Below are 113011 nucleotides of genomic sequence, written 5' to 3'. Positions count from 1 at the left end.
GTGCGTCCGCGGACGCACCGCCCGCCGCGCTACGGCTGGGCGACCCCCGCCGGGGGGGAGAGCGGGGGTCGCCGGTGCGGTCCGGCTCCGGGGGGGTAGAGCCGGACCGCTTTCCAGGAAAGTCTTCAGTGGAGTTCAGGCTGAGCCGTGCGCGAGTTCGCCCTATGCGTGCGGCAAACTCACTGACTCCAGTCTAGGCAGATACAACATATGCTGCCCGATCGTCGAGAGTTTCGTCGAGGCGCGAACTCGCCCGGCCGATCACGATTTCTCGCATCCGGCCGGAAGGACGTGCTCGTCGCGGCGCCGCAAGGCGCCGTGCCCTCCACGGCAGGGCCTCCCGTTCCCGTGCACGGTTCGCACATCGGGACGAAAGTGGGAGCGTACAGCAGAACTAGAGATCTTTCCGGCCGCATGCGCGATCGGCCGCCAAAAAGAAACGATCACAGTGAGTGATCAGCTTTGTGACCCAGATGCGAGTTACGGATAGCCCGGAATATCCGTCCCCGGTCTCAGCCGGCACCGGCGTCCCGTTCGGCGTCATCCGCGACAGTGGTCCGCGCTTTCCGAACAAGGGCTTGTCAACTGGGCGGATGAGGCGTAGACAGGTCTTACGGACCACGTGTCCGAGCACGGCAGCCGGGCACCCACGCGCGATCAGCCGCGGGAGGCGCGTCGAGACGGGCTTGACCCGATCCGACGAATATGAGTTGCACGCTTGGTAACCTGGTGTGACGTGACTGGCGACGGCGTCCCCGAGCGGGGCGCCGTTCGCTTCGCCGCCCGAAGCCTCACGAACCTCACGAAGCCCCGCGCCCCACCCGAAGCTAGTCGCGGACGTCCAGCCCCAGAGCCGTCGCCAGGACGACCGCCTGGTACGGGTCGACCACCGCGCGCTTGAGCCCGGTGGCGAGCGGGTCCACCGCCGAGATGTCGCTGCCGCGCAGATCACACCCGGAGAAGTCCGCCTGGTGGAGGTACGCGCCCGAAAGGTCGACTCTGCGGATCTCCGCCCCCGCGCACCGCGCGCCCGTGAGGTCGGCCTCGCGCATGCGCACGTCCGCGAAGGACGCGCGGCGCAGGTCGGCGCCCGGCAGGCCCGTGAACGACCAGTCGCCGCCCTTCACCTTCAGCAGGTCGTACGTACAGGCGTCGAACATGCTGCCCACGAGCTTGCATCCGGTGAAGGTGGCGTCGAAGAAACCGCACCGGACGAACGTGCAGTTCAGGAACGCGGCGTCGGTGTGGGTGGACGCGTTGAAGCGCACCCCGCGGAACGTGCAGTCGGTGAACACGGCACCGGCCCCGGTGGCCTCGGTCATGTCCACGTCCACGAACAGGACGCTTTCGTGGTTCTCGCCGGTCAGGTCACGCGAGTCCCAGTTCGCTGCCGAGACCGTCGTCCCGGTGGGCGGCGCGGGGCGTCCGTGCATGCGTTCGGCCATGCGCTCAGCATGGCCGCAGCCACCGACAAACCCAGGTGGGACCCCCTCAGAAGGGGTCAGCCCCGCATGAACGCTTCGCAGATCGCCTGCGAGTCCCGTGCGGCGGCGGCCACGGCGGAGGAGCAGTGGACGATCCACCGCGCGACACCCTCGGACGTGCCGGACGAGTAGTCCCGCAAGGCCGAGCCGTAGTCGGCCTCCAGTTCAAGGTGCCCGACCTCGGGTGCGACCAGCGACTTGGGGTCGAGCCCACGGGACACGAGGGTGAGACGCTCGGCGGCGCGGGCGATCAGCCCGTCCCCCCACCCGAACGGACGCAGAGTCAGCAACTCGCCGTGCACGACGGCCGCGACCACGAGCGCGGGCGCCTTCGTCGGGGAGGTCAGCAGCGTGCTGAGCGCGTCCAGGCGCGCCGCCGCCTCGGACGGCGACGGAGGCTCGCCGAGGCCGAGAACGTCCTTCACACCGGCGTCGGATGAGCGCGGACGTCCCAGGTCGGCGCTGTCCACCGCGTCCGCCGCGGCGAGGACGTGGAGCCGGGCCAGCGCCTGCCTGGGCGCGTTCCGCCAGGTCTCCGCCAGCGTCCCCAGCTCGGCCGACACGCGCAGCGAGCCCTGCACGACGGGGTCGGACGGGTGCTCGGTGGTGCGGAGCTCGTCCAGCGTGACCGACGCACCGTCCAGGACGGCCGAGGCCCGCGCGCCGCGCAGCGCGGACTCCGTGGACACTTCGGCGCTGCGCCGCCGCAGGATGCGATGGCCTAGCAGCCGGTCGACGGCCTTACGCGCGTCGTCGACGGCGCCGGCCACGCCGGGCAGTTTCGCAACATCAGCAAGGGCATCGCTCACGGCCCGACCCTATTCGGTCCCCGGCGGGCACCCGTCGGACACCCCGGGCGCTCCGCATGGGCGCTCGCGAAACGCCGCGCGGAGGCGTAGAACGGAGACGGTTCCCGGATAGCTGACCTGGGAAGGCCAGTCGTGTCGGGGATCACGACCATCCGGATTCGTGGGAGCCGGTCCCGCTGGTCTTCCACACCAGGGACTCCGGCCTTGTGAAGACCGGGACCTACCTGGTGGAGTGGGGATACCGGGCGACCCCGCATCACCTAGCAAGGAGTTTCGCGTTGAGCCAGAGCCAAGAGACACTGTCGAACCTTCTGCAGGAGACGCGCCGCTTCGCCCCGCCCGCCGATCTCGCCGCCGCCGCCAACGTCAAGGCCGACGCCTACGAGCAGGCGTCCGAAGACACCCTGGGCTTCTGGGCGGAGCAGGCGGACAGGCTCACCTGGACCAAGCGGTGGGACGACGTGCTCGACTGGAGCAATCCGCCGTTCGCCAAGTGGTACGTGGGAGGCGAACTCAACGTCGCCTACAACTGCGTGGACCGGCATGTGGAAGCCGGGCTTGGAGCCAAGGTCGCCTATCACTGGGAGGGTGAGCCGGGCGATACCCGCACCCTCACCTATGCCGACCTCCAGCGCGAGGTGAACAAGGCCGCGAACGCCCTGCTCGAACTGGGCGTCCGCAAGGGCGACCGGGTCGCGATCTACCTGCCGATGATTCCGGAGCTGCCGATCTCGATGCTCGCGTGCGCGCGCATCGGCGCGACCCATTCGGTCGTGTTCGGGGGCTTCTCGTCCGAGGCCCTCCGTACCCGGATCGACGACGCGCAGGCGAAGCTCGTCATCACCGCGGACGGCGGGTTCCGGCGCGGCAAGCCGTCCGACCTCAAGGGCATCGTGGACGAGGCCGTCGCGCAGACGCCGTCGATCGAGCACGTCCTCGTGGTGCGCCGCACCGGCGAGGAGGTCACCGAGCACGACCGCGACCTCTGGTGGGACGACGTCGTCGCCCGGCAGAGCGAGGAGAACAAGCCCGAGCCCATGGACGCGGAGCACCCGCTCTACATCCTGTACACGTCCGGGACGACGGGTAAGCCGAAGGGCATCCTGCACACCACCGGCGGCTACCTGACCCAGTGCGCCTACACCCACTGGGCCGTGTTCGACCTCAAGCCCGAAAAGGACGTCTACTGGTGCTCGGCCGACATCGGCTGGGTGACCGGGCACTCCTACATCGTGTACGGGCCGCTCGCCAACGGCTCGACCAGCGTCATCTACGAGGGCACCCCGGACACGCCCGACAAGGGACGCTGGTGGGACATCATCCAGAAGTACAAGGTGTCCATCTTCTACACCGCCCCCACGGCGATCCGCACGTTCATGAAGTGGGGCGACGACATCCCGGCGCAGTACGACCTGTCGTCCCTGCGCGTCCTCGGGTCGGTCGGTGAGCCGATCAACCCCGAGGCCTACATCTGGTACCGCAAGCACATCGGCGCCGACCGGACGCCGGTGGTCGACACGTGGTGGCAGACGGAGACCGGCGCCATCATGATCAGCCCGCTGCCGGGCGTCACGGCGGCCAAGCCCGGTGCGGCGATGCGCCCGCTGCCCGGCATCGCCGCGGACGTCGTGGACGACCAGGGCCGGTCGGTGCCGAACGGCGGCGGCGGGTTCATGGTGGTCAGGGAGCCGTGGCCGGGCATGCTCCGGACGATCTGGGGCGACGACGAGCGGTACGTCAAGACGTACTGGTCGCGCTTCGAGGGCCTGTACTTCGCCGGCGACGGCGCCAAGAAGGACGAGGACGGCGACATGTGGCTGCTCGGCCGCGTGGACGACGTCATGCTCGTGTCCGGCCACAACATCTCCACGACGGAGGTGGAGTCGGCGCTCGTGTCGCACCCGAAGGTCGCCGAGGCGGCGGTCGTCGGCGCGACCGACCCGCTGACCGGGCAGGCGATCGTCGCGTTCGTCATCCCGCGCGGCAGCGCCGGCGAGGAGGTCGAGGGCGCGGACTTCGCCAAGGAGCTGCGCGACCACGTCTCCAAGGCGCTCGGCCCGATCGCCAAGCCGCGGCAGATCATGATGGTGCCGGAGCTGCCGAAGACCCGCTCCGGCAAGATCATGCGCCGGCTGCTGCGGGACGTCGCCGAGAACCGCAGCATCGGTGACGTCACGACGCTGGCCGACAGCACGGTCATGGACCTGATCTCGGAGAAGCTCCCCTCGGCCAAGTCCGACGACTGATCCCCGCCCGCGACGGCGGTTTCCGAGCGGCCCGCGCCCCCCGGTGCGGGCCGCTTTCCCGTCTCCCCAGGTACTGCGGGTAAAATAGTCCGCGGTGTGCCGGGAAGTCTGGTCGGCAGGGACGTCCCGCAGTGGTGTGCGGGCCGGGCCTTTCAAACGTCCGCCACCTTCCCGGGGGTTTCCGCATGGCCCGCCCGCCTGTGAAGCGCCGCGTCGCCGCGACGTGGCCGTTCCGTCCCACCGTCCGCTACAGCCAGCAGGTCGCCAGTGCGCTGCGCATGGAGACGATCGGCGGCGTGGTGATGCTGCTGGCGGCGGTGGCCGCCGTCGTGTGGGCGAACACGCCGTGGGCGGGCGCCTACGAGAGCCTCCGGACGTTCGAGATCAGCCCGCACTGGCTGCACCTCGGGCACATGGACGTGCAGCACTGGGCGTCGAGCGGTCTGCTGGCGGTGTTCTTCTTCATCGCCGGCCTGGAGTTGCGCGAGGAGCTGACGCACGGCGAGCTGCGCAATCCGCGGGACGCGGCGCTGCCCGTGATCGCGGCGGCGGCCGGCGTGGCGATGCCGGCGATCGTCTTCCTCATCGTGAGCGCCGGGGAGCCGGGCGCGGCGCGCGGCTGGGCGGTGCCCACGGCGACGGACATCGCGTTCGCGCTGGCGGTCCTCGCCGTGACGTTCACCTCGTGCCCGGCGCCGCTGCGCGCGTTCCTGCTGACGCTGGCCGTGGTGGACGACCTGATAGCCATCGCCATCATCGCGCTCTTCTACACCGACACCCTGCGGTGGGCGTTCCTGGGGCTCGCAGTGGTTCTCATCGCCGCGTACGGGGTGCTGCAACACAAGAACGTCCGCTCGCCGTGGGTGTACGTGCCCATCGCCGTCCTCGCCTGGTACTTCCTGCAGCGAAGTGGGATCCACGCAACGGTCGCCGCCGTCGCGCTGGGTATGCTCACCAGCCCGAGGTGGACCCCGGACGGACGGCCCACGAACGCCGAACGCGCCGACCACGTACTCCGGCCGTTCTCGGCGGGCGTGTGCGTGCCCCTCTTCGCGTTCCTGTCGGCGGGTGTCGGGCTCGGCGCGTCCCAGCTGGGCGCCGTGTTCACCGACCGGGTGGCCCTCGGGGTGATCGCCGGACTGGTGCTCGGTAAGTTCGTGGGGGTCTTCGGCGGCGCCTGGGCGGCGGTACGGCTCGGCCTGGCGACGCTCGGGGAGGACCTGCACTGGCATGAGATCGCGGGAGTCGCGCTCCTCGCCGGGGTGGGTTTCACCGTTTCGCTGCTGATCGGCGGTTTGGCCTATACCGACCCGTCACAATTCGAGAGAGTGACGACTGCGGTCCTGATCGCGAGCGTTCTCGCCTCGGCGGCCGCGGCCGTCGTCTTCCGGAGAAGGGTGCGTGTGCGCGCGCGCCCGGACTAAGGAGTAAAGCGATATGTCCGAGGCACTACCGGGCGAGCGCATGGAGGACAAGTCCGTCGGCGAGTTGGTCGCGCTGGCGTCCGGCAACATCTCCGACCTTGTCAGGGCCGAGATGACCCTGGCCAAGATGGAGCTGAAGGCCGACGCCAAGAAGGCGGCGCTCAGCAGCGTGATGCTGACCATCGCCGCGGTGATGGGCGGTCTCATCGTCATCCTGCTGTCCGTCTCCTTCGCGCTGGGGCTCGCGGAGCTGGGGCTGTGGCTCTGGCTCTCGTTCCTCATCGTCGCGGTCGTCTACGGGTTGCTCGCCTTGGTCCTGATGTGGCTCGCCAAGCGGATCGTCAAGCGGATCGAAGGCGCGAAGCGGACCCGCAAGACGCTGAAGGACGACTTCACCGCGCTGCGGCGCCGCGGCGACTCCGACAAGCGCGACGCGGACCGGCTCGGCTCCGCCAAGGACGATTCCGGCAAGTCCGAGCTGACGGCCTGATCGGCGCCATGTCCGGGCACGACGCGTCGCTGATCGAGGTCGAGGGGCCGTGGACCCACCGGCAGATCAGCGCCGGGGGGACGCGGTTCCATGTCGCCGAGGCCGGCGAGGGGCCGCTCGTCCTGCTGCTGCACGGATTTCCCGAGTTCTGGTGGTCCTGGCACAACCAGCTGGTGTCGCTGCCCGCGGCCGGCTACCGGGCGGCGGCCGTCGACCTGCGCGGATACGGCGGCAGCGACAAGCCGCCGCGCGGATACGACCTGGTCACGCTGGCGCGGGACGCCGCCGGCCTGGTCCGCGCGCTGGGCGAGGCGAACGCGATCGTCGTCGGGCACGACTGGGGCGGGCTGCTCGCCTGGACGACGGCCGTCTACCACCCCAAGATCGTCCAGCGGCTGGCGGTGGTGAGCGCCCCGCATCCGCTGCGGCTGCGGCAGGCCATCACCGGCGACCCGCGCGGCCAGGGGTGGGCGGCACGGCACACGTTCGGCTTCCAGGTGCCGCACTGGCCCGAACGGCGCCTCACCCGCGACAACGCCGCGATGGTGGGGAAGCTCCTGCACGCCTGGTCCGGCCCGGACTGGCCGGACCCGCGCACGGAGCAGCTCGTGCGGAAGGCAGTGCAGATCCCGGGGGCGGCCCACAGTGCGCTGGAGTACCACAGGTGGTTGATCCGGTCGCAGGCCCGTCCGGACGGCATCCGCTACGCGCACCGCATGCGCGCCCCCATCCAGGCGCCCACGCTCCAGCTCCACGGCGCGCTCGACACGTGCACGCTCCCGGCCAGCGCCCAGGGTTCCGGGCGCTACGTGTCGGCCCCCTACCGCTGGAAGCTCATCGAGGGCACCGGCCACTTCCCCCACCAGGAACGTCCTCGCGCGTTCGACGCGCAGCTCCTCGGCTGGCTGGCCGACCCGGAGCCGGAGCACTGAACCCCGGGCGTACGGTGGAGCCATGCGCGATCGGGACGAATCTGGACGCCCACGCAACGCACGCCCACGGGACGCTTTCGGGCGTCCGCTGCCCCATGGCGCAACCGGCATCCCCACCATGCCCGACGACCTCGACATGCCGCCGGCGGACGCGCTGACCGAGGCGCAGCACCTCCTGGACGCCGACCGCCCGTTCCATGCCCACGAGGTACTGGAGGCGGCCTGGAAAACCGCGCCGGAGCCCGAACGGGAGTTGTGGCGGGGTCTCGCGCAGATCGCCGTAGGGATCACTCATCTGCGCCGGGGAAACACGCGCGGCGCTGAGGCGCTCCTCAGCCGCGCCGCCGAACGCCTCGTCCCGTACGAAACCGACGCTCCGCACAGCATCGACGTACGGGGAGTCGTCCAGCGGGCACGAGACCTGGCCGCGAGCCCCGAGACGGGCCCCGTGAAGCTCCGCCTCACGATCTAGCCAGACCGGCCAGTACAGCCCTGCCGTCAGAACAGCCCTGCCGTCAGACCCAACCCTGCCGTCAGAACAGCTTGTCTAGTCGGAGCAGCTCTGGGTGGACACTGGGTTCGTGGCCTTCCCGGCCGCACGCGCGTCAGGCGAGACCTCCTGCGCGGTGAGCGCGTAACCGGTGGACGGCGTGTCGAGCGCCGCCGCGAAGATGACGCCGTAGACGCGCCCGTCCGTGGACAGCAGCGGCCCTCCCGAGTTGCCCGGCTCGACCTTGCCGCGGATGGCGTAGATCTCGCGGGTGACCTGCCCGGAGTGGTAGATGTCCGGGCCGCGCGCCGTCTGCCGGGCGCGGATCCGGGCGGCGCCCGCCGTGAACGGCTGGTTCTTCGGGAACCCGGCGATGATGGCGTCGTCGCGGACGCGCGCCTCCTGGGCGAACTCCAGCACCGGCGCCCGCAGGCCCGGCACGTACAGCACGGCGACGTCGCGCTTGGGGTCGTACAGGACGACCCGTCCGCGGTTGCTGTCACCGTTCATCGTCGTCACCTTGGACGCGCCGCGCGCACCGGCGACGACGTGCGCGTTGGTCATGATGTGCTGCGGCGCGAACACGAACCCGGTGCCCTCGATGCGGCGCTCGCACTGCGGCGCCGTGCTGACCACCTTCACGATGCCGTTCTTGGCCGCCTTCAGGCCGCGGGTGTTCAGCACGGACTCGTCCGGCGGCGGCACCTGCACCACCGACTCGCCGCCGAGGCCGTTGAAGACCTGCGGGAACTCGCTGCTCTTCACGAAGCCCTGGAACGAGGTGAACCAGGTCTGCGCCTGCTGGGGCATCATGCCGTTGATGCCGTTGATGATCGAGGAGCCCTTGACCTGCGTCCGGACGGGCTTGAACTCGGAGTTGGCGACCAGGCTCCCGAAGAACCAGGCGACGATCAGCAGCGACATCGCGCTGACGAACGTGCCGCCGACCGCGTCCGCGGTGCGGGCGTTCATGCCGGTCACCCGGTTGCGCAGCACGGCGCCGACGGACGAGGCGATCAGCTGCCCGAGGGTGGCCGCGAGGAACGCGATCACGATGGCGAGCAGCGCCTGCTGGGCGGCCCCGTCCACCGCCGCCTCGGCGATCGGCGGCGCGATCAGCACGCCGACCACGCCACCGCCGACGAAGCCGGCGAAGCTCAGCAGGCTGACGATGAAGCCCTGCCGGTAGCCGGAGACTCCGAACAGCACGACGAGCACGAGCAGGATGACGTCGAGAACGTGGTCGTGCAGCACCGCTTCACCGTATAGGGCCGGGCCGCCGCTTCACGTCCCCTCGATGTACCAGATTCGGGTGCGGCCGGTAGCCGTCAGGTGTGACACGCGGCCGTGACCATGGCCATACCCGGAGTGAACGAGGCGCTGACCTGCGGAACATCCCGGCGCCGCCGAAAATGCCGAGCCGACCGCAACGGAGGAGGTTCTCAACCGCGGGCGGCGAGGTCCAGGACCTCGGGCGGCAGGTCCTCGACATGAGACATGTCCCACGGCCGGTTCCAGCCGCCCGCGTCCAGGACCTGGGTGAGCAGCGCCGCCGTGAACCCCCACACCAGCATGTCGTGGACGCGGAACGCCGGCCCGAACCTGACCCCGGACGGATGCCGTACCATCAGCCGGTTCGCCGGGTCCACCAGCTCGCCGAGCGGGACGCGCGCGACCGTCGCGACCTCCCCGGGATGGCCGGGCGCGATCTCCGACGGCTCCCGCCACCAGCCGGCGACGGGCGTGACGCGGTGCTCGCTGTGCGGCAGGTACAACTCGGGAAGCGTGCACAGGACGTCCACGCCGGCCGGTTCGACGCCGGCCTCCTCCCACGCCTCGCGCAGCGCCGCCGCGACCGGTCCGTCGTCCTCGGGGTCGATGCGGCCGCCGGGGAACGCGGGCTGCCCGGCGTGCTTGTTCAGCGTGGCGGCGCGTTCGGTGAGCAGGACGTCGGGACCGTGCGGGCCTTCGCCGAAGAGGATCAGGACGGCGGCCGCGCGGGCGTCCGGCGCGGGCCGGAACGTCGGCGGCACCGGGATCCTCGGGCCCTCCGCGCTGAAGCGGGCGAGCCAGGCGGGCTGGGGGCGGGCGGTCTCGGTCACCTACGTCCCAACTCCCGGACGCCGCCGTTCCTTCCCGTCATGAGAACGGCCCCGGCTTGACGAGCTTGCGCGCGGTCTCCTCGTCGGTCGGCCCCTCGCCGAAGGACGGGCACAGCCGTGCGAGCGGGCACGCGCCGCACGCCGGACGGCGCGCATGGCAGATCCGGCGGCCGTGCCAGATGAGCCTGTGCGACAGCATCGTCCAGTCTTTGCGCGGGATGAGCGCGCCGATCTCCTGTTCGACTTTGACGGGGTCGTCTTCGGCCGTCCAGCGGAACCGCCGTGCGAGGCGGCCGAAGTGGGTGTCGACGGTGATTCCGGGGACGTCGAACGCGTTCCCCAGGACGACGTTGGCCGTCTTGCGCCCGACGCCGGGCAGCTTGACGAGGTCTTCCAGCCGGCCCGGGACCTCGCCGCCGAACTGGTCGCGCAGCGCCGCCGACAGCCCCATCACGGACTTGGTCTTCGCGCGGAAGAACCCGGTGGGCTTCAGGATGGCCTCGACGTCCTCGGGGTCGGCGGCGGCCAGGTCTTCGGGGGTGGGGTACTTGGCGAACAGCCCCGGCGTCGTCAGGTTCACCCGCACGTCGGTGGTCTGCGCCGACAGGACGGTCGCGACGAGGAGCTGGAAAGGGGTCCCGAAGTTCAGCTCGCAGTGCGCGTCCGGGTAGGTCTCGGCCAGGATCCGGTCCATCCGCCGCGCCCGCCGCACGAGGGACAGCCGGGATTCGTCCTTCCACTTCCGAGCCCGCGCCTTCGGGGACGCCTCCGTCGCCATACCGGCCAGCCTAAAGCCTCACCGGCCCGGACCGGCCGAGCGCGAAAGTTCGGCCGAGGCGCGTAATGGAGCCCGGGGTGCGCCGTCTCTCCGGCACGCCGTTCGCCGAAGGAGATCTCATGTCCGACCTCAGCCAGGTTGTCCGCCTTCCGGTGCGCCGGATCGAGCTCGACCTGTCGTTCGAGGGCGCCGCCCGGGTCGCCGAGGATCTCCGTGGGCACGTACCCGGCATCGCCGCGGAGGCGGTGCGCCGGATCGAGACGCGGCTGCCCGAGTTCGTGCGGCCGCACGACCCCCGGTACGCCAAGGCGGTGCTGCTGGGCGTCGAGTGCGCCATCGACCACTTCCTGGAGCTGATGGCCGACCCCGGCGCGTCCTCGGCGCAGGTCGTGGAGTTCTGGCGGCAGATCGGGTTCGGGGAGGCCAGCGAGGGCCGGACGCTCGACTCCTGGCAGGACGCGACGCGGATCGGGACGGGCCTCGCGGTGGAGCGGCTCGCCGAGCGCGCCGAGCAGCTCGGCCACCGGCCGAGCCCGGCCACGGTCGCGGCCATCGCCAACGCGGCCCTCGACTACGTGAACCAGGTGGCCGCGATCGTCTCCGAGGGCCACGCGGACGCCGCCGCCCGCGCCGCGGGGGCACGCCAGGACCACCGCCGCCACCTGCTGGAACTGCTGCTGAACGACCCGTCCCCGAAGGAGCTGCGCGGCCGGGCGCGGGAGGCGGACTGGCCGCTGCCCCGCACCGTCGCGGCCGTCGCGCTCCGCGAACTCGGGCCCGACGCACGGCACCCGGCGCTGCCCCCGGACGTCCTGCTGGGCCTGCACCTGCCCGAGCCGTGCCTGATCGTCCCCGACCCGGAGGGGCCCGGCCGGGTCCGGATGCTGGAGCGGCAGCTGCACGGCTGGACGGCCGCGATCGGCCCGGCGGTCGGGCCCGCCGACGCGGGCGCCTCGCTGCGGCTGGCGCGCGAGGCCCTGGACCTGGCCCGGCGCGGGCTGATCACCGCCGCGTCGCCGGTCGCCGCCGAGCGGCACATGCCGATCATCGTGATGATGCGGGAGCGGATGCTGGTCGAGAAGGTGATCGCCCGGCGGCTCGCACCGCTGCTGGCGGCCCGTCCGGCACAGCGCTACCGGCTCGCCGAGACGCTGCTGACCTGCCTGGAGTGCGGGTTCAACGCGACGGAGGTGTCCGGCCGCCTGCACCTGCACCCGCAGACCGTCCGGTACCGGCTGCGGCAGTTGGAGGACCTGTTCGGCGACGCGATCCACACGACGTCGGACCGGCTGGAGCTGCACATGGCCCTGCACGCCTGGCTCGCCCTCAACGCCGGCCCCGCCGCCGCGCGCGGACCCGCCGCCGCGCGGGACGACGACCTCAGCTACGGCTGAGCGCGGATGCGGTCAGCCCCTGGCCTCGATGGCCCAGCCCTGGGCCGCCATCCCCGCGAACGAGAACGGTTTCAGCGTCACCGCCTTCAGGCCGGACCAGCTCGCCTGAAGGTAGTAGCCGCCGCCGTTGACGAGCCGGTAGACCGCGGGGGCGGTGCGCGCCATCGTCCAGACCTGGTTCGCGCCGCCGCACGGCGCCATGACCACCGCGTACTCGCTGCCGCCTTCCCAGGGGACGCCCGCGGAGAGCTGCCCGCGGCCCATGCACTTCCCGCTGGAGGTGCTCTTCAGCGTGAAGCCGCCCGCGGTGTCCGTGCGTTTCCACCCGGTCGCGGAGTTGGAGCAGGACCGCTGCACGACCGCCGTTCCGCTGGGCGCCAGGCACGATTGCAGCGTCGTGTTGCGGACGCGGTAGGGGCCCGCGCCGGAGGCGGCGCCGCCGTCCTCGCCGGCGGGGGACGTGCCGCCCGCACCGGGGAGCGCGGTGCCGACGGTGTGGTCGGACCGTGCGACGTCCTCCGGCGGCGGAGTCGGCGGGAGGGACGGCTGCCGGGCGGTCGTCGCGGGCGGCGGGACGACCCCCGGAAGCGCTTCCTGGCCGCCGCCGCCCATGCCGAACAGGAGGATCGCGATCCCGGCGGCGACGCCGCCCGCCACGGCGGCCGGCAGGGCCCAGCCCGCCCCGGACGCCGCCGGCGCGAGCAGGTCGAACGGCGCCGACGGCGCGGCCAGCAGGACGGCCCCGATGGGCAGGGCGCGCCGCAGCCGCCCGTTGAGGTCGGTCATCTCCGCGGACGCGCGCCGGCAATCGGCGCAGGTCTCCAGGTGGCGGCGCAGCGCGCGGCTGCGGCGCCGGCCGGGGCGGCGCACGTTCGCGGCGAGCTGGGCGGTGAACTCGGCGCATTCGGGGCGTCCCCCGGCGCTGGCGGCGAGGAACGCCTGCCGGAGCCCCTCGCGGGCGCGGAACGACAGCTGGGAGACCGCGCCCTTCTCCATGCCGAGCAGTTCCGCGACCTGCCCGACGGGCTCGTCCTCGATGACCGTGTACCAGAGGACGGTCTGCCACCGTTCGGGCAGGGAGCGGAAGGCGCGCACGAGCGCGTCCAGCTCGTCGACGTCGGGCGGCGGGTCGTCCTCGGGCGCGGCGGCCCACTCGGCGACCTGGTCGGTCACGACGGTGCGGCGGGCGCCGCGCGCCCAGTCGGTGGCCGCGTTCCGGACGACCGTGTAGAGGTACGGCCGGCAGGCGTCGCGCGGGCCGTTGCCCTGCCGCATCGCCGCGAACGTGCGGGTGAACGCCTCGCTGGTCAGGTCCTCCGCGAGGTGCTGGTCGCGGACGAGGCCGCGCGCGTAGCGCAGGACGGCCGTGTGGTGCCGCCGGAACAGCTCGTCCGACGCCTGTTCGTCGCCCTCTCCGGCGGCCGCCAGAAGGTCGGCGTCCGGCCGCGTCTCCACGCCCGCTACCACCACACCATCCAATACAAGCCGCACATGTCACCACAACCCTCATAGGTCGCCTGTCACCGCAGGAATAGACGCCGAATCCGCCGCGGCATTACGGGGTTTCGTGACCTACCTCAAAAAGACGGGTGTGTTCTTTAATGTTAGAGTCGGCGCATGATCCTTGACTCCTCCCGGTGGACGGCGACCCTCGCCGGACGGCGCGTGCTGATCACGGGCGCCGCGCGGGGCATCGGCGCGGCCCTCGCCGCCCGGCTGCACGAGCGCGGCGCCCGCGTCGCGCTCGCCGGCCTGGAACCCGACCTGCTCGCCGCCGTCGCCGACGGCTGCGGATCCGCGCCCTGGTGGACGTGCGACGTGACCGACCGCGCCAGGGTCGAAGAGGTCGTGGACGGCGCCGTCCGAGAACTGGGCGGCCTGGACGTCGTCGTGGCCAATGCGGGTGTCGCCGCGCAGATGCCCATCATCGGGGGCGACCCGTCCGTCCTGGAGCAGAGCCTCCGGGTGAACGTGCTGGGCGTCTACAACACGCTTCAAGCGGCCGGACCCCACATCAGCCACGAACGCGGTTACGCGCTGGCCGTCGCGTCCCTCGCCGCGGCCGTCCACGCGCCTTTGCTGGGCGCGTACAGCGCGTCCAAGGCCGCGGTGGAGGCGCTGGGCAACACACTCAGGGCCGAACTCAAGCCGTGGGGCGCGAAGGCCGGGGTCGCCTACTTCGCCGAACTCGATACCGATATGACGCGTCGCGGCTTCAGCACCGAGGCGGCGGCCGCCATGACGAACTCGGGACGCGCGAGCAGCCTCATCTCGGCGGTCACGCCATTGAAGGTCGGGATCGACGCCCTCGAACGCGGGATCGCCCGCCGTTCCAAGCGCGTCGTCGCCCCCTGGTGGGTCGGCGGCGTCCTGCCCGTCCGGATGCTCGCGCAACCCGTCGTCGACCGCGCAGTCCAGAGCGGGCTGCGCCACATCCTCGAAGTCGCGCGGGAAGAGCACGTCGAGCTGACCACGCCGCAACCGGACTCCGCCCGGTGACCGCACCCCGCGCCACGCCCGGCGGCGTCCGCGACGTCGGGGTGGCGAACTGGCTCGCCTGCCAGGTCGCGGGGCGGGTCGCCGGGACGGGGCCGCCCAACCTCTTCCTGACGCTCGCGCGCCGGCGCGGGCTCTTCCGCGGCTGGCTGTGGTTCGCGGGACGGCTCATGCCCGGCGGCACCCTGCCGCGCCGCGAGACCGAACTGGTGATCCTCCGCATCGCGCACCTGCGCGACTGCCGCTACGAGTTCGACCACCACGTGCGCCTCGCACGCCGGACGGGCGTCCGGGCGCGGGACGTCGAGCGCGTCGAGGCCGGGCCGTCCGCCGAGGGCTGGACGCCGCGCGAGCAGGCGATCCTCGCCGCGGCCGACCGGCTGCACGACGAGCGGGACCTCGACGACGACACCTGGACACGGCTCCGCACCCACCTCACCGAGGGCGAGTGCGTCGAGCTGACCGTGCTGGTCGGCCACTACGAGATGCTCGCCACCGTGATCACCGCCCTCCGCGTCCAGCCCGACCGTCCCCGCCGCCCCGGAGGCCGCTGACCGCACCGCCCAGGAGGTCCCCGCCATGCGCCCGACACGCGTCCCCACCGGCCGTCCTCAAGAACCCGTCCCGCCGCGCAGGGCCGTGCGCGCACCTCGTGCCGCCGTGGTCGCCCTGGCGCTCGCGACGGCGTCCGCGGGGCTCGCCGGACCGGCCCGCGCCGACGAGCGAGGCGCGCGGTTCGAGGACGCGGGCGGCATCCACGTCGTGAAGGTGCGGCGCATCGACGACAGGCAGTACTCGGTCCGCGTGAGCACGGCCGCCCTGGGGCGGGCGGTGGACGTCCGCATCCTGCTGCCGACCGGTTACGAGCGGCGGGCGAGCGCGCACTACCCCGTCCTGTACCTGTTCCACGGGACGTCCGGACGGGCGTCCGACTGGGTCGAGGCGGGCGACGCCGAGAAGACGACCGCCGGACGGCCGCTGATCACCGTCATGCCGGACGGGGGCTTCGACGGCAACGGCGGCGGCTGGTACACCGACTGGGCCGATCCGGGCACCGGGCTGGGCCCGTCGAAATGGGAGACCTTCCACGTCGGCCAGCTGATCCCGTGGATCGACCGCAACCTGCGCACCGTCTCCCGCCGCGAGGGCAGGGCGGTCGCGGGGCTGTCCCAGGGCGGGTTCGGCGCGATGAGCTACGCGTCCCGGCATCCCGAACTGTTCGTCTCGGCGGCGTCGTTCTCCGGCGCGCCCGACATCTCCTCCAACCCGGTCACGTCGCTCGGCGCGACCGGCGTCGTCTCCTATATCGCGGTCGCCCTGGACGGCGTGCGCCCCGACGCGATCTTCGGCTCCCGGCTCACCGACGAGATCAACTGGCGCGGCCACGACCCGGCCGGCCTCGCATCCAACCTGCGCGGCATGCGGCTCGCGCTCTACACCGCCACCGGCGTGCCGGGGCCGCTCGACCCGCCGGCGCCGGACCCCGCCGCCATCGGCATCGAGGCCCTCACGCACGTCTCGACGGTCAGCTTCCACCGGCGGCTGGACGAGCTGAACATCCCGAGCCGGTACACCGACTACGTGTTCGGCACCCACATCTTCCCGTACTGGGCCCGCGACCTGCGGCAGCACATCGGCCCGCTGATGGCGGTGTTCGCCGACCCGCCCCGTCCGCCGGCGGAGACCTCCTACCGGTCGATCGACCGGAACTGGTCGCAATGGGGCTGGACGGTCTCGCTCAAGCGCCCGGCGGCCCGGCAGTTCAGCGCGCTGTCGAAGGCGTCCGGGACGGGCTTCACGCTGCGGGCCGCCGGGACCGCCACGGTCACGACACCCGCGTCCTACCGTCCGGGAACACGTGTCGTCATCCGCGTAACGCAGGGGAGGACGCACCGGGTGCTGAAGGCGACCGCCGACCCGCGCGGACGGCTCACTGTCACGCTCCCCCGCACACACGGCACGGCCACCACGCGGGTGAACATCACCACAGCTCAGACGGCACGTTAGGCGACTCGGCCGCCTCAGTCGCCGGACAAGGCGCCCGATCGGAGAAGCAGGCGGACATGCTCGACCATCGGGGGTCCTACCGCCCGCAACGCGTCCATGTCGCCCGCCGCGACGGCCGGCGTCACCATCGTGCTCACCGCCGAGACGATGACCTGGCACGCGAACTCGCCCGCCCGGCCGGTCACCCCCATGAGGCCCGCCAGGGCCGCGGCCAGGTCGCGCTGGATCTCGGTCCGCCGCCGGATGGCCTCGGGACCGGCCGCGTACACCTCGACCAGGAACAACCGTGCGTAACCCGGTTCGGACGCCAGCGCCTCCAGGTAGGCGGTGACGACCATCTCGAACCTGTCCGCCGCGTCGCCTCCGCCTGCTGGGCCGCCTCCGCCCGCCGCGTCGCCTATGCCCGCTGGGTCGCCTCCACTCTCCGTGGAGCCCGCCAGCCGCAGCATGAGCAGTTCGCTGGCCTTGTCGAACGCGGCCATGAAACAGTCGAGCTTCGACGAGAACAGCACATAGAAGCTCTGCCTGGACACTCTGGCCCGCTTGAGGACGTCCTCGACCGATGTACCGACGTATCCTTTCTCCCTCATCGCCGCCGCCATGGCCGCGCAGAGGCGGTCACGATGCACCCGCTCGACCTCCGCGCGGGACAGCGCGTGCCGGCCCCGCGGAAGCCGGCGCGGTGAGGGGCGGGGACCGGAGGTCTGCATCCGCTCAGGCTAAGGCACCCGCTGGTCATCGCCCGGGTCGTCCGTTAACAGGCGATGAGACCGGTGTGATGGCATTCACCCAACGGTCCGTACACTGGGCGAACGGGACCGCGGCCGCCGCGGGCAGGGCAATCCCCGGTCCCGCGTTTCGGCGCGCCGTGACCCTGCCTTCACGTACGCGGTGGGACGTACGTCACACTAGGCATGTAGGTGTTCGAGGAGGAGAAGCGTGACCGATCGCGACGTGGACGTTCTGAGCAGAGCCCCGCTCTTCGAGGCCCTCGACGAGCAGGGCGCCAAGGCGCTGCGCGCCAACGTGACCGAGGCGCGTCTCGCGCGCGGTCAGACGCTGTTCAACGAGGGTGAGACCGGGGACCGGCTGTACGTCGTCCTGGAAGGCAAGATCAAGCTGACCCGGACGGCGCCGGACGGCCGGGAGAACCTGCTGAGCGTGCTCGGCCCGAGCGAGATGTTCGGCGAGCTGTCGCTGTTCGACCCGCGTCCGCGCACCGCGTCCGCCATCGCGGTCACCGAGTGCCGCCTCGCCGGGCTCGGCCACGACGACCTGCGGCCCTGGCTCACCGGGCACCCGGAGGTCGCCGTCCAGCTGCTCCGCGCGCTGGCGCAGCGGCTCCGCAAGACCAACGACGTGATGGCCGACCTCGTCTTCACCGACGTCCCCGGACGCGTCGCCAAGGCGCTGCTCGACCTCGCCGAGCGGTTCGGCCAGCCGTCCGAGGCGGGCCTGCACGTCCACCACGACCTCACGCAGGAGGAACTGGCGCAGCTCGTCGGCGCCTCCCGGGAGACCGTCAACAAGGCGCTCGCCGACTTCGCCCAGCGCAACTGGCTGCGCATCGAGGCGCGCGCCGTCGTCATCCTCGACATCGAACGCCTCCGCAAGCGCTCCAAGTGACCCGCCGGCCGCGGCGCGGCGGCGGGTCCCGCGGTCAGCGGCCGTCGAGGTAGTCGAGCTGCGACTGCACCGACCACTCGGCCGCGGGCCAGAGGGCCTTGTCGACGTCGGCGTAGACGCGTTCGACGACCTCGCGCGCGGTGCGCGCGCCCGCGGCCACGGCAGCCTCGACCTGCGCGAGGCGTTCGCGGCGGTGGTCGATGTAGTGGTCGAGGACGGCGATCGGATCGTCCAGCTTGGGGCCGTGACCGGGGAGGATCGTCGCGGCCTCGTTGTCCGCGGAGAACTTGCGCAGCCGGTCCAGCGAACCGAGGTAGTCGCCCAGCGCGCCCTCCAGCACGGTCGTCCCGTACCCGAGGATGGTGTCGCCGGTCAGGACGGCGCCGTCGGCCGGCAGCCAGAACGTCAGCGAGTCGTCGCTGTGGCCCGGCGTCTCCATGATCCGCAGCTCCAGGCCGCCCGTGGTGACGACGTCCCCCTCCGCGAGCCCCTCGTCGCCCAGCCGGTGCCTGGGATCGAGCGCCCGCACCTTGACCGAGCCGCCCGCGAGCTTCGCGAACTTCCCGGCGCCGGCGGAATGGTCGGGATGCCCGTGCGTGAGCAGGACGAGCCCCACCCGGCGCCCCTGGCCCTCCACGACGTCCAGGACGTGCTTCAGGTGCTTGCCGTCCTTCGGGCCGGGATCGACGACGACGGCCTCCGCGGACCCCGGCTCGGCGATGATCCAGGTGTTCGTGCCGTCCAGGGTCATGGCGGACGGGTTCGGAGCGAGCACGCAAGTCGCCCGTTCAGTACCCATCCCGTCGATCTCCGTCATGTCTCCCATCCTGCCCGAGGCCCGATCCGGGTGACGGACCGGGTTCCAGCCGAGCCGATCGAGATGCCGCAGCGCCGACGTGCCCGCCAGCCGCCACATGAGGGCCTGCGCCCGCGGAGCCCGGCTCACGGCTGCGAGTAGTGCCGCTCGGTGCCCTCCGGCAGGACGAGGTACGCCTCACCGTCGATGATCTCCGCGACGGGCTCCTGGACGGTGATCTCGCGCGGCGCCGCCAGCACGTCCGCCACCGTGTCGAACTCGGCCAGCTCCGCCAGCGTCGCGATCGTCGGCGGCAGCATCATCCACTCGCCCTTCGCCGCGCGCTCGGCCGCCTCCGCCGGGCGCACCCAGGCGACCTGGTCGGCCTCGGTGCTGACGTCCCGCGCCCGCTGCCCCTCCGGCATCCCGGCGACGAAGAAGCGGGTGTCGTAGCGCTTCGGCTCGACCGCCGGGGTGATCCAGTGCGCCCACGGGCGCAGCAGGTCGGCGCGCAGGACGAGGCCGCGCCGGTCGAGGAACCCGCCGAACGACTGGGAACGGTCCAGCAGCGCCTGCCGGTCGGCCTCCCACTCGTCCCCGCGCGTGTCGTCCACGACCGTCTCGCCCGTCGGCCCCGCCAGCAGGACCAGCGTCTCCTCGAACGTCTCCCGGACCGCCGCGCACACCAACTCGCTGGCCAGCGTCTCGTCCGCCCTGAACGCCGCGCCCCACTCCGCGGGCGGCGGCCCGGACCACGCCGGCGCCGCCTCGCCGTCGCGCGGATCGACCGACCCGCCGGGGAAGACATAGGCGCCCGGCGCGAACGCCATCGACCGGACCCGGCGCAGCATGAACGCCTGCAAGCCGTGCCTGTCATGATCACGGAGCACGACGACCGTCGACGCGTGCCGGGCGGGAACGGGCTCGGCCCGTCCCGCCCGGATGTCCTCGATCCGGTCCCGGAAACTCGCCGGCAGCTTCAGCCCGTGCACAATGCTCATGGCCGCCCATTCGGACATACCGAATGGCGTTCCGTCAAGGCGCGAGTCCTACTGGACCTCAGCGATCAACTCGACCTCGACGGGCACGTCGTGCGGCAGAACGGCGACGCCCACCGCGCTCCGCGCGTGCTTGCCCGCATCCCCGAACACCTCGGCCAGCAGATCGCTCGCCCCGTTGACCACCTGCGGCTGGCCGTAGAAGTCCGGCGCGCTCGCGACGAACCCCACCACCTTCACGATCCGGACGACCCGCGACAGGTCGCCGACCTCGGCCTTCAGCGCCGCGATCGCGTTCAACGCGCAGATCCCCGCCTGCCTCGCGGCCTCCTCGGGACTGATCTCGGCGCCGACCTTCCCGGTGGCGCCCAGCTTCCCCTTCACCATCGGCACCTGGCCCGCCGTGTAGACGAGCGAACCCGTCCGCGCCGTCGGGACGTACGACGCGACCGGCGGGACGAGATCCGGCAGCTCGATCCCCATCTCGCGCATCCGCTCTTCAGGCGTGCTCATGCCCGCTCCTCCTCGTTGAGGCGTCTCCACCGGTCGATCGGCTTCGGGTTACGACTGGACTTCGCGCTTGAAGTAGGCCACCAGGTTCTCCGGGTTCGGCCCAGGCAGGACGGTGACGAGCTCCCACCCGTCCTGGCCCCAGTTGTCAAGAATCTGCTTGGTCGCGTGCACCAGCAGCGGAACGGTCGCGTACTCCCACTTCTTCATGCCGCTCACCCTAGCGGGGGGTGTTTCAATGCGGTGTTCAATGCACTGCCCTCGGCAGTCGGGCGCTGGAGCGCCCTCCCTTCAACGGGCACTGCGGCGATCGCTGTGTTCATTGCAGCGCCCTCGGCGTCAGGCGCCTGAGCGCCTTCCTTCAACGGGCACTGCGGCGATCGCTGCATCGCTCCGGCTCGCCTAGCGGCTCGCTGCGCGATCAGGTTCTCGCTTCGCTCGAACCTGGCTTCGCACGCGATCGCAACGTTGCGGTTGCTGCGGGCCAGGCTTACGGACGTGTGCCCTCAGGTTGTGGGTGGTCCCCGCAAGCAGGTCCTACGCGCGCGGCCTCCAGGGTGCGGGTGGGTCCCGCACGCTGGGCTCATCGCCCTACCTGACCGGCAGGCCGGTGATGGTGCGGCCGATGACGTGGCGCTGGATCTCCGAGGTGCCCTCGAAGATCGTGAAGATCTTGGAGTCGCTGTGCATGCGCTCCATGGACCTCCGGTGATGGCTGGTTGCCGCAAGCAGGGCCTACGGGCGTGCGCAGTCAAGCTGCGGGTGGTCCCGCACGCTGGGTTTATCGCATGGGCCTCCAGGTTGCGGGTGGTGGTTGTCGCAAGCAGGGCCCGCGGGCGTTGGGCTTCACGTTGCGGGTGGTTGCCGCAGGTTGGAGCTTGCGGGCGTGGTCAGGTTGTGGGTGGTTCTGGGTGCTGTTCGTTCGGCGGGCGGTCGGACGCCGGGTCGCCGGTGGTTATGCCGCGCTGGTCGAGCGGCGCGGATTCGCGCTTCGGCTCGTCCAGGCCGATTACCGGCGGGACGTCCTCGGCCGACCCGAGGGTGGACGGCTGCTCCGCCGCCTTGGCGAGTTCCTCCTCGGCCTTGCGGAGGCGCTCGCCGAGATCGAGCTTGGCCTGGCTCTCGCCCTCCTCGGAGCGTCCCGGGCCGCCCGCGGCGCGCTCGAAGAACCGCAGGATCTCGACCGGCAGCGGCATGACCAGCGTGCTGTTCTTCTCGGCGGAGACCTCGACGACCGTCTGCAGCAGGCGGAGCTGGAGGGCCGCCGGGTCCTGCGACATGATCTCCGCCGCGGCGGCGAGGCGCTTGGACGCCTGGAACTCGCCGTCCGCGGTGATGATGCGGGCGCGGCGCTCCCGTTCCGCCTCGGCCTGCCGGGCCATCGACCGCTTCATGCCCTCGGGGAGCGAGACGTCCTTGATCTCGACCCGCTCGATCAGGATGCCCCACGGCCCCTCGGTGATCTCGTCGATGATCGCCCGCAGCCGCATGTTGATCTTCTCGCGCTCGCCGAGCAGCTCCTGCATGTCGGCCTGGCCGATCACCGACCGCAGCGACGTCTGCGCGACCTGGGAGACCGCGTAGCCGTAGTTGTGGACGTTCACGATCGCCTTCACCGGGTCGATCACCCGGAAGTAGACGACCGCGTCGACGCGGACGCTGACGTTGTCCTGGGTGATGCCGTCCTGTCCGGGCACCCCCATGGTGATCGTCTGCCGGCTGACCTTCTGCATGCGCTCGACGACCGGCACGATGGCCGTCAGGCCCGGGGCGCGCACCGCGCCGGGGCGCAGGTCCCCGCCCCGCTGGACCTGGCCGAACCGGAACACGATCCCGTGCTCGTACTGCTGCACCACCCGGACCGACGAGGCCAAGGTGATCAGTCCGCCGATGACGACGACCAGCAGGACGATGAGTAGCACTGCTTCCATCACGGGCACCTTTCTCGCGTGGACGGCCGGGCCCGGGATCGCCCCGGGCACCGGCAGAACTCTGAACCCGTGAAGATTCAGACGGAACCGTCCGGGGACGGCTCACGTTTCCCAGCTAACCCCGCGGGCAGGCCCGTTTACAACGTCCGCGCAGATGATCTTGCGAGGCACCGTGTCAGGGATCACTTGCATACGGGCGGACGCCCTCTGAAGTGTTTGCCGAGTGAACGATATGGTCGATCGGGTGAGCGCGAGAGACACCGACTGGGACGGCGTACGCCTCCATGTGGTCACCGGAAAGGGCGGCACGGGGAAGACGACCGTCGCGGCCGCCCTCGCCCTTGCCCTGGCCGCCGGAGGCCGCAAGGTCCTGCTCGTCGAGGTCGAGGGACGCCAGGGCATCGCCCAGCTCTTCGACTGCCCGCCCCTCCCGTACGAGGAGCGCCGCGTCGCGGTCGCCCCGGACGGCGGGGACGTGTACGCGCTCGCCGTCGACACCGAAGAGGCGCTCATCGAGTACCTCGAGATGTTCTACAACCTGAAGCGCGCCGGAAAGGCGATGACCAAGCTCGGCATCGTCGACTTCGTCACCACCATCGCGCCCGGCCTGCGCGACGTCATCCTGACCGGCAAGACCTCCGAGTCGGTGCGCCGCAAGAAGAAGGACGGCTCCTTCATCTACGACGCCATCGTCATGGACGCTCCGCCCACCGGCCGCATCACGAAGTTCCTGAACGTGAATGAAGAGGTGTCCGATCTCGCCAAGGCCGGACCGGTCCGCAAGCACGCCGACACCGTGATGAAGGTCGTGCGCAGCCCCGAGACCGCCGTCCACTTCGTCACCCTCCTTGAAGAGATGCCCGTCCAGGAGACGATGGACGGCATCCGCGACCTCACCGCGGCCGGGCTCCCCGTCGGCGGCGTCATCGTCAACATGGAGCACGAGCCCGTCCTCGCCGAGGACGACCTCGCCGCGGCCGCCGCCGGCGCCCTCGACACCGACGAGATCGTCCGGGGCGTGAAGGCCGCCGGCCTGGAACACGACGCCGAGCAGATCGCCGCCGTCCTCGCCGCCGGGGCCACCGACCACGCCCGCCGCACGGCCCTCCAGCGCCGCGAGAAGGAACGCCTCGACTCGATCGACCGCCCCCGCTACACCCTCCCGATGCTGTCGGACGGCATGGACCTCGCCGGCCTTTACGACCTGGCGGCCGCCCTTCGGGCTCAGGGCGCCGCATGACCGAGCGAAGCGAGGCCACGCGGCAGTCCTTCCCGGGGGCTGTAGACGGTCGCCCCCCACAGACGACCTACACGACCGGGCGAAGCGAAGGCATGCGGCGCTCCTTCCCGGGGGCTGTGGACGGTCGCCCCCCACAGGCAACCCGCATGACCGAGCGGAGCCAGGGCGAGCGGGCGCGGGGTGTGTCCTGGGTTGCCTTGGGGAGCGGCGTGGCGTGGTCCGGCGCTGGGAGCGAACGGCAGAGGTGAATCGATGAGCCCGATCAGCAAGACCCCTCCCGTCCTGGACGTCGACGCGCTGCTCGACGACCCGCGCACGAAGATCATCGTGTGCTGCGGTTCCGGCGGCGTGGGGAAGACGACCACGGCCGCCGCGCTCGGGGTCCGCGCCGCCGAGCGGGGGCGGGACGTCGTCGTCCTCACCGTGGACCCGGCGCGCCGCCTCGCCCAGTCCATGGGACTGTCGGAGCTCGACAACAACCCGCGCAAGATCGAGATCGACGGCGACGGCGAGCTGCACGCCATGATGCTCGACATGAAGCGCACCTTCGACGAGATCGTCGAGGCGCACGCCGACCCGGACCGGGCGAAGCAGATCCTCGCCAACCCCTTCTACCAGTCGCTCTCCTCGTCGCTGTCGGGCACGCAGGAGTACATGGCCATGGAGAAGCTCGGGCAGCTGCACCGCTCCGGCGCCTGGGACCTGATCATCGTGGACACGCCCCCGTCCCGGAACGCCCTGGACTTCCTGGACGCCCCCGAGCGCATGGGCCGCTTCCTCGACGGCCGCTTCATGAAGATCCTCGCCGCGCCGGCCAAGACCGGCGGCCGCTTCGGCGTCAAGGTGATCAGCGCCGGGTTCGGCATGTTCACCGGCGCCATCAACAAGGTCCTCGGCGTCCAGCTGCTGCGCGACGTGCAGACGTTCGTCACCGCGTTCGACACGATGTTCGGCGGGTTCCGGGAGCGGGCCGAGCGGACCTTCAAGCTCCTGCAGACCCCGGGGACCGCGTTCCTCGTCGTCGCCGCGCCCGAGCCGGACGCGCTCCGCGAGGCGTCCTACTTCGTGGAGCGCCTCGCCGAGGAGCGCATGCCGCTCGCCGGGCTCGTGGTGAACCGCGTCCACGAGTCCGCCGGCGAAGCGCTGTCCGCGGCGCGCAGCCAGGCCGCCGCCGAGACGCTGGAGGAGCGCGGCGAGCACGCGCTGACCGCGGCGCTGCTCCGCCTGCACACGGGACGCATGCAGCTGGCCGCCCGCGAGGAACGCCTCCGCGACCACTTCGCGTCCGCGCACCCGACCGTCCCCGCGACGGCGGTCCCCGCGCAGGCCGAGGACGTCCACGACCTGGAGGGCCTTCGCCAGGTAGGCGAGGACCTGGCCGCCCCCACGTCCGCCCCGACTGCCGCAGCCTGACTCGGTCCAAGGCCGCCTCCCTCCGCGTTCCACCGCGAGCCTCGCCAGAGCGGAGACCGCCTGGCCGTCTGCTCTACAGTGGTCCGCCCTCGCAGCCCGCACAACGAGAACGCCGACCTGTGGACAACTCCTGCGGGCAGGTCGACTACCTGGTGTCCTTGGGGACGTACAGGCGGATGTCGTCGACGTCCGCCGAGCCCTCGTAGTAGTTCAGGTGCGGGTCGCCGATGATGAAGGAGTCGGGGTAGGCCGAGCCCTCGGGCCAGGTGTGCTCGGTGGTGTACGTGCCCGCGGGCCCCTTGTGGAGCAGCTTGCGGTCGAAGCGGCCGTCGTACTCGCCGGGCGTCTGGTTGTAGTGCCAGATCGGACGGCCGTCCTCCACGAAGTCGTGGTGGACGCGCAGCGTCGCCTGCCCGATGTGGCGGAACGGGCCGCTCATTTCGAGCGTGTACCCCGTGGAGTCGCGTTCCACGGCGAACCGGTAGGCGGCCTTGGGCAGCAGCTCCGGCTGCAGTTCGGCGCTGGCGAGGTGCTCCTTGAACCGGCCGCCCGGCCCGTACGGCTTGTCCATGGAGACGTTCCCGCAGGCGGTCTTGATGTAGTACTCGTTACTGATGTTGTTGTTGGCGGCCTCGCGGAACTTGTCGCCGCGGACGAACAGCGCGTTGATGCCGTTGAAGCTGCCGTCGAAGGTCCGGTAGATCTGCTTCGTCTTGGGGTTGCAGGTCCCGGCGTTCTTCCAGCGCTCGTCGTCGCTGTAGTAGCCGTCCATGATGACCTTGCGCCGGTAGTGGATGCCGGGGTTGCCGTGCGGCGCGGGCGTCGCGTAGTCGAGGATCGTCAGGTAGTAGAACCCGTTCTCCTTCGTCACGTCCGGGTACTGGCAGCGCGTCTTGCCGGGCAGCGCGCCCTGGAACGTCCACGGGTAGCGGGTCTTGCACGGTTCGCGGGTGTAGCCGTTGTGCCTGCCGTCGTAGTCCCAGGTGCCGTGCCGCTTTCCGCCGAAGCCGATGCCGCGCAGCGTCATCTCGACGCGGTAGCGCGGCGGCAGCGGCCGGGTGGGGCGGATCAGCACCCCGGCGTCCCAGCTCGGCTCGGAGATCCGCGCGACCTTCTGACCGCCCGGGAGGGACGCGCCGGACACCCCCGGGCGCGAGTCGGGACGGCCGTCGCGGTCCTTGTCGACGGCGGCGACCTCGGCGGTCAGCCAGCCGTCCCGGCCGAACGCGACGCGCTTGCGGAACACGTCGAGGGTGGCGAGCTGCTTCTTGAAGAGCGGCCCGCTGATCTTCGTCCATGCCTCGCCGTCGTCGTCGAACGCGTCGACGTGCCACGGGCTGCGCCGCCCCTGCGGGTCGAGCCGCCACGGCGCGCCGTCGACGTGCAGCGGCCGGTCGAAGCCCTCCTCGGCCAGCAGGACCCACGGCCCGGTCCGGCCGGCCCCCGTGCGGCCGGGCGCGGTTCCGGCGGCGGCCGGCCATACCGCGGCCACCACGGCGGTCGTTCCGGCGGCCGCGACGGTGATCGTCCAGCGTCCCTTCAAGACGTGCCCCCTCGGTCCGGTGAAGGAAGGCGCACCGCGTCTCCCCGACCGGCGCGCTGGCACCGGACCATACGGCGATCAAGGCTGCGAGCAGCGGAAATGCGGCGCCCGACGGCGCTTTTTGGCCATCACTTGGCGAACTCCGGGCGGACGCGACTCAGCTCGGAAGCAGCCTGGAAGCAGCCCGCCAATTCCGGTGCGGACGATCACCAGAATGGGGTGCCCGCACGCGAACGCGGGGGGAGAAAATGACGTGGCCGCGGGCCCGCACCGCGTAAACGGTGCGGGCCCGCGGCCACGCTTCATTGGACCGTGCCGGTCCTCGAACTTCTGCCGGACGCCCGGACGGGCCGTTCGCTGCCCGCTCGAAGCCCGCCGAGATCAGCTCGCGACGAGTTCCTGCTCGTCCACCTCGATCTCGTCCTCGACCGACCGCTCGTACTCTTCCTTCGCGGTCTCCAGCAGGTCGCGCCACGACCGTACATCCGGCCGCCTCCGCAGCAATGCCCGGCGCTCACGCTCGGTCATCCCGCCCCAGACACCGAACTCGATCCGGTTGTCGAGGGCGTCAGCGAGACACTCCGTGCGCACTGGGCAGCCGCGGCAGATGAGCTTGGCCCGGTTCTGCGCCGCTCCCTGGACGAACAGAGCGTCCGGATCCGCGTTACGGCAGGCGGCGCGGGCGGTCCAATCCGTGATCCACATCTTGGCCCCACTCCCCTAGGGTCTGTGTCGATTTGCGCTCCTTGGCCGGACGGGCGCGGACGTCAGGCCGCCAAACGAAAGCCGTGGGGAAGAACTTACGGAAGCGAGGGACGTTTCAACAGTCCCCGATGGGCCCATTCTCGATATAGCCCACCGGGGCCATACCGCCGGAACGGACTAGTTACCTGTAGTTGACGCGCCAGACACAGCGCAGGTTGCCATCATGAGGGCATAACGGACGGAACGTCCCGCGCGGCACGGCCGGTACGCGGGGACGCCGGGGGACCTGTCCCTAATGCACTGCTCGTCCCGCGTACCCTAGACCTCGTGCGCGTTGCGATTACCGATCGGGGCAAGGCTGCCTCCACGCTGTTCAAGTTGCTCGGAGCCGGAGTGGTGGCGGGCCTCGTCGTCGCCCTCATCGCCCTGCCCGCCGTCGGCAGCGCCGGGCTGACCGCTCGCGACGCCGCCAACAACTTCGACGACATGGACAGCCAGCTCAAGACCACACCGCCGTCCGAGAAGACGGTGATGTACTCGGCGGACGGCAAGCAGGTCGCCACGTTCTTCGACAAGTACCGCGAGTCCGTCCGGCTCGACCAGGTCACGCCCATCATGCGCAACGCCATGATCGACATCGAGGACTCGCGGTTCTACGAGCACGGCGCGCTCGACCTGAAGGGCACCATCCGCGCACTGGCGTCCAACGTCGAGTCCGAGCAGACGCAGGGCGGGTCCACGCTCACGCAGCAGTACGTCAAGAACCTCCTGGTCGACAGTGCCCGGACGCAGGAGGACTACCGCGAGGCGACCGCGCCCACGGTCGGACGCAAGCTCCGCGAACTCCGGTTCGCGCTCGACATCGAGCAGCGCATGACCAAGGACCAGATCCTTGAGGGCTACCTCAACATCGCCTACTTCGGTGCGGGCGCGTACGGGGTACAAGCAGCGGCGAAGCGCTACTTCAGCGTTCCCGCGTCCAAACTGAGCCTCGGCCAGGCCGCGCTCCTCGCCGGCATCACGCAGAACCCGACCGCGTACGACCCCATCCGCAACCCGAAGGACGCCCGCCACCGGCGTGACATCGTCCTCTACCGGATGGTGCAGCTCAACCACATCACCAAGGCGCAGGCCGACGAAGAGGCCGCCAAGCCGATCCAGCTGAACCGCACCGATCCGGTCGGCGGATGCCAGTCCAGCAAGGCGCCGTACTTCTGCGAGTACGTCAAGTACGACATGCTCAACATCCTGTCGGACGGCAAGTACTGGTCACTTGAGCCGAAGCAGCAGCAGAACATCGTCAACGAGCTGAACCGCGGCGGATACACGATCCGCACCACGCTCGACACGCAGGACCAGCGCGCGGTCGACCAGACCCTCCGCAGCTCCGTCGCCCCCGGCGGCAACCGCGTCGCGGCCCAGGCGATGGTCGAGCCCGGCACGGGCAAGATCAAGGCGATCGGCGTGAGCAAGCGGTTCGGCCCCGGCAAGGGCCGGACGACCATCAACCTCCCCGCCGACTTCCACCACGGCGGCGGCAACGGCGTCTCTGCGGGCTCGACCTTCAAGGTCTTCACGCTGGCCGCCGCCATCGAGCAGGGCATCCCGGTCAGCACGACCATCCACTCGCCGCAGACCGCGACGGTCGGAGGCTTCCAGCCGTGCCGCTACACCGGCACATGGCAGGGCAAGAAGTACGAGAACGACATGGTCGGCGGCGGCGCCCCCTGGACGGTGTCCAACGCCGGCGACAGCGAGCAGGGCAACTTCAACCTCAAGACCGGCACCTGGCACTCGGTCAACACGTTCTACGCCTACCTGGAGAAGCGGGTCGGCGTCTGCAACGCGGTGAAGATGGCCGAGAAGTTCGGGATGAAGATGGGCAACGGCAACGCCCTGCTGCCGACCCCGTCCCAGGTCCTCGGCGTCAACGACGTCGACATGGTGCACCTCGCCGCCGCCTACGCCGGCTTCGCCGCCCGCGGCAAGTACTGCGCGCCCCTCTCGGTGACCGAGGTCGTCGACCCGCAGGGCAAGAAGCTGAAGCTGCCCAAGCAGGACTGCCACCAGGCCCTGGACGAGGACGTCGCCGACAAGGTGAACTCGATCCTGGAGGGCGTCCTCACCAAGGGCACCGCCGCCGGGCTCGGCCTCGGCCGCCCCGCCGCCGGCAAGACCGGAACGTGTGAAGAGTTCACCTGCGCCGTGTTCGCCGGCTTCACCCCGAACCTCGCCTCCGCCGTCGCCTACTGGGACTTCCGCGGCCCCTGGCAGTACAAGGTGTACGGCATCTACGGCGCGACCATCCCCGGCCCCCTCTGGCGGACCTCGATGCAGCGGGCGCTGTCCGGCGAGCCCGCCCCCGGCTTCCGCACCCCGTCCCGCGACTTCGGCGACACCACCCGCGTCCCGGACGTGAAGGGCCAGTCCGTCGCCGCCGCCAAGGCCAAGCTCGCCGGGGCCGACCTCCAGGCCAAGGTCGCGTCCGGTTCCGTCGACTCCGACAAGCCGCGCGGGACGGTCGTGTCCACCTCACCGGACGCGGGCACCGAGGTCCCGCCGGGCACCACGATCATCCTGTACGTGAGCAACGGCAAGAAGCCCGCCCGAGGCCACGGCCGGCCGAGCGGCGACTGGCCCCCCTGGGGCGGCTGACCACGAGGAAGGGCCCGGCGCGATGCCGGGCCCTTCCTCATTCCGCGAGCTGCCGCTTGACCTCCGCGGCGACGCGTCCGCCCTCCGCTCGTCCGGCGACCTTCGGGTTCACGGCCTTCATCACCTGCCCCATCGCGCGCGGCCCGGCCGCACCCGTCCCCGCGATGGCGTCCGCCACCAGCGCGGTCAGCTCCTCGTCGCCCAGCTGCGCGGGAAGGTACTCCTCCAGCACCGCGCCCTCGTCCCGCTCCGCCTGCGCCTGCTCCGCCCGTCCCGCGTCACCGAACGCCGTCGCGGCCTCGCGGCGCTTCTTCGCCTCCCGCGTGAGCACCTTGACGACGTCCTCGTCGGACAACTGACGCGCCTGCTTCCCGGCGACCTCCTCGGTCTTCACCGCCGTGAGCGCCATCCGCAGAGTGCGCGTGCGCACCTCGTCCCGCGCCTTCATCGCGGACGAGAGATCGGTCTCCAGCTTCTCCTTCAGGGTCATGGCAACATCATGCCCGTCCCGCACCTTCTGCCTCATCAGGATTACCGCGCGGTGCCCATGTCTGAAAGCATGGAGTCCTGGGAAGGGAGAGTCGTGCGAAAGATCTACGCCGTGCCCCTGGGCCTTCTGGGCGCGGGGGCCGCGACCTTCGGGTACGCCTCGGTGATCGAGCGGAACTGGTTCCGCCTGCGCCGCCTCGAGGTGCCGGTGCTGCCGCCCGGCCGCCCCTCGGTCAAGATCCTCCACATCTCCGACGCGCACCTCACGCCCGGACGCTCGCGCCTCATCCACTGGGTCCGCTCCCTGGACGCCCTGGAGCCCGACCTCGTCGTCAACACCGGAGACACCCTCTCCCACCGCGACGCGATCGGCCCCTTCCTCGAAGCCCTGGGCCCCCTCCTGGACCGCCCCGGCGTCTTCGTCTACGGCTCCAACGACCTGTACTCCCCGGTCCTGAAGAACCCCCTGCGCTACGTCTGGCGGACGAGCAAGTCCGACTACGAGCGCAACCGCCGCGAACCCGACCTCCCCTACCGCGAGCTCGGGTCGTCCCTCCAGGCCGCCGGCTGGCTCGACCTCAACAACCGCATCGGCCGCCTCAAGGTCGGCGAGCTGGACATCGAGTTCGGCGGGATCGACGACTCCCACATCGACCGCGCCCGCTACGACAAGATCGCCGGCCCGGTCGACCCCCAGGCGGACGTCCACCTCGGCGTCATGCACAGCCCCGAACCGCGCAACCTCGACCGCTTCGCCGCGGACGGCTACGACCTCCTCCTCGCCGGCCACACCCACGGCGGCCAGGTCTGCGTCCCCTTCTACGGCGCCCTCGCCACCAACTGCGGCATCGACCGCCCCCGCGTGAAGGGCCTCCACAAACACCAGAGCTCCTGGCTCCACATCTCCGCCGGCCTGGGCACCTCCCCCAAGGCCCCCATCCGCTTCTGCTGCCCCCCGGAGGCGTCGTTGCTGACCCTCGTCCCCCGCCGGTGAACTGGAAGACCGCCACCGCCCTCTCCACCCTCTACGACGCCGCCGTCCAGAACCGCACGATCTCCCGCATCGGAGCCCGCGCCCTCTGGAACTACGACATAACCAACCTCCACCGGGCCATCGCCTCCCAAGACCCCACGGCCCTGACCCTCGACATCCCCTGCGGCGGCGGCCTGGCCGTCCGCGGCGACCGCCACGTAGCCGCCGACCTCTCCCGCACAATGCTCAACCGAGCCCGCCGCAAGACGAACACCCTCCTCCAAGCAGACGTCTACGCCCTCCCCTTCCACTCCTCGACCTTCGACGCGTGCCTCACCTACAACGGCCTCCACTGCCTGGCCGACCCCGCCGCGGCCCTACGCGAACTGACCCGCGTCCTACGCCCGGGCGGCACCCTGAGCGGCGCCACCCTCACTCGAGGCACAGGCCGCGACCCGCTGATCACGCTCCTCCAACGCCTAGGCGTCTTCGGAGCCCCCGGCACGGCGAACGACCTACGAACCTGGCTGACCGACGCCGGCCTCTCCGACATAGCCCTCACCCCCACCGGCGCCGTGACCGCCTTCACAGCCCGTAAATAGGGACGCAGCACCCCCCGCCATCCGCTACAGTGGTCAAGGCGCCGGGAGCACGTACGACCTCCCGGGCAGCCACCACCGGGGTGTAGCGCAGCTTGGCAGCGCGCTTCGTTCGGGACGAAGAGGTCGTGGGTTCAAATCCCGCCACCCCGACACATAACGCCAGGTCAGAGGCCGGTTCTCCTCCACGGAGACCGGCCTCAAGATCTTTTGACCCCCCATCTGACCCCGGCCTCGACCGTGCCCCCGCGACATCCAGGGTCACACCCCATCACCAGCCAGCCACACCCAACTCCCCTCCGACATCCATCTGAACCGCCCCCAGCCGCCCGCATCACCCCTGGACAACCACCCGGCGAGCCGAGATCTACAGAGATCATCGCGACGAGCGGTGGTGTATCTGAGGGGCACGGCGCCCTCGGACGCAGAACACCTAATGACATGGTGATCAATATCGCGGGTGATGGCAGTGTGACATTGATGGTGTACACACAGGGATAGTCAAGGTTCCCGGGAGGGTTTTGAGGAGCCTCAACCGACGGATCAAGACTGATCCTTCTTTCTCCTGACTCAGCGCGGAGCAGGCGGTAAAATCACCGCTCCGGGGAGTGGTGTGCAACGAGGGGGTTGCGGGTGGCATCCGGTGGTTCGGCGCCCAGGCCCAGGCCACCCGCATCAACGCAGCGGTGGTTTCAGGAGCGGACGTCGGAGTACGCCCATGAGCAGGAGGCTCTTGACTACGTCGAGCGGCTGATGCCCAAGAACGAGCCGTACCGAGCGTGGGCGACCTTCTCCTTCACCGCGCTGTCGGGACGGATCAACGAGTGCGACCTGTTCCTGGTCGCGCCGGGCGGGCTCTTCCTGGTCGAGTTCAAGGCACACCCAGGACGGGTCACCAACAGCGGAGACACCTGGCAGTTCCATGGGCGCGACCGGGTCCGCACGCTGCGCAATCCGCTGCATCTGACGAACCTGAAGTCCAAGGAGCTGAAGAGCGTCCTGGAGCGTGCTGCTCGCGGCGTGCACAGTTTCCAGGTGCCGCGGATCGAGCCTGTCGTCTTCCTCACCGATCCGGGTCTCCGCTCCGAACTGGACGACTTCCAGCGGCCCAAGGTGTACGCGCGGGACGCCGCGAGTGGGCTGCCGTCCTTCGTCGACGACGTGATGTTGGCCGCATCCCGGAATCCGGCGAAGCGGATCGACAAGCAGACGTCCGAGCAGATCATGCGGCTGCTGAAGGTCGCAGGAATTAGGCCGTCCCAGCGGCACCTGCGGTTCGGGGACGACTGGACACTCTCCGCTGACCTGCTGGACGCTGGGCCCACCTGGGAGGACCGACTAGCCCAGCAGACGTCCGGGCCGGTGCCCGAGGAGGGTCGCGTCCGGATCTACCTGGTCGGCCAGGCCGCGACCGACGAGGCCAGGGAGTCCGTCGACCGGGCGGCACGCCGCGAGTACCAGGTGCTTCAAGGGATCGTCCACCGGGGCATCGACCAGGCCATCGCGATCCGCGAGCACATGGGCGGCCCGGCAATCCTGTTCCGACACCGCGCCGACGATCTTCGGCTCGACTCCTACCTCGACGTGCACAACGAGCGCCTGACGCCCGAGACCCGCCTCGATCTGGTGCGGCAGCTCGCGGAGGCCGTCCGGTACGCGCACAACCGGTCGCTATACCACCGAGCGTTGTCTGCACGGTCGGTATATGTGCACTGTCGCAGCGATGGCAGCGCACCGCAGCTGCGGATCATCGACTGGCAGGCCGCAGCTCGCGATTTCGACTCCACTACCGGGCGATCCCTCGGGAACAGCCCCGTCGCCGACGAGCATCTCGAGGACTCGGCGCAGCTCTACCTCGCGCCCGAGTTCGACAGCGACTTCCCCGATCCGATCGAGATGGACGTCTTCGGGCTCGGCGCCGTCTCCTATTTGATCTTGACCGGCCAGCCGCCCGCTCCTGACCGGACGACCCTGATCGGGCGGATCACGCAGGAGAAGGGGCTACACCCGTTCGCCGTCGCCGAGGGACTGTCCACCCCGATCGATGAGCTGATCTTCAACGCGACCAAGGGCGACGTCGCCGAGCGTCTGGAGTCGGCTGACCGGTTCCTTGAGGACCTCGATGCCGCCGCCGTGGCCACTGAAGAGCCCGGCGAGAGCTGGGTCGAGATTGATCCGCTGACAGCCGAGCCCGGCGTCGCGATCGATGGCGACTCAGGCGGGATCTGGACGGTGGAGCGGGTCCTCGGCACCGGCTCGACCGGAAAGGCATTCCTCGTCACCCGGCCGGCTGAGGGTGAGGACGGTGAGCCCTCCTCGGATCGGCGCGTGCTCAAGGTCGCGATCAACGAGGAGCACGCAGCGGCGCAGCTCCGTAAGGAGGCTCAGTATCTGGAGCAGGTCGGCGGCGGAGCAATCGTCCGCCTGCTGGCCGGGCCGCGTGAGCTGGGCGGCCGGACCCTTCTCGACTTGGAGTACGCGGGCGACCAGTCACTGCGGACCTGGCTCGACACCCACGGCAAGCTGACCTACCACGAGCTCGGCCAGTTCGGCGGCGACCTGTTCAAGGCACTCGACCAGCTCGCGGCACGCGGCCTGCGGCACCGGGACGTCAAGCCCGAGAACCTCGGCGTGTTCCGCCGTGCCGACCGGACGCGCGAGCTGCGGCTGTTCGATTTCTCGCACGCCTCGGTCTCCGACCGCGACTCCCGGACGGGCACCCGCGGATACCTCGACCCGTTTATCGGGACGCCCCGCAGACCCGCGTTCGACGACCACGCCGAATGGTACGCCGCCGCTATCACCCTGCATGAGATGGCGTCCAAGGAACGCCCGACATGGGGTGATGGCCAGTCCGACCCGCGTGCCACGTCCGACATCGTCCCCCGGCTGTCGGCTGACCTGTTCGAGCCGGCACTGCGGGACGGGCTGACGGTGTTCTTCCAGCGCGCCCTGCACCGCGAGGTGTCCGAGCGGTTCGACACGCTGCGGATGATGGAGGAGGCATGGCGCGACATCTTCCGCGCCGCCGACTCTGCTGCGCCGATCGGTCGCAGCTCTGACGAGACTTTGGAGGAGCAGCGCGACTCGGCCGCCGAGGCTGCGACGCTGGAGACCAACCTGCGTGCTTCGGGCCTTTCGCCGCGCGCGGTGTCAGTCGCCGAGGGCTTCAACGCCACGACCGTCGGTCAACTACTGGAAGTGGCACCACACAGAATCGCGCGGGCGCGCGGCGCAGGCTCCACGGTCCGCCGTGAGCTTCTACGCCGCCACAAGCAGTGGACGAACGCGCTCCGGTCACCCGCCGAACCAGCCAAGCCCGCGCCGAACACCGCCGCTGTGCTCACTGCACACGATGTCGAGACGCGCCTGCGAATTGACACGCTCGTCCAGTTGCTGACGCCGACGGGCCGGCGAGGTTCGAAGACCCCCCAGGTGATCAAGCTGACGCTCGGCCTGCCGGTCGAGGGTGTGAAGCCCTTCTCCGGCTGGCCGATTGGCCGGGAGATCGCCGAACGACTGGACATGACGCAGGGCGGGGTCGCGGCGCCTCAGAACAGGTTCTACAAACAGTGGTTCGAGGCATCGTGGCTGCGGAGCGTCCGGGAGGATCTCGTCGCGATCCTCGCCGCGAACGGCCGGGTGATGACGGTCGCCGATCTGGCGTCGGCGTTCCGGATCCGGCGCGGCGGCGCGGATGGCGATCCCGAGCAGGCGCTGGTCAGCGCGACGGCGGTCGTCCGGGCGGCGATCCTCGCCGAGACCTGGTCGGGAAAGGGCCGCCCCGAGGACGATGAGCCGCGGCTGGAAGTCTCCCGGCGTGAGGGCAGTGTGTTCGCCGCGCTGGAGTCGCTGCCCGGCACCGACGACCCGAGTCCCCGTGAGCTGGCCGACTATGCGATCGACCTGGGCCACTCCGCCGACCGGCTCGTCGATCGTGATCCGCTGCCGAGCCGCTCGGAGGTCGTCCGGGTGCTACGGGGCTCCCCCGTTCCCAAGGGGATGCCTGCGCTGTCGGAGGCACAACTGCTGGCGCTGGCCGCCGGCGCCTCGACCACCGCGCTGGCGTCGCCGCGCTTCGACTTGTTCCCACGCGATCTTGACCTGGTGCGGGCGCTGCGGGTCTCGCAGGTCGCCGCCGTCGGCCGCCCCGGTGGCGGGATCAAGCGAACGGCCCTGCTGGAGCGGCTCCGCGCCTGGTTCCCCGACCTGGTCGTCCTCGATCCAGAGCCGAGCCCGATGGATCTTGAGGAAGCCCTCCGCCTGGCGGACTACCCCTTCAGCTACGACATTGAGTCCGACGAGTTCGTCCCGCCGCAGACCAGCGGCCGCCAGTGGACATCCACGAACCTGGCATCAGGCACCCACACCCCCGCCGACTCGCCGTATAGTCCGGCGCGCCGTCCGGCGGGAAAGACGGCGGCGAACCTGGCCCGCGCGGTCGAGGAGGGCGGTTTCCTCGCCCTGACGATCAACCAGAAGCGTCTGGTGGGCTCGGCGGAGCTCATCGCGGCCACCCACCCCGTGGTGCCAGTGGACGTAGCCACGGTGTTCCTGAGCAAACTGAGGGCCCTCGCCCAGGAGAACAACCAGCCGTTCGGCGGCCTGCTCCGTGCCGACCAGAAGTTCTACCGGGCGGGCACCCTCCCTGCGGGCCTGGCCTCCTACCTCCGGGCGGCCTGGCAGCGCACAACTGAGACGATCACAGCCCACGCCGACACTCCCAGGAAGATCCTCTTCCTGCATGACGCCGGCCTGTTCGCCCGCTACGCCGACGCCGGCGGCCACGACGCCCTGACCAGCCTCCAGCAGGCGGCCCGCCGCCCGGCGGACCGTCCGTACGGCTTGTGGCTGCTCTGCCCGTCCGAGGCCCCTCGAAAGGCTCCTAACCTGGACGGTTGGACCGTCGAAGCCATCGGCGCCGCCGAATGGTCGATCCTCGACAATGCCTATCTTGATTCTCTGAAGCCCGTCACATCCGTCCGAAAGGCCTGAGCGTGGCCCGCCGCAAGTCAGCCGAACGCACCCTCGTCACGGACCTGCAGCAGCAGGTCACCGCACTGGTCGACGATCTGCGCTCCCAAAGCGATATCGACCCGGCCTTCCACGCCAAGCTCACCACGGAACATCAGCGCGCCCTGACAGCCAAGCGCATCGCGAGCGGCGAAAAGAGTTTCACCACGTGGCGCGAGGATCGTCTCACCCAGATCGCCGTCGCCTGGGTCCTCGGCACCGTCTTCGTGCGCTACTGCGAAGACAACGAGCTGATCGACGACCCGTGGATCTCCGGCCCCGACGACCGCCTCAAGGACGCCGAAGACCGCCATGCCGCCCACTTCCGCATCCACCCCGACCAGAACGACCGCGACTGGCTCCTGGCCTCCTTCACCCACCTGGCTTCCACCCACCCGGCAGTAGCGGGCCTGTTCGACGAGGCCCACAACCCCCTCTGGGAAGCCAACCCCTCCTACGAGGCCGCCACGGCTCTGCTGAACTTTTGGCGCACACCCAACGCCGACGGCACCATCCCATACCTCTTCCAGGGCCAGGGCACCCGCTTCCTGGGCGACCTCTACCAGCATCTCTCCACCCACGCCCAGAAGACCTACGCCCTCCTCCAAACCCCCGACTTTGTCGAGGAATTCATCCTCGACCTCACCCTCACCCCAGCCCTAAAAGAGTTCGGCCTAACGCCCGAGTGGCGCCACACCCCTCCTTCCTGGCAGGGCCCTCGCAACGACTCCCACAAGGCCATCGGCCTCCGCACAATCGACCCAGCCTGCGGCTCTGGCCACTTTCTCCTCGGTCTCTTCCACCGCATCCTTGCCGCCTGGGATGCCGAGGCACCTGGCCTCCCCCGCTGGGACCTCATCCGCCGCACTCTGGACTCCGTCCACGGCTGCGACAAGAACCCCTTCGCCGCTGCGATCGCCCGCTTCCGCCTCCTGGTCGCCGCCCTAACCGCTGCTGACGAACCTCGGCTTGCCTCCGCCCCCGCCTTCCCTATAAACATCGCCGTAGGCGACTCCCTCCTCCACGGCCGAGGTGCACTGGGGGACCAAGGCGACCTCTTCGCCGACGAGCCCTTTTACTTTGCCACCGAGGACAGCGACGAATTCTCGAATACTTGTGATTTGCTGGGCATCGGCAGCTATCATGTCGTAGTCGGCAATCCGCCGTACATCACGGTCAAGGATAAGCAGGAAAGCCGAAACTACCGGAGGTACTACCCGGAGGCATGCGGCGGCGCCTATGCCCTTTCCGCACCCTTCGCCCAGAGAATCTTTGACCTTGCGATCCGCACGGGTGGCACCGAGCGCCAGGCAGGCTTCACTGGCCAAATCACTGCGAACTCGTTCATGAAGCGAGAATTCGGAAAGAAGCTCATCGAAAACTTCTTCCGAACGATTGATCTGACGCATGTCATCGACAGCTCGGGCGCTTACATACCCGGCCACGGGACCCCAACCGTCATTCTCGCCGGACGCAACCGGTTCGCGCACCGCAGAGATCCAATCCGCGCTGTCCTGGGAATCCGTGGCGAGCCCGGTCAACCCGTAAACGCTGCAGAAGGACTCGTCTGGACAGCCATCACAACCCAGACCGCGCGGGCCAATAGTGAGTCCGCTTGGGTCAGCACCGCCGATATCGTCCGCGAATCACTCGACCACCATCCCTGGTCCCTTAGCGGCGGAGGCGCGCTCGATCTCTTTGAACTCCTCGACACACAGAACTCGACCAAACTGCGTGATCTCGTCAAGTCGATCGGCTTCATGGCCGTCACACGGGAAGACGATGCGTATTTCCTCGGTATGGGAACCGCTAAGCGCCGCGGCATTCCCAAGAGCGAGACCGCACCTGCGGCCGGGGGCGCAACCGTCCGCGACTGGACGCTCGAACATGAGACCGAGGCGGTCTTCCCCTACTCGGCCGACGGGACGGTCGCCAAAGCATCGGTACCTTCACTGAAGTGGCTATGGCCGAGCCGCAAGCTTCTCAGTGAGCGCCGCGCCCTCTCCGGCACGCAGGAAGAGCGCGGCCTCACGTGGTTCGAATACTCGGACTTTCACCCTGGACGCTGGAATCCCAACCTCCGATTGACCTTCGCTTTCGTCTCTACGCACAACCACTTCACGCTTGCGGAGCAGGGAACGCTCCTCATCAGAAGCGCACCCGTAATCAACCTCCCCGCAGAAGCCAGCGAGGACGGTCATCTTGGGCTGCTCGGGCTGCTGAACTCGTCGACAGCGTGCTTCTGGTTGAAGCAGGTCAGCCAGGGCAAAGGCGGCAGCGGCCTCGGCCGAGGCCATCAGGATGAGGAGTGGGAAGAGCGGTATGAGTTCACCGGGACCAAGCTGCAGGAGTTTCCGGTTCCGGATGACCTGCCGCTGCCGCTCGGTCGGCTGCTCGATTCCTGGGCACAGCGACTTGCAGAATTGAAGCCGACGGCAATCTGCGGTTCTAGTGTGCCAAGTCGAGCAGAGCTTGACGCAGCCCGGCGTGAGCACGACGAACTCCAAGCGAAGATGATCGCAGCGCAGGAAGAGCTGGATTGGCAGGTATATCTGCTGTACGGGCTGCTCAGTGCGGATGAGGCGAGCCGGGTGACGGTCGTCGAATCCGCCATACCTGCGGTGCAACTCGGGGCGCGGGCATTCGAAATCAGACTGGCCAGGAAGATAGAGAGCGGCGAGGCGGAAACCGCGTGGTTTGACCGGCACGGCTCACAGCCCCTCACAGCTGTTCCCGACTCGTGGAACGAGCAGTACGCAGAGGTCGTCCGGAATCGGATCGAGATGATCGAGAAGCGGAGCGATATCGCGCTACTGGAGCAGCCCGAGAACAAGCGGCGATGGTCCACCGAATCCTGGGAGACTCAGGAGCGCGAGGCGCTGAAGCGGTGGATTCTTGACCGGTGCGAGCTCGAAAACCTGTGGTTCACACGGCGGGACGGGCTGCGTCACCCGAAGGTCATGACCGTAAGCGAACTGGCTGATCGGTTCCGTGAGGACGCCGAGATGAACGAGGTGGCTCGCATCTACGCCATCGATCACCTTGAGAAGCGGGATCTGCCGTTGGCCGAGGTCTTCGAGGAGGTACTTCACGAGGAGCACGTCCCTTACCTCTCCGCGCTGCGGTACAAGGACTCTGGGCTGCGGAAGCGTGCGGAGTGGGAGAAGACCTGGGAGCTGCAGCGACGGGAGGATCGGGAGGGGCGGAAGCTTGATATCCAGGTTCCGCCGAAGTACACCTCGGCCGACTTCCGTAAGTTCAGCTACTGGGGGCCACGCGGGAAGTTGGACGTGCCCAAGGAGAGGTTCACTTCCTATCTCGGGGCGGCACGGCATAAAGATGATCCGCTTCTGCTCGGATGGGCCGGGTGGGATCACAAGGATCAGGCACAGGCGCTCGTCAATCTGGTGAATGATCGGCAGCTTGAGGATGGGTGGGGCCGGGAGCAGTTGCTGCCTGTGCTTGCCGGGCTGCTTGAGGTCATGCCGTGGGTGCGGCAGTGGCACGGTGAGTACGACGCCGAGTGGGGTGGAAATCCCGCTGAGGAGTTCCAGGCGTTTCTGGAAGAGAAGACGGCGGAGTTTCAGATTTCGGAGCGGGAGCTGCGGGAGTGGCGGCCGTCGAAAGAGTTCCTGAAGGGAGCAAGGGGATGAGCAGCCCGGTGGAGCTTCGTCTCAAGGATGTTCTCGACATTCCCGAGTCGGTGCACGCGGGGCAGTTCAAGGTCGAACTGTCGGGCGGGTTCGACGCGACCTTCGACATGGTCGGGAAGTACGTCGTCACCGACCAGCTTGCAGAGGCGTTCCGGAAGTCACTGCGGCTAGTGCGGGACGCGCTTCAAGAGGGCGAGTCAGCTGCGGCCTATCTGCACGGGTCGTTCGGCTCCGGTAAATCGCACTTCATGACCGTGCTGCATGCCGTCCTCGACGGACATTCGAGCGTGCTCAGCGAGGAGAAGCCGCGGTTGCGGGAGGTGTACGCCGATAACGCCTCCTGGCTCGGCGGGAAGAAGTTCATGATGGTGCCCTACCACCTGGTAGGGGCCACCGACCTCGACTCGAAGATCCTCGGCGGGTATGTCAGGGAGGCAGAGCGCCTCGGGCTGCCGACTCCGGCTGTGTTCCGGTCCGACGCGCTGCTGGCGGACGCGCGGCGGCAGCGAAAGTTCTTCAACGACGACACCAAGTTCGCCGAGTGGCTTGGTGGGGCGGCGGCCGTCGAGAGCGATCCCGAAGACGTCGCACCGCTCGGCGGGAGCGTGTCCGGGTGGTCGACCGCCTCGCTCGACGCCGCCTTCTCCGCCGCACCCGGCTCCCCGGAGCGGGAAGCACTCGTCAGCGCGCTGCTCAGCGGGCCGCTGTCGGCCTACGCGGCCGGGCAGCGGGGGGCCGCCGACGCCTACCTGCCGCTGGAGAACGGGCTCGCGGTGATGAGCCGGCACGCCCAACAGCACGGCTTTCACGGGCTCATCCTCTTTATTGATGAGCTGATCCTCTGGCTCCAGGCCCACATGTCCGACCAGGTCAAGGTCAACAACGAGGTCTCCAAGCTCGTCAAGATCATCGAGTCGGAGGACCGCGACCGCGGGGTCCCGATCATCTCGTTCGTGTCGCGGCAGCGCGACCTCTCCAAGCTCGTCGGCGACGACATCGTTGGGGCGGAGGTGAAGAATCTCGAACGGCAGGTCGCCTACCTCGCCGAACGATTCGACGTCGTCTCCCTTGAGGACCGCAACCTGCCCGCGATCGTCAAGGAGCGCGTCCTCAGAAAGCTGCCAGGTGGCCAGGAACGGCTCGACACGGAGTTCGCCAGCGTTGAATCAGGCAGCCAGATCGTCAGGGACGTCCTGCTCGACCACGACGGTCTCACCCAGGCCACCTGGGAGGACTTCAAGACCGTCTACCCGCTGTCCCCCGCCCTGCTGAATGTCCTCGTCGCCCTGTCGGGGGCGCTACAGCGGGAGCGCACCGGCCTGCGGCTGCTGACGGAGATGCTGCGGCAGCGGCGCGAGTACCGAGTCGGGCAGATCATCCCACTGGGTGATCTGTGGGACGTCCTGTCGACCGGACTCGGCGAGGCGATGTCCCACCAGCTCGACGCCGAGGCGGCGGCGGCCGTCCGGTTCCACGCGCGCGTGCGGGCCAACCTCCTGGAGACCTACGGTTCCGAGGACGATGAGCGGTACAAGGCCGACGACCGCCTCGTGAAGACTCTGATCCTCTCGGCACTCGCGCCCGACGTCAGCGCACTGACCCGGCTCACCGGGGCTCGGCTCGCCGCCCTCAACCACGGCTCGGTACGGTCGCGGACCGTTCCGGCCGGAAGCGTCGTCGTACAGCGGCTGCGGCGGCTCATCACCGCCGGATTCGGCGAGATCCGCGCCGACGGCGACGCCGACCCGGTCTTCACGCTCCATCTGACGGACCTCAACATCGAGCCGCTGCTCGATGCCGTCGGCGACCAGGACCACTCCGGGGCCCGCCGCATCTGGGTGAAGGAACGGCTCTGGAGCGGTGACGCCCTCGGGATCAAGGACACCGGGGCGTTCGTCTGCGAGCGCGAGGTCGTGTGGCGGGGCACCCGACGGACCGTCGAGTTCGTCTTCGAGAATGTCCGCGACGACCAGGCGATCCGTGACGACCAGTTCGCACCGTCCCTCGAAGGACGGATCAGGATCATCATCGACTACCCGTTCGACACTTCGAAGTTCCCCAGTGACGACTTCCAGCGCGTCCAGGAGCTCAAGCGCGACGGGCAAGAGCGCGACACCCTGGTGTGGCTACCCGACCACCTGTCGGCGGCACGGCAGAAGCAGCTCGGTCGGCTCCTGAAGATCAACTTCCTGCTGCAGCACAACCGGCTCAGCGACTACGCCGGGCACCTGTCCCCTGATGAGCGGGCCCGCACCGAGTCCTACCTCGCCGCGCAGCAGGCGACCCTTACCAGCGAACTGACCTCCGTCCTCCAGCAGGTCTACGGCATCAACAGCGGCGACTCGGCCAACATCGCCGCCGAGGTGTCCGAGGGCAAGCACGTATTGTCACTGAACCCGGCCTACCCCGATCCGCGGCTGCATGGAGGCGCCGGGTTCTCCTACAACCTCATGGCCATGACGGACGGGCTTTTCGCCGTCCGCTACCCCAAGCATCCCGACTTCGACACCGCCGGCAACCGCAAACCGGTCACACTCGGCGAGCTGAAGACCGCGCTGCAGTGGATCACTCGGGCGTTCGACGACGGTTCCAAGCGAGTCGTCGTCGACCGCGACAAGCTGCCGCTGTTGCGGCGGATCGTTCACCCGCTGGAGTTGGGGCAGGTCCACGACGGGCCGCTGATCGTCACGCCGGACTGGCAGCGCCGCATCGACCAGGCCGCCGCACAACACGGCGTCACTGGTGACCTGCCCGTCGAGGAGATCCGCCGGTGGATCGAGGAGCTCGGCTGGACCGGCATGGACCGGCCCGTCAGCAACCTGATCATTGCGACCTACGCGCTGCTCTCCGACCGGGCCTGGGTTTACGAAGGCGGAGTCTCCCCCGCCCCCGAGCTCGACAAGATCGGGACGAGCTGGGCGCTGCGAGCCCAGGCCCTGCCGTCCGAACAGGAGTACCGGACGGCGCGGCTGCGGCTCGCGAAGATCTTCGGGGAGAAGGTGCCGGAACCGCTGTTCGCCCGAAACGTCGACAAGCTCGGTGCGGCCCTCACCACGGAGGTCACTCGGCTGAGCAAGGACGTCATGACAGTCATGCATCTGCTCGACGAACACAACGTCGAGCTGGGGTTGGCCCCGGGCTCCCGCCGACAGCTCGCGGCCCGCCATGGGGCCGACCTGATCGTCCGGCTGTCGTCGACCACCGACGCGACCACGCTGGTCAAACAGCTCGCGGCCGTCTCCTACGAGACCCCCGACGAGGAACTCGGCTCGGCGATCGTCAGCACACCGGACGTCGCGCGGGCCCTGAACGGTGTCGCCTGGCCCATCCTCGGCTCCCTGCGGGAGCTGACCCAGCGGCAGGACGACATCGGCGACCAGGCGCGACGGCTGACCGGAACGCTCGCGCAGACTGCGAACGAGAACGAGCGGATCAAACCACTCGCACCCGTCCTGGAACAGACCGGTTCGGCGGCGCTCGCGCTCATCACCCAGGTCAGCCGCACGATGACCGCCACCACGGGCACCGCCGACGCTGCCACCACCGCCTCCCAGGGCGGACAGCGCGCCGCGAACGGGGCCGCCGAGGCGGCTGACCAGACCAGCCTTACCTTCGAGGGCACTCCTCCGGTCCCGTCCGATGCGCCGCCCGCCGCCGGACGATACCGGACCAGCCGGTCCGACCAGGCCGTCCGGCTTGCAGCCGTCCGCGACGACATCAGGCGCTTCCTGGACACCCACCCCGACACCGAGGTCGAGATCAGCTGGCGTCCCGTGGAGCGGGACTGATGGCGAGCGCACCGGTCGTCGACCGGAGAATTCTCGAGGCGCTGCTGGAGAGCCAGCTCGTCCAGTCCCCGGCGAAGCGCCTCGTCCTCGTACACGGCAGCTACGATCCCACCTCACCTGACCGGTTCGCCTTGCGGCTCGGCGAGGAGCAGCGCCAGATCGCCGTCACCGACCAGCCGTCGGTGCTCGGCGTCGTCGATGCCTGGGAGCGGCACCGCGGTTCGGGCGACGCCGACGTACTCGTGGTGACGACCACCGCCCCTGCTGACCAAATCGGCTGGGACGTGCGGGCGCACGCGCTCGGCCGCATGGCCCTCACCGTCTCCATGGACGAGATCATCCGCCGCCGGTTCGGCGCAGCCGAGATCGACCCGCGTATCCGGCGATCGGCCTGGCTGGTAGAGGCACTGCTAGCGGCGGAGCCCGCGAACGGCTGGCGGGAGTCGGAGGCGGCCGCAGAGTGGCGGCGCAGCGGCGGCAAGCTGCTCGGCCTCGACGCCGCGATCCGGGCACTCGTCGAGGCCCGGCTCGGACGGGTCCTCGACCTCGACTCGCTGTTGACATGGTCCCGCAACCCGGCCGGCCCCGAACGGTTCACCGCACTGCCCGACGAGGAGCGCGCCGGGATCACTGAGTGGCTGCGCCGCACCGTCGGCGAGGCCGCGGGAATCCTGCTGGCTCTGGCCGTCGCCGGACGGGCCGCTGACGCGATGGCGCTCGGCGTCGTGGCCGCCGTCCTCACCGACGAGCAGCCGCCGCCGGACGCCGTCCTGGCCGTCGGCGGCCTGTTCGGGACGGTCGCGGCCCGGCCCGAGGACATCAAGGCGTTCAGCACCGCCGTCCAGGGCACCCTCACCCGATGGATCGCCGAGGCCGAGACCGACCGATCCGAGCGGCACGACGGTCTCCGCAAGGTCATGGACGTTCTGGACCGGGCCGATGCGCTGGCCACTTCGGCCGGGCTCGGTTCGACGCTCGGCGGCAACCCGTTCCTTCCGTCCGGGCTGACGTTCCGGCTGCACGCCGTCGCTGAGGCCCTTGGGCGTTCGGCGGGCCGCGCCGACCACGCGCTCAGCGAGCTCGCCGCACACAGGCTGTCGGGACTGCGCCCCCAGCGGATCGAGGTGGCGCGAATGGCGGTGCGGGTACGGCGGTGGCTGGACTCCGACCCCGACCTGACCGTCCCGAGCGTATCCGCCGGAGTGCGCCAACAGCTGGCGTCATGGGGATGGCTCGACCGGGCGCTGTCGCTGCTGTGGGCCGGCGACCCCGAAAGCGACCCGGTCACGCGCCACGCCTACCAGGTCCTGTACGCCGAAGCGCGGTCGCGGCGAGCACTGCTGGACGAGCGGTTCGCCGGTCGGGTCGTGGCCTGGGCGGCGCATGCCCAGTCGATCGCGCCGGGCGGATGCCTGCTCATCGAGGACGTGCTGAAGGAGGTGGCCGTCCCCCTGGCGGCCAAGTCCGCGCCGCTGATCGTCGTGCTGGACGGGATGAGCGCCGCCGTCGCCACCGAACTCGGCGCCGAGCTCGCCCAGGGAGGCTGGGTCGAGTGCGCCGGTGGATCCGGCGGACGGCGCGCCGCCGTCGCGATCATCCCGTCGCTGACCATGCTCAGCCGAGCGTCGCTACTGTGCGGCGAGCCGAAGAGCGGCGGCCAGAACGTCGAGTCCGCCGGATTCGCCGCCTTCTGGAAGCGACACCGCAAGGAAGGCCTGATATTCCACAAGGGCGCTATCGCGGGGACAGCCGGGCAGCGGCTCGCCCAGCCGCTGATGGACGCCCTAGCCGGAGACGCCGTCGTCGGAGTCGTTCTCAACACCATCGACGACGCCCTCGACCACGGGCGCGCCGAGGTCGCCTGGCGGATCTCCGACATCGCCCACCTGCCGGAGCTACTCAACGCCGCGCGCGCCCAGGGGCGTCCGGTGATGCTGGTGTCCGACCACGGGCATGTTCTGGACCGTTCCCCCACCGACAACACGCCCACACCCGGCGGCACCGGCTCGGCGCGGTGGCGGACCGGGACGCCCGGTCCAGGCGAGGTGTCCGTGAGCGGACCTCGTGTGCTCGAAGGCGGTGGGACGGTGACCGTCCCCTGGTCAGAGGCGATCCGGTACACGCCGCGTAAGGACGGGTACCACGGTGGCGTGTCGCTCGCCGAACTCGCCGTTCCCGTACTGACCGTCCTGCCATCGCACGGCCTGATGCCAAAGGGCTGGACAGCGCTGTCGCCCGAGTCGGTCAGGCCCGGCTGGTGGAACTCCGGGCCGGCGTCCGCCCCCGTCGTATTCGAAGCCGCCGAGGACGCGCTGTTCGAGGCCAAGCCGGGGATCGGCCCGACCGTCGTCAACTCTCCTCGGTACGCCGAGCAGAAAAAGTACGTGCGGCGTGCTCCCGATGGGGCGCAGGTCGCGGCCGTCCTGGACGCGCTGGCCGCCGCCGACGGCAACCGGCTGTCTCCCGCGCACGTCGTCGCCGCCGCGAGCGGTGCGGGAAGGCCACCGCGCGACGCCGAGCTGTTCGTCACACAGTTGGAGCGACTCCTCAACGTTGAGGGCTATCCGGTGCTCGGTCTCATCGACGCCGGACACACCGTCAAACTCGACGTCGAGTTGCTGCGGGAGCAGTTCGGGTCATGAGCATCGAGAGATCAGGCACCGTCAGCGCGGCCCGGCGCCGCGAAGTGATCGACGCGCTGCGGCGCGGGACCGTGCCGCAGGCCGGGCTCGACCTGTTCGCGGTCGGACTCGACCGGTTCTCCGGGGCGCTGGAAGACCAGATCGCGACCGTCGCGAAGGGCGGAGCGGCGTTCCACGCCATTCGCGGCGAGTACGGGTCAGGCAAGACGTTCGTCGCGCGATGGCTGGGGGAGCGGGCCAAGCGTGCGGGGCTCGCCGTCTCGGAGATCCAGATCTCCGAGACCGAGACGCCGCTGCATCGGCTGGAGACCGTGTACCGGCGGCTCACAGAGCGGCTGGCGACGGCGACTCATCCGCCGAGCGCGCTCCGAGCGGTCGTCGACGGCTGGTTCTACGCGCTCGAAGAGGAAGTCCTGGACTCTGCGGAGTTGGATGGCGCGGAGCTGGATTCGGCGGTCGAGGAGCTGATGGAGCGGCGGCTCGCCGACGTCGCACGCACCACTCCGGCGTTCTCCGCTGCGTTGCGCGGCTACCGGCGGGCCAGAAGGGCGGGAGACGCCGCGACGGCCGAGGCGCTGATCGCGTGGCTCGGCGGGCAGAAGTCCGTCGCCGCCACCGCCAAACGCGCGGCGGGCATCCGCGGGGATCTCGACCATTTCGGTGCGCTGGGATTCCTGCAAGGGCTGCTGACGGTGCTGCGCGACTGTGGGCATCCCGGGCTGCTGCTGGTGCTTGACGAAATCGAGACCCTGCAGCGGGTGCGCGGGGACGTCCGGGAGAAGGGGCTGAACGCGCTGCGGCAGCTCCTCGACGAGATCGACAGCGGGCGGTTCCCTGGACTGTTCCTCGTGATCACCGGTACGCCGGCGTTCTACGAGGGGCAGCAGGGCGCGCAGCGGTTGCCTCCGCTGGCGCAGCGGTTGGCGACCGACTTCACCACCGATCCACGGTTTGACTCGCCTCGCGCCGTCCAACTGCGCCTGGTCGGGTTCGATCTTCCTCGGCTCGGGGAGCTGGGACGGGCCGTCCGCGACCTATACGCGGCCGGGGCACGAGACCCTGAGCGAATCACGACCGTCGTCGACGACGGCTACGTGGCCGAACTGGCGACGGCCGTCACCGGTGGGCTGGGCGGGAAAGTTGGGATCGCCCCGCGCGTCTACCTGCGCAAGCTCGTCGCGGACGTCCTCGATCGGGTCGAGGAGTTCCCGGACTTCGATCCGCGGCAGCACTACGCGCTGACCGTATCCGGTTCGGAGCTGTCGGAGGCCGAGCGGAGCGCGGCGAGCGCCGACGAGATCGATCTCGGGCTGTGATCGAGGAGCTGGCGCCCGCGCTCGCCCACCACATCGTCAACACGCTCGGCTGGCGGACGCTCCGCCCGCTCCAACGCGATGCGATCGCACCGGTCAAGGCTGGGAAGGACGCACTGCTACTCGCGCCGACGGCCGGGGGCAAGACCGAGGCGGCCTGCTTCCCACTGCTGACGGCGATGGAAGATGAGCGCTGGACGGGCCTGTCAGTGATCTACGTGTGCCCGCTGAAGGCACTGCTCAACAACCTGCTCCCCCGGCTGGAGACCTACACCAGCTGGCTGGGGCGGCAAGTGGCACTCTGGCACGGGGATGTCACGGCGGCGCGGCGGCGGGCGCTCCTCCGGAATCCGCCGGACATCCTCCTGACCACGCCCGAGTCGCTTGAAGCAATGCTCGTCAGCGCAAACGTCGACCACCGATTGCTGTTCTCCGGGCTGCGGACTGTCGTCGTCGACGAGGTGCATGCCTTCGCAGGGGATGACCGAGGCTGGCATCTAGTGGCACTGCTCGAGCGGCTCTCCCGCGTCGCCGGACGTCGGATCCAGCGTGTCGGATTGTCGGCGACCGTCGGTAACCCGGACGAGTTGCTGGCCTGGCTGCAAGGGTCCGAGCGGGGTGCCCGGGCTAGCGCGGTCGTGGCTCCCGAGGCCGCACCCGCCGCGCTGCCGCCGCCAGGCGAGATCGAGCTGGACTATGTGGGGTCGGTGGCCAACGCAGCACGAGTGATCGCGGCGTTGCACCGCGGCGAGAAACGCCTTGTGTTCTGTGACTCCCGACAGTTGGTCGAGGAACTCGGGGCCGCACTACGCGCTCGCGACATCACCACTTTCCTGTCGCACGCCTCTCTGTCCCTGGACGAACGTCGCCGGGCTGAGGAGGCGTTCGCATCGGCCCGCGACTGCGTCATCGTCTCCACCAGCACGCTGGAACTGGGCATCGACGTAGGGGACCTCGACCGGGTGATACAGATCAACTCGCCGTCGACCGTCGCAGCCTTCCTACAGCGGCTGGGGCGCACCGGACGCCGGCTGGGATCGGCTCGGAACTGTCTCTTCCTGACGCTCACCCCGGATGCACTGGTCACCGCTGCCGCACTGCTCGTCCTGTGGGGACGCGGATACGTCGAGCCCGTCGTCCCGCCGCCCGAGCCGCGGCATATCGTCGCACAGCAGATCCTCGGGTTGTCGCTGCAGCGCAACAAGCTTGGTGCGAGCCTGTGGCATGAGGAGTGGAACGACCTCCACCCGTTCGACAATAGCGCCGCACCGATCCTCGCCCATCTGCTCGCTGACGGATTCCTGGAGCGGGATGGCGAGTACCTCTTCATAGGGCCGGAAGCCGAAAAGCGCTTCGGCCGCCGCCACTTTATGGACATGACCGCCGTCTTCACCGCCCCGCCGGAGTTCACTGTCCTACACGGCCGGCAGGAGATCGGCCGGACCGACCCGATGCTGCTCACCGAACAAGTCAACGGCCCCCGCGTGCTGCTCCTGGCCGGGCGGAACTGGAAAGTCCTCTGGGTGGACTGGAAACGTCGGCGCTGCTTCGTGGAGCCGTCCGACCTGCGAGGCAAGGCCCGCTGGTTCTCTGCGGCCATCGCGGGCGCGTCTCATGCCCTGTCCCGCGCGTGCCGGGACGTCCTTCTGGGCGCCGATCCTCCCGTACGCCTGACCCGACGTGCTCTCACCCATCTCGCCGAGGCCCGTGAGACGTCACTGCCGACAGTCCGCCCGGGCGGCAGTGTCATCCTGCGCCACGGCTCAGATCTGCGCTGGTGGACCTTCTCGGGCTACCGCGCCAACGCCGTCCTAACCGCGACCCTCTCCGGCGTCACCGACGAGGCACAACGCTTCGACGATGCCTCGATCCGGCTCCGCGCCGACCTCACCCCGGAAAGTTGGCGGGCCGCAGTAAATGACGCCCAGCTGACACTGCCCGACATCGACGTCTCCGCCCTCCGCGGCCTCAAGTTCAACGAAGCGCTCCCCCAACGCCTCGGGCTTGCCACTCTTGCGACCCGCCTGTCCGACCTGCCTGCCGCGTCAGAAGCACTCGCCGAAAACATCCGCTTCATTCAGGACAACGCCTGATTCGACGCTAGTCGTTCGACGTGTGCCCGACCAAGCGCCACAACCCGCCTGCTCAAACCGTGACTGAACCGGGCCCCGACGCCTGGCGCTCTACCGTGACTTTCGGGGCCGTCCCCGCTTCGGCGGCGGAGGCCGCCAGCCGAGCACACCCTCCCGAGTCAGGCCGCGTACGGCCATCACTTCCTCTATGTAGGACTCGATCATCTCCGCAGGACTGCCTCCGTAGCTCGAGTCCGCCTCAGCGTGCCACTGCTCCACCCAGGGCAGCAGATCCAGAAGTCCTGCAAGGAGCGGAACCGCATCATACCCTTCCTCAATCAGGCCGACGAGAATCAAGGCACGCTCGCGATGGTCCCACCCAGCCCATCCGAACCGCCCGGTGCCCGGGTAGGAGATAAATCGTTCGTTCGGAACGTTGGAGCGCCCACGCTGACTCCAATACGTCTGGCGAAGGAAATCCGCTGATGTGTACTTTGGCGGAGGAGGAATCTCCTCATCAGTTCCCTGCGCATCCTGGCACCGCTGAAGAGCCCATGTCTCCTTCCAGCGCTCGTACTTTTGCAGGCTGCGTTCTCTCAGATACAAAACCGGAAGGTAGGGTACTTGGTGTCCGCGAAGGAGCTCCTCAACGACCGTCGATAGTTCCGAGCCGGGCATGTACAGGGCCAGCGCTTCACTCACATCGGCAAATGCGGCAACACGTTCGATCAATTCGTCGGCGGTCTTTGTCGCTGGCCACCGTGCACCTTCGCGCTCCTCGTACCACAACTCGGGGTCTTCAAGACGGTCTAGCAGCCAGTCGCGCAGCGCGCTCCTCTCCATGGCCTCCCAGTCACGGATGACCCATCGGCGCTTGAATTCAGGCTGTTCCAGTGCGGAAAGGTATGGGACCTTCTGAATCAGTTCAATACGTTGCCGCACCCGTTCCCTGTAAGCGGACGGCCAGTTCGCGGGTGGCTCGGTCACGGGAGGCGCGTTGTGGCGCACGAACCAGTCTGTGTTCACCCGACCTTCTTCCATGCGTCGGGCAAGCACGATCTCAAAGGCCCGCTCGCCCACCCCGATCTCCGGTAGCTCCTCGGGAGGCAACGGCGGCAAGGGTTCGGGGACGATGCCGTACCGCTCGTAGATCTCCCAGTCGAGCTCCTCCTGGAGGGCGATCATCTTCCGGCGTGCCCGCGTCCAGCGGTCATGTGCCGCCCGTAGAGCGCGCGCCAGGGCCGTTTCACCGTGGACGGCCTTGGCCGGGAGGGACAGCTCTACTTCGTTGGCTAGGGCATGGAGGGATTCAGCGTGGACCGACCAGCGAGATCCCCAGGGCCGCTCGGGAGGCAGCGGAAGTTCTCCCAGCCGGTGGGCAACAAACTCGTAGAAGATCTCCCACGCCTCGCCTCCGCCCGTCCGACCACCGCCGGGCCGGCCCTTGCTGTGGCTGTTGTGTTTAAGCCAGAAGGCCACCACTGAGCTGTTGAGCACAGCGGTCAGCTGAACTACATCCTGTTCGGAGGCTGAAAGGGGGAGTTTGATCACTGGCGCCGAATTGAGCGGCACCGCCGTAGTCGTGTCCTCGAGTACGGCGAAGCTCGGATAGGTAGCGACCCAGGGAAACACAATTGACCAGGGGTGTTCGCCCTCCTTCAACGTCACCTGATGCCACTCATGCCACGCCCGTCCGGCTTCGGCGTACGTCCCCCCGCCGAAGCTGCGGCGGGACTGTAGCAGGGTCCGATACGGCCAGAGCCGTCTGAGGTGCGCGGGGTGATCGGAGATGGGCACCCATCTGTGCGGACTTCCGCGCGGGGCAAGGGGAAAGAACGCCTGTCGTTCCGGTAGGACGGTCCAGTCCCGCACCTCCGACCCAGTGATGACATCCACGAGTGGAGCCGTCTCCGTCTTCGCGCGCCGCCAGGAGGCTGCGGGGGCGGTGAACAGATCGTCCGCCCCTGTACTCGCGACATAGCCGATGCGTACCACGCGCTTGCCCAGGCGCCTGTCACCGTCCATCAGAGCGAGGAGATCCCGCGCCGTCCCGCCTCCGAGGTTCCATGGGAACCGCTGCAGCACTGACCGGTCGAGCTGGACAACCTCCGTCCACTCATCGGGATCGGTGTACCCGGCGAAGCGCCTCAGGACCGACTGCCATGCCAGCCCGTGCCCTGGTTCTTCGGGTGGGAAGGGCTCGCCCCGTACGCCGAGTACCGCGAGGACCGGTACGGCTGGGTCCGGGACGCGCCGCCGTCCTACGAGCAGGATCGTGGGCGTCCCGTGCCCAGGGATGTACACCCCTGAGGTGTCCACGACGTGCGTCAGTTCGACCTTGGCCAGGTATTCCTCGATGAGCTTCCTGCCGAATTCGCGCTTGGTGAAAGAGTTGGCGGTCAGTATCCCGACGTAGCCTGCCCGCGAACCATTGGGGGCACCGCGCTGGGCGAGTTGGAAGAAGCGTTGGGTGAAGGGGACAGGCAAGGCGAAGGCACCCGTGGAGGCCGGATAGGCATTGCGGTAGTTCTCGGCTTCCGCCCTGTCCTTTGGCGTGATGTAGGGCGGGTTTCCTACCACGACGTGGTAGCTTCCTGCGCCCAGCAAGTCGTCTTCGAGGGGAGGCGGAGAATCCAGCTCTTCCCACAAGTGTGGGTTAGGGGTCGGCGCTGGCGCTCCGCGGCCCTCCAGCAAGGCGTCCGCCGTCTGGACGCTCATCGGCAGGGATGGGACCTCCCGTAGCCGCCGAATTCCGGCCGCTCTCATCGCCTCGATCAGAAGACGGAAGCACGTGATGGTCACGGCCGCCGGATTTTTGTCGGCGCCATGTACAGATCCCAGAGAACGCCGAACAAGATCCAGCCGGTCGGCTGCCGGTTCACTCTGGGTCCAGTGGGCGAAGACGCGGTGAAAGGCCCCTAGGACGAATTGGCCGGATCCGCAGACCGGGTCGAGGAGCCGCAGGCCCTGGAGCCCGAACTCACGGATGGCCGGTTCCAACGTGTAGTCGAGGATGAACTCCTCGACGAACTCGGGGGTCTGAAGCAGAGCGTAGGTCTTCTTTGCATACTCAGACAGATCCTGGTAGAGGTCACCGAAGAACCGGGTGTCCCACCCGGGATCGGTGAAGTCATGGACGACCGCACCGTCCTTGCCACGCCCGCGCCAGAACGCCAGCAGCGCCCTTACCGCATCGTTCGAGATCTCGATCTGCCACATCGGGTTGTGCGCCTGGTCGAACAACCGCGCCGCCACCGGCGACTTCGACAGTTCCGCAAAACCCGCCAGGATCCAGTCCCGGTCAGTGGCGCGCGGATGCTGCTGCACGTACCTCTCCTGCCGACCCTGAGCTAGATCCAGCCTCTCTCCCGGGCCGGCAAGGAACGGCAACTCGATCAGAACGTTGTCCTCACAGAACCGCAGGAAGGCCGTCCCCAGCACCCAAGCCACAGCAGCCTGCGTGACTCGATCTTCCAGCCACATCTCGTACGTCGCCGCGATGCGGCCAGCCTCGCGGGCCTCCAGCCACTCGCTGTTCAACCGCGCATGGATGTCCTGATCGTTCGAGGCGCGCTCACGCAGCTCAGGCTCCAGCGCCTTGACCTGGAGCTTGAGATCGGTAAGCAGAGCTGACCGGTCGATCATCCAGCCCTCCTCCTGGTCACCTTGGCCACCGCCCGCCGCGCGGGTCGGCGCCCGGCCAACACTATTCGGCGAGGAGCACGAGGGTTGGGATCAAAATTCGTGGTACGTGTTAGCCGATCCTGTGGTTATACTAGACACATCACCCGCTACACCAGCTCTTCCGACCAGGTCGGACGAACCCCCACGGACCGCGAGCGCGTGCGCTCGCATCCAACGTCGCTCGATACTCACCGATCGTGTTAGCACTCCCCCCAAGGAGACGCGGATGGACGGCACCGTGTACCGCATCGGCCCGAAGGCGTTCATCAAGTTCCCCTACTCCAAATCCCTCAACATCACGCTGAAGGTGACCTGTGCGGGGCACATCCGCTGGGACTGGACGGCGAAGGCCTGGACGGTCCCCGTGGCCACGCTCGACCAGGACCCCAGGCTGCGCAAGGCGATCAGCCGGTTCATCACCGACAACGACTTCGAGCTCGACGGACAGATGAAACAACTCCTCGGCATCTCGCCGGCCCACACCAAGAAGGGGACGGCCTCCCTGGCCAGCGGGTTCCGGATCGGCCCGGGCCACCTCACCGCCGACCTCCTTCCCGAGTCCACCTGGGGGTCCAACTTGCGTGGCATCCTGAGCAAGGCGGACTGGGACCGCCTGCGCATTCCGGTGTGCGAGCATGCTGGCTGGCGGTGCGAGGTGTGCGCTGCACTGACCCGCATGCCCGATGGGCGCCGCCGCCGTCCCGACTGCCACGAGCTATGGACTTTCACCCATCGCGCTGGAAGGCCGGTTCAGCGGCTCGACGGGCTTATGGCCTTGTGTCCTGGCTGCCACCGGGTCCAGAATGTCGGTCGCGCGGAGGCCAATGGGCAGCGCAGCCTGGCCGTGAGGCAGCTTCGCCGGATCAACTCCTGGACCGAGGCTCAGGCCGAGGAGGAGATCGCACGCGCCAAGCGCGTTTACGAGCAGCGGCGGCTCGTCGAGTGGGACCTGGACCTCTCGGTTCTTTCCGAGTTCATCGCCATCAAGGGTTATCCCACGCTCTACATCCCGGCGTCCGAGCGGAGGCGGCTGGGCAACTCCTATCACGGCTGAGAAAGCACTCACGCGGTATTGCGACCGGCGCTTCCGTCCCCGGTGCGGGGCGCCGGTCGCGTCCGCGGGCCTCTCAGGACGGACCTCCCATTTCATCGCCAGTAGACCTCTTCACGGAGTCATCAGTGCACCTCAGCAAAGCGCGAGTCCAGGGCTTCCGATCGGCCGCGAACAGCGTGCTGGAGTGCCGGTTCCCAGGACCGTTCAGCGTCCTGATCGGCGGCAACAATGCCGGGAAGACCACGCTCAGCGATGCCCTCTATCTGGGGCATCGCGAGGTGTTCCCCAACCTGCCGCGGCCACCGGCCTCCACGCTCGGGCCGGCCCCGCGCACGATCGCCATCGAGTACGACTACGCGCCTGACGAGTCCAGCACCGGCCCGCTCGACCATCTGCTGCACAGTCAGACTGGTACGCGCAACTATGGGACGACAGCAGCGGCCTGGACCCGAACCCTGGTGCGCTCGCTAGGCAAGGTGCGGGCGGAGCACACGACACCCTCCCCGCTGGAGGACCGCATCCGATTCATCTATCTGCCTGCGCACCGCAACCCAGTCGACGAACTGGCGCGTCGCGAAGCCCGCGTGTTGGTGGAACTGTTGCGCGCCCAACAGCAACGGCTGACCGGTTCCAAGAACCTGGTCAATCTGCGCGCCCGCGCCTCCGCGCTGCTGGAATCGCTCGCAGGCAACGGGCTCATTCAAGCCGTCGAGGAACGCATCGACACCCACATGGCCGCCCTGTCCGCAGGGGTCAGCCGCCAGTATCCCTTCGTGCGCGGACAGGTCATCGACGACACCTACCTCGCGCGCGTGCTCGAACTCCTGATCGCGTCCATCGATGAACGGGTGTCAGCCAAGCGGCTAGAGGTGTCCGGGCTCGGCTACGTCAACCTGCTTCACATCGCAGTGACCCTTGCGGCCATCCCGGATACAGCGCAGCTCCCAGCCTCGGTGCCCGTGCTGGAGCTTATGGAAACGGGACTGGACGAGGCCGCGGACGAACCGAGCCCTGAGGACCTGCTCGTCCAGGCTGAGGTGGAGCGAGAGGCGGAGGAGGATTCCTTCTTTCCCTCATCCGCTTTCCACGCCACGATCGTCATCGAGGAGCCAGAGGCGCACCTGCATCCGCAGCTTCAGCACGGCCTGGCTCGATATCTCCGCGCGGTCGTCCAGCAGCGCCCCGAACTCCAGGTGATCCTCAGCAGCCACTCCTCGGACATCGTGACGGCCTGCCTTCCCGAAGAACTCGTCGTGCTGCGGCGCGACCAGGCCAGCGGAACCGTCGCCCGGTCCATCGCATCCATCCCGTTCAAGAGCGGGGAAGAGGTACTGCGTATGGCACGGCTGCACCTCGATACGACCCGGAGCGCCGCCCTGTTTGCCGAGCGTCTCGTCCTCGTCGAGGGCGTCACCGACGCAGCTCTACTGCGCCAGTTCGGCCGTGCCTGGGCCGGGAGAGATCCGGCCAGATCTGCGTTCGTCGAAGCACTCACCATCGTCGTGATCGGGACGAAGGTCGGGTCTTGGGCCGTACGTCTGCTTGCCACACGTGGCCACGAGTGCGCGGCCAAAGTTGCGATCTTGCGCGACAGCGACCAACCGGTCCACGAGATGCCGCGAGAGCCCGGTTGGCTGGCCGACCACGACCGGGACGTGGTCGGCTTCTTCGCCAGCCATCCCACGCTGGAGCCCGCAATCACGTTGAAGAACGAGACCGCCATCGGCGACGTTCTCACCAAGCTGGGCAAGCCGCTAAACAGCCCGATCACACCCGCCTCCGTCCATGCGCACTTCCGCGGCGCGGTCAAGGCATCCGATTCCGATGTCGTGCGGCCCGCCGGGCCAGCGGCCAAGCTGAAGGGCGAGTTCGCCATGCTGTTCGCGGACGAGCTGCGGCGGCGGCTGGACGAAGACGAACCCGTTCACGTTCCTGACCATATGATCGACTTGCTCGAGTTCCTTTACACCGAATCCCCTGGAGCCGACATGCCATTCCCCCAGGAGAGCGAAACGGATTCGGAGGATGCATTCACGGACGGTCTCTGGGAAGACGACGATGAGTGGACCTGACGGGGGGGCTGACGGACGAGCAGCTGACGGCAGTATGTGCCCGGGCACGGTGCACCTACATCGAGGCGGCGCCGGGTTCGGGCAAGACCACAGTCGCGGCAATGCGCTTCGGCCTGTACCGGTTCGCAGGTATGGCGGAAGACACCGTCGTCGGACTGAGCTTCACCCGGTCGGCGACGAACGAACTTCAGCAGCGTATCCGGCTTCGATGGGGCGCTAGGGCGCTGACCTGGCCGCATCGCGTCATGACATTCGACGCTCTGTTGGAACGCCTCCTCGGCCATGTCTTGGAGACGGGGCTGATCAAGTGGCCCGGCGGACTGACCTCGATCACGGTGAACGACACCTGGAAGGGCCGGGCGGAGCACAAGTGGGGTACCCGCCGCCCGACCCTCCTCCTGAACGGTCGTGACATCGCCGTGGGCACGCGACGGGCGCGGCAGGAGAACCATGTTGAGTACACCGATTTCGTCGCGCGGGTGACCGACGGCGAGTGCACTCACGACGAAGTCCGCGCCGTGCTGGACGCGGCGCTCGATCTGGAAGACGTCAGAGACGCGATCGCACGATTGCTCATCGATTCCATCGGCACGCTCATCGTCGACGAAATCTACGACGCGAATCAGCTCGACCTGCGACTGGTAGAACTCGCTTGTCTGTGGGGCCTCCGAGTCACGATCATCGGCGACCCCTGGCAGGCTCTCTACGGATTTCGCGGTGCGAGCCCGGACCTGGTTCCCAAGCTAGTGGCTGCCCAGGACTTCGTATGCGTACCTCTGACCAGGTCATTCCGCTTCAGCACGGACGAAGCCAGAACCCTGTCCGCAGAGCTACGCCAAGGCCATGCAGTCGCCCTCCCTGCAAAGGTGCCGGTGCAGTCGGATATCGTCCTGGCTGGTACCTGGAAGCTGTTGTGGGAGTGCCCGCACTCCGTTTTGCCCCTGTCGTTCGGCACACCCGAGACAACGAACGCCGCCGCGATCCTCATGCTGCTCAACCGGCTGACGACCACGGCACTCGGTCAGCGCGCCGTCTTCCTCCCAGACGCCCTGGCCGGTCTCGGCATCGATGAAGAGGCACTGAACCGGCTCGCGGATCCGCTGAGCGAAATCCTGGAATCAATGCGCGGATCGAGCGACATCGACTCCTCCTACGAAGCACTCATCCGGGTGATCGGCGGAGAGAGCACGCGGACCTTCAAACGAAAGCATCGAACACATACTCGCAAAATGGAGGCGATTCGGACCCGCCTACTGGCGAACGGGTCAGGCTTCGTCGCAGGGCTAACGGTGCATCAGGCCAAGGGCCGTGAGTGGAACAACGTTGGCGTGCGCCTGACAGAGAATGAGTCTGCCCTCCTCAGCACCGGGCTACGTTCCGGCCAGGAGAGTCACCGAAGGCTTTATGTGGCCCTGACCAGAGCCCGCCAGGCGACAACGGCCATCTGATAAGACTGGCTCGCCGACAGATTTCTTTGCCTGCGCCGACCTTCGGCGGACGACGTCAGCGCGGGCAGCGCCGCGGCCGAATCACCGGCAAGGCCATCGGCAGCGACTTGAAGGCCTGGCAGATGCTTCCACACCCGCCAGGTATTCAGTCGTGGTCAGCACAGCCAAAAGGCGGGGACGGCGTCGGGCGCCTCCGGGCCGGGCGCGCCGGGTCCGCCCCGGCGCGCGCCGCGCGCGGACTGCGCGCCAGGCCGCCAACGGCCAGGGCCGCGGCGCGTGGCCAGCGAGCTTGCCAGCGGGGTGCAGACGCCGGCTGATTCGGTCGGCGGCAACCGGCCCGACGCGGCCCCGGCCGGGCGCGTCACCGCCGGGCGCTCCCCGGCACCGAGACCAGCTGGGCCCGGTTCCGGCACCTCTCCATATCAAGCGGCGGCGAGTAGAGAAGTATCCATTATGTGGACACGCCCACAAGGCGTTGGAGGTCGGCGGTGACTACTCGATAGGTGGCGCCTATGCGGATGACCTTGCAGGGAAAGCAGTCTTCGCGGGCCAGCTGGTAGGCGCGGGTTCGGCCAAGGCCGAGGGCTCGGGCGGCTGTCTCGATGGTGGTTGTGGTGGGGAGGGCGGCGAGCTCCTCGTGGGTCATCGGCTCCATGCTCAGGCCTCCGGGGTGTTCGCGCGGCGAGTGCGGATGAAGCGGTTTCGTTCGCCGGCGGGAGGTGGTGCGAGGAGAATCGGATCGGTTATCGGTCTGGGGAAGTCGTTGGCCGCCGCTGCTACGCCTGCGTCGGCCACATGCGCTTCGCCCCCAATGGTTGGGGGTGCTTCGCGTACGCGGGAAGCGCGGGAGTGGATGGCGTTGATGGCCGATTGGGCTTCGCTGAGGGCCGCGCAGAGAGCTCGGGCGTGCTGCCTGGCTTCGGCTAGAGCTTGGCCGTGACGGCCCAGGACGTCAGCGAGGTCTTCGGCCTGGTCGTGGCCGAGACGGTCGGCTTGCAGCTCTCGGAGGAAAAAGCGGTTGATCTGGTCGAGCACCTGATCGAGGCCATAGGTGGCTGCGCTGAGGTTGCCGAGGATGGTGTACACGGTGCCGGGGAGGGTGAGACTCGGAGGGCCAGCCATGGCGTAGTTGAGCTGGCGGACGTGTTCGTAGAGGTTGCTCGCGAGGTCCGCCGTTTGGTCGTCGTTACGAGCGGCAGCGGGAGCCCGCCTGTAGTCGGTCATGTGAATGTGTCCTTGTAGATACGAGGTCCGCTTGGGGGCTGTGGTCGGTCATGGCTTCGCCTCTCTTGCGTGTTGGTCGGGAGGTGGTGCAGCACTACCTGCGTGGACGCTGCACCGATGCACTGCTTGCGCAGCGTTGACGCTGTTTACGCTCCGTTAGTATGCAGAGGCGCTGATCTTTGCGCCACGACCATGACGGCGTGGCGCCGGGGTTTGCGTGATCGGGTTACCGCGATGGGCCACTGCGGCGGTAAGGGTCAGGGGGCGTTGGTGTGGGAGCGCTGATTCGGTACGGGCTGTCTGCGAGCTGGTGGCTGAGAGGTATTGGAAAGCCCGTCGCAGCGAGGCGCGCCGCGTTCTGCTCCGCCGTGTAGTTCGATGGTGTTCGTGGCAGCGTTGGAGAAGGTGGCCGCGGAGTTGGTCGGCTGAGTCTGCTGAGCTGAGCGGCGGCCTTGCGGGCAGCAGCTGCCTGGGCAGCGCGTTGCTGCAACTGCCGGTGCTCCGCGATCGCCTCAATCAGGGCGGCGAGCTGCACAACCAGGTGGGATAGGACGCCGGCGAGGCTGGGACGGTTGCCGCGTTGTCCTCGGATACCGGATAGAGCCAGTGCTCGGGCCGCCGTGCGGAGGTTCGTGCCGTAGGGAGTCAGGGGTGGTTGGCGTCCGTAGGGTTCGCGAGCTGCACGGTCGTAGAAGTCGGCGGCACGGGCAAGTTCCCGGTTGCCTGTGAGGGCCGCAGTCACGTGCAGGACATCGGAGGTCGCGGCAGCCACGTCGGCGCGGACGGCCGGGTCCTGGATATGGCGCATCTGCCATGTAGCAGTCGCGGTGGCTCGGGCGGCCTGCTGGTAGGCAGCGGATCGCTCCTCGTGGGTCAGCTCCACCCCGCCGAAGGGCTGGCGGTCGAAGCGGTTGCCTTCCTGTGGCGCCAACCAGCGCTTGCGGAGTTTGGGGAGCGTTAGGTTGGCGGCGAGCTTTCCGCCGGAGAACCAGACTGGCTGGTTCTGTTTGTTGTTGTGATGCGGGAGCGCAACGGCGTAACCGGTGATCTCCCCGGGTGTTCGGGCACTATGGCGAACCTTCACCAGCACTCCGGCATGCTCGAGTGCGGCGAAGAAGTCGCCCTCGTTTTCGGCTCCGGCGGCTGCGGTGGCTACGTGCCGGCGGAGGGTGGCGCGAGGCGGCTCTGGCCAGTTCTGGCGGTCGGCGAGTTCTGTCTCGGCTCGGGTCGGTCGGGGTGCTGCTGTGCGGTCGGCGGGCGCGGTTCGGGTGAGGCCGTACCGTTCCTCGGCGAGGTGACAGGCGTCGGCGACCTTGTAGTAGTCGCGGTGGACGTTGGGGTTGCGTCCGTCCTCGCGCGCCAGGACGGCGACGAGATGGATGTGGTCGTCGGCATGCCGCACTGCGATCCAGCGACATGCTTCGTCATCGCCCCGCGGCGCGAACCCGGTCTGGTGCATCACCTCCTCGGCGATGTCGGCCCATTCGTCGTCCGACAGGGTTCGGTCTGTGGGGGCCGCTCTGATCGAGCACTGCCAGATCGGCAACGCCAGGGGCGTGTGTCGGAGAGTGTCGAGTGGGGAGGTCAGGACACCGACCAGGTGGCGGAACTCCCAGTCGCCTCTGGCGTCGGTGCCGGGTTCCAGTGCCATGGGGAGTCGGAAACCCGCGACAATGTGGGGATCGATGTGCTCGTTGCGGCGGCCGGCGCCGTAGAGGTAGGACAGCAGCCTTGCGACGCCCTGGCCGCGGGTCACCTTGCCGATCAACGCAGGAGCCGACCGATCTCGACAGATGAGGCGTCCACTCTGCGGAGGACGTTCTCCAGATACAACAATGCAGCAGTCAGTTCACGAGGCGTCTGCCCTGTCGCATTCGCGATGCGCGTCAGCTGATTGAGGTTCACTCCGATTCGGTTCAACTGTCGTGCGATGCCGCGTAGTTCTTCGCACAATTCTTCAGTCGGCTGCCGTCCCAATCTGTTCTGCCGGGTTGCTGCCTGTACGGTGTGGACGATGAAAGTTCCGTAGGCGGTTCCTGCTCGTTGGGCCGCTGCGCGTATTTCTGTGTACTCCTGGTCGCTGACTCGAAACCTCATCTCCCGGTCCCGCCGGCGCCCTCCGCCAAGCTGAGAACGTCGCTGCAGCTTGCGTGGCTGGTTGAGCTTCTCGTCGCTCGTCGCTCCACCTCCGATCGACTCGTTCAAGACCGCGCTCGGTCCCGCACCACAGAGTGTGCGCGGTGGATTTCCATTAATCCACAACGTGTCGCGACACGGCCCTACCTTGCAGCCTCTAATCACTGCAGCGATCAAATGTGCCAGCGCGTGACTCTCGATCCCTTATGCTGTTGCGGCGAGCCGGGGCGTGCCGCAGAGTTATGAATAATCCAGGTCTCCGAGATGCCGCTAACAGGCTAGCTCTCCTCGAATACAAAAGCGCCGTTCAACTCGCCGACGTTTCTTCTCTGGTGAACAGCAAGCAGGCATTGCGTCCCCCGGATGCGGTATACCTCATCGCCAGGACGGTCGACGGAGACGGCGAGTAGTACGGATTCTGGTACCCGATGGAGGCCAGCGGAGTTGGAGAGTGTCACCTGCGATGCGCTCAACCTCAAGCCCGAAGGTGATCGAATCACGCAAAGCCTTGTGGAGCCCGGGTTCCTGTTAGCCGCCATGGCCGTTCCTCATGGTCACGGCCCTCTACCGCACCCACCGCGTGTCAGCCGCAGGTCTGGTCACGGCTCCGAGGGGCCGGGAAAGCCGCCGCCCCGTAGCGGCGCTTCAACAGGGGTGAGGCGCCACCTTCGATTGTCCTGTAAGGATGCGATGGCAACTGACCAGGACTCGACGGAGGAGTCTGCTACGCCGACGGCGAAATGCCGGGGCAGTGCGTCGGGGCTGACCTGCTGTGGAAGGCGCCTTCCTTTCCGGCATGGCCCAGGTCCCGTCCGCGGCCCGAGAGGCCGGTCTCTCGCCCTGGACATGGCGGTCTCCGACACTCCAGGTGTTGGAGCGCTCAAGGATCGCATCGAGGCGTCTGGCGAGGTCAAGAGCGGTCTTCGCCTCGACCAGCTGATCAGGCAGCAAGGCCCAAAGGGAGCCGGTGTACTCGCCCCAATAGATGCACAGGTCGGGGTAGCGCCGCCGTAGGAGCTCCACGGCCTGGTCGAGATCGGTTTCTTCCGCCAGTGCGCGGTTCCATGCAGCGACAGGCGCCACAGGGAAGCCGTTGGGACGGAGGGCGTGCTCGCGGAAGGTCATGACGTCACCTCCAGAGCGAACGCGGCAAGCGCGCTCGTCAGGTGATGGATGGCTCATGGGTGTCGTGCGGCCGGTGAATTCCGGGGTGAATCAGCCACCGACCGCACGACGGGCCGGCCGGGGGATGGCCGGCAAAGGACGCGCACCATGGGGGTGCGGTGCGCGTCCCGGTCTCAGCGGTTGATCAGGGCCCACACGGCGTGGCCGTCGGCGCAGTCGTACTGACCGGTCTCGTCGGCGTAGGCGTCCGCCAGGATCAATCCGCGTCCATGCTCAGCGGGGTCGGCTTGCTCATCGGCACGAACCGGGACGGGTCCATCGTCCAAGACCGTGAGGCGCGTCTGCTGGCGGCCGATGCAGAGTTCGACCCTCATCCGACCGCCGGGCATCCCACTGGCCGAGTGCCACAGCGCGTTCGTGCCGTACTCGCTGACGATCAACTCGAACGCCTCGGTCAGTACCGCGTCGTCAACCAGCAGCAGGCGAACCCAACGACGCAGCAAAGACACCGCGTCGGGCACGCCCGGGACGTCAACGTGCCAAACGTGACCGTCCCAGTCGTCCTCGGCGTTTGTTCCGTCAGCAGTGGCCTGGCGCGGGGTTGACGTACTCGAGGCGACCAACGCGCCATCCGTGTCCGGCACGACGGACAGGATGTCGCCACCCGCCGTCCCGAGGGGCAGCGAAGGCCCCTCGGCGTTCTGGAGATAGGGCGCTGCCAGCGCACTCAGAGCTATCCTCATCCATACCTCCCTTTCGAGGGTGAGGACGCGCGGCCGGGCAGGGTCTCCAATCCATGGCCCGGCCGCACGATAACCGCCGACACAACAGCTGCCGCGACCGCGCCCCGACCAGCTCTATCGAACTCGTCGGCCGTGGACTCGGGCCGTCTTGCCGCCGTCTCGCACACTGTGATCTATCGATCGCAGTGCGTTGCCGTGCCATAGTGACTCTGTACAGTTCATGATCACAATGACTTCGACGGTTTTCGCTTGAGAAGTTGCTGCAAGGCCCTGCTCTTGGCACCCCGAGGAAGGCAGACTGCCGCTCATGGTCCAGCCACACAGTCCAACGGTTCGTGGCCGCCGTCTCGCCAGAGAGCTGCGCGAACTACGTGAGCGTGCCGATCTGCGTCCCGAGGACGCCGCCCAGCGGCTGGGCTGGAGCCGCCAGAAGGTCATGCGGATCGAACGGGCCCTCACCAAGGCCAGCAGTAACGACCTCAGTGCGGTGATGGATCTCTACGGCGTCACCAGCCCCCAACGCGACGCCCTGCTGCAACTCGCCAAGGACGCTTGGAAGCGCGGCTGGTGGACGGCCTACCGCGACATCTTCGCCGGCACGTACCTCTCGCTGGAGGACGAGGCATCCCAGATCCGCGAATGGCAGCCCCAGGTCGTACCTGGCCTACTCCAGACCCCCGACTACGCACGGGAGGTCGTGATGGCCTTCACCTCTGAAGCTGCGGACATCGAGCGCCGTGTCGCCGCGCGCATGACAAGACGATCGATCCTGAGCCGCCCCAACGCCCCCGAGCTTCACGTGGTTCTCGACGAGGCGATCCTGCACCGCCGGATGGGCAGCGCCGAGACCATGCGGGCCCAGTTCGACTCCCTACTCACCGACTCCCGCCGTCCGCACGTGGAACTGCGGGTACTTCCGTTCCATCGGGGACGGCATCCCGGCCTCAACGGTGGTTTCGTCGTCCTGAGCTTCGAGGTCGGTATCGACCCCGACATCGCCTATCTGGAGACCCCGGGCGGTGACATCTACCTGGAGTCCGAAGACGACGTCACCCGTCGTAGGGTGGTCTTCGACGAACTATCCGAAATGGCCATGTCTCCGGACGAGTCGGAAGCACGCATCGAGCGTGCTGCAAGGGAGATCACGGATGGGTGAGGACCCCCGCCTCGCGTGGCGTCGCTCCTCCTACAGCACCAGCGGTGAGAACTGCGTGGAAGTCACCATCTTGGCCTCTGAGGTCGCCTTTCAAGGCCGCGGTTATGCGGCCGTGCGGGACTCCAAGGATCCGGAAGGTCCCAAGCTTATCCTCGAAGGTCAAGCCTGGCGGGATCTCAGGCATCAGATCAAGGCTGGCACATTCGACCGGAGGTGAGCTGTCGACGACGTAGCGCGCAGTCGTCTCATAGAAGGCCCTCAAGGGTGAGGAGACTGCCAAACCAGACGGTCTGCAGGCGGCGTTGTCATCGGTGGTCGCGTGTGATCGGGTGTTCCGGTGAGCATCGATCAGTTCTTCGGCTACGGGCCTGAGGCGCCGTTCGCCACCAATGAGGTGTTCACCAACCGGGAAGAGCAGATCGGTCGATGTCATCGCTGGCTGATCGAGCACTCCGCACGTGAGTGGCCTGTCCCGGCGCTGATGAACTTCCAGCGGCCCGCGGTCAACATCCTCGCGGTGGCTGGAGAGGGCGGCATCGGCAAGTCCACGCTGACGCGTCACGTCGCCGACCTCGCGGTTCAGGGAAAGTTGGACGGGCTTCCGAAGAACCGGGCGTGCGCCGTCCTGGACTTCGCAGACCCCGACACCTCCAGCTTCGAGTCTCTGCTGTTGCGCGTCCGGGCCGGGTTGGGGCCTCTGGCGCGTAGCTGGCCGGCGTTCGACGTCGCGTTGGCCCTCTACTGGGAGCGCAAGCATCCAGGTGAGTCGCTCGCCGCCTTCCTCGGCAAGGGATCGGTGGACGGAAGGCGAGCAGCGGATCAGGTGAGCGGGACCGTCGACCAGCTCCTCGGTGGGTTCGGCGCGATCAGCGTCACCTATCAGGTCTTGGACAAGCTCGGACGCACCGTTGCGCAGAAGGCCAAGCTGAAGTCACTGCGTAACGAGCTGCCCGCGCTCGACCCGATCCTTGATGAGCCCGACCCCGACCGGATGCTCGGCTACATGCCCGTTCTGCTGTCGGCCGACCTGGAACGCGCCCGAGCCAAGAGGCCCGTACTCGCGGTGTGCGTTCTCGACACACTGGAGATCGTCCAAGGGCTGCCGTCCGAGCGCAGCGGCCTGGAGGACCTGGTGTCGCGGTTGGTCTACCTGATGCCGAACGTTCTTGGCGGCGAGCCGGTTGCCGCTGGGCTGGCACGACCCGGTCCGTGCCCTTGGACTGACCTACGGCGGCGCGCACCGCTGGCCCGATCTCGCCGGACCGGTCCAGCTCAGGCTGGACGGCTTCGACCCGGTGTCCGCGAACGAGTATCTGACGACCCGGCTGACCGTGGACGACCGCCCCGCGATCAACGAGGCGGTGCGGAACCGAATGATCGCCGGATCCGGCGGGTCACCCTTGTATCTGGACCTGTCAGCGAGCCTGTACGGGCAGTACCTCGCGCGCGGCCAGACGCCGCCCCCGGAGGTGTTCGGACTCGGGTTCCCCACGCTGGTACTGCGGACGATGAGGGACCTGTCGGAGACCGACCGTGACCTCCTGCGTGCCGCCGCGCTGCTCGAAGCGTTCGATGCCGACCTGCTGCAGGCGATGCTCCCGGGCATACGCCGCCGACGCATCGAGGCCTTCACCTCCCGCCCATTCGTCCGGCGCGAGGAGTCGGTGTGGCCTGCCTATCGGCTGCACGACAACCTGCGCCGCAGTGTCCTGGACTGCGACGCCCACACCCCCGATGGATGGACACTCGGCGAGCGCCGCGAACACCTGCAGCGCGCCATCAGCCACCTCGCGAAGGTCGCGCTGTCGATCTGGGACGAGGAAGAGTCGGCCTCGCTGGCTGAGCGGAGCCGCCGGACCGTCGCCGCGTTCTTACTGCTGTTGCGCGCCGCGATCGAGCACGAAGTACTGGCGCCAGTGCTGGCCGACCTCGCCTACAGCCTGAGCGTCGCCGGCCACTGGCAGGTCCTGGCGTCCCTCCCCGCACCGGACGCAGTACCCGAGCTAACGCGGCTGTCCGCCGTCGCCCGGCTGACCACCCGCGGCGACCTCAACGCTGAGGACCGCTACCAGGCGATGCTTAGGCTGGTCGGTGAGTGCGCAATCCCCGAGTCCAGCGACCCATTCGCCGACTACTACCGCTGGGAGCTGGGCACCCGCGCCCACGTCGCGGGACACCTGGACGAAGCGATCGGTCACCTGTCGGCGATCACACCCGACGGCTCGCTGATCGGCGCGAGCGCTCTGTTCGGCCTGGCCGACAATGCCCTTCGCCGCGGTGACTACCGGCAGGTCGCCGAACTGATGGACAAGGCCACCGACGAAGGCCTCGACCGCATTCGTGTCGCCGACATGCTCGGCCACACCTACATCCACAACGCCCGCTTCGCCGACGCGGCCCGTCTCTTCGAGACCACGCTGGAAGCCGCCCAGGCCGCGGGAATGCCGTTGTGGGAAGCCCGCGCCCTGCGCCACCTGGCCCTCGCACTGATGTGGTACGACCCCGACCGCACCCTCGCACTCGTCCCCCGCGCCCGCGACCTCAACTCCGCTGTTGGGGAACTGATCGGTGTAGCGCAGTGTGACCTGGCCGCCTCCATGGCCCACGCCCTGCGCGGCCAGCACGCACAGGCCGCAGATCTCTTGAACAGTGCAGCCCGCCAGTACGAAGAGCTCGGCGCCACCGGGGAACTCACTCCCGCGGAAGCCATCCGGGTACTGCAGTACGCCGCCGACGGACGCATCGACCAAGCCACGGCCATCGCCACGCGGCTTGCCGCCTCCGCCCAAGGTCCGCAACCCGAGTGCCTACCCGTTTGGGTCCAAGTGACCAGCTGGTGGGCCAGCATCCCTGCCCCACGGGATGCGGCCTTGCAATGGCTGGACAGCACCGACACCGCCCTCCAGCGTTGGAAGGAGCCCCTAGACCGGCTTCGGCGCCAGCACCATAGTGTGTGCGCACCGCTGGACGTGGCTGACCGAGAGGCATTCATCCCCACCAACCGGCTACCCGGCGATGTCCTCGATCGCACTGTGCGGTCGGCGTCCGCCTCTCCGGCATTCGATGGGCCATCCGTCCAGCAAGCCGACGACGGGATCATCAACGGGGAACGCACCGTCATCAAACTCCAGCGCCGCGCCCACGAGCGCCTGGAGACCGCTCTGCACCTGGAGCAACTCCGCACCGCGACCGGCATCCCGGCCCCGCAGCTCCTCGACTACGGCACCGCCCCTGGCGGCACCTGGTGGGCTGTCCTCGAACGGCTACCCGGAACACACAACGATCACCCGACCTTCGAGCAGCAGCGTGCGCTGGGAAGCATGATGCGCTCGTGGCACTCGCACAGCCCGGCCGCCGGCCTGCGGCTGGACGACCCCGGTGCGCTCGGCGTTTTGCTCGGCTGGACACGTCGCGCCGTCCCCCACGCCTACCCCGCTATCGCCCAACGTCTCAGCGACGCCTGCGAAGCGATGCCAATGACGCCGATCCACGGGGACGTCGCCGTCGGCCATAACGCGCTGTTCGACGGCGACACCCTCACCGGCGTCCTGGACCCCGGCGCCGTCGAACAGGGCCCGCCGATGCTCGACCTGGCCTGGGCGCTTGCCGTAGACCTTCCACACGGCGGGTCGGCCGAACCACTCCTGGAGGGTTACGGCGAAGTCGACCGCGCGGCCCTGCACGCTTTGCTTCCGCTCATGCTGTTGCGCCGTCTCATCGACACCGTCGCCCTGGGACTATCCGACACAGACGGCCAGTGGATAGCCCGTCATCTGCGCGACAACGATCCAGACCTCCTGGCGCTAGTGGCAGAAGAGCTGAGCCTCTAAATCGCCAGGCCCAGCCGCACCGCCCATCGATACGGGATGTAGTTGTCCAGCACGTTGGCCGGCACCGACAACCGGTCACGGAGCTCAGGCTCGTCGTCACGCGCGTAGAACCGGTTCAGTCCGTCGAACAGCGCCAACTCATACCCCGCCGCCAGCACGCCTGGCTCCCACTCGTGATGGCTGGGACGCGAGGTCAAGGGCACCGTCGCCTCGATCACGATCGCCCTGGGGCGCCACACCGCCAGATCCGCCGAGGCCAATACGGACGCCTCAGCCCCCTCGACATCTACCTTCAACAGATCGAACTCGGGCTGCGCATAGTCCGACAGCACCGTCTCCAGCCGCATCACCTCGACGCGCAACTCCTCACACCGCCATCCATCGGCCAAGTGCAACGCCAGCACGTCCCGCTCCAGCGTGCTCAGGCCACCGCCGCCAGTCTTCCCCGGCCCCGGAACGATCCGGAAGAAGCTCGCCAGACCAGGCCGCTCCCCGATCGCCACGTCCAACGTCACATCACCCGGCCGAGCAGCCCGCAACCTCTCGAAGCGTTCGGGCAGCGGCTCAATGTTGACCCCGCGCCATCCAAGCCGATCCACCAAGTTCTTGGTCAGCGACCCCTGAACCGGGTTCCCGGCCCCAACATCCACGAAGAATCCACCGGGCCGGTCGCCGAAAGTACGCACCAACACAACGTCCTCGGCGTTCCCGCCATACGCGACCAGATCACACCCAGGGGGCAAGTTCGGCGCCATGTTGCCAACCCTAATCATGTCGCGCCCCCTCAGCCTCATAACGGATGCCTAGGAGGTGGATCTGAGCGACTCTGCTCACAGCGATGTAGTCAACCGTAGCAATCCACGCTTCCGCGTATACAGATCAGCCCTTCAGCCGCCTTAGCGTCGAGACGATCTGCACAAAGGAAGAATATCCGAAACTTCCTTCATTCAGTCCGAACGCTCCAGGCCTGAGGGCCGTCGTAACGGAATGCGAGCAAAGCACTGACCCTGCGATTTTCGTCGCTTCCTCGGTGCAGACCGGCGCGTTGCGGTACAAAGAATGCCTCAACACCTCGCCCAAAGTCTATTGTACCGGAGGCGGGCCCATTGATCCGGTTGACGCGCCCGGAAATGCGCGCAAGATGGCTTGGTGCAGGCCCTTCCCCTGACCTATCCCAGTCACGCAAATCTGTGTAGTGAACAAGTTTGCCAAGCTCCGTCCCCTCTCCAAGCCACTCGTAATCGAATCTACGGTTGCCAAAGAAGGCTGAACGTTCCCTGGAACGCTCAAGTTTGCGCTGATATTCAGGAATGGCACTGTCCTGCCCTTTAAGCACCCGAAGACAGGTAAGGACATAGTCATAAAAAAGCGCATTGCGATCTTTCTCCGCAGACGCCCATATCTCGACTAGATCGGCCGCACGGTCGACAGAGACTGGAATGAATCGCGCTGCCCAGAGCCACTCCAGGAGACTCGCGAAGTCGCGCGGGTCATCCCTGAGGTTGCTATCAAGAAGCTCCACAGCCTGTCGAATATCTCGCTGGCTCGCATTAAGCCAGCTGCCATGTCGATTTCGGTACGCCCGTGCGAGCCGACGCCTGATTGTCGGCTTATATAGGTCGGGCCGACCCAGTAGGCCGCGCCACCCCTGAAGAAGCGCCTGGTAATCGTCATAAAGCTTGAGGACGCCAAGCTCGGCTTCCTCGGCTGCGAAGGATGCGCGGTCGGCACCGCGAATCTCTCGGGCAGCGTCGATGCTCTCCTCTGCTTCCTCTAGGAGATCACGGTAAACACCCGTCGTTGGCTTGGCCAGGAAGGTCGCGTAAGTCCGCTCGCCCGACAGCTGGTAACCGAACTCGATAACGTCGACGCAAACTCGGGCCAGCGCAATGTGGCCATATTCGCTGGTGTCATCGAGCTCCGATGCCTCGCGGAAGGCGTTACGTGCAGACTCAGCCAAGTAGAGCACCGTGTTTTCTCGTTCAGCCTGACTGACGTCCTGGTCGGGTCGTTGGCGGATCAAGTTGCGCATCTGATTCCGGAAGATCATGCCGCGCATATGATGCAGCAACGCATCCCGTGGGGACAAAGAAATGGCCCTGTCCACGGCAGTGAGGGCACCCGCATAATCGTTATGGTCATAGGAGAGCAACCGTCCCAAATGTCCCCAAAAATGTGGCTCATGAGGGAACGCTTCGGTCAGCTCACGCATTACTTCCAATCGACCTGAACTGGACATGCTTTGCAGAAGTTCCGTGTATGTCCCGTTGCTACGCGGCTCGACTGGGTCGCGGTCATCACGCCGTGTAAAAAGGCGTCCAAGAATTAGGCTTATATCCTCGGGCAGATAACGCCCATAGACGGTACTCGCATGGCTAATTAGTCGCAGGCTCCACGAAGGCAGTCCAGCCCGCCAGTCTTCCCTTGAGGAAAGTCGCTCGGGCATAAGCAACTGTCGAAGGACTTCCTCGGCGATCAAACTGTGCGTCATCCGCCAAGTACCCGGCTCAGTCTCAGATAGCAGATCTAGAAGCTGGGCGCTCACCGACTTAGCCAGCTCGACAGGTGTCGATCTGGACAAATTCAGCAAGGGCGCGAACAGCTCAGCTGGAACCGCGATGCCGCTGAATCGATGCACCAGCGCAGTCAAGATGAGGATCTCACGTTCCTCTTCTCGCAGGCCGTTGAAGAACTGTCTAACGTAGTGGGGGACACCCTCAAAGTCGCTATCAAAAGCTGTCAACGCGTAAAAGAACGGGACATTGGTGGCCAAGCTACCGCCCGTCAGTGCGTACAGGGCGTCTGCTCGCTCCGGCACCATCTCGGCGAATCGTTCCGCCATCAAGACTCGCTCGTTCCGTCGTGTCATGGGGCCAAGCCGCAGGCCTCGCTGACTGGCAGTGCTCCCCCCATGGAACGCCTTCACACCGATTTCTGTGCCAGATTGGCCGTATCCTCGCCCCGTACGCCGGGCACTGATCAGCAGAACAGTTGGGATGCTCCTAGCCCGTAGCATGCCGAAAAGACGATCAAGGACAGATTCAGGAACCAACTCGACAATCAAGAGGACAGGCATACTCGATAGTTGGGCCAGATCGGCCACAGCCTCAGCGAGGACCACGTCATCGGAGACGGTACGCACGACGACAGTTGGATAGGTGTCCTTGATACGCCAAGCGATGCGTCGGGCAACCGTGGTGCCGCCGGCTCCTGGGGCGTGCCCGAGCATAATGCGCAGAGTGTCTCGCTGCTCCAGCGCCTCCGTCACTCGGACCAGCAGGTCGTCAGTGACGCGGCGCGGGACGTCGAGATCGAGGTCAAGCTCGAACCAGGAGATCGGCCTGCCCCGATAGAACGCCCCGATATCTGCATCCGCACTGTCGTCCTTGATGCCCACCTCTGAGTGCAAGAGCTCCGCGGTGTCTCCGAGCCGTGAGACGACTTCATCGGGCACCAGCATCGGGCCGTTTGTCGACGGCAACGTTGGCCGACGCTTAAGATCGCTAGCTACCGAGGTCGAACCAATTGCAGGCAGAAGCGCGCTCGGATCGCAGCGAACCACGTCAGCTGCATAGTCCGCGAGATCCCCGGCATCCGTATCGGAGACAACCACCAACCGTGCCCGGTCATCAAAGACGTCCAAAGCAGTCTCGCCGATGGCAAGTTGTGCACGCCCAGGCGAGCCGAAGCATGTGACGGTCACCGGCTTCGATGTATGCCGGGCAAGTGCTTCGAACGCATCGGTCACGAACCGCAGGTATCTCTTACGCCAAGCCCTGAGGTTCTCGATAGGATTGATGGGATTGGTATCGCTCAGCCCAGCGGCGGCGAGCCATAATGTACTCTTCTTGCCAAGAATCAGGTCCTGACCTGGAAGCCGAAGCCGGTGTGCCCGATTCGTATCTGAACTCGCGTTCGCCCAGCACCCGGCAACGTCCGTCTGGGGATTTATCTCGACGACCAAGTCCCAGCCCAGCCGCACGAACCGGGCGATTGCTTCATCATTGAGGGTACTCGAGTCAACCACTGCAATATTCGCGCTGGTTCCTGACCAGCGCCCGCAGGCCTCAGAAAGTTCCTCGATGGCCTCCACCACATCCACCGTAGCGGCAGGGTTAACACCAAACGTCAGTAGCGGAACATCGCCCGCTGGCGCCTCAATGCCGCGCCCGGCGAGAAACCTCCCGAGGGCGTCACACGCGAGCTGATAGGCCCATGCTCTTATGATCGGGTTAAGTGGGCGAATTGCAAAAAGCAGTGCGTTCCCAGAAAGTGAGAGCAGCTGCGCGTCCTGCCAATCGTCAAGCATGTCGATCTGCCGCGCATATTTTTCACCTGCCTCGGCGATATCGTTTGCTATGTCACATACGCCTGATACTTGCAGTCGCGCAGGGGCATCCATTGTCGGATCGATAAGGAAATCCGCAATAGCTTTTCGCTGCACCTCGGTCATCTCAGCCACTTCTGTGATGACACAGGAGAGCAATAGGTGAACCGGGTCCCGACTAAGTGGAGCCGCCGGAGAATATGCGGATAGATCGATGAGCCGGTACTTGTCAACCTCGGGATGCGGGCCGACTGGTAGGACGATATTGTCTGGGTGCAGGTCGCCGTGCGCCTTGCCGTAAAGTGCGAGGATATGCTGGCCAGCCGAACCGTCCCACGCTCTATCTTTGATCCATGCTGCTGCGTTGGGGGATATGCGTTGGGGTGACGTATGCACCCAGTGGGGGTGATCAGTACCTTCTGATGCAGGAGCGTAGGTAAGTTCTCTAAGGAGGTCGTCGAACGGACCGCCAGCTGTCAGCCGCCCATCGAGGTGCTCAGCCAGGAAATCTGCTGGTGTTTTGTTCACTATGTCGGGAGCGGGATTCCACTCGGCCAGGACGGAGGACGCGACCGAAGCCGCTAGGGTTGGCAGTTGGCGGCCACGCAGGGTCGATAGACCCCGCACATTGCGCATGCTCCCGCCAGCAATCTCCTGGAACATGACCCACCAACCCCCCTTGCTGGTCTTCACCGGGGCGATGGGCTGCTGGACCAGATGGCGCGCCGCAAACGCCTGAGGAGCATCCTCCAGCGCTTGTTGGTGGCGCACCGGTTCTTTGCTGGTCGTCTGGCCCGGCGGACAGACCTTCATAACGACCTTGCGCGTGCCCAGTCGGCCACTCAAAGCGACGGACGCGACCTGGGCGCCGCTTCGTCCAGGGATCAGCCAGCGATCGAAAATGATCTTGGTGTCAAACCTACCCTGCCAGCCGATCAGTGTCTTCGTGACTTCTGGTGGAAGTGCCTGTAGCAACGCCGGGCACAGTTCTGGCTCTTGCTCCCCGGGCGAGTTGGGGGCCGCCGACGGTTCAGACAAGGTTCCCTCCACCAGAGCCACCACCGTGCGGATGTCGGACGCGAGAACAACTTTAGACGGATAGTACGACGCTCGTCCCGGCTATCCAGCGTAGAGGTCCCCTCTCAGCCACAAGGCGTGTGCGGACGGTGAGTCGCGGTCAACACCACTGTCACAGCCTGACGAGGCAGCAGAAGTCGGCAGCCTCGACGCACCGGCATGAAGAGAAGCTACGCCGGCCGCACATGAGCAGACCAGGTCTTATAGGCATGTGCGCTACCGCGTTCCTGACCTGCTCCGGGTCTTGGCTAGGGCTTCAAGAGCTGTTTCGTCGGCGTCTGGGAGGGTGTGTAGGTAGCGCTCGGTGGTGGCGATGGAGGCGTGGCCGAGGCGTTCTTTGACTATCTGGAGGTCGGCGCCGCCGTTGAGGAGCCAGGAGGCGTGGGCGTGGCGTAGGTCGCGCATGGTCGGTCTGAAGTCGAGGCCAGCGGCGGCGATGGCCGGGTACCAAATGTTGCGGCGGAACCAGTCGTTGGGGATGTGGCCGTCCGTCATGCGTGTGCGGAGGGGGCGAGGGTTGTCCTTGCCTTTGGAGCGGCGGCCGGCTCGGTAGAGGGCGAAGGCGCCGCGACAGTAGTCGCAGCGGCATCTGCCGGCGGTGTAGGCGCTGAGGGTGCCGTGGTTGTAGGTACGGCCCTTGTCGTTGGGCTCGGTGCGGCCGAGGGTGGCTGGGTCGGGGATCTCGGTGATGCGGGCGCGGGGCTTGTCTTGGGGCGGCATGTGGAAGAGGAGGTCGTCCTGGGTAAGTCGCGCCGTCCTGATGTGGTCTTCGAGTTTCTCGGCCATCTGGGTGCTGATCTTGAAGCGGCGGTACTCCTTGTCCTTCGGGTAGTCCTTGACCAGGAAATGGCCGCCGTCCGGGTGGAACTTCGGGTTGAGCTCCACGACCGTGCGGCTGACCGTGAGGATGCGGGTTCTGAGGTTGAGGTCCTTGGGACGCAACTCGCTGAGTTCGCCTCAGCGGAGGCCGCTCTCGATCTCGGTTTCGGTGAGGAGACGGAAGGTCCCCTCGGGGAGCGCGTGGTAGATGTCGTCGAACTGCTCGGGCGTGACGATCTTGAGCGGCTTGCGGACGACGGGCGGGGCCTTCACTCCGCGGCAGGGGTGAAGGAACGTGACCTGGTCCTCCAGCGCCGTGGTGAAGATGGCACTGAGGATGATTTTGGTGCAGCGGATGGTCACGGGCGTCATGCCTTGCTTCTTGAGCTTGGCGATCCATGCGCGGACGTGCTCGGGAAGGATATCAACCATCCGCATACGGCCGAACTCCGGCATGATGTGCTTGTAGATGGTGTAGGTGTACCCCGATCGGGTGCTGGCCTCCATTTCGTGGTTCGGGAGCCAGGTGTCCTCGACGTAGTCTTTGAAGCGCTGCCTTCCGCGTGCGGGTTCTCCGGTTCTGCCTTCAGAGACCTTCACTTCGGCGCGTTGCCATGCTTTTTCTGCTTCCTTCTTGCTCGCGTAGGTTCCGGCCGATCTCCGCTGGCCCCGGATGTCGTCGTAGTAGGCCGTGTAGCGAGGCTTGCCGTCCTTGCCCACTCTCTTGCGCGTCTGCCCCATGGGGCTCCCCACCTCCCAGGCTTGATCATCTGACCCTCGTTTGACCCCGGACTATGAATGACAGCGGGATCCTAGCCACCACTCACTGACAACAAGGCAGGCCATCTACCTGGGACTTTACCGCGAAACGTGGTTGATCGCTCGTCCAGGTCTGTGCATGATCATCGGTTCGGGACGAAGAGGTCGTGGGTTCAAATTCCGTCACTTTGACAGTAACGGCCAAGCCAGAGAACTGGTTCCCGTCACCAACGGATCGGCCTTTAATCGTTCGGCTCGTGACCACGCTCACCGGAAGGGGACTAGCCGACTGGAGTTGGTCTCTTGCCGACAGCGAAGATATTCAGACCGGATGACCGTCGGCAGACGGTCCCGTCAGTTGTCACGCTCGGGTGATCGGGCGGCGAAAATCTGGAGATCATGTTCTGATCTGCGGGTCTCGGGATGGGAGTCGCCGAGGACTCCGCGCTGCCAGCGCAGGGTGTCTTGCAGCAGATTTAGCGCTCGTGCCTGGTTGCCGAGAAAGAAGAGGTCCTTAGCGAGGTTGCGAGCTGAGCGCAAGGTGTCGGGGTGTCCGTCACCGAGGATGCTGCGATGGCGCTCCAGTATGTCCTCGTCCAGTTCACGGGCCCGCTGGTAATCGCCCAATCCACGGGTTGCGGCCGCCAAGGCGAAGGCGGCGCCGAGTATCGCACGATGGTCGTCACCGAGCACTCGCCGGTGGGCGAGCGCCTCTTGGCACAGGTCGCGTGCCTGCTGGAATTCACCTAGCTGGGTGAAGGTGAAGGCCAGATTGTTCCCCGTGAAGACAGTGTCGGGATGGCCGGCGCCGAGGACGCGGCGCCGTCGGTCCAGGGTTGTTTGGCCGACTTCGCGGGCCCCCTCCAAGTCGTCCAGCCAGTACAACGCCCTGGCGAGGCCGTGTGCCGCGCGCAAGGTGTCCGGATGCTCAGAGCCACAGGTGCGCGTCCAGCGTTCCATCGCTTGGCCGGCCAGTGTGTGAGCGGCGGAGGCGTGGCCGGATTCGTTCAGGTACTCGATTTGAGTGCCCAGCAGAGTTCGGAAGCCTGTGTCCTCTGCGGCGTGGATCTCGCTCGCGAGGTGCGTGCTGAGGCATTGGACGTGGGGAGTGAGCCCTGCCAAGTCGGGCCACGCCGCCGGGTCTCGGGGATTGCCCTGCTCAACGGTGGCCAGAAGCCGCTGTGCGCCCGTCAAGGTGGTCGGGCGCTCTTCGTCGTCCAGCGTGCTGTGCACGAGTGCCTGCACCAGCCGATGTACGAGCAGAGTGTGGTCTTGGTGTCGCACCAGGCCGAGCCGTGCCGGCATCCGGACCAGCTGCAGCGTTGTGGCAGTATCGCCGAGGCAGACCCCAAATCGGTTCGAGCCGCACGTCAGGGGGAGTGATTCGGGGGCGAGGAAGGCCAGCTTGTCGATCAGCGCCCTGGCGTTCGGATCGATCGCCTGCAGCCGCGCGCGGCCGGTGCCGACCATCGCGGCGAGACCCGGATGGCGTTCCAGTGTGGGGTCGTCGAGACCTGCGGCGACGGGTTGAGAGGACAGGAGGCCGAGGAAGGCGGCGGCGTCCAGACCGGTCTCGGCGAGAAAGCACCCGGCTTGTTCTACCGCGAGCGGGAGATGGCCGAGCGCCTCCGCGACGTGATCCAGGTCTTGGGACGAAAGGGAAGCGTGTGCCTTCAGTAGTTCGAGAGACTCCTCATGGGTGAACTCGGTGACCTCGATGGGCTCGGGCAGTCTACTCAGGGCCACTGCACGTCCAGTGATCAAGAGACGGCCGCCGCTGCGCGGGCGCAGCCGAGCCATGACGGCCTCGTCGTCAGCATTGTCGTAAACGAGCAGCCAGTCGTCACGGTCGGCCAGTAAGGTCCAAAGCTCGGCGAGCATCGCATCCGGCTGTGCTGTGACCGGAACGCCAAGTCGCTGGGCGAGTGCGAGCAGATCTGTCGTGGCAAGCGTTACGCTCTCGGCGTTCACCCACCAGAGCACGCCGTACTCGCGTGTGTAACGGTGCGAGTATTCCAGCGCAAGTTGGGTCTTCCCAACTCCGCCGATGCCCTGCACCGCCACTATGGCGGTCGCTGCGCGATTCAGAGTGCTGGACCGTACCCGGCGATGGATCAGCTCCAGCAGCGACGCCCGGCCTGTGAAGTAGAGATTGCGAGCCGGCAGGTTGGAAATCCTCGCTGGACGCGCGCCACGAAACGATCGTCTTGTCTCCACAGCGACCGCGATCACGACTAGGAGCCCCGTCACCACCCATGTGGCCTGGGCCCACCACCGCGTCTCCACCTTTACCGTGCTGGTAGCGAGGTTGCCCACCAACCCGACCGCGATCGGGACCGTTGCCACCGTCAACGGCGATACCACTCGCCAACTTCGACCGGCCATGCAATCAGGATCGGCTCACGGTCACCGGATTTCAGCATGACGGCCACTGTCGGCCCGGCAGCGCGGACACGTCGCGCCGGCGATGGCGTGGGGGACACGCCAAAAGCAACCCTCGACGTCCTTCCCGTGCCACAACGACGTGTACTACGACTCCAAGGCCATGGTCGGGTTGCGTACGGCTAACTCACCGGCGGCCGGTCAGGGCGTCCGGTCTGTACTCACGGGCCGCCGCGCGTTGTTGCTCGCGGCGGGCCGCTTGCGCTGCACGTCCCGCCTCGGCTTCGCGTTCACGCTCGTGGCGGAGTGCGGCGGCGGTGTCCAGGAGTTCGGCAACCGTGCGCCGGGGACGGTCGTCTCTCGCGGGGTCTGGTTCGCCGCGGAAACGGCGGAGTAGCTCTGTCTGGACCTGGTGCCCCTGGCCCTGGACGACTCGGAGGAGGAGGGCCTTCCCCTCCTTTGGAGGCAGTTCTTCCATCCATTTGGCGAGTCGGCCGGGGTCGTCCTTGGTGTCGGCCAGGGGTGGGCTCGACTGGGCGGCGACTTGGAGGAGGGTGGAGTCGAGGCGGAGGAAGTCGGCGAGAGTGCGCTGTGGGGCGGTCAGGGAACACAGCCCTGCGGGTATCGGTGGTTCGAGTTCGTCGTCCTCGTCCTGGTCGAAGGCATCCTCGTCGCGTTCCCAGGTTCCGTAGGCGGCGAGCCAGGCGAGGTAGAGCGGGCGCAAGTCCCCGGCGGCGAGTTCGGCGCGGACTCCGATGATCGCTGAGAGGGAGTCGTCGGCGCCCTCGATTCAGTCGCCGCCTTCGTCCTCGGTCGTCAGGTCAAGGATGAGGTGCTTTCCGGAGACTTCGGCCGTGACGTAGGGGTCGATGCAGTACCGCTCGGCGGCCTTGAGGGGCAACAGGCTGCGGGGGGGCGGAGCATCACCTGGTGGGTGCCCCAGTTGGTGACGTACAGGTGGGCGTCGTAGTAGCGCCGCATCATCCCACAGAGCGCGGACTTCGGCCTGCTGCTCCTCGTCCAGGGGCTGGTCGACGGCCAGGAACTCGTAGTACTGGTATTCGCTCATCTTCGCTCGTCGTCAGCGGGTCCAGTGTCGGTAGGCGTCGATCCATTCGGCGCCTACCAGGCGTGGCTTTCCAGAATTCCGTTGGCCTGCCGGTGCTTGCCGCGGGTGTAGGTCCCCACGATCTACCAACCGACCGTGCAGTTCGGCGTCGCTCTGCCCCCGTCACGCTCGTCAGAGTAGTGAGGCCGCGTGGACTATGTGAGCTTTCACGGGTGACGAAGCGCTGGCGGCGCCGCGCCCGCCCGTGCGCCAACCCTGCACCCCGGCAGCTCGGACAGTTCGGCACCCCCCGAGGATCATCCGGGACCAGTCCGCGTGCAGGACGGAGGTCGGCGTCCCGATGCTGCTCGTTGCTCTCTCCGGTGAGCGGCCTCCCATTCCTTAATCACCTTGGCGCTCTCGATGCGGCGGCCTCGTGGCGGTCCGGCTCGTCGGGTGGGACGCGCAGGTTACATATCTGTTTCACCTGCACTAGATATGAGGCATATGCGCAAATATGGCAAATTACAACCGCTTGCCATCCGCGCGGAATTTCTTGACAAGAATTCACTTGCGCTGCAAGAGTTGCTTATCGACAGGGGGTCTTGGTTCGACAATTGCATGGAGGCAGCACATGGGACAGCAGCGTCGGGGGTCCACGGCAGGTCTGAAGCGGAAGCTGGCCGTCGTGGGGGCCGTGGCCGTCATGGGCGTCGTCGGCAACGCGGCGACGGCGGAGGCGGCGACGCCCGCCGACCTCCCGGTACCGGGCAAGGCCAACGTCGACTTCTCGACCCATTCCAAGGCCCAAGGCGCCAGGGTCATCCACTGCGAGATCCGGTTCATCGGTGCCCACGGCGGCATCCCGCACAAGTCCGGTCACGTGCACGGCACCGTCAACGTCCGCACGGGCGTGACGTGCACCCAGCCGCTCCGGATGATCCGCGGGAAGGTCGGCCTCTTCAGCAACCACGGCAGCAAGATCAAGGCGTTCGGCAGCACCGGGGCGCGCACGGCCAAGGGCAACGCGGCGCTCGTCTGCAGGACCGGCAGGTACCACGGCGAAGCGGTCGCCACCCTCTACGCGCCCCCCGGGTACTCCCCTAGGGTCGCCACGGTCGGGAAGAAGACCCCGACGGTCTCCATCCGCTGCTGACCCGAATCACCGGTTGACCTCGTCGCTGTCCGCCCACACCGGGTCGGTCACCTCGACCGGGAGGGCCTCCAAGCGCTCGTCCGCCAATATCTCGGCGATGAGCGCCGCGGTCCCTCCGAGGTAGGTGGAGTCCAGGTCCGTTTCCGTCGTGACGCACCATGCCCGGTCATCGGGCCAGAACAGGTTGGGCGACTGCGGGAAGAGCGGCATCGCGAGGTCCCCGGCGGCGTCAAGAGGGCCCTCGAGCAGGAGATATGCGCGTTCCGGCAACTCCACTCGAGGGCCTTCGGCGATCTCTGGCGGGAATTCCGGCGCAAGGACGTCGGGCTCCCCGTCGTCACCCGCGTCCGCCGTGAACGTGACGGCCGCCCCCTCCGGCGCCGGTCCGTACACGTCCGATACGCAGAACCAGCAGCGGTCGGACGATCTGGTGTGCCTGGCGAGGACGTCGCACAGCGCTGCCAAAAGTGCCGGAGGCAGCGTCCCCGGGTCGGGCTCCTCCGCCCATGGTCGTACGGTGTCCGAGCGCGGTACGGGGCCGGCCAGCGCCTGGAACTGCACCCTTGGGTGCACCGCCCCGCCCGACCACGCGGCCACGCGCGCCCACGTCACGGGGCTCCCGTCGGCCGCGTAGGCCGGGTGCAGGATCCGGGCGTACGCCTCGAAGCCGCGGGGCACCAGACCACCCACCCCGGATCCGAACGGCCCTACACCCGCGACCACCCAATCGGCCGGCCCCACATCACCGCATGGAGAAAGCCGTGAACGCCGAGCCATCACCCGACCTCCGATCAAGCATCCACCCGCCCCCGTCCTCGCACAGTACCCATGCGCACGCAGCTCCTCCAGCAACGACGCCACGGCGTCCGGCAGCGGGCGAAGCGAGGAGTTCCGGGAGGGGATAACCGAGTTGGACGGGCTGCGGGAGGCCGAGGGGATCGGCTGTCCCGGCTGGTCGTCACTCGGAAGGCGGGTGGAGACGTCCTGGAACAGACGGCCCGCCGTTGAGGAGCCCGTGGAGTGGAGCCAGATTGGATGGGCCTGTGGAGAGCCGGGCGCCGGGTGTCCTGTGGCAGTGCATATCCGAACTGCCGGACTACTTGCGGTCTATAGGGCGAAGAAGTTGTTGGTCTCTTATTTCGCCACTTTCGACTGAGCTCATCGACCCGCCCCTCGTCTGAGGAGGCTGACCTTGGGTGGGGCAATGATCTGCAAGGCGGCGTCGACTCTTTGCCGTTCCGCTACCAGCTGATTACCTTCTGTCGTACGCTGGAGGTGTGACCAACCGGCCAGCTCCCGATCAGTTCTTTGATGTCGACATGCACAGGGCCATGTGGCCTATGGGGTCGGAGAAGATTGAACTCTTCTCCGGGCATCCTCTGTTCTACGGATCGTTCGATCAGGGCGACGCCGAGGCGGCCGAGCGCGCGTTCCCAGGTCGTCGAGCCACGATCGAGCCCTGGTACGGCACACGCGGCAACCTCATTCTGCACGCCTCCACCTGCACCCCGGATACGTGCTCAGAGTGGCCCGCCGACGGGGTCTGACCCTCGGCGGCGTCCGGCCCCGGGCCGAGCATCGAGCGACGGTGTTCTTTCACTGCGCGAGGGCTGGCCACGGCTGCCCGCCAGACCCTCGGAACGTTGATCGTCCTGGGCGGCATAGTCGTGCTCATGGCGGGGTGCCCGATCACGCCGCAGGTGGTCGGGTGGCAGGGGACTTCGGCGACCGCGAGCCTGTCCTCGTGCATGTGCTGCTGCCGTCTGATGCGGCCGTCTTCGACGGTGAGGGGTCGCGCGAAGCGATCGCCGGTGTCCCCCATGCGTTGTGTGCTCGTACGGACCAGGACGTCATCGGGCCGTCGATCAAACGTCCTCGATCGGTACGTAGCCTCCGACTGGTAGGCAGTGCTCGCCGGATGTGCGGAAGTGGTCGGGGATATCGCGCGCGGCTTCACGAGTTGTTCGGCCAGACCGTGATCCGGGCCTACGCCGTCTACGAGTAAGGACGTCGGGCCGAGGCTCTTCAGCCCAGACGGCTCGTGATTGCCGCGTCAGAGAATCACGAGCCGTCCCGACGCTGGTGGACGGGCGGGTTGAAGCGGGACGGGGTGGCGGTGCCCCAGCGGAGGGGTATTGCGGCAGCTATTTCGATGGCCTCGGTCAGGGTGAATTCGACCAGTCGTTCGGCGCCCGGTATCGCGGTGGCATTCCAGTCGGTGCGGGCGGTGCCGGTCAGGTGCAGGACGGCGCCCGTGCGCCAGTCGGGGAGCAGCAGGCCGGCATGCGGGTTCACCTCCAGATTTCCCAGGGTGTTGAACATGGCGTTGCCGACGTAGTCGGGCCAGCGCAGCACCGTCGGTGACACCACTTCGATGAATCCCGGGTTGCCGCCGCGGTGGGAGGCGTCGGCGTCGCCTTCGCGGTCGGAAGTGGCGATGAAGAATGTGTCGGCGCCGGTGACCCATCGCTGCTGGTGTCCGGTGAGGGCGGCCGAATGTTGGGGGCGGCCCGGGGCGGCGGCCGGCTCCCACTGGTATTCGCGTTTCTGGATGTACTTGGGGCAGTTCGAGTAGACCTGGTCGAGCTTGACGTGCAGGCCGCGCTCGGTGGGGACGGCGTGTCCGTTCAGTCGCATTCGGCGGTGCCGGGACGGCTCGATGGCGAGCATGCCGACCGGCGCGGGGGTTTCCAGCCGGTCGTGGAGCGGGTCGCCAGGAGCGGGACGGGCGTCGATGGTGAGCGTGCCGGCGTCCTCGGCGTGCAGGAAGCCGGGTTGCCCGGTGAGCAGCGTCGCCCATGGTCGTCCGCCGGTGTCGGCGGCGCCGAGCACCAGCATCGGCTGCTGGAGGAGGAATGTGCGCGCCACCTCGGGGATCTCCGTGCGGATGGCGCGGGCGGAGAATCCGCCCTGGTCGAGCAGACCGGCACGCCGCTGGGCGGCTCGTTCGCCCTCGTGGTAGACGTCGACCGCCACAGCGGCCTCCTTCCGGGTTAGAAGAAACCGCAGGTAGGGGCGGCCCCGCTGGGCGCGGGGGCGGTGTCGGCGCCGGTGGGCGCGTAGATCTCCAGGCGAGTCCCGTCGGGGTCGGTGAAGAAGATCCCGCCGGACGAGACGCCTTCGCCGTGCGGGACGACTCCGTCGTGGACGAGCTCGGCGCCGAGTTCGCGCAGCACCTGCTCGGCGGACTTCACCTCGTCGATCGTTTCGACCTGGAATGACAGGTGGTGCAGGCCCGCCGAACGGGTCGCGAACGTGGTGTCGCTCTGCTGCCACAGGGTCAGCAGCAGTTGGCCGTCCCGTCCGAGGAAGGCCCAGCGGCGGCCGGGGTCCTTGCCTTCGGCCTGGACGTCGAGTCCGAAGACGCGCAGGTAGAAGGGCAGTGACCGGTCCAGGTCGGTCACGTTCAGCCCGACGTGTCCCGTTCGCAGGGCCTTGATGGCGGCCGTCTCCATGATCTTCCTCGCAAACCCCCGGGCTGTCCCGCCCAGGATCAACTAACTGGTAATCGGACGATAGACGGTTAGTACGTGATCGTCAACCGGCTAAGTCGCGATAGACGGGTAGAATCCGTGGCGTGCAGCATGAGCATGGTTTGCAGCAGCAGGAGAGCGCGGACCCTCGGCCGCTGGTCGGCGAGCCGCTCTGCCTGGACCTGGTCAACACACGGTGGGTGGACGATCGCGTCCAGCACGACCTGCTCGAATCCACCGGCGGCCTGGCCGTCTGGCTGCGTTCGGCGAGGCTGGACGATCGGGCCGCGGCCGATCGGTCGACGCTCGACGCCACGGTGGAGACGCGGGAGGTTCTCCTGGCGCTCCTCGACCAGGGTCCGTCCGCGGAAACGGTGGACGCGTTCAACCGCGTTCTCGACCGCGGAGCACTGCACTACCGGCTCGGGCCGAGCGGCAGGGAGGAGCATCCGCGGACCGATGATCCCGCGTGGCTGCCGTCCTGGCTGGCCGCCGCCGACTACCTCCGGCTCATGATCGACGGGCCCGCGCGCGTCAAACCCTGCGCGCACCCCGACTGCGTGCTGCACTTCTTCGACACGACCAAGAGCGGCACCCGCCGCTGGTGCTCGATGGCCGTCTGCGGCAACCGCGCCAAGGCCGCCCGCCACTACGTGCGCGCGAAGACCGGACGCTGATCCGCGGGACGGCGGTGTCCAGCCCAACCCGGCCCTGCCCGGCCCGTCAGGGTGATGTCGAGAACGCCGCGGCCGCTCCGATCTACTGCCGAGGGCGCCGCCGGCTTCGGCCGGTCGCACCCCTGGAGGCACTCGAATCCGAAGGAACTGACATGTCACACAACATCGAGACCGTCAACAGGTACCTGGACGGGTTTCGGAAGAACGACCACGCGCAGATTCTGGGCTGCCTGACCGATGACATCGAGTGGACCGTCTTCGGCGGGTTCCACCTGACCGGCAAGGACGCCTACGACAAGGCCATCGACGGGCCGCCCGAGTTCGTCAACCCTCCGCACCTGGAGGTCGTTCGGATGGTCGAGCAGAACGACGTCGTCATGGCGGAGATGACCGGGACGGTGCGGCGGGCCGCGGGCGGTGAGATGCGCATGTCGATGGCGGAGGTGTTCGTCATGCGGGACGGCAAGATCGCCGAGCGCCGTGCATGGGTGGTCGAGTTGAAGGAGAACGACTACCGCTAAGCGGAACTGCGGGCAGGGCGGCTCGGTCGAGAGGGCGGACCGTCCTGTCCGCAGGTGCCAGAAGCCCATTGGGTGGTCCGGTCAAAGGGGTTAGAGAGTGACGGTCCAGGTTAGGGCCAGGGTCGCGGTGGCTGCGATCAGCCAAGTCGTGTAGTCGCCTATGCTGCCGCTGTGGACGGTTTTCAGTGCGATTATGGACGGGCGAGCGCAAATACGTAGGGGCCCTTTGACGCGCAGTGGTAGGCGTTGCCACCATAGGCCGGTTGCGGCTGCCAGGAATGCGCCCACGAGAGAGATCAGGCCGTAGAACCAGTCACGCAGAGAAATGGTGTGTTCGGGGAGGGAGATCGAGGGTGGGGTGATTCCCTCGGTCACCAGGCGGGCGTGAGCGGCATGGTCGTGGAGTTCCGCAGCCGCCTTTATCGCATGGGCGGGGAGATCTGGGACGAAGGCGAGGAAGTAGGCGAGCAGAGTCAGTAGCAGCGGGGCGGTCAGGGGCCAGAGGCGATGGCGGCCGCTGAGGCGGTGGGGTTTCGTCTCTTGGCTGGTCAGTGACGGGTCGTGAGCGGGGCCCCAGCCTAGGAAGATGCGGGCTATCGCGCGGAGGGTCGCGCCGGCGCTCAAGGCTACGCATAGCGCCAGGAGGGGAGCCGTCCAGGCGTAGCCGGTGGTCGTCAGCGCGTCGTAGACGAGGGTCAGGGAGATGAACGGGCCGAAGCCGGGCGGGGCGGCCAGGCCGACCGCGCACAGGGCCAGCAGAAGGGCTAGAAGGGCGTGGCCGGTGCGGCCCTTGCCGTGCAGGACCATTTCGTCGGACGAGCCCAAACGGACGATCAGCATCCCCAGGCACAGCATCAGTGCGCCTCTCAGGAGGCCGGCGGTGACGATGTACATGATCGAGCCGGCCAAGCCGGTGTCCGTCAGGGTCGCCAGACCGGCCAGTACTATGCCGCCGTTGCTCACCGTCATGAATGCCAATTGGCGTTTCAAGTCTGCTTCCAGGAAGCACATGACCGCACCCAGGAGCGCGCTCAGCAATGCCAGGGCCAGGAGCGCGTGGCGTACGGCGTCGCCGGTGCCGAGTGTCGGGGCGAAGACGGTGGCGTGGACACGGGAGTAGACGTCGAAGGCCAGGTCGCTCATGACCGCGGTGAAGATGGCGGCCGCGGGGGCGGTCGCCACGGTGTAGGCGTCCGTCAGCCAGAAATGGAATGGCGCGGTTCCGGCTTTGACCAGGAAGCCTACGGTCACCAAGGTCAGCGCCAGGACCAGCAGGCCCGGTGGGTGGTCTTGGGCAAGGGCGGCGCCGATACCGACCAGGTTGAGGTTGCCTGTGCGGCCGTAGAGGACGCCTATGCCCATGAGGAGGGTCAGGGTTCCGATGGTGTTCAGCACCGCGAAGTCCAATGCTCCTTGCAGGACTTCCGGGCGCCTTACGTGGTAGCCGCTCAGGGCGTAGGCGGCGACGCTCATCAACTCCAGGAACACGAAGATGTTGAAGAGGTCGCCGGACAGGACGAAGCCCACCATGCCGGCGAGGAAGGCCAGCATGAGCGAGTAGAAGAGGTGGCGGATGCTCTCGAAATGGCCCCACGAGAACACCAGGGCCGCCAGCACCGTGACCGAGGCCAACGTCGCCTCGGCGGCGGCCAAGGGGTCGACTACGAAGCCGATCCCCCACGGAAAGCCGTCCTGTACGGGGTGCCAGTCGCCGAACCAGTAGACGATCGTCCGGTCGCTCGCGCGGAGGGTGAGGGTCAAGGACATGGCGGTGACCGCGGCGGCGCAGGCGATGGCGAGGACGTCCGGGACCAGGCGGGGAACGTGCTGGCCCACCGCGGCCAGCAGCGCGGCGCAGACCAGTGGCAGCGCGATGGTCAGCGGGACGAGCTGGTTCATCCGCGCGTGGGGCGCATCTGCTCGGGGTCCACCGTCCCGGCGTGGCGGTGGGCCTGGAGGGCGAGCGACAGGACGAGGGCCAGGACGACGACGCTGACCACGATGTCGGTGAGGGTCAGGGCCTGGACGACCGGGTCGGTCAGCGGGGTCCCCGGCGGCTGGCCCTGGGTGACCGGCGGGGACGCGTCGCGGCGGTAGCCGATGGCGAGCAGGAGCAGGTAGGTGGACGACTGCATGATGTTCAGGCAGACCCCGAGGTGGATGTAGCTGCGGCTGGCCGCCACCCCGTACAGGCCGGCGACGAACAGCACCCCGGCCACCGCGTACGGGTAGTAGGTCACGGCTGCGCGTACTCCTCGATGAACTCGCGGTAGATCAGCACGAAGGCGGCGGTGACCTCGATGCCGGAGGCCCAGTTCAGGGCGGCGATCGTACCGGTGGAGGCGAGCGTCCCGGTCGAGCCGAGCGGGAGGGTGTTCGCCAGGAAGGCGGCGCCGGCGGTCAGGCCCAGGAAGCCCACCGCGACGTAGGCGGCGGCGCCGAGGCCCTCGGACGCGTCGAGCATCGTGGCCGGCGCCAGGCGGTGGAAGGGCCGGTGCCCGCCGGCGATCCACAGCATCAGCGCGCCGCCGGACGCGATCACGCCGCCCTGGAACCCCCCGCCGGGCGTGATGTAGCCGAAGGTGATCACCCAGAGGCCGAACAGCAGCAGCACCGGCGCCAGCGTGCCGCCCACGGTGCGGACGGCGTCCGAGGCCGCGATGTCGCGCGGCCGCTTCCCGGCGGCGTCCCGGCTGGACCGCAGCAGGAGGACGAGGCCCATCACCGCGGTGAAGAGGATGAACTCCTCGATCATCGTGTCCAGGCCGCGGTAGTCGAACATCACGGCGGTGATGTAGTTGGTGATGTGGCGCTGTCCCTGGGCGTTCTGGTTGATGAGACGGCCGTACTCGCCGATTCGGGCACCGAAGTCGGGAAGGTCGGCATATCCCCGGACGAGGACGGCGAGGATGGCCGCCAGCGGGGGCAGCACCAGCGCCCGCCGCCACCGTTCGCTCATCCCCTTCCACCGCCGCGGGTGACGTAGATGACGGGCAGCAGCACCATCGGGACGGCGATCGAGGACACCGCGACCTCCGCGATCGCCACGTCCGGGGCCATCAGCGTCGCGAACGCGATGACGAGCGCCAGCCCGAACAGGCTGTAGACGACGACCTGGCGGAGCGGGTCGCGCACCAGGACCGTCCCCACCGCCAGGACGCCGACCAGGGTGAGCGCGATCGCTTGCAGGACGGTCGTGAGCGTCGCCGTCATCAGTCCGCTCCCTCCCCTCTGTCGCCGTGGAGCGCGCGGCGCGCCGACCGTCCGACCGCGTGGGTGACCACGGGGCTGAGCAGGAGGAGCACCGCCGTCGCCGTGACCACCTCGACCGTGCCGGACACCGACCCGGCGCCGCCGGTCAGCACCACGGACGTGCCGATGAGCGCGGGTCCGACGGCGCCGGCCGCCGCGGTGAAGTGCAGCCGGTCGAAGACGTCGCGCATCCACCAGACGCCGACGCAGCAGAGGAGCTGCGCGGCGACCCCGGCCCAGAGCAGCACCTGCGCGGCCAGTTCCGCCGCGCTCACGGCGGCCGGTCCAGGAAGCGGGCGAAGATCAGTCCGCTGACGACGACGCAGACCGCGGTGATCAGGGCGAGGGACGCGAAGGACGACTGCCGCAGCCCGGTGGACAGGCAGACGAGCACCAGCGTCGTCTGCGTCCCCGCCGCCTGGAGCGCGGCGACGCCGTCCAACGTCCTTGCGCGAATGCCCACGACGAGCAGCGGCAGCCAGCCGGCGAGGAGGGCGACCGCCGCCATCAGGAACAGGGGACGGGTCACGACGGACGCTCCGATGACCGGTGCGGGCGGAGGTCGTGGATCAGCCGCCGTCCGGAATCGGGCGAGATGTCGAGCACGTAGCTGTTCGGGGACCAGGTCGCGATCAGCGTCGTCCATGCGCGGCGACCGGCCGGCTCAGGTCCTCGGCCGGACGCGCCGGCGTCGTGAAGGAAGGTGCCCGCTTCGCGTCGTCCCGTGGCGACGCACGTGGCCAGGACGCGGACGACGATGCCGAAGTCGGTGAGCACCGCCAGCGTGGCCGGGCCGAGTTCGCGGCACCAGCGCCACCGTCCCCGGACGTCCAGCAGCCCTTGCGCGACGACCAGTTCGGCGCCGACCGCGGCGATGAACGCCATGGCGGCGCCCCAGACGCCGATCAGCCAGGACCAGTCGCCGACGAACAGCATCCAGAGTGCGAACAGCGGCGGCCACCATCGCGCCACCCGGAGCATGCGGGCCGGGACCGTTCCGCTCGCCATACCGCGCCCTCCTGAACCACGCGGCCTGTGGAGGCCGTGTCTCCCCCTCCCCATGCCGTCCAGCTATGCCCGATCAAGCTCTCGGTAATCACTTGACTGGACGTCCGCCGGTGGGCGCGGCTCCCAGCGGCTTGGTTGGCGGGGATTTGGGCGGGTAAAGGCGTCCCTTGATGTGCCCGTGGGTGCTTGTTCGCCGGTTCCAGGTGAAGAGCACCGGCGGTACCCCTAGGCTTTTCGGTCACGTTGCAATCCGTTTGGAGGCCGGCCGTGGACATCATCAGCCGGGAGGAGTGGGGCGCCCGCGCACCCCGGTCCCGCTCGACGGTCACCTGGAAGGACCGCACGGAGTTCATCGTCCACTACTCCGAAGGCCCCACCACGCAGTCGGTGCGGTCCATTCAGGACTTTCACATGGACGGGAACGGCTGGTCCGATATCGGCTACAACTTCCTGGTCGACGTCCAGGGCCGGATCTACGAGGGACGCGGCTGGCTGACGGTGGGCGCGCACGCGCCGGACCACAACGCGTCCGGGATCGGCGTCTGCATGATCGGGCGGAACGGCGACGCGACCACGGCGGCCACGCGGTCCATCCGGGCGGTGTACGACGAGGCGGTGCGGCGCACGGGCCGGAACCTGGCGAAGCTGGGGCATCGGGACGTGTACGCCACGAGTTGTCCTGGCGACCAGCTGTACGCGTGGGTGCGGGCCGGTATGCCCGCCGAGATCGAGGAGGACGATATGCCGGATTATGTGTCGGTCGGGATGACCGAGGGCCAGGACCTCCCGTCCGGCGAGTGGGTCACGGTCAACTGGGGCAAGGAGTACTCCGATTCGGCGCACCACCACTGGGACGAGGGTGGTTCGTCGCTGATCGTCGGCTCTGCCCGCTACGCGCTCACCACGAATGTCCGGATCGAGGGGCTGCCGCCGGGCACCGAGCTGCAGGCGCGCGTGATCGAGCGCGCGGACTCGGGCGGCAATGTCGAGAACGGCCCGATCGCCGAGTACACCGCCAGCAAGGGTGCGACGTTCCTGCACTACAACGTCGCGGCGGACACGGTGCGCAAGGGCTACCGGGTGCGGTTCCAGGTCGTCCAGTACGGCTCCGGGACGGGCCGGATCACGGACGGCAGCGCCAAGGGTTTCGTCTGGTCCACCTGACCGGCCGCCCGGCGGCAAGACCGGTCGAAGGGCCGTCCGGCGCGGCGCGGAGGCCGGTGATTTCGCCGATGCGGGCGTGGATCCGAGGGGTCACAGTTCAGGGCGTTGGTTCTCCCCACCCCTGGAGGCTTCATGAAACGGATCCTCGGATCGCTCGTGGCGCTGTGCGCGGCGGTCGCGACGTTCGGGCTCGGCCTGGCGCCGGCGAACGCGGCGGGCCCGCGGCCCGTGGTCTTCGTGCACGGGTACACGGGCAACGCGTCCAACTGGGCGACGGCCATGTCCGTCTTCCGTGCCGCCGGTTACGGCAGTGATCAGTTGTTCGCGTACGAGTACAACTCCTACGGCGACAACAAGCAGAACGCGGCCGGCCTCGCGTCCTACGTGAACCAGGTGAAGTCGCGGACCGGCGCGTCGCAGGTCGACATCGTCAACCACTCCATGGGCGGGCTGGTCAGCCAGTACTACCTGAAGGTCCTGAACGGCAACGGAAACGTGGCGCACCTCGCGTCGGTCGCGGGCGCCAACCACGGGACGACCTTCGCCAGCGCGTGCACCGTCTACGAGACGTGCCGCCAGATGCTCCCCGGCTCGTCCTTCATCCAGCAGATCACCGCGGGCGACGAGACGCCGGGCGCCACCCAGTACGCCACGTGGTACTCGCCCTGCGACGGCGTCATCCTCCCCTACACCAGCACCGTTCTGAACGGTGCGAACAACCACTACGTGGCCTGCCAGACGCACATCGGGTACCTCGCGGACACGGTGACGCTCGGCGCCATCGCCCAGTTCACGAAGAGCTAACGCCCCCGCCAAGCACATCGGGTGGGACGTCCTCCAGGCGTCCCACCCCTTGTGCGTTCCACCGGCTCGCTTACGTTTGGGCCGATTGCTCTGGGTGCAGACTGGGGGAGGTACGGGGCGGTCCTCGGGGGAGGCGGGCTTGTGCGCGGGTTTGCGGGTTTTTCGATGGCCGGGGCGGTGCTGTGCCTTGGCCTGCTGGCCGCGTGTGGCGGGTCGTCCGGCGGCGGCGGCGGGTACGGCGGGGGCGGGACGCCGTCCGCCAGCGCGTCCGCCACCAAGAGCGCGTCCGCGGTGAGCGGGAAGGTGATCGTGCTCGATCCCGGTCACAACGGCGGCAACGCGGCGCATCCGGAGGAGATCAACAAGCGGGTCTTCATCGGAAACGGTTACAAGCCGTGCAACACGACCGGCACGAGCACGCCCGAGGGTTACAGCGAGCACGCCTTCACCTGGGACGTGGCGAACCGGCTCGCGAAGGTGCTGCGGGCCGAGGGCGCCAAGGTGTCGTTGACGCGGGAGAACGACACCGGCGTCGGGCCGTGCGTCACGGAGCGGGCGGCCACCGCCAACAGGGCGCGCGCGGACGCGACGCTGTCGATCCACGCGGACGGCGCCGCCGCGTCCGGGCACGGGTTCCATGTGATCGTGCCGAAGCCCGTCGGCAAGAACACCAACATCGTGGACGAGTCAGACCGGCTCGGGGTCGACATCCGCGACGCCTTCCACGCGGGGACGGGCATGCCCTTCGCCACCTACATCGGCAAGGACGGCCTCGACCAGCGCGACGACCTGGGCGGGCTGAACATGTCCACGGTGCCGGCCGCGTTCATCGAGTGCGGCAACATGTCGAATCCGGGGGACGCCGCCAAGATGTCGGACGCGTCGTTCCGGCAGCGCATGGCCGACTCCATGGCGCAGGGGTTCGAGAAGTACTTCCAGTAATCGACCTGTTTGCCGTCCGCTGAGGTTACGGGCGGTTCGTCCGGCTACATGCGTAGCGACCAGGACACCGGCCGAACGGGGACGGACGATGAGCAAGGCACGCAAACGCGGGCGGAGCACGCCGCTCAACTGGGAACTGCTGCTCGGGCTGGTCGCGTCCGCTTTCATCCTCTACGTGTGGGTGTGGGCGGCGACGCAGGGCGGACCACCCTGGTAGCACGCCATCCCCGGCGATTGCTTCGCCGGGCCGCGCGCCGCCCGTACCGGTGTGCCCTCAGCGGGTCAGCAGGGCCCGCAGCGACTTCGCGATCTCGGCGGGCGCCTCCTCGGCCATGAAGTGGCCGCAGGTCACGGTGCCGTGGTCCAGGTCGGACGCCCAGGCGCGCCAGAGGGCGACGGCGTCGTAGCCGAGGGCGGCGCCCCAGTCCTGCTGGAGGACGGCGACGGGCATCCGCAGCCGGTTGCCCGCGCCGCGGTCGGCCGTGTCGTGCTCGACGTCGACGCCGGCGGACGCGCGGTAGTCGGCGACGATCGACGGGATCGCGTCGCGGCACGCCGACAGGTAGGCGGCGCGGACGCCGGGCGGGATCGCGGACGGGTCGTTCGCCCACAGGTCGAGGAAGTGGCCGAAGAACGCGTCCGAGGCCCCGGCGATCAACTGCTCGGGCAGGCCGGGCGGCTGGGCCATCAGGTAGAGGTGGAAGCCGACGGCGGCGGTCGCGCCGTGCATGACGTCCCACATGTCCAGGGTGGGCAGGACGTCGAGGCAGGCCAGGTGGGTGATGGTGTCGGGGTGGTCGAGACCGGCGCGGAAGGCGACGAGAGCGCCGCGGTCATGGCCGGCCAGGGCGAACCGTTCGTGGCCGAGCGCGCGCGCCAAGGCGACTATGTCCGCGGCCATGGTGCGCTTGGAGTAGTCGCCGTCCGGCTTGTCGCTGGCTCCATATCCACGGAGGTCAGGGCAGATGACGGTGTGGTCGGCGGCCAGGTCCACGGCGACGTGCCGCCACATCAGGTGGGTCTGCGGGAAGCCGTGCAGGAGGACGATCGGCGGGCCGGAGCCTCCGATCGCCACGTTGAGGGAAACGCCCTCGGCGACGGAGACGCGCTTGTAGTCGAATCCAGTGATGGTTGGCATGGCTTCAGGTTGCCGCTCGTGAATGAGCATCCGATGAGCAGCCGGGCAGCGCGCTATACCGTGGCTGGGGTGGACGTCCTGTTCGGGGTGCTGGGGCCGGTGACGGCCTGGGACGGCTCCGGGAACCCGATCGCCTTGAAGGGGCCCCGGCATCGCGCCGTCCTCGCCCGGCTGATCATCGCGCGTGGACGGGTCGTCCCGGTGTCCCTGCTGGTGGACGATCTGTGGGTCGCTCCCCCTTCGGACGGTGTCGGGGCGGTACGCACCTTCGTGGCGGCGCTGCGGCGCGTCCTGGAGCCTGATCGTCCGCCCAGGACACCGCCCCGGCTGCTGGTCACCGAGGGGCCGGGGTACGCGCTCCGGCCCGGCCCGGACGGGGTGGACGCCTGGCGTTTCGAGGAGGCCGTGACCGCGTCCCGTCCCGCGTCGGAGCTGCTCACGACGCTGGACGAGGCGCTCGGCCGGTGGCGCGGGCCCGCCTACGCCGACGTCGCGGACGAGCCGTGGGCGCGCGCGGAACGGTCCCGGCTGGCGGAGCTGCGGCTCCGCGCGATCGAGCGGCGGGCGGAGGCGCGGCTGACGCTGGGCCGGGCCGCCGACGCGGTGCCGGACCTGGACGCGCACGTCGCCGAGCATCCGTGGCGCGAGGACGCGTGGCGCCTGCTCGCGCTCGCCCTCTACCGGACCGGCCGCCAGGGGGACGCACTGGCAGTCCTTCGCCGAGCACGGGGTCTCCTCGTAGAGCAACTGGGGGTCGACCCAGGGCCGGAACTGCGTGGCCTAGAGGAGGACATCCTCCGCCAGGCCGACCACCTGGATCCGACGTCGCGGTTGTGGGCTCGCGCTGCCGAAACCTACGACCGCACCGTGGCGACGGGGGCGCGGTCCCGGTTGGAGTCGACGGTCGGCATCCTGCGCAACCTCGCGATGACCGGCGGCGGTGGCCTGGAGGCGGCGCGCGAGCAGCGCGTGCCGGCGATCCTCGCGGCCGAGGAGCTGGGCGACGCGGAGCTGACCGCGCGGGTGATCGGCGCGTACGACGTCCCGGCGATCTGGACCAGGTCGGACGACCCGGCGCAGGCGGCCCAGGTCGTCGCGGCGGCCGAGCGCACGCTCGCCGCCCTGCCCGCCGCCGGGCACGAGGCCGCGCGGGGCCGGCTGCTCGCGACGATCGCCGTGGAGTCGCGCGGCACCGGCACGCGGCGGGCCCTTGAGGCGGCTCGGGAGGCGGAGGCGGTCGCCCGCGCCCTGGACGATCCGGCGCTGCTCGCGTTCGCGCTGAACGGCGCGTTCATGCAGTCCTTCGAGCGGGCCGGGCTGGCGGCGCGGCGCGACGGGATCGGCGCTGAGCTGGTCGAACTGTCCGCCCGGCACGACCTGGCGAGCCATGCGGTGCTCGGTCGCCTGATCCGGTTGCAGGCGCGCAGCGCGCTCGCCGATTTCGGCGGGGCCGACGAGCACGCGGCCGCCGCCGACCGGCTGGCCGAACGTCACGAACGTCCGCTCGTGGGCGTCTTCACCGCGTGGTACCGCGCGCTGCGGCTCGCGGCGTCCGGTGCCCGGACGACCGAGGCGGAGGCCGCCTACCTGGCCGCGGCCGAGCGCATGCGGGGGTCCGGCATGCCGGGCCTGGCGGACGGGCTGCCGTCGCTCGCGCTGCTCTGCCTGCGCGTCCAGCACGGGCGGCCGGCGCAGGCCGACTTGTCCGGCTGGGGGCCTTATGAGCCGTGGGCCCGTCCCCTGGTGCTGCTGGCGCGGGGCCGTGCGGACGAGGCCGCCGGCGCGCTGCGGGACGTCCCCGAACCGCCGCGCGACCTGCTGTTCGAGGCGCTGTGGTGCCTGACCGCCCGCGCCGCCCTGGACCTGGACGACCGCGCGGCGATGCGCCGCGCGTACGGCGAACTCGTCCCGGCCGCCGGTGAGCTGGCCGGTGCGGGCAGCGGCCTGCTGACCCTCGGCCCGGTCTCCCGGTACCTGGACGAACTGGCCGCCGCCCTCGGCGCCTGACGGCCGGAACCGGCGGGGCGGATCAGCACCGGCAGAATCCCGCGTCGGCCGCTATCGGCCCGGCACCGGAGCCGGTTCACCGCCCAGGACGACCGCGGTTCCCATCAGCACGCAGCGCTCCAGCAGCGGGGTGCTGGAGAACGTCGTCACCCGCACACCGATGATCGCGTGCGCCCCGCGGCTGCCCGCGGACACGGCGAGCGTCTCGAGCCCCTGCCCGATGTCCGTCGCCATGGTCCACACAGGCCAGGCATGCGTCACCGGCGGGGACCCGTCGATGGGCACCGTGTCGGTCGTGTAAATCGGGATCACCGCCCACATCCTCGCCACACCACCCGGCGATGGCAATCCCGCCGCCCGACCGGCAGCGTTTACCTGTTTCGGATCAATGCGTTGCCGCTTTCCGGGTAGAGCGCCCTCGAAGCAGCGGAGAGGAGACAGGCGTCGTGACGGACGTTTCGAGCAGGGGGCCGCAGCCGGGGGACGATCGTCCGGTACTGACCAATCGGCAGGGCCACCCGGTCTACGACAACCAGAACCAGCGGACGGTCGGGGCCCGGGGTCCGGCCACGCTGGAGAACTACCAGTTCCTGGAGAAGATCAGCCACTTCGACCGGGAGCGCATCCCGGAAAGGGTCGTCCACGCGCGGGGCACGACCTCGTACGGGTTCTTCGAGGCGTACGGGAAATGGGGCGACGAGCCCATCGCGGACTACACCCGAGCGAAGCTGTTCCAGGAGGAGGGCGAGCGCACCCCGATCGCGCTGCGCTTCTCCACGGTCATCGGCGGGCGGGACTCCTCGGAAACGGCCCGCGACCCGCGCGGATTCGCCATCAAGTTCTACACCGAGGACGGCAACTGGGACCTCGTCGGCAACAACCTGGCGGTCTTCTTCATCCGGGACGCCATCAAGTTCCCCGACGTCATCCATTCGCTCAAGCCGGACCCGGTGACGTTCCGGCAGGAGCCCGCCCGGATCTTCGACTTCATGTCGCAGACCCCCGAGTCGATGCACATGCTCGTCAACGTGTTCAGCCCGCGCGGAATCCCCGCCGACTACCGGCACCAGCAGGGCTTCGGCGTGAACACCTACAAGTGGGTGAACGCGACGGGCGAGACGAAGCTCGTCAAATACCACTGGATGCCGAAGCAGGGCGTGCGGAGCATGACCGGGGAGGACGCGGCGAACGTGCAGGCCGGCGACCTCGGGCACGCCACGAAGGATCTGCGCGACGCCATCGAGCGCGGCGACTTCCCGGAATGGGAGCTGCTCGTCCAGATGATGGACGACCACGACCACCCCGAACTCGACTTCGACCCGCTCGACGACACCAAGGTGTGGCCGGAGAACGACTTCCCCGCGAAGCCGGTCGGGCGGATCGTCCTGGACCGGGCCGTCGCCGACAACTTCGCCGAGAACGAGCAGATCTCGTTCGGCACCGGCGTCCTGGTCGACGGCCTCGACTTCTCCGACGACAAGATGCTCGTCGGGCGGACGTTCTCCTACAGCGACACCCAGCGCCACCGGGTGGGGCCGAACTATCTGCAGCTGCCCGTCAACCGGGCCAAGAACGCGAATGTGCGGACGAATCAACGCGACGGCCAGATGGCGTATCACGTGGACGGCGGCGGAGAGAACCCGCACGTCAACTATGAACCGTCCATCACCGGCGGGCTCCGCGAGGCGGAATATCCGACGCACGACGATCAGGGCCCGGAGATCCGGGGACGGCTGACCCGCAAGCGCATTCTCCGCGCGAACGACTACAAGCAGGCCGGCCAGCGCTACTGCCTCATGGAGGACTGGGAGCGCGACGACCTCGTCCGCAATTTCGTCGAGCTCATCTCGGAGTGCGCGCGTCCCGTCCAGGAGCGGATGGTGTGGCATTTCCTGCTCGTCGAGGACGACCTCGGGCTCCGCGTCGGCGAGGGTCTCGGAATCGGCCCGGACGACGTCAAGGACATGGGCCCGCTGCCCGGCCAGGACCTCACCGACGAGGACAGGCAGCGGCTCGCGAACCTCGGCAAGAACGGCCCGCGCGACGTCGGCGGCCTGCGAATGACGCACTGCGTCCCGAACGAGAGGGCCGTCCACGAGCGCTGAGCGGGGACCGGCCGCGCCTCAGTTCCTGCTCAGCAGCGGGTAGAGGCGCCGCGCGACGGCGGGGCGGGTCGCGCGGCGGTAGCCGTCGACGGCCGCGCCGACGATCGCGCTCTCGGCGGTGAAGGCGGTCTCCATGACCGTGATGAACTCCGCCGTCGGCGGGTACAGCCGGGCCGCGGCCCCGGCCGTCCGGCGGACGAGGACGCGGGCCGCGGCGCGCAGCGCCGACTCGAAGTGGCCGACGTCGTGCCCGGCGCACGCCTCGCCGGCGCCCAGCGCGCGGAACACCGGCAGGACGGCGCGGGCCTCGCACGCGCCCGAGTAGGCGGCGATGGCCTCGCGGACGAGGTTCGAGATCTCGGCGGGGCGCAGGTGCGTGTAGGCGGGGACGCGGGCGGCGATCTCGCCGGCCACCTCGGCGGTGATCTCGTCGATGCGGTCGGCGAGGAACCGCTGCAGGTCGGGCTTCATGGGACGTTCCCGGTCTCGTTGGCGGCACCGCCCGCGCCGACGAGGCGGGTGGATCCGCCGGCGGCGAGCCAGCGGGTCTCGGAGTCGGCGAGGTTCCTGCGCGCGTGCCGGGTGACGGTCGCCGGGACGAAACCGCGCACGGCCTGCAGGAGCGGCAGCCAGCGCTGGCCGTAGACGTGGGCGCGGCGGCGGACGATGCCCGCCACGAGCCGGTCGACGGTCGGCTCCAGCGGATAGGTGCGGTTCGTCGGGAACGGCAGCTTCGCTCGCATGTCGGCGAGCGCGGCGTCCTGGTCGGCGCCGCGGACCATGTCGGTGTCCGTCCAGCTCAGATAGCCGACGCCCACCCGGACGCCGTGGTGGGCGACCTCGGCGCGCAGGCTGTGCGCGAACGCCTCGACGCCCGACTTGCTGGCGCTGTAGGCGGCCATCATCGGCGCCGAGCACAGCGCGGCGAGCGAGGCGACCTGGAAGAAGTAGCCCTTGCTCTCGCGGAGCGCGGGCAGGAACGCGCGGGCGGTGGCGACGCTGCCCAGCAGGTTGACCTCGATGACGCGGTTGAACGTGCGCGGGTCGGAGTGCTCGACCGGCCCGCCGGTGGCGATGCCCGCGTTCGCGATCACGATGTCGACGCGCCCGTAGGCCGCCTTGATCTCGGCCGCGGCGCGGGCGAGGGCCGCGTCGTCGGTGACGTCGACCTCCCAGTGCCGGGCGTTCGGGCCGCACGCGGCGGCCGCCTCGGCGAGTTCGGCGGGCTCCAGGCCGAGGAGCGCGACCCGCATGCCGCGGTCCGCCAGCCTGCGGGCGAGCAGTGCGCCGAGCCCGCGGGCGGCGCCCGTCACCACCGCCACCTGGCCGTCGTCCGTCCCTGCCACCGTGGACCCCCTCGCGACTCGTTCCCAGTTGAGGCTGGGATGGTTGGCCGAGAGTAACCAATTCCGCGTGGATGCGGTAGGGGTATGTTACCGGCGCGTAGGCCGGATTCGCTCTCTGATCTCCGAAATGTCCTTGGTGAGGCGGCGATCCATCGCACGGGCGAAATGCTCGTCGGCGACCGTCCTGGCGATGGGGCGCAGCCGCCCGACCAGCTCGGCCAGCCGGTCCAGCTCGTCCGGGGTCGGGTCGCCGGCGCGGCGGTCCAGGAGCTGGCCCCGGACCAGCTGGACGAAGCCGAACGCCATGCGGTCGAACGCGGCCTCCAGCTCCCAGCTCAGCGCCAGGATCGAGCGCAGCGGGAACCCGGCCTCGACGAGCTGGACCGCCGCGTCGAACAGCCGCGGGCTGTGGATCACGACGCGCTCGCCGTCCAGCAGCGTGATGTACCCCAGCTCGGCCGCCTCCGCGATGATCTCCGGGGTGAGCCGCCCGTCGAACATCGCGGCCAGCTCCGCCGCGCTCACCTCGGCCGACGCCCGCTCCGCCCAGGGCGTGGCGGCCGCCCACTCGTAGCCGAGCAGCTCGGTGACGTCGCGGCCCTCGTCCGCGGCGGCGAGCAGCTCCTCGATGCCGTCCAGCCGGTAGCCGCGGTCGAGCAGCTCGCCGATCAGCCGCAGCCGCCCGAGATGGGACGCGTTGTAGAGGGCGACCCTCCCCTGCCGGCGCGGCGCGGGCAGCAGGCGCCGCTCCTGGTAGTAGCGCAACGTGCGGACCGGCACCCCCGCCTCGGCCGCCAGCTCCTCGACCCGGTACTCGCGGCCCTCTTCGCCCATCGCGCTCACCTTAACAATCCGAACTGTAAGAATCGGACGCTCTCGGCACGGAACGCCTGCCGCGACGCGGACGGCGGCAAACCTATCGCCGCGCTCCGCGAACCAGGCACCGGCACAAGACCGTCCCCCCGGCCAGCGTAGGACGCTCCCCCTTCGGGCTCAGAGGATGGCGGGGTTGGCCGCTCGGCCTTCCGTGTTCAGGAGAACGATCGTGTCGGTGTGGTCGGGGGACAGGACGGGGCGGTGGTCCAAGGCGGCGCGGGTTCCGGCCAGGGAGGCGGCGCCGCAGGGACCGGCCGATACTCCCAGGGCGGACAGGTCCTTCGCGGCTCGGGCTGTGTCGGGGTCGGTTATCGCTACTGCCGCGTCCAGGCCGGAACGTAGGACGGGCCAGGCGAGAGTGGACGGGGTGGCGCAGTTCAGACCGGCCATGGACGTCGAGCCCGTCTCGACGGTCACGGGCTCGTCTTCGTGGAGGCTCGCCAGTACGCAAGGGGCAGCATCGGGTTCGACGGAGAGAACGGTGGGTCTGGCAGGCCCCGACCTGTAGTGGGTCACGGCCGCCTGGGCCAGCGAACCCACGCCCACTGGGACGGCCACCAGGCCCGCTGGGGCGGCGCCCACGGCCGCCAACTGTTCGTCGATCTCGGTGAAGAGGGTGGAGTAGCCCTCCACGATCCACTGGGGCACGCGTTCGTAGCCCGGCCATGCCGTGTCCTGGACGAGGAGGGCCGAAGGGTCGGACGCCGCCACGTCCGCCGCGAGGCGCACCGCTTCGTCGTAGGGGCCGGGCACCTCGGTCAGTCCGGCGCCCTCCGCCTTGATCGCGGCCATGGCGGCGGGGTGGACGCCGTGCGGGACGTAGACGTCCGCCGTGACGTCCAGGAGGCGGGCCATCGCGGCGACCGCGCGGCCGTGGTTGCCGTCCGTCGCCGTGACCAGCCGGACCGGGCCACGCTCGCGCAGCCGGGCCAGCGGGACGTCCGGCAGGCCGTGCCTGTCGCGGAGCGCCCGGTAGATCCCCCACGAAGCGCCGAGGATCTTGAAGGCGGGAAGCCCGAGCCGGGACGACTCGTCCTTCACGAAGACCCGCCGGACGCCGAGTTCGGCGGCCAGCGGCGGCAGTTCGACGAGCGGCGTGGGCGCGTGGCCGGGGAGCGTCCGGTGGAAGGCGGCGACGCCGCCGGGGGCGGGCGGGCACGTCCAGGCGCGCGCGGCCGGACGGCTGAACCAGCGGGCGGGGGCGGTGACCATGGACGACACGTTTCCGCAGCGGTCTATGGTCGGTCCAGCGAATGTTTTCGAGCGATAACCATCAGCCGGACCGATGAATGGGACGCGCATGCTGGATCTGCACCGCCTGCGCCTGCTGCGCGAACTGAAGCACCGCGGGACGCTCGCCGCCGTCGCCGAAGCCCTCTCCTACAGCCCGTCGTCGATCTCGCAGCAACTGTCCGTCCTGGAGAAGGAGGTCGGCGCGCCGCTGCTGGAGCCGGTGGGGCGCCGGGTCCGGCTGACCGCGCAGGCCGAGATCCTCGTCGCGCACACCGAGGCGGTGCTGGAACGGCTCGAACGCGCGGAGGCCGATCTCGCGGCGTCCCTGGAGGGCATCGCGGGAGTGCTGCGGGTCGCCGCGTTCCAGACCGCCGCGCTCGCGCTCGTCCCGGACGCGCTGAGCCTGCTCCGCGACGCCCACCCGCGGCTGCGGATCGAGATCACCCAGCGGGAGCCGGAGAGCGCGCTGCCCGCGCTGCTCGCGCGGGACTTCGACCTGGTGATCACCGAGGAGTATCCGGGGGAGCCGGGGCCGCGTCCGGCCGGCGTCGAGTACGCGGAACTCGGCGAGGACGAGATCCGCCTCGCGCTTCCGTCCGGCACGCCGCCCGCCCCCGGGCATGCGGCGGACGGGGGCCTGCGGGGTTTGGCGGACGTCCCGTGGGTCATGGAGCCGGAGGGGACGGCGTCCCGGCAGTGGGCGACGAGGCTGTGCCGCGCGGCCGGGTTCGAACCGGACGTGCGGTTCGAGTCCACCGACCTGCTGCTCCACCTGCGGCTGGTGGAGCGGGGCCACGCCGCAGCGCTGCTGCCCGGCCTCGTGTGGGCGGGGCGTGCGCCGACGGTCCCGGTCGACCGGCTGCCGGCGGAGCACCGGATCCGCCGCCTGTTCACCGCGTCCCGCCGGGGAGGCGGTGGGCATCCGGCCGTGCGCGCCTTCCGGACGGCGCTCGCGGACGGATTCGCGAACAGGAACGGGTCGCCCGGGGGATTGCCCCACCGCGATTAGGGGTTTTCCCCTATGGCGATGAGTCCGCCCGGCGGGCAGAGTCGTATCTGGCAGCAGGGGACCGAGGCCCCTCCGCAGGAAGAAGGCACACGATGTCGAACACGCCGACCCTCACCTCGATGACCGCCGCCGACCTCGCCGAGATCCTGTTCTGCAGCGGGTTGCAGGAGTCCGACCATCCCTCCGCCGAGCGGGTCCGCACGGCGATCGACGACCGGATCGGCGCCCGCGGCGGAGACCGCGCCACCTGCCTCGCCCTCGTCGCGCAGGAGGCGGGCGACCACCCGGAGATCTACCGCGCCCGGATGCGCTGGGCGCTCAGCACCGTGTCGGCGGCCTACCCCGGCCTCCACACGGCCGCCTGACACGGTCCGACCAGGGAGAATCCGATGCGTTCACCGTTCACCGACCGGCGCGAGGACATCCTTCCCCGCTCGCTCCGCGACCTGCTCGCCGCCGAGGCGGCACAGGCCGCGAACGAGGAAAGGCCCCGGCGCCGGCAACGCGGAACCAGGACCCTCCGGCGGGCGCCTTAGCGCCTCAGTGGCTCGACTTCGACTTGGTCTTCTTGTGCTTGGTCTTGTGGCCGTGGCCGCCACCGCTCTCCCACTCGTAGCCCGGCGTGTTCTTCTTGCAGTAGCTGTCGCTGACCTTGGTGTCGGTCGCGTCGTGCTCGCACCACTTGTTCTGACCGCACGCGGTCAACCCGAACGCGGCGACCAGGACGGTCAGCGCGAGTGCGGCGGAACGGGACTTGCGCATGGCGGTGGGCCTTTCTCTGCTGCTGACGACGCAGGTCCGACGTCCGCGGACCCGTTCGCGTTCCCTTACCGGACGCCGGGTGACCTGATCGGCACCGGCCGCGAACTATGCTGGCGCCCGTGAGCGAAGAGCCGACGGACGATCGTCCCGGCGACGGTGGCCGCGAGTACCGCATCGGCGAACTCGCCTCGGCGGCCGGCGTCCCCGTGCGGACGCTGCGCTACTACCAGGAGCGCAAGCTGCTGCCGCCGCCGCGCCGCGAGGGACGCATCGGCCTGTACTCCGCGGACCATCTCGCCCGCCTCCGCATGATCGGGAACCTGCTGGAACGCGGGCACACGCTGGAGGGCATCCGCGAGCTGCTGTCGGCGTGGGAGCAGGGCCGCGACATCGGCACCGTCCTCGGGGTCGAGAAGGCGGTCACGACGCCGTGGTCGAACGAGGTCCCGGTGACGATGACGCTGGACGAGCTGGCGGCGCTGTTCCCCGGCGAGGTCGGGCCCGAGTCCGTGGAACGGGCCGTCGCGCTCGGCCACATCGAGCTGGACGGCGACCGCGTCACCCACTGGAGCCGCCGCCAGCTGGACGCGACGATCGCGCTCGTCCGCGCCGGGGTCCCGCTGGACGCGGTGCTCTCGGCCGGGCTGGAGCTCCAGCGCAGCATGGACGACCTCGCCGCCATGTTCGTGCGGCTGATCGCCACGCACATCGTCGCGAGCATCGACGACCGCGACCTCGGCGAGCTCACCGAGACCCTCGCCCGGCTGCGCCCCGGCGCCCAGGTCACCGTCGAGGCGGGCTTCGCCCGCGCCATGGACCGCCAGGTCCGCGCCGCGCTCGACCAGCTCATCGGCCATCTGAGCAACCCCTGACCGGACGCCCTCGGCCGGCCCGCGGCGGGCCGGTGTGCGGGTGGGGATCGGCCGGGATACTGGGTGGCATGGTCGACGACGAGCATTGGAAGGCGCGTTTCCGGGCCGCCCGGATGAGCCTGCCCCACTGGGCGCGCGACGCCCCGAACCGCAGCATCTACCGGTCGAACGTGACCGGGACGTGGGAGATCTACACGTGGGACCGGGAAACCGGTGCGCAGCGTCAGGTGACCGAACGTCCCAACGGCACGTGGATGGGGGCCATCGCCCCGTCCGGCGGATCGGTGTGGTGGTTCGCCGACACGGACGGCGACGAGTTCGGCGTATGGAACCGCGTCCCGTTCGAGGGGACGGAGAGCGAACCCGCCGTTCCCGGTCTGGAACCGTCATATCCGTCCGGGTTGTCCCTGGGCCGCAGTGGTCTCGCCGTCATCGGACGGACGACCGAGCAGGGAAACACGATTCACCTGTGCCGTCCTAGGGCCGAGCCAGAGGTTCTCTACCACCACGCAGAGGACGCCCACGTCGCCGCCCTCTCGCGGGACGAGACCCTCATCGCGATAGGGCACAGCGAGCACGGCGACAGCCGGCACATGGCGCTGCGCGTGCTGCGTCCGGACGGCTCCACGGTCGCCGACCTGTGGGACGGGCCCGGCAAGGGCGTCTACGGCGCCGGGTTCGCCCCGGTCGAAGGCGATTCGCGGCTCCTGGTCAACCATGAGCGACGCGGCCGGGACGAGATGCTCCTCTGGGACCCGGTCGCCGGCACCGAGGACGAGATCGTCCTCGACCTGCCCGGCGAGGTCGGCGCCGGCTGGTACCCGGACGGGACGGCGCTGCTGATCTCCCACTCGCACGAGGCGCGCGACGAGCTGTACCGGTACGACCTGGCCGACGGCGTCCTGACCAGGATCGACACGCCGCGCGGCGTGATCGGCGGGGCCGCCGTCCGGCCGGACGGGACGGTCGAGTTCTCGTGGTCGTCCGCCGCCGAGCCGCCGGTGATCCGCTCCACGTCCGGCGCGGTCGTGCTGACCCCGCCCGGCCCGGCCGCGCCGCCGTCCGTCCCGGTCGAGGACGTGTGGGTGGACGGCCCCGGCGGACGAATCCACGCACTGGTCAGCAAACCGGACGGCGACCGCCCGTACCCGACCGTCTTCGACGTCCACGGCGGGCCGACCGCGCAGGACGACGACTCGTTCGTGGCGACGGCCGCCGCCTGGGTCGACCACGGGTTCGCGGTCGTCCGCGTCAACTACCGGGGCTCGACCGGATACGGCTCGGAATGGCGGGACGCCATCGAGGGCCGCGTCGGGCTCACCGAACTGGAGGACATCAAGGCCGTCCGCGACTGGGCGGTCGAATCGGGCCTCGCCGACCCGGCGCGGCTGGTGCTGACGGGCGGCTCCTGGGGCGGCTTCCTCACGCTGCTCGGCATCGGCACGCAGCCGGACGACTGGAGCGTCGCGGTCGCCGCCGTCCCCGTCGCCGACTACGTCGCCGCGTACGAGGACGAGATGGAGGGGCTGCAGGCGTTCGACCGGTCCCTGTTCGGCGGCTCGCCGGACGAGGTCCCGGACCGCTACCGCGAGTCGTCCCCGATCACCTACGTGTCGCGGGTCACGGCGCCGGTGCTGGTCCTGGCCGGGGAGAACGACCCGCGCTGCCCCATCCGGCAGATCGACAACTACCTCGGCCGCCTCTCCGAGCTGGGCCTGCCGCACGAGGTGTACCGGTACGACGCGGGGCACGGGTCGCTCGTCGTCGAGGAGCGGATCACGCAGATGGCCGCCGAAATCGGCTTCGCCCGCAAGCATCTCGGTATGTCGTGATCTTTCCGGGGGACGGGCGCGCGACCGCCCGTCCCCCGGGTTTACAAGATCGAACCTCGGGCATCCTCCGGTCGGCCGTTGATCAGGACGGCCGGCCCGCCCCCCGGTAATCGAAGATCACCGATCGGGGGGACGACATGACACGTTCTCGGCACGCCCATGCGCTCGTCCGGCACGCTCGCGGCGACCGAATACCCGGGGCGCATCGCGCGGCGTTCCGCCTGGCGGCGGTGGCGACGGCCCTCGCCGCCATGACGTCCGCCACCGCCCCGCCCGCGACGGCGTACGCCGCTTCCGCGCGCGGCGGCCGTCCCGCCGCCCGCGCGGACGCCCGCGAAGCCCAGCCCGTTTCACCGGCCCGGAATCATCGCCTGATCCGGGCCGTCACCCTGTCCGCGCACGGCGGCCGGCCCGCCTCGAAGCGGGCGGGCGCACCGGCGGGCCGCGACTCGGCCGGGATCACGCCGCCGTTCCGCCGGGCCCGGACCCGGTCGGCTCCGCAGCGGCACTCCGCGCCGGAAACCGTCCCCGCCGCCGGGGCGACACCGCCGCCCTGGCCGGACTCGCCCGGACCGGCCGACCTGTCCGCACCGGAACAGGACGCCGCGCCACCGGACGAACCAGAGGAACCGCCCAAGTCACTGCGCCTGAGCCAGGAGTTCGCCGAGCTCACGCTGCGCGGCAACGGCATCCGCTGGCGCTCGACCGGGGGCTGCTCCGACCGGACGGTCGCGGCCTGCACCTCGTTCGACGGCATCCGGTGGGGGACGCTCAAGGGCCTGCTCGACTTCGCCGAGTCGAGCGGCTGCAAGATCACCGTCACCGGTGGCACCGAGCGCGGCCACGCGAGCGGCCCCTACAGCCACGCGAACGGCTACAAGCTCGACATCGCGCCCGGACGGTGCGTGAACGCCGCGATCAAGCGGTACCCGTCCCAGGGCACCCGCGGTGACGGCGCCCGGCTCCACCGGTCACCGGACGGCGCCGTCTTCGCCCGCGAGAAGGACCACTGGGACATCACCTTCCGCTGAGCCGCCGCCCGGATCAGGCGCGGACCTCGCGGATGATGCCCACCAGCTCCCGCGTCACCGACTTGAAGCCCGGCAGCCGCGACATCGACACCATGCGGTTGACGAGCGGGACCGTCCGCTCGACGAGGAGGTACGTCTTGCGGCAGCCCGGCGAGTCGTCGTGCACCCAGTACAGGACGATGCCCATCGAGTAGATCCACAGCAGTTCGGGCAGCTCCGCCCGGAACTCCTTGTCGATCTTCAGGTCGGAGCCCTCGACGACCTCGCGGTAGATCGCGACCGCCGAGTCGCGGGCCGGCCCGGACTCGGCGCTGAACGGGTTGAGCGGGCTGGTCGGCTCGGCGGCGAACTTGAAGAACTTCCCGGCGAACTCGTGGTAAGGGACCATCGTGTCGACCCGGGCCCGCAGGACGCCGAGCAGCCGCGGCGCGAACTCCCGCTCGGTGTCGAGGACGGCCCGGCAGGCGGCGACGTGCTCGTCCTGCAGTTCGTCGTAGTACGCCTGGATCAGCTCTTCCTTGGAGCCGAAGTAGTAGTACGCGTTGCCGACCGAGACGCCCGCCTCCTTGGCGATCGCCCGCATCGTCGTCGCCTCGTATCCGCGCTCCCGGAACAGGCGCAGCGCCGTCTCGACGATCGCGGCCCGCGTCTGCTCGGACTTCACGGCCTTCGTCTCGGTCACGCATGCCAGCCTAAAGCCCGCATGCGGCGTCCCGCTCATGCCGTGAACCGCCGTGCGGCGGACGTGCCGTGCGCGACCCGCGCGTCCCCCGGCGCGGCCGGGCGTGTTCAGGCGGTCAGCTCGGCGGCCACCAGCTCCGCCGTCCGGACGGTGTTGAGCGCGGCGCCCTGGCGGAGGTTGTCGCCGGAGAGGAACAGGTCCAGGCCCCGCGGGTCGTCGAGCGAGCGGCGGACGCGTCCCGCCCAGGTCGGGTCCGTGCCCGCGACGTCGGACGGCGTCGGGAACTCGTACGTCTCCGGGTTGTCGCACAGGACGACGCCGGCCGAGCGGGCGAGGATCTCCTGCGCCTCGCGCCGGCCGGTGCGCTCCTCGAACACGGCGTGCACCGCCATCGAATGCCCCGTGACCACCGGGACGCGCACACACGTCGCCGACACCTTCAGGCCGGGCAGGCCGAGGACCCTGCGGGTCTCGTCCCGCAGGCCGACCTCGTCGGACGTCCAGCCGCCGTCCTCGGCCGCCCCCGTCCAGGGGATCACGTTCAGCGCGAGCGGCGCCGGGAACGGGCCGAGACCGCCGACCGCGCCGCGGACGTCGCCGGAGCGGTTGCCGAGCGCCCGGTCGCCGCCGACCTTCTCCAGCTGCGCGTACAGGGTGTCGATGCCGCGCCGGCCCGCGCCGGACGCCGCCTGGTACGACGCGACGACCAGCTCCCGCAGCCCGTACCGCGCGTGCAGCGCGCCGATCGCCACGATCATCGAGAGGGTCGCGCATCCGGGACCGGCGACGATGCCGCTCGGACGGTCCCGCACCCGCTCGGGGTTCACCTCGGGCACCACGAGCGGAACGTCCCGGACGGCCCGGAACGCGCGCGACCCGTCGACCGCCACGGCGCCGTGCCGGACCGCGACCGGCGCCCATTCGGCGGCCACCGCGTCCGGGACGGCGAACATCGCCACGTCGGCGCCCTCGAAGACCTCCGGCGCGAGGGCGAGGACCTCGGCCCGTTCGCCGCGCACGCTCAGCGCACGTCCGGCGGACCGCGCCGACCCGGCGAGGCGGATCTCCCCGTACGCGTCCCGGCGGGTGGACAGCAGGTCGAGCATCACCGCGCCGACCGCCCCGGTGGCGCCGACGACCACGAGGGTCGGCAGCCCGGAGCCGTCGCCCCTCGTCGCACTCACACCCTCAGAACTACCGCCGAACGCGCCCGGTTCCCGAACGCGGCGCCGCCGCGCGGGTCAGCGGCCGGTGCCGCCGTAGACGACGGCCTCGACCTGCTCGGAGTCGAGGTCGAAGGCGTGGTGGGCGGCGGCGACCGAGGTGTCGACGTCGTCCTGGGCGACGACGACCGAGATCCGGATCTCCGACGTGGAGATCATCTCGATGTTCACCCCGGCGTCGGCGATCGCGCTGAACAGCTTGGCGGTGACGCCCGGGTGCGAGCGCATCCCGGCGCCGATCAGCGAGACCTTGCCGATGCGGTCGTCGTAGCGCAGCGCCTCGAAGCCGATCCGCTCCTTCAGCTTGTTGAGGGCGGTGAGCGCGGTCTGCCCGTCGGTCGACGGCAGCGTGAACGAGATGTCGGTCCGCCCCGTGGACGCCGCCGACACGTTCTGCACGATCATGTCGATGTTGATCTCGGCGTCGGACAGCACCGAGAAGATCGCGGCGGCCTCACCGACCTTGTCCGGGACCCCCACCACGGTGATCTTGGCCTCGCTCCGGTCGTGCGCGACGCCGGAGATGATCGCCTGCTCCATGTCCTGTCCTTCGATCTCGCTGCTGTCGACGACCCACGTGCCCTCCTTCTGACTGAACGAGGACCGCACATGGATCGGGATGTTGTAGCGGCGCGCGTACTCCACGCAGCGCAGATGCAGGATCTTCGCCCCGTTAGCCGCCATCTCCAGCATCTCCTCATAGGAGATCTTCGGGATCTTGTGCGCGGACGCGACGATGCGCGGGTCGGCGGTGAAGACGCCGTCCACGTCGGAGTAGATCTCGCAGACGTCGGCGTCCAGCGCGGCGGCGAGCGCGACCGCGGTGGTGTCGGACCCGCCGCGGCCGAGTGTGGTGATGTCCTTGGTGCCCTGCGAGACGCCCTGGAAACCGGCCACGATGCAGATCGAGCCCTCGTCCAGCGCCGTCCGGATCCGGCCGGGCGTCACATCGATGATCTTCGCTTTCCCATGCGAGCCGTCGGTGATCACACCCGCCTGGGAGCCGGTGAACGAGCGGGCCTCGTGGCCCAGGTTCGCGATGGCCATGGCCAGCAGCGCCATCGAGATGCGCTCGCCCGCGGTGAGCAGCATGTCCAGCTCACGGCCCGGCGGCAGGGGGCTGACCTGCTTGGCCATATCGATGAGGTCATCCGTCGTGTCGCCCATGGCGGACACGACGACGACCACGTCGTTTCCTGCCTTCTTCGTTGCGACGATGCGCTGGGCGACCCGCTTGACGCCTTCGGCGTCGGCGACGGAGGAGCCACCGTACTTCTGCACGACAAGAGCCACGAGTGGGCGCTCCTCGGATCGGGGTCAGACGTTCCGGACGATGAGTCTACCGAGCCCCCGTCAGCGCATCACGGCCAGGTAACTGCCTGCGGGCCCGTCCCGCGGACGACCGCCCGCCTCGGGCGCCCGGGAATATGATTCACTTCACATCTTCCCGAACACTTGGGCCGACACGCTCGTCTTACCGCTGCGACAGGGCGAGCACGCCCTCCCCCCTTCCCCCCACGAAGGAGCAACATGGCCGATTCCGTCAAGATCCAGGTGACCGGCGCCCCCGATCAGGTCCGCCCCGTGCTGGAGCAGGTGCTGCAGGCCGAGGGCTTCCGCTTCACCTGGGAGAACCCCGGCGAGTGCATCATCGAGAAGGGCAGCCGCACCAAGGCGCTGCTCCTCGGGGCGTTCGCCACGCACTACAAGTACCGCATCATCCTCCGTCCGCAGCAGGACGGCACCGTGGTCGTCGACGCCGGCCTCGCCACGACCGGCATGTCCGGCGGCGCCATCGGCGTGGCCAAGGTCCGCAAGAAGCTGGACGAGGTCGGCCGCATCCTGGACGGCGCCTTCCAGCAGGCCGGCACCTTCCGCGCCCGCCTCTGACGCGCACGCCGTCGAGGGCCTGTCCGCCGTTGGCTGGAGATTTCGGTCCATGGAACGGTTGGTCGCGAAAGTGGAACCACGGCCCGTGTGGCGAACGTTCGAACGTCGCCACACGGGCTTTCGGCATCTGGACGGCGATGGCCGCCGGCGGTCGGTTGCGGACGTCCAGGATCGCCCGAGTCCGCAGTACGGATCTTCTCGGCGGACCACCAGGAAGCGGGGCAAAGCGTCTAGCTAAGGGGCACGGGGCGGGGTGTGCGGTGGTTCATCCCGTCCACCGGCGAACCGCTGCGTCCGTGCCGTGCCCCGGTCGGGCGTGCGCGGCGGTGACCGAGCTGATGGGAGAGCCGATGGCCGCGTTCGATGAGCTGCCGCGGATACGCAGGGGACCGCTTCACGCGCTGTACGCGGCGCTGCGGCGGCGCGCCCCGCAAGTGTCCGCGACGCTGCCGGACGACGACGAGACCGGGCTGCGCGTCGCGTACCGCGGTCAGTCGGGCGTCGTCGTCTGGGACGGCGACCTCCGCCTGTACGCGTGGACCTCCGGAGACGGCGGGCAGATCGGCTCGGACGCCGAGAAGGCGGCCGAGTTGGTCGCATGGACGCTCGGCGCCTCGGTGGGCTCCGGCGGTTCCGGGCGCGGCTGAGCCGCGCGGTTCCAAGCGCGGCCGAGTGGCGCGGCCCCTGGTCGACCGTGGCTCTGATCGAGGTGTGGCTCCGGTCAGGCTGTGGCGACTTCCGTGGAGACGTCCAGGCGGGCGTTGGCGACGAAGGCGTGCAGGGCCCGCAGCGCGGCGCCAGCGTGGTTGCCCCAGTGGTTGAAGTAGGAGTACTGCCACCACCAGAGCGCTTCCAGGGGACGGTCCTGGTTGTAGTGACGCAGCCCGTGGACGAGGTCGCTGGCGACGTCGACCAGGTCGTCCGACAGGCGGTAGGCGGTGGTCTCGGTGTCCTTGTAGGGGTCGAACACCTCGGCGTACTCGTCCAGCGCGACGAGGCGTTCGGCCAGGCCCTGCCGGACGGCGTCGAGGTCGGGGTCGTCGCCGACCTCGGGCTCCCAGTTGTCGGGGAGGATGACGTCGGCGCTGGCGCCGAGCTGCGCGCCGGCCAGGATGACCTGCGACACTTCGAGGAGGAGCAGCGGGATCGTGTGCGTCCCGCCGTCGCCGCGGGCGACCGCCTCCAGTCCGTTCAGGTAGTTGTCGACGTGGCACGCCACGCGCTCGGCGAGGGCGTTCCAGTCCTGCGGGCTGTTGGTGTCAGACATCGAGCAGCCTCCGTCCTTCGAATGCGCGGCCCAGCGTCACCTCGTCTGCGTACTCGAGGTCGCCACCCACCGGCAGGCCGCTGGCCAGACGGGTGACGGTGATGCCCATGGGCTTGACGAGCCGCGCGAGGTACGTCGCGGTCGCCTCGCCTTCAAGGTTGGGGTCGGTGGCGAGGATCAGCTCGGTCACCGTCCCGTCCGCGAGCCGCTGCATCAGCTCGCGGATGCGCAGGTCGTCGGGGCCGACGCCCTCGATCGGGCTGATCGCGCCGCCGAGCACGTGGTAGGTGCCGCGGAACTCGCGGGTCTTCTCGATCGCGACGACGTCCTTGGACTCCTCCACGACGCAGATGACATGGGGGTCGCGCCGGGCGTCCCGGCAGATCCGGCACTGCTCCTCTTCGGCGACGTTCCCGCACGTCCTGCAGAAGCGGACCTTGTCCTTGACCTCCTTGAGCGCCTTGCCGAGCCGTTCGACGTCGGCCGGGTCGGCGGCGAGCAGGTGGAAGGCGATCCGCTGCGCGCTCTTGGGGCCGACGCCGGGCAGCCTGCCCAGCTCGTCGATGAGGTTCTGGACCACCCCTTCGTACAACGGACCCCTCCTTTCCTAGTCTCGGTCCTGCCTGCGTGGTCGTCCGCGCGCCGCCGCGCGCTCAGGAGCCCTGGCCGCCGAGGCCGGGGAATCCGCCGGGGAGGTCGCCGCCTCCGCCGAGGCCCGGGATGCCGCCGGCGCCGCCGAGCCCCTGGGCGAGCGGTCCCATCTTCTCCTGCTGGAGTTCCTGCGCCTCGCGCCCGGCGTCCCGGATCGCGGCCAGGACGAGGTCGGCGACGGTCTCGGCGGTGTCGGCCGGGTCGTCGGCGTCGATGGCCTTCGGGTCGATCGACAGACCCGTGACCTCGCCCTGCCCGTTGACCGTCGCGGTGACGAGCCCGCCCCCCGCGGTGCCCTTCACCTCGGCCTCCGCCAGTTCGCGCTGCGCGGTGAAAAGCTGCTGCTGCATGGCCTGCGCCTGCTGCAGCAGTTCCTGCATGTTCAACTGACCACCGGGTTCCACGGTGCACTCCCTCTTCCGGCCCCCGAGGGCCTTCTCTCTGGCGCTCCGCCAGCCTCCGGACGTCCGTCCCCCGAGACTACGGGTTCGCGCCATGATGCGGTAAGTACGCCGGTCATGATCTTGGCGGGAGTGCTCCCACGCCTGCGCCTGGTCAAACAACCGCGGCGCCGCGCTGGGCGATGACGGGCCCC

At 68.8% G+C, this 113011-nt stretch carries 96 protein-coding genes, 1 tRNA gene and 1 pseudogene; 47 read left to right on the top strand and 51 right to left on the bottom strand.

Features of this window, described 5'->3' with window-relative positions; all coding sequences use genetic code 11:
- Positions 1–827: 827 nt before the first annotated feature.
- Together ACA511_RS03205 and ACA511_RS03200 are read right to left on the bottom strand one after the other, a co-directional pair.
- Positions 828–1445 carry a pentapeptide repeat-containing protein gene (locus tag ACA511_RS03205; protein WP_375022498.1) on the bottom strand — a complete coding sequence of 206 codons (618 nt, stop codon included), beginning with the start codon at positions 1443–1445 and terminating at the stop codon, positions 828–830.
- Between the two features lie 56 nt (positions 1446–1501).
- Positions 1502–2293, bottom strand: coding sequence for an oxidoreductase (locus tag ACA511_RS03200; RefSeq protein ID WP_375022497.1), 792 nt, complete (start codon positions 2291–2293; stop codon positions 1502–1504).
- A 278-nt stretch (positions 2294–2571) separates the two neighbouring features.
- Between ACA511_RS03200 and acs the strand changes: the two genes are divergently transcribed.
- From acs to ACA511_RS03175, 5 genes are all read left to right on the top strand, one after another.
- Positions 2572–4539: an acetate--CoA ligase gene (gene acs, locus ACA511_RS03195; protein WP_375022496.1), complete on the top strand. Its 1968-nt coding sequence runs from the start codon at positions 2572–2574 to the stop codon at positions 4537–4539.
- A gap of 185 nt (positions 4540–4724) precedes the next feature.
- Positions 4725–5963, top strand: coding sequence for a Na+/H+ antiporter NhaA (gene nhaA, locus ACA511_RS03190; RefSeq protein WP_375022495.1), 1239 nt, complete (start codon positions 4725–4727; stop codon positions 5961–5963).
- 13 nt (positions 5964–5976) lie between these two features.
- Positions 5977–6453: a phage holin family protein gene (locus ACA511_RS03185; RefSeq protein ID WP_375022494.1), complete on the top strand. Its 477-nt coding sequence runs from the start codon at positions 5977–5979 to the stop codon at positions 6451–6453.
- An 8-nt stretch (positions 6454–6461) separates the two neighbouring features.
- A complete protein-coding gene (locus ACA511_RS03180) occupies positions 6462–7385 on the top strand; it encodes an alpha/beta fold hydrolase (protein WP_375022492.1) in 924 nt (307 codons plus the stop codon).
- Positions 7386–7503: 118 nt separating this feature from the next.
- The gene (locus ACA511_RS03175; protein ID WP_375022491.1) at positions 7504–7857 is read left to right on the top strand and encodes a DUF309 domain-containing protein; all 354 of its coding nucleotides are present in this window, start codon (positions 7504–7506) and stop codon (positions 7855–7857) included.
- Positions 7858–7932: 75 nt separating this feature from the next.
- On the opposite strand, the gene ACA511_RS03170 is transcribed toward ACA511_RS03175, so the two are convergent.
- The 3 genes from ACA511_RS03170 to nth all read right to left on the bottom strand — a co-directional run bounded on the left by ACA511_RS03170 (position 7933) and on the right by nth (position 10755).
- Positions 7933–9129: a MarP family serine protease gene (locus ACA511_RS03170; RefSeq protein WP_375022490.1), complete on the bottom strand. Its 1197-nt coding sequence runs from the start codon at positions 9127–9129 to the stop codon at positions 7933–7935.
- Between the two features lie 188 nt (positions 9130–9317).
- Positions 9318–9977 carry an NUDIX hydrolase gene (locus tag ACA511_RS03165; protein WP_375022489.1) on the bottom strand — a complete coding sequence of 220 codons (660 nt, stop codon included), beginning with the start codon at positions 9975–9977 and terminating at the stop codon, positions 9318–9320.
- A gap of 37 nt (positions 9978–10014) precedes the next feature.
- Positions 10015–10755, bottom strand: coding sequence for an endonuclease III (nth, locus tag ACA511_RS03160; RefSeq protein WP_375022488.1), 741 nt, complete (start codon positions 10753–10755; stop codon positions 10015–10017).
- 119 nt (positions 10756–10874) lie between these two features.
- Between nth and ACA511_RS03155 the strand changes: the two genes are divergently transcribed.
- Complete coding sequence (locus ACA511_RS03155) at positions 10875–12149, top strand: PucR family transcriptional regulator (protein ID WP_375022487.1); 1275 nt, start codon at positions 10875–10877, stop codon at positions 12147–12149.
- A 12-nt stretch (positions 12150–12161) separates the two neighbouring features.
- Here ACA511_RS03155 and ACA511_RS03150 read toward each other — a convergent pair whose 3' ends face one another.
- The gene (locus ACA511_RS03150; protein ID WP_375022486.1) at positions 12162–13619 is read right to left on the bottom strand and encodes a sigma-70 family RNA polymerase sigma factor; all 1458 of its coding nucleotides are present in this window, start codon (positions 13617–13619) and stop codon (positions 12162–12164) included.
- A gap of 147 nt (positions 13620–13766) precedes the next feature.
- On the opposite strand from ACA511_RS03150, the gene ACA511_RS03145 reads away from it, so the two are divergent.
- The 3 genes from ACA511_RS03145 to ACA511_RS03135 are packed head-to-tail and all read left to right on the top strand — an operon-like array spanning position 13767 to position 16652.
- Positions 13767–14648, top strand: a complete 882-nt coding sequence (locus tag ACA511_RS03145; RefSeq protein ID WP_375022485.1) for an SDR family NAD(P)-dependent oxidoreductase — start codon at positions 13767–13769, stop codon at positions 14646–14648.
- Positions 14645–15199, top strand: a complete 555-nt coding sequence (locus tag ACA511_RS03140) for a carboxymuconolactone decarboxylase family protein (RefSeq protein ID WP_375022484.1) — start codon at positions 14645–14647, stop codon at positions 15197–15199. The genes ACA511_RS03145 and ACA511_RS03140 overlap by 4 nt, the downstream gene beginning before the upstream one ends.
- A 25-nt stretch (positions 15200–15224) precedes the next feature.
- A complete protein-coding gene (locus ACA511_RS03135; RefSeq protein ID WP_375022483.1) occupies positions 15225–16652 on the top strand; it encodes an alpha/beta hydrolase in 1428 nt (475 codons plus the stop codon).
- A gap of 14 nt (positions 16653–16666) precedes the next feature.
- On the opposite strand, the gene ACA511_RS03130 is transcribed toward ACA511_RS03135, so the two are convergent.
- Positions 16667–17242, bottom strand: a complete 576-nt coding sequence (locus ACA511_RS03130) for a TetR/AcrR family transcriptional regulator (RefSeq protein ID WP_375022482.1) — start codon at positions 17240–17242, stop codon at positions 16667–16669.
- A gap of 349 nt (positions 17243–17591) precedes the next feature.
- Here ACA511_RS03130 and ACA511_RS03125 point away from each other — a divergent pair, with 349 nt between their 5' ends.
- Positions 17592–18278 carry a Crp/Fnr family transcriptional regulator gene (locus tag ACA511_RS03125; RefSeq protein ID WP_131935942.1) on the top strand — a complete coding sequence of 229 codons (687 nt, stop codon included), beginning with the start codon at positions 17592–17594 and terminating at the stop codon, positions 18276–18278.
- 34 nt (positions 18279–18312) lie between these two features.
- On the opposite strand, the gene ACA511_RS03120 is transcribed toward ACA511_RS03125, so the two are convergent.
- The 6 genes and pseudogenes from ACA511_RS03120 to ACA511_RS03095 all read right to left on the bottom strand — a co-directional run bounded on the left by ACA511_RS03120 (position 18313) and on the right by ACA511_RS03095 (position 22513).
- Positions 18313–19095: an MBL fold metallo-hydrolase gene (locus tag ACA511_RS03120; RefSeq protein ID WP_375022481.1), complete on the bottom strand. Its 783-nt coding sequence runs from the start codon at positions 19093–19095 to the stop codon at positions 18313–18315.
- Between the two features lie 125 nt (positions 19096–19220).
- Positions 19221–20075 carry an NUDIX hydrolase gene (locus ACA511_RS03115; RefSeq protein WP_375022480.1) on the bottom strand — a complete coding sequence of 285 codons (855 nt, stop codon included), beginning with the start codon at positions 20073–20075 and terminating at the stop codon, positions 19221–19223.
- Between the two features lie 48 nt (positions 20076–20123).
- The gene (locus tag ACA511_RS03110; RefSeq protein ID WP_375022479.1) at positions 20124–20585 is read right to left on the bottom strand and encodes a RidA family protein; all 462 of its coding nucleotides are present in this window, start codon (positions 20583–20585) and stop codon (positions 20124–20126) included.
- Between the two features lie 48 nt (positions 20586–20633).
- A complete protein-coding gene (locus ACA511_RS03105) occupies positions 20634–20792 on the bottom strand; it encodes a DUF4177 domain-containing protein (RefSeq protein ID WP_021591512.1) in 159 nt (52 codons plus the stop codon).
- A gap of 381 nt (positions 20793–21173) precedes the next feature.
- A pseudogene (locus ACA511_RS03100) lies at positions 21174–21281 on the bottom strand (acyl-CoA dehydrogenase family protein); the annotation flags it as partial.
- Positions 21282–21472: 191 nt separating this feature from the next.
- Complete coding sequence (locus tag ACA511_RS03095) at positions 21473–22513, bottom strand: slipin family protein (RefSeq protein WP_375022478.1); 1041 nt, start codon at positions 22511–22513, stop codon at positions 21473–21475.
- 244 nt (positions 22514–22757) lie between these two features.
- Here ACA511_RS03095 and ACA511_RS03090 point away from each other — a divergent pair, with 244 nt between their 5' ends.
- Together ACA511_RS03090 and ACA511_RS03085 are read left to right on the top strand one after the other, a co-directional pair.
- A complete protein-coding gene (locus ACA511_RS03090) occupies positions 22758–23753 on the top strand; it encodes an ArsA-related P-loop ATPase (protein WP_375022476.1) in 996 nt (331 codons plus the stop codon).
- Positions 23754–24005: 252 nt separating this feature from the next.
- Positions 24006–25166, top strand: coding sequence for an ArsA family ATPase (locus ACA511_RS03085; RefSeq protein ID WP_375022475.1), 1161 nt, complete (start codon positions 24006–24008; stop codon positions 25164–25166).
- Positions 25167–25311: 145 nt separating this feature from the next.
- Here ACA511_RS03085 and ACA511_RS03080 read toward each other — a convergent pair whose 3' ends face one another.
- Together ACA511_RS03080 and ACA511_RS03075 are read right to left on the bottom strand one after the other, a co-directional pair.
- Complete coding sequence (locus ACA511_RS03080; RefSeq protein WP_375022474.1) at positions 25312–26709, bottom strand: hypothetical protein; 1398 nt, start codon at positions 26707–26709, stop codon at positions 25312–25314.
- Positions 26710–27090: 381 nt separating this feature from the next.
- Positions 27091–27414: a WhiB family transcriptional regulator gene (locus ACA511_RS03075; protein ID WP_375022473.1), complete on the bottom strand. Its 324-nt coding sequence runs from the start codon at positions 27412–27414 to the stop codon at positions 27091–27093.
- Positions 27415–27741: 327 nt separating this feature from the next.
- Between ACA511_RS03075 and ACA511_RS03070 the strand changes: the two genes are divergently transcribed.
- Positions 27742–30069 carry a penicillin-binding protein gene (locus ACA511_RS03070; protein ID WP_375022472.1) on the top strand — a complete coding sequence of 776 codons (2328 nt, stop codon included), beginning with the start codon at positions 27742–27744 and terminating at the stop codon, positions 30067–30069.
- A gap of 37 nt (positions 30070–30106) precedes the next feature.
- Here the strand turns inward: ACA511_RS03070 and ACA511_RS03065 are convergent, their stop codons facing one another.
- The gene (locus ACA511_RS03065; protein WP_375022471.1) at positions 30107–30559 is read right to left on the bottom strand and encodes a GatB/YqeY domain-containing protein; all 453 of its coding nucleotides are present in this window, start codon (positions 30557–30559) and stop codon (positions 30107–30109) included.
- Between the two features lie 93 nt (positions 30560–30652).
- Here ACA511_RS03065 and ACA511_RS03060 point away from each other — a divergent pair, with 93 nt between their 5' ends.
- The 9 genes from ACA511_RS03060 to ACA511_RS03020 all read left to right on the top strand — a co-directional run bounded on the left by ACA511_RS03060 (position 30653) and on the right by ACA511_RS03020 (position 50632).
- Positions 30653–31552, top strand: a complete 900-nt coding sequence (locus ACA511_RS03060) for a metallophosphoesterase (protein WP_375022470.1) — start codon at positions 30653–30655, stop codon at positions 31550–31552.
- Positions 31549–32133: a class I SAM-dependent methyltransferase gene (locus ACA511_RS03055; protein ID WP_375022469.1), complete on the top strand. Its 585-nt coding sequence runs from the start codon at positions 31549–31551 to the stop codon at positions 32131–32133. Before ACA511_RS03060 ends, ACA511_RS03055 begins: the two co-directional genes overlap by 4 nt.
- A gap of 76 nt (positions 32134–32209) precedes the next feature.
- Positions 32210–32283: transfer RNA gene (locus tag ACA511_RS03050), tRNA-Pro, on the top strand.
- Between the two features lie 480 nt (positions 32284–32763).
- Positions 32764–37125 carry a BREX system serine/threonine kinase PglW gene (gene pglW / locus ACA511_RS03045; protein ID WP_375022468.1) on the top strand — a complete coding sequence of 1454 codons (4362 nt, stop codon included), beginning with the start codon at positions 32764–32766 and terminating at the stop codon, positions 37123–37125.
- Between the two features lie 2 nt (positions 37126–37127).
- The gene (pglX, locus tag ACA511_RS03040; RefSeq protein WP_375022467.1) at positions 37128–40796 is read left to right on the top strand and encodes a BREX-2 system adenine-specific DNA-methyltransferase PglX; all 3669 of its coding nucleotides are present in this window, start codon (positions 37128–37130) and stop codon (positions 40794–40796) included.
- Positions 40793–44584 (top strand): PglY protein, encoded by a 3792-nt coding sequence (locus ACA511_RS03035; protein WP_375022466.1) that lies wholly within the window; start codon positions 40793–40795, stop codon positions 44582–44584. The genes pglX (ACA511_RS03040) and ACA511_RS03035 overlap by 4 nt, the downstream gene beginning before the upstream one ends.
- The gene (gene pglZ / locus ACA511_RS03030; RefSeq protein ID WP_375022465.1) at positions 44584–47226 is read left to right on the top strand and encodes a BREX-2 system phosphatase PglZ; all 2643 of its coding nucleotides are present in this window, start codon (positions 44584–44586) and stop codon (positions 47224–47226) included. Before ACA511_RS03035 ends, pglZ begins: the two co-directional genes overlap by 1 nt.
- The gene (gene brxD, locus ACA511_RS03025) at positions 47223–48542 is read left to right on the top strand and encodes a BREX system ATP-binding protein BrxD (protein WP_375022464.1); all 1320 of its coding nucleotides are present in this window, start codon (positions 47223–47225) and stop codon (positions 48540–48542) included. The genes pglZ and brxD overlap by 4 nt, the downstream gene beginning before the upstream one ends.
- The gene (locus ACA511_RS03020; RefSeq protein ID WP_375022463.1) at positions 48539–50632 is read left to right on the top strand and encodes a DEAD/DEAH box helicase; all 2094 of its coding nucleotides are present in this window, start codon (positions 48539–48541) and stop codon (positions 50630–50632) included. The genes brxD and ACA511_RS03020 overlap by 4 nt, the downstream gene beginning before the upstream one ends.
- A 90-nt stretch (positions 50633–50722) precedes the next feature.
- On the opposite strand, the gene pglX (ACA511_RS03015) is transcribed toward ACA511_RS03020, so the two are convergent.
- Positions 50723–54256, bottom strand: coding sequence for a BREX-2 system adenine-specific DNA-methyltransferase PglX (pglX, locus tag ACA511_RS03015; protein ID WP_375022462.1), 3534 nt, complete (start codon positions 54254–54256; stop codon positions 50723–50725).
- 265 nt (positions 54257–54521) lie between these two features.
- Between pglX (ACA511_RS03015) and ACA511_RS03010 the strand changes: the two genes are divergently transcribed.
- The 3 genes from ACA511_RS03010 (at position 54522) to ACA511_RS03000 (ending at position 58869) form a co-directional block, all read left to right on the top strand.
- Positions 54522–55349, top strand: a complete 828-nt coding sequence (locus ACA511_RS03010) for a hypothetical protein (RefSeq protein ID WP_375022461.1) — start codon at positions 54522–54524, stop codon at positions 55347–55349.
- A 125-nt stretch (positions 55350–55474) separates the two neighbouring features.
- Positions 55475–57421: an ATP-dependent endonuclease gene (locus ACA511_RS03005; protein WP_375022460.1), complete on the top strand. Its 1947-nt coding sequence runs from the start codon at positions 55475–55477 to the stop codon at positions 57419–57421.
- Positions 57412–58869, top strand: a complete 1458-nt coding sequence (locus ACA511_RS03000; RefSeq protein ID WP_375022459.1) for a UvrD-helicase domain-containing protein — start codon at positions 57412–57414, stop codon at positions 58867–58869. Before ACA511_RS03005 ends, ACA511_RS03000 begins: the two co-directional genes overlap by 10 nt.
- Before the next feature lie 657 nt (positions 58870–59526).
- On the opposite strand, the gene ACA511_RS02995 is transcribed toward ACA511_RS03000, so the two are convergent.
- The 4 genes from ACA511_RS02995 to ACA511_RS02980 all read right to left on the bottom strand — a co-directional run bounded on the left by ACA511_RS02995 (position 59527) and on the right by ACA511_RS02980 (position 64097).
- On the bottom strand, positions 59527–60093 hold the full coding sequence (locus tag ACA511_RS02995) for a hypothetical protein (RefSeq protein ID WP_375022457.1): 567 nt from the start codon (positions 60091–60093) through the stop codon (positions 59527–59529).
- Positions 60094–60319: 226 nt separating this feature from the next.
- Positions 60320–61861: a relaxase/mobilization nuclease domain-containing protein gene (locus tag ACA511_RS02990; RefSeq protein ID WP_375022456.1), complete on the bottom strand. Its 1542-nt coding sequence runs from the start codon at positions 61859–61861 to the stop codon at positions 60320–60322.
- A complete protein-coding gene (mobC, locus tag ACA511_RS02985; protein ID WP_375022455.1) occupies positions 61858–62298 on the bottom strand; it encodes a plasmid mobilization relaxosome protein MobC in 441 nt (146 codons plus the stop codon). The genes ACA511_RS02990 and mobC overlap by 4 nt, the downstream gene beginning before the upstream one ends.
- A gap of 1229 nt (positions 62299–63527) precedes the next feature.
- The gene (locus ACA511_RS02980) at positions 63528–64097 is read right to left on the bottom strand and encodes an ATP-binding protein (RefSeq protein WP_375022454.1); all 570 of its coding nucleotides are present in this window, start codon (positions 64095–64097) and stop codon (positions 63528–63530) included.
- A 307-nt stretch (positions 64098–64404) separates the two neighbouring features.
- Here ACA511_RS02980 and ACA511_RS02975 point away from each other — a divergent pair, with 307 nt between their 5' ends.
- From ACA511_RS02975 to ACA511_RS02960, 4 genes are all read left to right on the top strand, one after another.
- Positions 64405–65253, top strand: coding sequence for a helix-turn-helix domain-containing protein (locus ACA511_RS02975; RefSeq protein WP_375022453.1), 849 nt, complete (start codon positions 64405–64407; stop codon positions 65251–65253).
- Positions 65246–65470: a DUF397 domain-containing protein gene (locus ACA511_RS02970; RefSeq protein WP_375022452.1), complete on the top strand. Its 225-nt coding sequence runs from the start codon at positions 65246–65248 to the stop codon at positions 65468–65470. Before ACA511_RS02975 ends, ACA511_RS02970 begins: the two co-directional genes overlap by 8 nt.
- 120 nt (positions 65471–65590) lie before the next feature.
- Positions 65591–66790, top strand: a complete 1200-nt coding sequence (locus tag ACA511_RS02965; RefSeq protein WP_375022451.1) for a hypothetical protein — start codon at positions 65591–65593, stop codon at positions 66788–66790.
- On the top strand, positions 66762–69083 hold the full coding sequence (locus ACA511_RS02960; protein WP_375022450.1) for a phosphotransferase: 2322 nt from the start codon (positions 66762–66764) through the stop codon (positions 69081–69083). Before ACA511_RS02965 ends, ACA511_RS02960 begins: the two co-directional genes overlap by 29 nt.
- On the opposite strand, the gene ACA511_RS02955 is transcribed toward ACA511_RS02960, so the two are convergent.
- The 7 genes from ACA511_RS02955 to ACA511_RS02925 form a co-directional block, all read right to left on the bottom strand.
- Positions 69080–69838 (bottom strand): FkbM family methyltransferase, encoded by a 759-nt coding sequence (locus ACA511_RS02955; RefSeq protein ID WP_375022449.1) that lies wholly within the window; start codon positions 69836–69838, stop codon positions 69080–69082. The genes ACA511_RS02960 and ACA511_RS02955 overlap by 4 nt on opposite strands.
- A 188-nt stretch (positions 69839–70026) precedes the next feature.
- Positions 70027–74472 (bottom strand): hypothetical protein, encoded by a 4446-nt coding sequence (locus ACA511_RS02950; RefSeq protein WP_375022448.1) that lies wholly within the window; start codon positions 74470–74472, stop codon positions 70027–70029.
- Positions 74473–74703: 231 nt separating this feature from the next.
- Positions 74704–75429 (bottom strand): tyrosine-type recombinase/integrase, encoded by a 726-nt coding sequence (locus ACA511_RS02945; RefSeq protein ID WP_375022447.1) that lies wholly within the window; start codon positions 75427–75429, stop codon positions 74704–74706.
- Between the two features lie 15 nt (positions 75430–75444).
- Complete coding sequence (locus ACA511_RS02940; RefSeq protein ID WP_375022445.1) at positions 75445–76047, bottom strand: hypothetical protein; 603 nt, start codon at positions 76045–76047, stop codon at positions 75445–75447.
- Between the two features lie 372 nt (positions 76048–76419).
- Positions 76420–78411, bottom strand: coding sequence for an FxSxx-COOH system tetratricopeptide repeat protein (gene fxsT / locus ACA511_RS02935; RefSeq protein ID WP_375022444.1), 1992 nt, complete (start codon positions 78409–78411; stop codon positions 76420–76422).
- A gap of 223 nt (positions 78412–78634) precedes the next feature.
- The gene (locus ACA511_RS02930; protein ID WP_375022443.1) at positions 78635–79171 is read right to left on the bottom strand and encodes a hypothetical protein; all 537 of its coding nucleotides are present in this window, start codon (positions 79169–79171) and stop codon (positions 78635–78637) included.
- Positions 79172–79237: 66 nt separating this feature from the next.
- Entirely contained in the window at positions 79238–79516 is a 279-nt protein-coding gene (locus ACA511_RS02925; protein ID WP_375022442.1) for a hypothetical protein, read from the bottom strand.
- Between the two features lie 613 nt (positions 79517–80129).
- On the opposite strand from ACA511_RS02925, the gene ACA511_RS02920 reads away from it, so the two are divergent.
- Positions 80130–80651 (top strand): hypothetical protein, encoded by a 522-nt coding sequence (locus ACA511_RS02920; RefSeq protein ID WP_375022441.1) that lies wholly within the window; start codon positions 80130–80132, stop codon positions 80649–80651.
- 6 nt (positions 80652–80657) lie between these two features.
- Here ACA511_RS02920 and ACA511_RS02915 read toward each other — a convergent pair whose 3' ends face one another.
- Complete coding sequence (locus ACA511_RS02915; RefSeq protein ID WP_375022440.1) at positions 80658–81329, bottom strand: hypothetical protein; 672 nt, start codon at positions 81327–81329, stop codon at positions 80658–80660.
- 599 nt (positions 81330–81928) lie between these two features.
- Between ACA511_RS02915 and ACA511_RS02910 the strand changes: the two genes are divergently transcribed.
- A complete protein-coding gene (locus tag ACA511_RS02910) occupies positions 81929–82198 on the top strand; it encodes a hypothetical protein (RefSeq protein WP_375022439.1) in 270 nt (89 codons plus the stop codon).
- Positions 82199–82712: 514 nt separating this feature from the next.
- Here ACA511_RS02910 and ACA511_RS02905 read toward each other — a convergent pair.
- On the bottom strand, positions 82713–83627 hold the full coding sequence (locus tag ACA511_RS02905) for a pyridoxamine 5'-phosphate oxidase family protein (protein ID WP_375022438.1): 915 nt from the start codon (positions 83625–83627) through the stop codon (positions 82713–82715).
- Positions 83628–83644: 17 nt separating this feature from the next.
- On the bottom strand, positions 83645–84106 hold the full coding sequence (locus tag ACA511_RS02900; protein ID WP_375022437.1) for a VOC family protein: 462 nt from the start codon (positions 84104–84106) through the stop codon (positions 83645–83647).
- A 122-nt stretch (positions 84107–84228) separates the two neighbouring features.
- On the opposite strand from ACA511_RS02900, the gene ACA511_RS02895 reads away from it, so the two are divergent.
- Together ACA511_RS02895 and ACA511_RS02890 are read left to right on the top strand one after the other, a co-directional pair.
- Positions 84229–84801: a CGNR zinc finger domain-containing protein gene (locus tag ACA511_RS02895; RefSeq protein WP_375022436.1), complete on the top strand. Its 573-nt coding sequence runs from the start codon at positions 84229–84231 to the stop codon at positions 84799–84801.
- A 152-nt stretch (positions 84802–84953) separates the two neighbouring features.
- Entirely contained in the window at positions 84954–85322 is a 369-nt protein-coding gene (locus ACA511_RS02890; RefSeq protein ID WP_375022435.1) for a nuclear transport factor 2 family protein, read from the top strand.
- 90 nt (positions 85323–85412) lie between these two features.
- On the opposite strand, the gene ACA511_RS02885 is transcribed toward ACA511_RS02890, so the two are convergent.
- From ACA511_RS02885 to ACA511_RS02855, 7 genes are read right to left on the bottom strand one after another with little or no spacing between them, the layout of a single operon-like run.
- Complete coding sequence (locus tag ACA511_RS02885) at positions 85413–87221, bottom strand: complex I subunit 5 family protein (RefSeq protein WP_375022434.1); 1809 nt, start codon at positions 87219–87221, stop codon at positions 85413–85415.
- Complete coding sequence (locus tag ACA511_RS02880) at positions 87218–87562, bottom strand: sodium:proton antiporter (protein WP_375022433.1); 345 nt, start codon at positions 87560–87562, stop codon at positions 87218–87220. Before ACA511_RS02880 ends, ACA511_RS02885 begins: the two co-directional genes overlap by 4 nt.
- Entirely contained in the window at positions 87559–88281 is a 723-nt protein-coding gene (locus ACA511_RS02875; protein ID WP_375022432.1) for an MnhB domain-containing protein, read from the bottom strand. Before ACA511_RS02875 ends, ACA511_RS02880 begins: the two co-directional genes overlap by 4 nt.
- Positions 88278–88535, bottom strand: coding sequence for a Na(+)/H(+) antiporter subunit B (locus ACA511_RS02870; protein WP_375022431.1), 258 nt, complete (start codon positions 88533–88535; stop codon positions 88278–88280). Before ACA511_RS02870 ends, ACA511_RS02875 begins: the two co-directional genes overlap by 4 nt.
- Entirely contained in the window at positions 88535–88849 is a 315-nt protein-coding gene (locus tag ACA511_RS02865) for a monovalent cation/H(+) antiporter subunit G (RefSeq protein ID WP_375022430.1), read from the bottom strand. The genes ACA511_RS02870 and ACA511_RS02865 overlap by 1 nt, the downstream gene beginning before the upstream one ends.
- The gene (locus ACA511_RS02860; RefSeq protein ID WP_375022429.1) at positions 88846–89103 is read right to left on the bottom strand and encodes a monovalent cation/H+ antiporter complex subunit F; all 258 of its coding nucleotides are present in this window, start codon (positions 89101–89103) and stop codon (positions 88846–88848) included. Before ACA511_RS02860 ends, ACA511_RS02865 begins: the two co-directional genes overlap by 4 nt.
- Positions 89100–89582 carry a hypothetical protein gene (locus tag ACA511_RS02855; RefSeq protein WP_375022428.1) on the bottom strand — a complete coding sequence of 161 codons (483 nt, stop codon included), beginning with the start codon at positions 89580–89582 and terminating at the stop codon, positions 89100–89102. The genes ACA511_RS02860 and ACA511_RS02855 overlap by 4 nt, the downstream gene beginning before the upstream one ends.
- A gap of 267 nt (positions 89583–89849) precedes the next feature.
- On the opposite strand from ACA511_RS02855, the gene ACA511_RS02850 reads away from it, so the two are divergent.
- From ACA511_RS02850 to ACA511_RS02835, 4 genes are all read left to right on the top strand, one after another.
- Positions 89850–90746: an N-acetylmuramoyl-L-alanine amidase gene (locus tag ACA511_RS02850; protein WP_375022427.1), complete on the top strand. Its 897-nt coding sequence runs from the start codon at positions 89850–89852 to the stop codon at positions 90744–90746.
- 132 nt (positions 90747–90878) lie between these two features.
- Positions 90879–91550 (top strand): esterase/lipase family protein, encoded by a 672-nt coding sequence (locus ACA511_RS02845; RefSeq protein WP_375022426.1) that lies wholly within the window; start codon positions 90879–90881, stop codon positions 91548–91550.
- A gap of 165 nt (positions 91551–91715) precedes the next feature.
- Positions 91716–92492: an N-acetylmuramoyl-L-alanine amidase gene (locus ACA511_RS02840; RefSeq protein WP_375022425.1), complete on the top strand. Its 777-nt coding sequence runs from the start codon at positions 91716–91718 to the stop codon at positions 92490–92492.
- 88 nt (positions 92493–92580) lie between these two features.
- Positions 92581–92709 (top strand): hypothetical protein, encoded by a 129-nt coding sequence (locus tag ACA511_RS02835; protein ID WP_375022424.1) that lies wholly within the window; start codon positions 92581–92583, stop codon positions 92707–92709.
- Between the two features lie 57 nt (positions 92710–92766).
- On the opposite strand, the gene ACA511_RS02830 is transcribed toward ACA511_RS02835, so the two are convergent.
- Complete coding sequence (locus ACA511_RS02830; RefSeq protein WP_375022423.1) at positions 92767–93630, bottom strand: alpha/beta fold hydrolase; 864 nt, start codon at positions 93628–93630, stop codon at positions 92767–92769.
- Between the two features lie 33 nt (positions 93631–93663).
- Between ACA511_RS02830 and ACA511_RS02825 the strand changes: the two genes are divergently transcribed.
- Complete coding sequence (locus ACA511_RS02825; protein ID WP_375022422.1) at positions 93664–95637, top strand: BTAD domain-containing putative transcriptional regulator; 1974 nt, start codon at positions 93664–93666, stop codon at positions 95635–95637.
- Positions 95638–95688: 51 nt separating this feature from the next.
- Here ACA511_RS02825 and ACA511_RS02820 read toward each other — a convergent pair whose 3' ends face one another.
- The gene (locus ACA511_RS02820) at positions 95689–95949 is read right to left on the bottom strand and encodes a hypothetical protein (RefSeq protein ID WP_375022421.1); all 261 of its coding nucleotides are present in this window, start codon (positions 95947–95949) and stop codon (positions 95689–95691) included.
- 134 nt (positions 95950–96083) lie between these two features.
- On the opposite strand from ACA511_RS02820, the gene ACA511_RS02815 reads away from it, so the two are divergent.
- On the top strand, positions 96084–97742 hold the full coding sequence (locus ACA511_RS02815) for a catalase (protein ID WP_375022420.1): 1659 nt from the start codon (positions 96084–96086) through the stop codon (positions 97740–97742).
- A gap of 18 nt (positions 97743–97760) precedes the next feature.
- Here the strand turns inward: ACA511_RS02815 and ACA511_RS02810 are convergent, their stop codons facing one another.
- The 4 genes from ACA511_RS02810 to ACA511_RS02795 form a co-directional block, all read right to left on the bottom strand.
- Complete coding sequence (locus ACA511_RS02810) at positions 97761–98213, bottom strand: hypothetical protein (RefSeq protein WP_375022419.1); 453 nt, start codon at positions 98211–98213, stop codon at positions 97761–97763.
- A complete protein-coding gene (locus tag ACA511_RS02805) occupies positions 98210–99088 on the bottom strand; it encodes an SDR family oxidoreductase (protein ID WP_375022418.1) in 879 nt (292 codons plus the stop codon). Before ACA511_RS02805 ends, ACA511_RS02810 begins: the two co-directional genes overlap by 4 nt.
- 87 nt (positions 99089–99175) lie before the next feature.
- Positions 99176–99922 carry a MerR family transcriptional regulator gene (locus ACA511_RS02800; RefSeq protein ID WP_375022417.1) on the bottom strand — a complete coding sequence of 249 codons (747 nt, stop codon included), beginning with the start codon at positions 99920–99922 and terminating at the stop codon, positions 99176–99178.
- Positions 99923–100081: 159 nt separating this feature from the next.
- Positions 100082–101176: a pyridoxal-phosphate dependent enzyme gene (locus ACA511_RS02795; RefSeq protein WP_375022416.1), complete on the bottom strand. Its 1095-nt coding sequence runs from the start codon at positions 101174–101176 to the stop codon at positions 100082–100084.
- An 88-nt stretch (positions 101177–101264) separates the two neighbouring features.
- On the opposite strand from ACA511_RS02795, the gene ACA511_RS02790 reads away from it, so the two are divergent.
- From ACA511_RS02790 to ACA511_RS02780, 3 genes are all read left to right on the top strand, one after another.
- The gene (locus tag ACA511_RS02790; protein ID WP_375022415.1) at positions 101265–102206 is read left to right on the top strand and encodes a LysR substrate-binding domain-containing protein; all 942 of its coding nucleotides are present in this window, start codon (positions 101265–101267) and stop codon (positions 102204–102206) included.
- A gap of 92 nt (positions 102207–102298) precedes the next feature.
- Complete coding sequence (locus tag ACA511_RS02785; RefSeq protein ID WP_375022414.1) at positions 102299–102571, top strand: hypothetical protein; 273 nt, start codon at positions 102299–102301, stop codon at positions 102569–102571.
- Between the two features lie 24 nt (positions 102572–102595).
- Positions 102596–102742 carry a hypothetical protein gene (locus ACA511_RS02780; RefSeq protein WP_375022413.1) on the top strand — a complete coding sequence of 49 codons (147 nt, stop codon included), beginning with the start codon at positions 102596–102598 and terminating at the stop codon, positions 102740–102742.
- A gap of 4 nt (positions 102743–102746) precedes the next feature.
- Here ACA511_RS02780 and ACA511_RS02775 read toward each other — a convergent pair whose 3' ends face one another.
- Positions 102747–102968, bottom strand: coding sequence for a hypothetical protein (locus ACA511_RS02775; RefSeq protein ID WP_375022412.1), 222 nt, complete (start codon positions 102966–102968; stop codon positions 102747–102749).
- A 119-nt stretch (positions 102969–103087) separates the two neighbouring features.
- On the opposite strand from ACA511_RS02775, the gene ACA511_RS02770 reads away from it, so the two are divergent.
- The 3 genes from ACA511_RS02770 (at position 103088) to ACA511_RS02760 (ending at position 106703) form a co-directional block, all read left to right on the top strand.
- Positions 103088–103840, top strand: coding sequence for a MerR family transcriptional regulator (locus ACA511_RS02770; RefSeq protein WP_375022411.1), 753 nt, complete (start codon positions 103088–103090; stop codon positions 103838–103840).
- 68 nt (positions 103841–103908) lie between these two features.
- Positions 103909–105672, top strand: coding sequence for a prolyl oligopeptidase family serine peptidase (locus tag ACA511_RS02765; protein WP_375022410.1), 1764 nt, complete (start codon positions 103909–103911; stop codon positions 105670–105672).
- A 137-nt stretch (positions 105673–105809) separates the two neighbouring features.
- A complete protein-coding gene (locus ACA511_RS02760) occupies positions 105810–106703 on the top strand; it encodes a hypothetical protein (protein WP_375022409.1) in 894 nt (297 codons plus the stop codon).
- A 13-nt stretch (positions 106704–106716) separates the two neighbouring features.
- Here the strand turns inward: ACA511_RS02760 and ACA511_RS02755 are convergent, their stop codons facing one another.
- The 3 genes from ACA511_RS02755 to ACA511_RS02745 form a co-directional block, all read right to left on the bottom strand.
- A complete protein-coding gene (locus tag ACA511_RS02755; protein ID WP_375022408.1) occupies positions 106717–107385 on the bottom strand; it encodes a TetR/AcrR family transcriptional regulator in 669 nt (222 codons plus the stop codon).
- A 107-nt stretch (positions 107386–107492) separates the two neighbouring features.
- Positions 107493–108569 (bottom strand): aspartate-semialdehyde dehydrogenase, encoded by a 1077-nt coding sequence (locus tag ACA511_RS02750; protein ID WP_375022407.1) that lies wholly within the window; start codon positions 108567–108569, stop codon positions 107493–107495.
- 57 nt (positions 108570–108626) lie between these two features.
- Positions 108627–109901, bottom strand: a complete 1275-nt coding sequence (locus ACA511_RS02745; RefSeq protein WP_375022406.1) for an aspartate kinase — start codon at positions 109899–109901, stop codon at positions 108627–108629.
- 237 nt (positions 109902–110138) lie between these two features.
- Between ACA511_RS02745 and ACA511_RS02740 the strand changes: the two genes are divergently transcribed.
- Positions 110139–110498: a hypothetical protein gene (locus ACA511_RS02740; RefSeq protein WP_375022405.1), complete on the top strand. Its 360-nt coding sequence runs from the start codon at positions 110139–110141 to the stop codon at positions 110496–110498.
- 350 nt (positions 110499–110848) lie between these two features.
- Entirely contained in the window at positions 110849–111145 is a 297-nt protein-coding gene (locus ACA511_RS02735; protein WP_375022404.1) for a hypothetical protein, read from the top strand.
- A 74-nt stretch (positions 111146–111219) separates the two neighbouring features.
- Here the strand turns inward: ACA511_RS02735 and ACA511_RS02730 are convergent, their stop codons facing one another.
- The 3 genes from ACA511_RS02730 to ACA511_RS02720 all read right to left on the bottom strand — a co-directional run bounded on the left by ACA511_RS02730 (position 111220) and on the right by ACA511_RS02720 (position 112820).
- Entirely contained in the window at positions 111220–111765 is a 546-nt protein-coding gene (locus ACA511_RS02730) for a DUF5063 domain-containing protein (RefSeq protein ID WP_375022403.1), read from the bottom strand.
- Complete coding sequence (gene recR / locus ACA511_RS02725; protein ID WP_375022402.1) at positions 111758–112357, bottom strand: recombination mediator RecR; 600 nt, start codon at positions 112355–112357, stop codon at positions 111758–111760. Before recR ends, ACA511_RS02730 begins: the two co-directional genes overlap by 8 nt.
- A gap of 61 nt (positions 112358–112418) precedes the next feature.
- Entirely contained in the window at positions 112419–112820 is a 402-nt protein-coding gene (locus tag ACA511_RS02720; protein WP_375022401.1) for a YbaB/EbfC family nucleoid-associated protein, read from the bottom strand.
- Between the last annotated feature and the right edge of the window lie 191 nt (positions 112821–113011).

Source organism: Actinomadura sp. GTD37 (assembly GCF_041951365.1).
Classification (GTDB): domain Bacteria; phylum Actinomycetota; class Actinomycetes; order Streptosporangiales; family Streptosporangiaceae; genus Spirillospora.
Note: the sequence above shows the minus strand (reverse complement) of the source record. Positions and strands in the feature narration are given on the sequence as shown.

Excerpts from the sequence above, each read along its gene's own strand:
- ACA511_RS03205 (WP_375022498.1), bottom strand. The coding sequence starts at position 1,445 with ATGGCCGAACGCATGCACGGACGCCCCGCGCCGCCCACCGGGACGACG.
- nhaA (WP_375022495.1), top strand. The coding sequence starts at position 4,725 with ATGGCCCGCCCGCCTGTGAAGCGCCGCGTCGCCGCGACGTGGCCGTTC.
- ACA511_RS03185 (WP_375022494.1), top strand. The coding sequence starts at position 5,977 with ATGTCCGAGGCACTACCGGGCGAGCGCATGGAGGACAAGTCCGTCGGC.
- ACA511_RS03180 (WP_375022492.1), top strand. The coding sequence starts at position 6,462 with ATGTCCGGGCACGACGCGTCGCTGATCGAGGTCGAGGGGCCGTGGACC.
- ACA511_RS03175 (WP_375022491.1), top strand. The coding sequence starts at position 7,504 with ATGCCCGACGACCTCGACATGCCGCCGGCGGACGCGCTGACCGAGGCG.
- nth (WP_375022488.1), bottom strand. The coding sequence starts at position 10,755 with ATGGCGACGGAGGCGTCCCCGAAGGCGCGGGCTCGGAAGTGGAAGGAC.
- ACA511_RS03155 (WP_375022487.1), top strand. The coding sequence starts at position 10,875 with ATGTCCGACCTCAGCCAGGTTGTCCGCCTTCCGGTGCGCCGGATCGAG.
- ACA511_RS03145 (WP_375022485.1), top strand. The coding sequence starts at position 13,767 with ATGATCCTTGACTCCTCCCGGTGGACGGCGACCCTCGCCGGACGGCGC.
- ACA511_RS03135 (WP_375022483.1), top strand. The coding sequence starts at position 15,225 with ATGCGCCCGACACGCGTCCCCACCGGCCGTCCTCAAGAACCCGTCCCG.
- ACA511_RS03130 (WP_375022482.1), bottom strand. The coding sequence starts at position 17,242 with ATGAGGGAGAAAGGATACGTCGGTACATCGGTCGAGGACGTCCTCAAG.
- ACA511_RS03120 (WP_375022481.1), bottom strand. The coding sequence starts at position 19,095 with ATGACGGAGATCGACGGGATGGGTACTGAACGGGCGACTTGCGTGCTC.
- ACA511_RS03115 (WP_375022480.1), bottom strand. The coding sequence starts at position 20,075 with ATGAGCATTGTGCACGGGCTGAAGCTGCCGGCGAGTTTCCGGGACCGG.
- ACA511_RS03110 (WP_375022479.1), bottom strand. The coding sequence starts at position 20,585 with ATGAGCACGCCTGAAGAGCGGATGCGCGAGATGGGGATCGAGCTGCCG.
- ACA511_RS03105 (WP_021591512.1), bottom strand. The coding sequence starts at position 20,792 with ATGAAGAAGTGGGAGTACGCGACCGTTCCGCTGCTGGTGCACGCGACC.
- ACA511_RS03095 (WP_375022478.1), bottom strand. The coding sequence starts at position 22,513 with ATGGAAGCAGTGCTACTCATCGTCCTGCTGGTCGTCGTCATCGGCGGA.
- ACA511_RS03085 (WP_375022475.1), top strand. The coding sequence starts at position 24,006 with ATGAGCCCGATCAGCAAGACCCCTCCCGTCCTGGACGTCGACGCGCTG.
- ACA511_RS03075 (WP_375022473.1), bottom strand. The coding sequence starts at position 27,414 with ATGTGGATCACGGATTGGACCGCCCGCGCCGCCTGCCGTAACGCGGAT.
- ACA511_RS03065 (WP_375022471.1), bottom strand. The coding sequence starts at position 30,559 with ATGACCCTGAAGGAGAAGCTGGAGACCGATCTCTCGTCCGCGATGAAG.
- ACA511_RS03035 (WP_375022466.1), top strand. The coding sequence starts at position 40,793 with ATGAGCAGCCCGGTGGAGCTTCGTCTCAAGGATGTTCTCGACATTCCC.
- pglZ (WP_375022465.1), top strand. The coding sequence starts at position 44,584 with ATGGCGAGCGCACCGGTCGTCGACCGGAGAATTCTCGAGGCGCTGCTG.
- brxD (WP_375022464.1), top strand. The coding sequence starts at position 47,223 with ATGAGCATCGAGAGATCAGGCACCGTCAGCGCGGCCCGGCGCCGCGAA.
- pglX (WP_375022462.1), bottom strand. The coding sequence starts at position 54,256 with ATGATCGACCGGTCAGCTCTGCTTACCGATCTCAAGCTCCAGGTCAAG.
- ACA511_RS03010 (WP_375022461.1), top strand. The coding sequence starts at position 54,522 with ATGGACGGCACCGTGTACCGCATCGGCCCGAAGGCGTTCATCAAGTTC.
- ACA511_RS02995 (WP_375022457.1), bottom strand. The coding sequence starts at position 60,093 with ATGACCGACTACAGGCGGGCTCCCGCTGCCGCTCGTAACGACGACCAA.
- ACA511_RS02980 (WP_375022454.1), bottom strand. The coding sequence starts at position 64,097 with ATGAGGATAGCTCTGAGTGCGCTGGCAGCGCCCTATCTCCAGAACGCC.
- ACA511_RS02975 (WP_375022453.1), top strand. The coding sequence starts at position 64,405 with ATGGTCCAGCCACACAGTCCAACGGTTCGTGGCCGCCGTCTCGCCAGA.
- ACA511_RS02970 (WP_375022452.1), top strand. The coding sequence starts at position 65,246 with ATGGGTGAGGACCCCCGCCTCGCGTGGCGTCGCTCCTCCTACAGCACC.
- ACA511_RS02960 (WP_375022450.1), top strand. The coding sequence starts at position 66,762 with ATGAGGGACCTGTCGGAGACCGACCGTGACCTCCTGCGTGCCGCCGCG.
- ACA511_RS02955 (WP_375022449.1), bottom strand. The coding sequence starts at position 69,838 with ATGGCGCCGAACTTGCCCCCTGGGTGTGATCTGGTCGCGTATGGCGGG.
- ACA511_RS02940 (WP_375022445.1), bottom strand. The coding sequence starts at position 76,047 with ATGGGGCAGACGCGCAAGAGAGTGGGCAAGGACGGCAAGCCTCGCTAC.
- ACA511_RS02925 (WP_375022442.1), bottom strand. The coding sequence starts at position 79,516 with ATGAGCGAATACCAGTACTACGAGTTCCTGGCCGTCGACCAGCCCCTG.
- ACA511_RS02920 (WP_375022441.1), top strand. The coding sequence starts at position 80,130 with ATGGGACAGCAGCGTCGGGGGTCCACGGCAGGTCTGAAGCGGAAGCTG.
- ACA511_RS02900 (WP_375022437.1), bottom strand. The coding sequence starts at position 84,106 with ATGGAGACGGCCGCCATCAAGGCCCTGCGAACGGGACACGTCGGGCTG.
- ACA511_RS02890 (WP_375022435.1), top strand. The coding sequence starts at position 84,954 with ATGTCACACAACATCGAGACCGTCAACAGGTACCTGGACGGGTTTCGG.
- ACA511_RS02885 (WP_375022434.1), bottom strand. The coding sequence starts at position 87,221 with ATGAACCAGCTCGTCCCGCTGACCATCGCGCTGCCACTGGTCTGCGCC.
- ACA511_RS02875 (WP_375022432.1), bottom strand. The coding sequence starts at position 88,281 with ATGAGCGAACGGTGGCGGCGGGCGCTGGTGCTGCCCCCGCTGGCGGCC.
- ACA511_RS02870 (WP_375022431.1), bottom strand. The coding sequence starts at position 88,535 with ATGACGGCGACGCTCACGACCGTCCTGCAAGCGATCGCGCTCACCCTG.
- ACA511_RS02855 (WP_375022428.1), bottom strand. The coding sequence starts at position 89,582 with ATGGCGAGCGGAACGGTCCCGGCCCGCATGCTCCGGGTGGCGCGATGG.
- ACA511_RS02845 (WP_375022426.1), top strand. The coding sequence starts at position 90,879 with ATGAAACGGATCCTCGGATCGCTCGTGGCGCTGTGCGCGGCGGTCGCG.
- ACA511_RS02840 (WP_375022425.1), top strand. The coding sequence starts at position 91,716 with ATGGCCGGGGCGGTGCTGTGCCTTGGCCTGCTGGCCGCGTGTGGCGGG.
- ACA511_RS02835 (WP_375022424.1), top strand. The coding sequence starts at position 92,581 with ATGAGCAAGGCACGCAAACGCGGGCGGAGCACGCCGCTCAACTGGGAA.
- ACA511_RS02830 (WP_375022423.1), bottom strand. The coding sequence starts at position 93,630 with ATGCCAACCATCACTGGATTCGACTACAAGCGCGTCTCCGTCGCCGAG.
- ACA511_RS02825 (WP_375022422.1), top strand. The coding sequence starts at position 93,664 with ATGAGCAGCCGGGCAGCGCGCTATACCGTGGCTGGGGTGGACGTCCTG.
- ACA511_RS02810 (WP_375022419.1), bottom strand. The coding sequence starts at position 98,213 with ATGAAGCCCGACCTGCAGCGGTTCCTCGCCGACCGCATCGACGAGATC.
- ACA511_RS02800 (WP_375022417.1), bottom strand. The coding sequence starts at position 99,922 with ATGGGCGAAGAGGGCCGCGAGTACCGGGTCGAGGAGCTGGCGGCCGAG.
- ACA511_RS02795 (WP_375022416.1), bottom strand. The coding sequence starts at position 101,176 with ATGGTCACCGCCCCCGCCCGCTGGTTCAGCCGTCCGGCCGCGCGCGCC.
- ACA511_RS02790 (WP_375022415.1), top strand. The coding sequence starts at position 101,265 with ATGCTGGATCTGCACCGCCTGCGCCTGCTGCGCGAACTGAAGCACCGC.
- ACA511_RS02785 (WP_375022414.1), top strand. The coding sequence starts at position 102,299 with ATGTCGAACACGCCGACCCTCACCTCGATGACCGCCGCCGACCTCGCC.
- ACA511_RS02780 (WP_375022413.1), top strand. The coding sequence starts at position 102,596 with ATGCGTTCACCGTTCACCGACCGGCGCGAGGACATCCTTCCCCGCTCG.
- ACA511_RS02775 (WP_375022412.1), bottom strand. The coding sequence starts at position 102,968 with ATGCGCAAGTCCCGTTCCGCCGCACTCGCGCTGACCGTCCTGGTCGCC.
- ACA511_RS02765 (WP_375022410.1), top strand. The coding sequence starts at position 103,909 with ATGGTCGACGACGAGCATTGGAAGGCGCGTTTCCGGGCCGCCCGGATG.
- ACA511_RS02760 (WP_375022409.1), top strand. The coding sequence starts at position 105,810 with ATGACACGTTCTCGGCACGCCCATGCGCTCGTCCGGCACGCTCGCGGC.
- ACA511_RS02740 (WP_375022405.1), top strand. The coding sequence starts at position 110,139 with ATGGCCGATTCCGTCAAGATCCAGGTGACCGGCGCCCCCGATCAGGTC.
- ACA511_RS02735 (WP_375022404.1), top strand. The coding sequence starts at position 110,849 with ATGGCCGCGTTCGATGAGCTGCCGCGGATACGCAGGGGACCGCTTCAC.
- ACA511_RS02730 (WP_375022403.1), bottom strand. The coding sequence starts at position 111,765 with ATGTCTGACACCAACAGCCCGCAGGACTGGAACGCCCTCGCCGAGCGC.